Here is a 115,343-nt window from a genome sequence, read left to right on the forward strand (position 1 = left end):
GGCCGCCGCCCCGCCACCCCCGGCACCCGAGCCGCCGCCCCCGGCGCCGACGCCGGCCCCGGCCCCGGCCCCGGCGATGGAGGACGACCTCGGCGCGGTGCAGGCGCCCGTGGTGATCTCCACCGACACCGACGTGCGCAAGGTCGATCAGGTGCAGGCGCCGGTGGTGACCTCCAAGGAGCGCATCGGCCGGGAGGTGAAGAAGCAGACCGAGGCGGAGATCGAGGAGGTCCTCGCCGACCTCTTCCAGCGCACCTCGGAGATCTTCGACGCCACCGACGCTCGCTCGGCCCTGGCCTTCGTCCTCGATCTGGCGATGGAGAAGATCCCCTCGGACTCGGGCAGCGTCTACCGCGCGAACATCTCGGCCCACGAGCTCACCTTCGCCGCCGCCCGCGGCCCCAAGGCCGACGAGCTGCTCCGGCTGGACATCCGGGTGCCGGTGGGCACCGGCCTCGCCGGGGTCTGCGTGCAGGAGGGGGTCGGCATCGCCATCTCCGACGCTCACCGCGACCCCCGCTTCTTCCAGGCCGTCTCCGACAAGCTCGGATACGAGGTGAAGTCGGTGATCACCGTGCCGATCCAGCACCAGGGTCAGGTCATGGGCGCCGTGCAGCTGATCAACCGCAAGAAGGGGACCTCCTTCTCGGTGGATGATCTCTCCGTGCTGAATTACCTGGCGCGGGAGGCGGCGGACTACCTCGTCCGGACCGGCGAGGTCACGGTCTAGAACAACCGTGCACGTGCACGTGCACGGCTTCTCCCTGGAGCGATGGGTTCAGCCGATCGGCTCCCAGCGCTCACCCTCACGAAGGACCCGCTTCTCCACCTCGAGCTTCAGCAGATGCGCCAGCACGCTCCGCTCCGCGAAGACGTGCAGATAGGTCGGCACGTCCGTGTAGACCGCCGCCACGATCGCCGGGATCTCCCGGGCTCCGGCCTCCATCGCCGCGAGGATCGCCGCCTCGCGGGCGAGGCGGTGGGCGCGGTACATCCGGATCCGCTCGCCCACCAGCGTGCTCGGGGGTCCGTGGGCCGGCAGCAGGAGATCGGCCCCCAGCCCCTCCAGCCGGTCGAGGCTCTCCAGGTAGGCCTTCAGGTCGCCGTCGGGGGGATCGATGATCACCGTGCCCACCCCCGCCAGGTGATCTCCACAGAGCAGTGAGCCCCGGGCCTCCTCGAAGAAGCTCAGGTGATCGCCGGTGTGCCCGGGGGTGGCCACGACCCGCCAGCGTTGGGGGATCGGGCCGGGCAGCTCGACCACCTCCTCGTCGCGCAGGGTCGCGTCCACCACGCCCCCGGGCAGCGCCCGGGCGGTGAGGGGGTGGGCCCGGCAGCGGATCGTCTGGCGCGCCCGCAGGTAGGGCAGGGCGGCGTGGTGGTCCCGGTGGTGATGGGTGAGCCAGACCTCCCGAAGACGGATCCCCGCCGCCGCGAGCGCGTCGAGGGCCTCGAGGAGGGGGCGGGCGTCGGCGGGATCGTCGGCGCCGGGGTCGACCAGGATCCGCTCCTCGCCCGTGCCCAGGAGGTAGCAGTTGGTGTGGGTGGCCGGCGGCAGGGTGGGGGCGGGCAGGGCCAGGAGCTGCACGCCCCGCCGCAGCTCCAGCGCTCCGGCCGCCACCTCGCCGGCCTCGCGGGCCTCGAGGATCGCGCGCACCGAGTCGGAGAGGGGCAGCCGCCCTTCGGCCCAGCCCGCGAGCAGCTCGCCCACCGGACGCCACCCCGCCGTGGCCGCGTCGTCGCCCGCAACCGGCTCGGCGGCCTCGGCTTCGGCGAGGTGGGCCGTGAAGACGCGCAGGCGCAGCGGCGCGGGGACGTAGCCCTCCATGAGGAAGTCGCCCGCGGGCTCCAGCCGCTCGCGCGGCAGCACGAGCCCCGTCTCCTCTCGCAGCTCTCGCAGCGCGCCGGCCTCGGCGTCCTCCCCCTCCTCCAGCCGGCCGCCGGGGAAGGCGAGGGTCCCCTCCAGGACGCTGCCCCCGGCGCGCTCGATCAGCAGCGCCCGGCGCCCGGCGCCCTCACCGGCGAAGAGCGCCACCGAGCCCGCCTCGAGCCGCATCGCCCTCTAGCCGCGGCGGCACCAGCCCTGGATGCCGACGATGTCGATGCCGAGGGACTGACGCAGCAGGATGGTCTGGTGGAAGGTCCCGGTGGCCTCGTCGAGCATCACGTGGAAGGCCTTCCCCACGAAGACGTAGTCGCAGCGATCGTAGACGTCGTGCTCCACCCAGGTGGCGCAGAGCGCGAAGGCGTCGCGGGCGTCATCGGGGTTCTCGGTGAACGCGACGCTCTGGAAGGTCTCCTCCATGCCGAGGAAGACCGGTCGGGTGATCGGGTAGGACGAGAGGGAGGGGACCGGCCGGGTCATCCGGGTGCGGAAGGCGACGGCGCCCAGCTCGCGCAGGGCCGCGTAGGTGGCGGGGCTGTCGGCCGGCGGGGTCGCGAAGGTCCCGCTGATGCCCGCGGCCAGCGCGCTCCAGGGGGGCGGGGGATCGAGATCCTGGGAGAGGTCCGAGACCCAGTCGCAGGCGAAGCGCACGTAGTGTCCCTCGAAGCCCGCCGGGTCCTTGCCGGTGAAGACGAAGGCCCGGGCGCTCTCGCTCGCCAGGGCCAGGTCGGTGAAGCCCGAGTCGGTCAGGTCGTCGCGGGCCTCGACCGCGTCCCGCGCGCAGGGGTAGCTGTGCTTGAAGCTGCCCAGGCTGCTCGGCGCCCCGAGGGCGCCCTCGGGCAGGGGCTCGGGATCGTCCAGGCCCTCGAAGGGCTCCCCCTCGTAGGCCAGGCGGATCAGCTCGTCCCCCATCATCGTCCGGCCGCAGGTCAGCTCGTCGCTGATCGGGTGCTGGCTGAAGAACTCCCAGTCGGGCGGCTTGTCCCCGCAGGCGCCGAGGGCGAGGAGGGGCAGGAAGAGGAGGGCGGCGGCGTAGCGAGACACGGCTCTAGAGCTTTTCACGGGCGTGCTTCCGGAAACAAGTCAGACCAGGGCCAGGGCCTTGCGGGCCAGCGCCGAGAGGGGGAGCTCCTCCGGCGCGCGGCTCCAGGCCGTCGCCTCGTAGAGGTCGGCGGCCAGGGGCGGGTGCGCGTCCCGGCGGGCGATACTCCCCTGCACGACGCGCAGGGTGAGCTCGAGGTGGGTGAAGACGTGGCGGACCTCGCCGCGGGGCACGAGGCCGCCGGGCACCCGCGCCAGCTGGGGCGGCTCCCAGAGCCCGCCGAGGAGGCCGGGGCGCCGGCGGGCCAGGAGGAGCGCGCCCCGCCGGTCCTGGATCAGGCCGCAGGTCGCCAGCGCCTGCTTGCGCCGGGGCGCCGGGCTGCGATCGGGGAAGCGGGTGGGCTCCCCCGAGCGGTGGGCGGCGCAGCCCGCGGCGAGGGGGCAGAGCTCGCAGGCCGGGGAGCGGGGCGTGCAGACCAGGGCGCCCAGCTCCATCAGGGCCTCGTTGAGGCGGCCGGGGTGCCCGGCGGCCTCGACCAGCTCGCCGGCCAGCGCCCAGAGCCTCGGCTCGAGGGGAGGGCGCCGCGGATCGCCCGCGAGGCCCTCGAGGCGAGCGAGGACCCGGGCGACGTTGCCGTCGACGATGGGGCTACGCTCCCCGAAGGCGAGGGAGGCGATGGCGCCGGCCGAGTAGCGGCCGATCCCCGGCAGGGCCTGCAGGGCCTCGGCGCTCCGGGGCAGCCGGCCGCCCTGCTCCTCGAGCACCTGCCGCGCGGCCCGGTGGAGGTTGCGCGCGCGGCGGTAGTAGCCGAGCCCGGCCCAGGCCTCGAGGACCGCCTCCTCCCTCGCGCCGGCGAGCGCCTCGAGGGTGGGGAAGCGCTCCAACCAGCGCAGGTAGTAGGGCACGACCGTCTTCACCTGGGTCTGCTGGAGCATGATCTCGCTGACCCAGACCCGGTAGCCGCGCTCGCCGGCGCCGCGGCCCCGGTGGCGCCAGGGCAGGTCCCGGGCGGCGCGCCCGAACCAGGCCTCGAGGGCCTGGCTGCGCTGCCGGGGCGAGGGTCGCGGGGAGGCCATGGAGCCCAGGATGGAGCCATCCGGCTCCGGACGCCACTTGCGAAAGAGGCCGAGCGCGGGGCAACCTCGAAGGCACGTGCTGCGAATCCCGGCCATCCTCCTCGCCCTGGTCCTCCTCCCGGCGCCGCTCGCGGCCGCGCCGGCCGCGCGGGCGAGCCTCGCCGATCCGGGCTGGCCTCTCCCCGAGGATCCCGCGCTGAAGGGCGTGCGCCTCGATCACCCCCGCGGAGGGCCGGCGGCCTCGGCCCTCCACCGCCTGGCTTCCTGCGTGGGGAGCGAGGACGAGTCGGCGGGCTGCGTCGAGCGCTTCTTCCCGGGCGCGGACCTGAAGGTCCGCGTCCTCGCTCGCACCACCGCCGAGTCCGCGGCCGGGGAGCGCCCGGGCCTGGTCCGCCGGGCGGTGGAGGCCCTCACGGCGCTGCCGGTCGAGCAGGTCCGGGGCAACCAGGTCCCGGCCATGCGGGAGTGCGAGCTGGTGATGGAGGCGGCCCTCCGGGGGCGCTGCGACGATCAGGGCCCGGTGAAGGGCCTGGCCGGCGTCCGCGAGGTGCTCGACGAGGAGACCCGCTCGCTCCTCTCTCCCTTCCTGGAGCGGCTCCCCGCGCCCGGCCGCCGGACGATCCACCGGGTGGTCTGCGGCCCCATCGCCCTGGGCGGCGACCTGCGCCTGGACGAGGCGCTGGTGGTCCTGGGCGCCGGGGCGCCGCGGGCGGTGGAGGATCTGCGCTGCCGGATGGTGCCGCGCCCGGGGCCGGATCAGACCGCCGGGGCGCAGGTCTGGGCCCAGGCCCGCCGCCAGACCGAGGCGGTGCGGGCCCTGGTGCTGGGCCTGGACTGCCTCGACGAGGGCGGCGGGGCCTGCCAGGCCCGGGTGGCGCCGCTGACCTTCTCCCAGCTGGAGGCCCTCAACCGGGGCCTGGACGAGGCCTCGGAGGCCAAGCGGGCGATCTGGCTGGAGGGGATGCGCGAGCGGATCCTGGGGCACCCCGGCCAGCGGCGGTCCTGGATCCTCTCCCTGGCCTACGACGCCTGCCCCTCCCTGGCCTCGATCCCCGAGGACCGCTCCTGCGTGGCCGGCCCCTCCCGCGGGGCGAGGCCTCCCCCCTTGCCCCGGGGCCTCAAGGGGGGCGAGGCCGCCCAGGCGCGGGCCCTGCGGGCGATCCTGGAGTCCTCGCTCAAGGGGCTCGAGCCGAGGCAGGCCGAGGTGCAGTGCGGGGAGGTGCGGGCCCAGGTCACCTACGCCGCGCCGGAGGAGGGGCTCCCCGTCCTCCTGGGGATGCGCTGCGGGATGCCCGAGTAGGGGCGATCAGAGCACGTGGTGGGAGGCCGTCGGCAGGCGCCGCCGGATCTCCCCGGCCTGCTCCAGATCCAGGTCGGCCACGGCCAGGGCGTCTCCGGTGTCCGGCGCCCGGGCCAGCACCTTGCCCCAGGGGTCCGCGATCAGGGCGTTTCCGTAGGTCTGGCGCCCGGTGGGGTGGGTGCCGAACTGCGCCGGGGCCACCACGAAGATCCCGTTCTCGATGGCCCGGGCCCGCAGGAGGACCTCCCAGTGGTCCTTGCCGGTCTGGAGGGTGAAGGCGGCCGGGCACCAGGCCACCCGGGCCCCGGCCTGCTCCAGGGCCCGGAAGAGCTCGGGGAAGCGCAGGTCGTAGCAGACCGAGAGGCCGTGGCGCAGCCCGGCGGCGTCCCCGGTCACGATCTCCGAACCCCTCGAGATCACGTCACTTTCCCGGTAGCTCTCCTCGCCGGGGAGGTCCACGTCGAAGAGGTGGATCTTGCGGTAGACCGCCCGATCGAGGCCGTCCTCCCCGATCAGCACCGAGGTGGCCCGGACCCGGCCCTCACCGGCGGGCTCGGGGATGGTGCCGGCCACGATGGCCAGGGAGAGCTCCCGGGCCAGCGCCCGCAGGCGGGTCAGCGAGGGGCCCTCGATCGGCTCCGAAACCCCCGGTTTTCCTTCTTCCGGGCCCATGAAGGTGAAATTCTCGGGCAGGCCGGCGACCCGGGCCCCGGCGTCGGCGGCGCGGCGCAGGAGGGCCTCGGCCCGCTCGAGGTTCTCCTCCACCGAGTCCCCGGAGCAGAGCTGGAGGGCGGCCACCCGTACGAATCGCTTGGAGTCAGACGTGCTCATCGGGTGGCCTTTCAGAGGGTGTAGGGAAGGGTAGGATCTATTGCGAAGCTGCATCCAGTGTGCTACGAAACGCCCCACATTTTCGGGGTTTTTTACCGGAAGTGGGCGCGGTTGGGCCCGCTTTCTTTTTTTGTGATGACGACGAACGGTACAACAGGCGCGCAGGAAGCGCAGATCTGGTCGATCCTCGAGCCGGTGATCTCGGCTCAGGACTTCGAGCTGATCGAGGTCGAGCTGACCCACGATCGGGGCCGGAAGATCCTCCGTCTGTACATCGACCACCCGGACCGGGCCATCTCCATCGACGACACCACCCTGGTGACGCGGCTGGTCGACCCGGTCCTCGACGTGGAGGACCCCATCGAGGGGGCCTACTACCTCGAGGTCTCGAGCCCGGGGCTCGATCGCCCGCTTCGTCTGGCTGCCCATTTCGAGCGCTTCGTCGGCGAGCGGGTGAAGATCCGGACCGAGCATCCGGTCTCCGACGGTCGCCGAAGGAACTTCAACGGCATTCTGAAGGGGATCCGTGACGGCCAGGTGACCGTCGACGTGGATGGAGAGCTCTTCGAGTTTCCCCACGCCGACATCGTCCGTGCCCGACTGGAGTACCGCTTCGACGAGGAGAATCGCTGATGACTTCTGCGGTGAACATGAACCTGATCCTGGATCAGGTCGCCAAGGAGAAGGGTGTCGAGCGGGGTGTGCTCGTGGAGACGCTCGAGCAGGCCATCGAGACCGCTGCCCTCAAGACCTTCGGCCTCGAGCGCGCCATCGAGGCGCAGTACAACGAGGAGAAGGGTGTGGTGGAGGTCTTCCAGGCCCTCACCGTCGTCGCCGAGGTCACCGATCCGATCAACCAGATCACGATCGAGGAGGCCCAGGAGAAGGGCATCGAGGCCGAGGACGGCGACGAGCTCCTCTTCCAGATCTTCTACCGTGAGGAGGACTCGGCCGAGGCGGAGATGCAGGACGAGCGCTACGGCGACATCCTGAAGATCCAGACCCACCGCCGGGCCTTCGGGCGCATCGCGGCGCAGGCGGCCAAGCAGGTCATCATCCAGCGGGTCCGCGACGCCGAGCGCGAGAACGTCTTCCACGACTTCAAGGAGTTCAAGGGCCAGATCATCACGGGCGTGGTGCGCCGCTTCGAGCGGGGCAACCTCGTGGTCGAGCTCGACAAGGGCGTGGGCAACCAGGCCGAGGCCGTGCTGCCGGTCCGCGAGCAGGTGCCGCGCGAGTCCTACCGGGCGGGCGACCGGATCCAGGCCTACGTCCTCGACGTGCTGCGCGAGGCCAAGGGCCCGCAGATCATCCTCTCCCGGGGCTCCGAGCAGCTGCTCGTGAAGCTCTTCGAGATGGAGGTCCCCGAGATCTACGAGGGCATCGTCGAGATCGCCCGCGCCGCGCGCGAGCCCGGCGGCCGCGCCAAGATCGCCGTGGCCTCCCGCGATCCCCAGGTCGATCCCGTCGGCGCCTGCGTCGGCATGAAGGGCAGCCGCGTGCAGGCCGTGGTGCAGGAGCTGCGCGGCGAGAAGATCGACATCGTGCCCTTCGACGACGATCCGGCCCGCTTCGTCTGCGCCGCCCTCGCTCCGGCCGAGGTCACCCGGGTGCTGATCGACGAGGCCAACAAGGCCATGGAGATCATCGTCCCCGACGATCAGCTCTCGCTGGCCATCGGCCGCAAGGGGCAGAACGTCCGCCTGGCCGCCAAGCTCACCGGCTGGAAGCTCGACATCAACAGCGAGAGCCGCGCCGAGGAGATGCGCGATTTCGCCGACGAGTCCCTCGGGGCGATCCCCGGCATCGACGCCGACCTCATCGAGGTCCTCTACGCCCACGGCTTCCGCCGCAGCTCGGACATCGCGGACGCGAACGCCGAGGTGCTTGAGCAGATCCCCGGCGTGGACGCCCAGCAGGTCGAGACGATGCAGGAGGCCGCCCGCTCCCAGGCGGTCCTCGACGCCGAGCGCGAGGCCGTCCTCGAGAAGGAGCGCGAGGAGGCTCGCCAGGCCGAGCTCCGCCGCCACCCCGACACCCTCTCCCCCCAGGAGCGCCTGCTGCGCGTCCGGGGCGTGGGTGAGCGCACGATCGAGCAGCTCTCCACCGGCGGCTACAACACCGTCGAGGACCTGCACAAGGAGGACGATCCCATCAAGCTCGGAGAGTCGACCGGGATCGGCCTGAAGAAGGCTCGCCAGATCAAGACGGCCGTGGCCAACTATCTGGCGGAGGAAGCGCGGCTGCGGACCGAGCTCGACGCGGACGGGGCCGGCCCCGCTGCCAAGAGCGCGCCCGGAGCCGAGTCGGAGCATGCGGACGCTGCCCTCGCGCAGGCCGCCGAGACCGACGGGTCCGAGAGCAACGAGACCTCGGCCAAGGCATGAAGTCGGGTCTGACGAGGACCCTGGATTCGAAGAAAGGGGCTACTTCCATGTAAGCCCCGACCACAGGTGACAAGCGATGGCGAAGAAGCGCGTCTATGAGATTGCGAAGGAAGTCGGCCTCTCCAACAAAGAGGTCGTCGACCGACTCCAGGAGATGGGATTCGATGTGAAGTCCCATTCCTCCAGCCTCGAGGAGATCGAGGCCGAGTCCGCCCTTGCGAGGCTCCGTGGTGATGCCCCGGCGGTCGAAGAGCCGAAGAAGGCCGTCTCCGCGGTCGGCGTCGTTCGCCGCCGCCGCAAGCGGACCACCGAGGATGGCGAGGTCGTGACCACGACCCGCGTCGTCCCGGGCGACGAGGCCAACACGGAAGAGGTGCTCTCCACCCAGGGCGTCGAGGCCGTCGCCGAGGTCGAGGAGGCCGAGGCCGAGACGGGCTACGACGCCGAGGGGTACGAGAGCGAGGCCGACGAGGCCGAGGGGTACGAGAGCGAGGCGGCCGAGTCGGACGCCGAGTACGAGGCCGCCGAGTACGAGGGCACCGAGGCTGCCGCCGAGGGAGAGGCCGTCCAGGCCGCCCAGGGCGAGGCGGTCGAGGCCGCCGCCGAGGGTGAGGCCGCCGAGGGCGAGGCGTCCGCCGAGGCGGGCACCGCCGCGGCCGAGCAGCCGAAGCTCACCGAGCCCACCGCCACCCAGGCCGTGGTCATCTCCCGTCCCCTGATCCCGGTGGCCCCCAAGGTCCCGCCGGGGCCGCGGACCCCGGCCGGCTCGCGCCGGATCGGCCCGGTGAAGGAGTACCAGGTCGTCACCGACTCGCTCGGCCGCGGCCGCGAGTTCGTGGACGTCACCAAGGACAAGGCCGGCAAGAAGAAGACCCCGGGCGGCCAGCGGCGCGCCAAGGAGGCCTTCACCAAGCGCGAGCTGATCACCCTGGCGCGGGACCGGGCCTACATCCCGGTGCGCGGCCGCAAGAAGCGCCCCACCAAGAAGGGCAAGAAGACCGAGGTCACCGTGGCAGCCGAGCACAAGCGGGTGATCAAGGTCGAGGAGACCATCACCGTCTCCGAGTTGGCCAAGCAGATGGGCGTGCGGCTCAACGACATGATCCGCAAGCTCATGCAGATGGGCTCGCCGGCCTCGGCCAACCAGTCCCTCGACGTCGAGACCGCCTCCCTGGCCGCCGAGGAGTTCGGCTTCAGGATCGAGAAGATCGGCCTCGAGCTCGAGCAGATCATCGACACCGGTGGTGAGATCGATGAGTCCGATCTCGTCCGCCGGCCGCCGGTCATCACGGTCATGGGGCACGTCGACCACGGCAAGACCTCGCTGCTCGACTACATCCGGCACAGCCGGGTGGCGGCGAAGGAGGCGGGCGGGATCACCCAGCACGTCGGCGCCTACTCGGTGCCGGTGGGTGGCTCCTCCATCACCTTCATCGACACCCCGGGCCACGAGGCCTTCACCGCCATGCGGGCCCGCGGCGCCCAGATCACCGACATCGTGATCCTCGTCGTCGCGGCCGACGACTCGGTGATGCCCCAGACCATCGAGGCCATCGCCCACGCCCGCGAGGCGAAGGTGCCGGTGATCGTGGCGGTCAACAAGTGCGACCTGCCCCAGGCCAACCCCGAGCGGGTCCGGCAGAACCTCACCGAGCACAACCTCATCCCCGAGGAGTGGGGCGGTGACATCATCGTCGTGAACGTCTCCGCCAAGACCGGGGACGGGGTCGACAAGCTGCTCGAGATGATCGACCTGCAGGCCGAGATGCTCGAGCTGCGGGCCAACCCCAACCGCGCCGCGGAAGGCCGGGTCATCGAGGCCCGCATCGAGCGTGGCCGGGGCGCCGTGGCGACCCTCCTCGTCCAGGAGGGCGTGCTCAAGCGGGGTGACTTCGTCTTCTCCGGCTCGACCATCGGCAAGGTGAAGGTCCTCACCGACGACCAGCGCAAGGTGGTCAAGGAGATCGGCCCGGGCTTCCCGGCCGAGATCCAGGGCCTCGACGGCGTGCCCGCCGCGGGCGACGCCTTCTACGTGGTCAGCGACGAGAAGGCCGCGCGGGAGCTGGCCGCGAAGGCTGCCGAGCAGAAGCGCAGCGACGGCCTCGCCGGCGACGCCCGGATGGCCAAGGGCGGCAGCCTCGAGGACATCCTGGCCAAGATGAAGGGGAGCGAGGCACCGGAGCAGAAGGAGCTCAAGGTCGTCCTGCGCGCCGACGTCCAGGGCACCCTGGAGGCCGTGGCCGCCACCCTGGAGAAGCTCGCCACCGAGAAGGTGAAGGTCACCATCATCCAGAAGGCGGTGGGTGCCATCTCCGAGTCGGACGTCATGCTGGTCACCGCCTCCGGCGGGATGATCGTCGGCTTCAACACCAAGGCCGACCCGAAGGCGAAGAAGCTCGCCGAGCACGAGAAGATCGAGATCCGGACCTACGACGTCATCTACAACGCCGTGGACGACATCAAGCTGGCGATGGCCGGCATGCTGGACGTGGTGCGCAAGGAGAACAACATCGGCCGGGCCGAGGTGCGCGACGTCTTCCGGATCCGCGGCAAGGGCGCCATCGCCGGCTGCGCGGTGGTCGACGGCAAGATCCTGCGCAGCGCCTGGGTGCGGGTGCTCCGCGGCGACGCGCCGATCTTCGAGGGCAAGCTCGACGGCCTCAAGCGCTTCAAGGAGGACGTCAAGGAGGTGCCCAACGGCATGGAGTGTGGTGTCAGCATCGCCAACTTCAACGATGTCCAGGCGGGTGACATCCTCGTGGCCTTCGAGGTCGAGGAAGTTCGCCCCTCGCTCTAGGTAGAACGCGGCGGTCGTCGAGATGATGGTTGGAGTCCTCCGTCTGCAGCTCATGCTGCCAGGTACCGCTTCTCTGAAGGAGAAGAGGGCGATCCTGCGGCGTCTGCTCGATCGGGTGCGGGGGCGCTTCCACATCGCCGCGGCCGAGGTGGGTGAGCACGACCTGCACCAGAGCGCCGTGATCGGCTTCTCCACCGTGGGCGCCGACGGCGCGAAGGTGGCCCGGGTGCTGGAGCGGGTGACCAAGTTCATCGAGGGGACCGGCCTGGTGGAGGTCGCTGCGGTGGAGGAAGAGGTCGTCCGCTACGACGAGCTCGAGGAGACCCCCACCTCGCTCGCCGAGAAGTACGGCCTGCCCGAGCTCGAGGAGCGGATCCAGGAGGAGGAGCGGGCCGCCGGCCGAGCTGCCTTCCGGCCCGGGAGCCTCGGCCTCGGCTCGAACAAGATCAGCGAGGAGGGAGGATGAGCCATCGTCCCGTCCGGCTCGGAGGCGTCATCCAGCGTGAGCTCACGACCCTGCTCCAGCGGGGCAAGCTCAAGGACCCGCGGATCAGCGCGCTGACCACCTTCACCGGGGTCGAGCTCTCGAAGGACCTCTCCCACGCCACCGTCTACTTCTCGGTGATGGGCCAGGAGGAGCGGGTCTCGGAGACCGAGGCCGGCCTCGTCGCCGCGCGCGGCTTCCTCCAGCGGCACCTCGCTCGCGTGCTCGAGGTGCGCAGCGTGCCCGCGCTGCGCTTCGCCTACGACACCTCCCTCGACCGGGGGGCCCGGATGGAGGAGATCCTCTCCGGCCTCCCCGAGCTCTCGTCCAGCGCCCCGGCGGCCGGCGCGGACGACGAGGAATGAGTTTGCTTTTCAAGGTGATTTTCGGGCGCTAGATTGTGGGTCTAGCCCGATGACACCGGGAGGAGCCGTGCTGGATCGAATCGTCGATACCATTCGCGGGGGAGCGCGCTTTCTGGTGGCCGCGCATCAGAGGCCCGATGGGGATGCGCTCGGCTCCAGCCTGGCCATCAGCCTCGCCCTGCGAGAGATGGGCAAGGAGGTGGTGCACTTCGCCCCCGACGACCTGCCCTACAACTTCCGCTTCCTCCCCGGGGTCGACGAGATCGCCTCGACCCTCCCCGAGGGTCCGCCCTTCGACGCGACCTTCGTCTGCGACACGCCCCGCCAGGAGGCCTTGCCCGAGGCGCTCTGGGCGAAGCAGGGGCTGCTGGGCACCCTGGTGAACATCGATCATCACCGGGACAGCGAGGCCTTCGGGGATCTGAACTACATCGACCCGACCGCCGCGGCGGTGGGCGTCATGATCTGGCGGATCCTCCAGGCCCTCGGGCATCCGGTCAGCGAGCCGGTCGCCGTCGGGCTCTACACCGCCATCCTCACCGACACCGGCTCCTTCCGCTACGACTGCACCGACCCGGAGTGCATGCGGGTCACCGGCGAGCTCATCGCGGCGGGGGTGCACCCCTGGGAGATGGCCTCCCGGATCTACGAGTCCCAGCCCGAGGCGCGCCTGCGCCTGCTCGCCAGCGCCCTGCAGACCCTGGAGGTCTCCCACGCCGGGCAGTACGCGACCCTGACCGTCTTCCAGGAGACCCTGCGCTCCTGCGGCGCGACCCCGGACATGCTCGACGGCTTCGTGAACCACGCCCGCTCCGTCGACGGGGTCGAGGTCGCGGCGCTCTTCGTCGAGCTCCCGGAGGGAGGCTTCAAGGTCTCCTTCCGCAGCCGGGGCAACGTCCCCCTCCAGCGCGTCGGCGAGCGCCTCGGGGGCAACGGCTCCCGCAACGCCGCCAGCGCCCTGATCCCGGGTGAGCTGGCCTCGGCCAAGGCCCTGGCCTCCGAGGCCGTCACCGAGATCATCCCCGCCCCCTGAAGCGAGACCGACACCATGAGCAAGCCAGGGGGCGGCACGCCCCGCCCACCGGATCCCGCCGGGATCCTGGTCGTGGACAAGCCGCGGGGTCCGACCTCGCACGACATCGTCTCGAGCGTCCGCCGCTTCCTGAAGGTCAAGCGGGCGGGGCACACCGGCACCCTCGATCCGATGGCCGAGGGGGTCCTGGTGGTCTGCCTGGGCGAGGCGACGAAGCTCGCCGGTCACCTCACCGACACCGACAAGGGGTACGAGTGCACCGTGAGGCTCGGGGTGTCGACCGACTCCCACGACGCCACCGGTGAGGTGCTCGAGGAGCGGCCGGTGGAGGTCGAGCGGGAGCAGGTCGAGGAGGCCCTCGAGGCCTTCCGCGGCCAGATCGCCCAGGTGCCGCCGATGTTCTCCGCCCTCAAGAAGGACGGGCGGCGCCTCTACGAGCTCGCCCGGGAGGGCGAGACGGTCGAGCGCGAGCCGCGGATCGTCACCATCCACGCCCTGGAGCTGAAGCGCTTCGAGCCGCCCGAGCTCGACCTCTCGATCCAGTGCAGCAAGGGCACCTACATCCGCACCCTGGCCCACGATCTCGGCGAGGCCCTGGGCTGCGGGGCGCACCTCTCCGCGCTGGTCCGCAGCCGGGTCGGTGCCTTCACCCTCGAGCAGGCCGTGTCCCTCGAGCGCATCAAGGAGGCCCGGGATCCCGAGGTCCGGGAGGCGCTGCGCGCCGAGCTCCTGCCCATGGGTGAGGCGCTCCCCGACTGGCCCCTGATCCGCCTGAGCAAGCGCGGCGTCCGCGACGTGCGCCACGGCCGGGCGGTCGGGCTGGGCGAGCTCGCCGCCAGCGGGGGTGGGGGCCTGCGCCCCGGACAGAAGGTGCGCATCGTGGATCCCGAGGGAGACCTGGTCGCCATCGGAGAGATGAAGACCCACGGCCTGCAGCCGACGCGGGTCTTCCAGGCCCAGCCCGCGCCATGAGGATGGTCGTCCAGCGGGTCTCCCGCGCGCTGGTCGCCGTGGAGGAGCGGACCGTCGGTGAGATCGGCCCCGGGCTCCTCGTCTTCCTGGGCGTCGGCAAGGGCGACGGCCCCGCCGAGGTGGAGTGGGCGATCTCCAAGATCGCCGGCCTGCGGATCTTCGAGGACGCGGCCGGGAAGATGAACCTCTCGGTGGATCAGATCGCCGGCGCCGTCCTCCTGGTCTCGCAGTTCACCCTCTACGGGGACGTGCGCAAGGGGCGCCGCCCGGCCTTCATCGACGCCGCCGATCCCGAGACGGCCGATCGCCTCTACCAGGAGGTGGGGGAGGGCCTGCGCGCCCTGGGGCTGGAGGTCCAGACGGGCACCTTCCAGGCCCACATGGAGGTCGAGCTCCTCAACGACGGCCCGGTGACGATCCTCCTCGACTCGGACAGGCGTTTCTGAATTAACCCCTCCACCATGTCCGACTGCCTCTTCTGCAAGATCGCCAAGGGTGAGATCCCGGCCAAGGTGGTGCACCAGACCGACGATCTCCTCGCCTTCGAGGACATCGCGCCCCAGGCGCCCACCCACGTCCTCATCATCCCGCGGCAGCACATCGCCACGGTGAACGACCTCGAGGAGGAGAGCGCGGGGCTGGTGGGAGAGCTCTTCCTGGCGGCCAAGGCCATCGCGGCCGAGCGCGGGCACGAGGAGGGCGGCTACCGGCTGGTGATGAACTGCGGCGAGGGCGCCGGTCAGAGCGTCTTCCACCTCCACCTGCACCTGCTGGCCGGCCGCGCCCTGCAGTGGCCCCCGGGCTGATGCGCACCGGCCCCTTTCAGGCAGGCGACGCCGTGATCTTCGTCGATCAGAAGGCCCGCCGCTACTTCACCGTCCTCAAGGAGGGCGGCCGCAAGGACATCCGCGGTCAGGTCTTCCAGCACGACGACATCATCGGGCAGCCCGGCGGTATCAGCCTCGACTCGGACAAGGGCAAGCCCTTCACCATTGTCCGGGCGACCCTGCCGGACTACGTGGTGCAGATGCCGCGCTACGCCACGGTGATCTACCCCAAGGACCTGGCGACCATCCTCCTCTGGGGGGACATCGGCCCGGGCCTCAAGTGCCTCGAGGCCGGCCTCGGCAGCGCCGGGCTGGCCCTGGCGCTCCTGCGGGCCATCGGCTCCGAGGGGCACCTCACCTCCTACGACGTGCGCACCGAGGCCATCAACCGGGGCAAGAAGAACGTCGAGGCCTTCTTCGGCGCTCAGCCCGAGAACCACACCATCAAGGTCGCCGACGTCTACGCCGGCATCGACGAGACCGAGCTCGATCGGATCATCCTCGACGTGCCGGAGCCCTGGCAGGTGGTGCCCCACGCCGCCCGCGCCCTGAAGCCCGGCGGGATCTTCGTGGCCTACTCGCCCACGGTCCTCCAGGTGGACCGCACCGGCGAGGCCCTCCGGCGGGAGCGGGCCTTCACCGACCTGCAGACGACCGAGACCCTCATGCGGCCCTGGTTCGTCTCGCGCGCGAGCGTGCGGCCCGAGCTGCAGATGATCGGCCACACCGGCTTCCTCACCTTCGCCCGCTGCATCGTGCCGCCGCCGCAGAAGATGGCCGAGGAGGCTGCGGAGGAGGCAGAGACCGAGGTGGCGGAGCCCACCGACGCGTAGGCTCGGTGACAGTGCTGGACGGCTGCGAGCTGCGAGCTATGAGCTCGCTCGTGGGCCTGCGGTGGGTTCGGGTCGTTTCGTCACCTGACGTCATGCCACTGCCAGCCGATGCGGGCGCCTTCACCACGGTAGAGAGGTCGAGGCGCTATCGGGCCAGCACGGCAGAGCTCACAGCTCACAGCTCACAGCTCACAGCCCTCCGCGAGACCGCGCTACCTCCGCTGACACAGCGGCTGACTGACGTCGAAGACGCTGTCTCCGTCCACGTCGAAGAGCTCCGAGAGGCAGCGGAAGCCCGAGGGGCAGTCGGCGTCGCTGCAGCAGGTGTCGGTGCAGTAGGGCGGGGCCCCCGTCTTGTCCTCGAAGCACCAGGCGCTGCGGCAGGGGGTGTGGTCGGCCCGGTTGCAGGGGCTGCCCACCGGGGCGGTGCCCGTGGGAGGCATGGCGCCGCAGGCCCGGAAGAGCCCCTCGGCGCCGGGCCGCTGCACCGGCTGGCAGGTGAAGCCCGTCGGGCAGTCGGTGCTCTTGCAGCAGGGGTCCGCGCAGATCGAGCCGGGCGGGGTGCCCATGCAGTTGCCCCGCATGCACTGATCGTTGGAGGAGCAGGCGTCGCCGGTGGTCCCGCCGAAGCCCCGGGGGAAGCAGATGGTGCGCACCTCGTCGATGTAGTTGCCGTCGAAGTCGCCGATGAGAAGGGTGCAGGCGTCCCCCGAGAGGCAGTCGCGGTCGTGCTGGCAGGAGTCGGTGCAGGCGCCCACCAGGGTCAGGCACATCCCCGACTGGCAGGTGTTCACGGTGCCCGAGCAGGCGGTCCCCATGGGGCTGGGGCCGTAGTCCTTCCCGATGAGGGTCTCGTGCAGGCAGAAGGAGGTCCCCGGCGGAGGGATCGCGTAGCAGTTGAAGTCGACCGGGCACTGGTGGGTGGCGGAGCAGGCCCGGGTGCAGCGGCCCTGTCCGTCCCCGAGGATCACGCAGTAGTCGTCGGCGCACTGCTCGTGGGTGGTGCAGTTCTGACCCAGGGGCACCGTGCCCCGCGGCTCGCAGGCACCCAGGTAGGGATCGCAGAGCGAGCCGGTGGTGCAGCCGGTGGTGGTGCAGTCGCTGCTGCCGTCCGCCACGCAGGTGCCCCCCGCGCAGAGGGGGAAGGGGGCCGAGCAGTCGGCGTTGGTGGAGCAGGTGGTGGTGGCGGTGCCGCAGCGGCCGGTGGAGGTGTTGCAGGTGCCGGTGGTGCAGCCGGTGGTGGTGCAGCCGGCGGTGCAGCTCCCGCCCACGCAGATCGCCGCCGGGGGGGAGCAGTTCGCGTCGCTGATGCAGCCGCCCGTGCCGCTCTCGCAGCGGCCGGTGCTGGTGTTGCAGCTCCACTCGGTGCCGCAGCCGCCGGGGGTGCAGCCGTCGATGCAGCTCCCCGAGTGGCAGATCCGGGCCGGGGCGCCGCACTCGGCGTCGGAGGTGCAGCTGCCGTCGGACTCGCAGCGCCCGGTGGCGGCCAGGCAGGTCCAGCCCGTGCTGCAGCCGGTGTCGCCGCAGCCGGGGACGCAGGCGCCGCCCTCGCAGATCCGGGCCGGAGGAGAGCACTGGGCGTCGGTGCTGCAGCCGCCCACCGGTTGGCAGCGGCCGGTGCTGGCCTCGCAGGTGTCGGTCCCGCTGCAGCCGCTCTGCGCGCAGCCGGGGACGCAGGCGCCGCCCTCGCAGATGGTCTGCGGCGGGCTGCAGTCGAGGTCGCGGGTGCAGCCCGGATCACCGATGCAGGTGCCCGTGGCCAGATCGCAGCGCTCCAGGGAGCCGCAGGCGGCGTCGCTGGTGCAGCCGGTGGTGCTCACGCACTTCCCGGTGAGGGCCTCGCAGCGCTCGCCGGCGCGGCAGTCGGTGTCCACCGAGCAGGGGCCGTCCCGGGCCGGGACGCAGACGCCCTGCTCGCAGATCTCTCCGCCCGCGCACTCTCGATCCTCGAGGCAGAAGCCCGCGTCGCTGCAGGTCTCTCCCTCGCAGTCGCCCTTCTTCGGACAGCCGGCGCTGGCGAGGGTCGAGAGGAAGAGCAGCGCCGTCAGCAGGCAGGTGCGGGTCCCGGGGTGCATTCTCGGAAGCTAGCTTCCCACCAGCGCCGCCACCCTGACAACCGGCCGTAGGCAAGGTGGGGGGGGCTTGCTACCTTCTGCGCCCGAACGTCTCTTCTCACGGGAGGTGGGGAATGCGCGGGATCCTCTGGACCCTGGCCCTGGTGGGTCTCTTCGCGGGCTGCGCCCAGAACGTGGGCGACATCGATCGCACCCAGCCGGGCAAGCTGCGCAAGTCGGCCCTCGAGGGGGAGTGGTACTACCGCCAGACGGTGGTGGACGTGCCCTTCACCACCGGGGTGACCTTCATCGGCGAGCAGTCCTGGCTCGAGCGGGTGCGCTTCGAGATCAGCGAGGATCAGCTCACGGCCTACCGGACCTACGAGCGGGTGCAGGGCTCGGAGGGGCCCAGCAACCTCCCGGGGGAGCCCTACCTGGGCGCGCCGGTGGCGGCCTTCCGGATCGTCAGCCACTTCGACGTGCAGCGGGAGTACAACCCCGCCACCGGCGAGCAGACCAACGTCATCGTCGAGAACGCCAGCGACCGGCCCTGGTACGACCGGGAGTACATGCGGGTCGACTGGTCGAGGAACCTGCTGGCGAACTTCGACTTCATCGCCGCTGGTGACACGGCGATGGGGGTGACCGTGCAGGGGGCCTCCTACGCCGTCACCGATCCCGACGATCCCGACGCCCCGGTCTTCGGCACCTGGTACGAGGACGGCTGGGAGGACGTGCGCGATCCGATGGTCTGGGGTGACCTCGAGTACATCGACTACTTCGACATCACCCAGCGGCTCCAGGTGACGCCCGAGACCTTCGAGATCTACTACGACGACGGCACCACCGAGGCCTGGCCCGCCTGCTGGTTCTACGAGTACGGGCCCTGGGACTGCGCGTCCCAGACCGTCGAGGTGCGGGGCTCCTTCCTGCGGGTCTTCGAGTCCAACTACGAGCCCCTCTACTACCCGGACAACGAGGTGGCCCGGGACGAGAACGGCGAGGCCATCGGCCTGCGCTGGAACGATCAGGTCGGCGACATGGTGCCCTGCCAGGTGGACGAGACCGCCGACTGCGAGCTCGTCCGCATCCCCTACTTCGACCGCTTCGGCTACTTCCGCACCGAGCGGGAGACCTACGACCGGGGCTACGGGGTCACCGAGAAGGGCCGGATCTACCTGGCCAACCTCTTCAACCTCTGGAGCGACGAGACCGGCGCGCCCGAGCCCATCACCTACGTGCTCTCCCCCGGCTTCCCCGAGGCGCTGGTCCCCTCCGCCGAGGAGATCGCCAGCTGGTGGTCCGAGCCCCTGAAGACCTCCCTGGAGCAGGGCTGGGGCGAGACCCCGCCCGCCGAGATGTTCCGGGTGCAGCGCAACACCTTCCGGGTCGAGGGGGGGCGCGTCGTCGACCACGGTCAGCGCAACGGCGACCTGCGCTTCAACTTCCTCTACTGGGTGGATGATCCGCAGCTCTACTCGCTGCTGGGCTACGGCCCCTCCTCGGCCGATCCCCTCACCGGCGAGATCGTGAGCGCCTCGGCCTACGTCTTCGGGGCCTCCATCGACGAGTGGGTGTCCCAGAGCGCGGACGTGATCGACCTGGTGCGGGGCAAGATCGACGAGCGGGAGTTCCTCCAAGGCGAGAACGTCGGGCCTGCCCTCTCGCGGCTCGGCAAGGAGCCCAGCTACGATCCGGTGGAGACCCGGGGCCGCGTCGAGCGCACGATGGAGCGGGGCCTGGGGGAGCGGCTGGCCCGGCTCCGGGAGGGGCCGCGCGAGCCCTTCCAGCGCGGCCGGGACTGGGCCGGAAGTCGGCTGCGGCGGGCGGACGGCGACCCCCGGGTCGACGCGCTCTGGAACGAGGAGATGCAGCTCTCCCTCGAGCGCCGCTTCGGCCGCCGCCTCACCCCGAGCGAGCGGCACGGCGGCCGGCTGCTGCGGGCGATGCGCAAGCACCGGCTGAAGCTCGGCGCCCGGGCGGTCGACCTGCGCGACTTCGAGGACGGCGCGGTGCTCGGCCTGGTGGAGGAGCTCCGGGACCAGCCGCGGGAGGTGATCCTCGCCCGTCTCCGGGAGTACCTCTTCAAGTCCACCGCGGCCCACGAGGTGGGCCACACCCTGGGCCTACGGCACAACTTCGCGGGCACCACCGACGCGCTGAACTTCCACGACGCCTACTGGGATGCCCGGGATCCGGGCGCCCGCACCCTCGATCTGCCTACCGACGCCGAGGCGGCCGCCGGCGTGCGCGGCCACTCCTACTCCTCCCTGATGGACTACGGCTCGCGCTTCTCCTCCGACATCCGGGGGCTGGGCTACTACGACCGGGCGGCCATCGCTTTTGCCTACGGCGGGCTGGTGGAGGTCTTCGACAACCCGCCCGACTGGCAGCAGAAGGACGTCCTCTACTACATGGGCCTCGAGGACGCGGTGCACGACTACCTGCACTACACCTCGCTGCCTGACCTCTTCGGCGGCCTGCCCAACATGCGGGCGCGCAGCTTCGTGCCCGTCGAGGACTACATCGGCTACCTCACGTGGGATCCCGACGCGCCGGACCTCACCGACGCCGTGGTGCCCTACCGCTTCTGCTCCGACGAGTACGTGGGGGCCGTCTGGTGGTGCGACATGTTCGACGAGGGCGCCGACCCCTACGAGATCGTCGCCTACGCCGCGCAGGAGTACGAGGACTACTACATCTTCAACGCCTTCAAGCGGCACCGCCGCTACCTCGACCCCTTCGACTACTACTACTCGGTCTACTTCAACTCGATGATGCCGATGTCGCTGCAGTACCAGAACTGGCTCTTCGACCAGTGGTACCGCTCGGGCGACTGGTACTGGATGTCCCAGGACGCGCCGGACTTCATCACCGACGAGGACTGGAACCTCGATCCCAACGGGGGGCTCTCCTACACCGCCGCCTCGATGCTGGGGATGAACTTCCTGGCGAAGGTCATCGCCACCCCGGAGCCGGGCTCCTACTGGACCGACCCCGACACCGGGCTGCTCACCTGGTGGACCGATCAGCAGGACGTCATCTGCCGTTCGGATCAGAACTCGGCCGTCGATCCCTGCTCGGACCTCTACGTCCCCCTCGGGGAGGGGCGCTACGCCCTCTCGGAGTTCGACGCCGAGAGCGGCTACTACTGGTACGAGCGCATCCGGGTGGTGGGCTCCTTCTGGGACAAGCTGGCCGCGGTCGAGACCCTGGCCGACCCCACCAGCTACTTCCTCGGCGTCGACGACGTGGGCGACTACACGACCTACATCCTCGGCTTCAACGTCGCCTTCCCCCACGCCGTGGAGACCCTCTTCGGGGCGATGGTGAACGACGACTACCGGAAGTTCGCGCCGCAGCTCGAGCCCGACGGCAGCATGAGCATCCTGCCGGTGCTCGAGGACGTGATCTCGGCCTACGGTGACCTGCCGGCCCCGGATCGTCCCGGCCCCTTCGTGGATCCCGCCACCAACTGGACCGTCTCCCTCTACGGCCTCTTCTACGGGATGGCCCTGCTCTCCGCGAACTTCGACATGTCCTTCCTGGACGGGGCGAAGATCTACCTGGAGGGCAGCGGCGAGGGCTTCACCCCCACCGCCGGCGCCGTCGTGGGCCGCTTCGAGAACCCCTACAACGGCCGGGTCTACCTGGCGGTGCAGAGCCCGGATCCCCTGACCTACTCGATGGGCTACGAGATGGTCGAGCGGGCCCAGCGGCTGGCTCACGATCCGGTGGACGGCGTGGTGGCGACCAACTGCCTCTACCGCGACGACCCGGCCTGCTGGGGCAAGCAGTGGGAGCTGCAGAACCTGATCGAGAACATCGAGGTGGTCCGCGGCTACCACGACCTCTTCGGCTACTCGATCTTCTGATCGGCACGGGCTGCTCGACTGGCCTATGCTCGGTGCTCCCGATGAGCACCGAGCCCGTCATCGTGGCCGAGGGCCTCGTGAAGCGCTTCGATGGCGTCGCCGTCGTCGACGGGGTGAGCTTCACCGTCGGGGCCGGCGAGGTGGTGGGCCTGCTCGGCCCCAACGGCGCGGGCAAGACCACCACCCTGCGGCTCCTCTCGGGGCTCTACGCCGCCGACGCCGGGAGCGCCCGGGTCGCGGGTGAGCCGATACGGGCCGGGGCCCTCCCCGGCGCGAGCCTGCGGGCCCGGGTGGGCCTGCTCACCGAGTCGCCGGGCTTCTACCCCCGCCTCTCGGCCCGCGAGAACCTGCGCTACTTCGCCGCCCTCTACGGGGCGGACGGCGGGGACCTCGAGGCGCGGATGGAGCGCCAGCTCTCCCGCCTCGGCCTCGCGGCCCACGCCGACAAGCGCTTCGGGGCCCTCTCCCGGGGGATGAAGCAGAAGCTGGCGGTGATCCGGGCGCTCCTCCACCGCCCGCCGGTCGTCTTCCTCGACGAGCCCACCGTCGGCCTCGACCCCGAGTCGGTGGGCTCCCTGCGCGAGCTGGTCACCGAGCTCCGGGACGAGGGGACGGCGGTGCTGCTCTGCTCCCACCTCCTCGACGAGGTCGAGCGCCTCTGCCAGCGGGCGGTCTTCCTGGCCCGGCGGGTGGTGGGCATCCACCCGGTGGTCTCGGACGACCGCCTGGTGCGCGTCGAGCTCTTCGAGCGCGGCGCCTCCCCGGCCGAGCTGGCCGCGCGGCTGCAGGGCCTCGAGCAGCTCGAGGGGGCCCGGGCGGAGGGGCAGACTCTCCACCTCACCCTGCGCGAGGCCGGCGAGATCGCCGAGGTCGTCCGCCTGCTGGTCGAGGCCCGGGCCGCCGTGCGCCGGGTCGAGCCGGTGCGGGTGGCCCTGGAGGGGGCCTACCTCGGCTTCCTGGCCGCGGCCCGCCAGGAGGGCCTGCTGCCATGAGGACGATCTGGATCCTCCTCCAGCGCGAGCTGCGCGACACCCTGCGCTCGCCGGCCCTGCTGGCCTCGATGATCTCCCTGCCCATCACCGTGGTGGTCGTGCCCCTGGTGCTGGTCGTCTACCTCGATCGGGCCGCCCCCGAGGCGACCCGGGCGGCCATCCAGCAGCTCTACGAGCTGAAGGCCGAGGACCCCACCGAGCTGCTGGTCGAGGCGGTGGCCTTCGCCTGGCTGCCGATCTTCCTCCTGATGCCGGTCTTCGTGCCGATCCTCCTCTCGGCCCAGTCGGTGGGCGGCGAGCGCGAGCGCAAGACCCTCGAGCCGCTGCTCGCGACCCCGGTCTCGACCACCCAGATCGTCCTGGCCAAGAGCCTGGCCTCGGTGGTGCCCGCGGTGCTGCTCTGCTGGCTCTCGGCGGCGGTCTTCATCGGCGGCCTGGACTGGGTGGCCTACCGCGGCAACGGGAGCCTGCCCCTGCCGGATCTGCCCTGGGCGGTCGGCGTGCTCGTGCTCGGCCCCCTCCTCTCGATCTTCGGCAACGCCGTGGCGGTGGCGATCTCCGCGCGGGTGCGTGATCCGCGGGCGGCCCAGAACCTCGCGGCCATGACCGTGATGCCCGTCATCGGGCTGGGCATCACCCAGATCGCCGGGGGCGTGCGGCTGGGCATCGGCTTCTACGTCGTGGCGACGGTGGTGCTGGTCGCCCTCGACGTGGGCCTCGTCTACCTCGCCGCGGCCCTCTTCGACCGCGAGCGCCTCCTGCGCTAGGCTGCCCTCGCTCCAAAGCGAAAAGGGGGAAGCGCGAATGACTCGCCACCTGTCCGTCGTCTCGGCTCTCGTCGTCCTCTCCGGTCTCTCGCTCCCGGTCGCCGCCGCCGAGCCCGTCGTGCCGCCGGCCCTCGCGGACTGGAAGGCCTGGGTGCTCGAGGGCCAGGAGGCGCAGCTCTGCCCGCTCGAGCAGGGCAACTCGGGGAGCCGGCGCTGCCGCTGGCCCTCCTCCCTCGAGCTCACCTTGAGCGCCTCCGGCGGGAGCTTCACCCAGGTCTGGACCTTCTCGGCGCCCGGGGAGCTCCGCCTGCCCGGCGGCGGTGAGCACCCCGCCCAGGACGTGCTCCTCGACGGCCGCCCGGCCGCGGTCTTCCCCCGGGGGGAGGACCTCGCCATCGAGGTGCCCGCGGGGCGCCACACGGTGAGCGGCAGCTTCCTCTGGGACCGCCTCCCCGAGGTGCTCCAGGTCCCCGCCCAGACCGGGCTGCTCTCCCTCTCGGTGGAGGGCAAGGCCATCCCCTTCCCGAAGCGGGAGGCCGACGGCCGGGTCTTCCTCCAGCAGCAGCAGGAGGAGAGCCGCGCCGAGGATCGGCTCGAGGTCCTCGTGCACCGCAAGCTCACCGACGAGGTCCCCCTGCGGGTGACCACGCGCCTGGAGGTGAGGGTCTCGGGGAAGAACCGCGAGGTCCTCCTCGGGCCGGTCGTCCTCCAGGACGGCATCCCCACCGGGCTCTCGGCGCCGCTGCCCGCACGCATCGAGGCGGACGGCAAGCTGCGGATGCAGGTGCGGCCCGGGACCTGGACGATCACCGTCGAGTCCCGGCAGCCCGATCTCGTCGAGTCCCTCGGCGCGCCGAAGCTGCCTGCCCCCTGGCCCGCCGAGGAGATCTGGGTCTTCGAGGCGCGCCGGGACCTGCGGGTGGTCGAGGTGCAGGACGCGCCGGCGGTGGATCCGCAGCAGACCCGCCTGCCCCAGGAGTGGAAGGGGCTGCCCGCCTATGGCCTGCAGGCCGGCGCGAAGCTCACCCTGAAGGAGGAGCGCCGCGGTGACGTCGATCCGGCGCCGGATCAGCTGGAGCTCGAGCGGCAGTGGTGGCTCGACTTCGACGGGCAGGGGGTCACGGTGCAGGACCGGATCACCGGCGTGATGCACAGCGGCTGGCGGCTGACCATGCAGGCCCCCACCGAGCTGGGCCGGGTGGTCGTCGACGGCCGCGAGCAGCTGATCACCCGCCTGGGCGAGGGGCAGCCCTCGGGCGTGGAGGTCCGTCGGCGGCAGATGCAGGTCATCGCCGACAGCCGCCTGGAGACCCCGGCGGCCCGGATGCCCGCGGTGGGGTGGAACCACGACTTCCAGCGGGTGAGCGGCCAGCTCCACCTGCCGCCGGGCTGGCGCCTCTTCCACGTCTCGGGCGTGGACAGCACCTCGCCCGACGACTCGGTCTGGATCGAGTCCTGGACCCTCCTCGATCTCTTCCTGGTGCTGGTGCTCACCCTCGCCCTCGGCAAGCTCTTCGGCTGGCGCTGGGGTGCGGTGGCCCTCGTCACCCTCACCCTGATCCTGCCGGACGAGGGGCCGGTCTGGGTCTGGGCCTTCGTCCTCACCTTCGAGGCGCTCTGGCGGGCGCTGCCGGGAGGCTGGCTGCGCAAGACCGCCTGGTCGCTGCGCGGCCTCTCGGTGCTGGTGCTGGTGGTGTGGACCATCGCCTTCATGGTGATGCAGGTGCGCACCGGCATGTACCCGATGCTCGAGCGCTCCTGGTCCACCATCGACGGCGGCTACGGCGGCGGCGGCTACACCTTCGACCTCCCCACGATCGGCGCGGCGGCGCCGATGGCCGGCAAGGGCGCCATGGAGCCGCCCACCGAGGCCTGGGACGAGTACGACGGCCGGGCCGAGGGCGGCGACATGGCCGGCGAGCTGATCGAGCTCGAGGAGATGACCAGCGAAGACGTCGGCAACCTCGCCCAGCAGGCGCAGCAGCTCGAGCAGACCTTCGAGCGCAAGAAGGGCCGCCGCTCCTGGGGCCTCTCCTCGCGCTCCTACGACAAGGCCGCCTCGCTCTCCTACCAGGTGGATCCCAACTCGGTGGTGCAGACCGGCCCGGGCCTGCCGCGCTGGCAGTGGGAGGACGTGCGCCTGACCTGGTCGGGGCCGGTGGCGAAGGAGCAGGAGCTCAAGCTCTCCCTCCTCTCGCCCACCCTGAACCTGCTCCTCGCCCTCCTGCGGGTGGCGCTGCTCGGGGTGCTGGTCCTCTGCGTCCTCGGCGCCTTCCGGCCCGCGGGCTTCAAGGACCTCGGCGCCGGCGGGGCGGCCGCGGCGCTGCTCCTGGGGCTGCTCCTCCTGCCCGCCGCGGCGCGGGCCGAGCTGCCCTCGCCGCAGCTCCTCGGCGAGCTCCAGCAGCGGCTGCTGCAGGCGCCGCGCTGCGCGCCCACCTGCGCCTCCTTCAACCGGATGCAGCTGGACGCGACCCCGGCGGCCCTCACCCTGCGGCTGGAGGTCTCGGCGGCGGCCGACACCGCGGTGCCCCTGCCCGGCGACGCCCGGCACTGGCTCCCCTCGCGGGTCCTCCTCGACGGCAGCGACGCCGAGGGCCTCGCCCGGGGCGCGGACGGCAAGCTCTGGCTCCTCTTGCCCGCGGGCAAGCACCAGGTGCTCGCGACCGGCCCCTTGCCCGCGCGCGAGACGGTGCAGCTGCCCCTCGGGCTGCGGCCGCTCCACGTCAGCGAGCGGGTGCAGGGCTGGACCCTCGACGGCCTCCACGAGGACGGAGTGGCGGACGACTCCCTCCAGCTCTCCCGCATCCGCGGCCAGGGGGAGGGGAGCGGCGAGCTGCAGGCCGGCACCCTCCCGGCCTTCGTGCGGATCGAGCGCCACCTCCACCTCGGCCTCGACTGGACCGTGGACACCACCTTCACCCGCCTGACCCCGGCGGACTCGGCGGTGGTCGTGGCCGTGCCCCTCCTCGAGGGCGAGAGCCCGACCACCGACGGGCTGCGCACCGAGGAGGGCAAGGTGCTGGTGAACCTCTCGCCGGGCACCAGCCACTTCGAGTGGCAGTCGGTCCTCGAGCCCCGCGACGCGCTCAAGCTGGTGGCCGCCGAGACCACCGAGTGGATCGAGGTCTGGCGGATGGACGCCAGCCCGGTCTGGCACGTCGAGGCCGAGGGCATCCCGCCGATCCACACCCAGGCCGACGTGCCGGTGCGCGAGTGGCGCCCCTGGCCGGGTGAGGCCGTGGGCCTGACCGTCGTGCGGCCGGCGGCGGCCGAGGGTCAGCGCTTCACCATCGACCACAGCAAGCTCACCATCTCGCCGGGCCGGCGGGTGACCGACGCCACCCTCGAGCTCTCGATCCGGGCGAGCCGGGGAGAGCCCCACACCCTCACCCTCCCCGAGGGCTCCCAGCTCCAGAGCGTGTACATCGACGGCACGGAGCAGCCGCTGCGCGCCAAGGAGCGGGAGGTGACCCTGCCGCTGCGCCCCGGCGCCCAGCAGATCAAGCTGGAGTGGCGGGAGACCCGGCCGGCCTCCTTCGTCTACGAGACCAGCCCGGTGGACCTGGGGACGCCCTCGGTGAACGCCGCGCTCACGGTGAAGCCCCCGGAGGGCCGGTGGATCCTCTTCGCCTGGGGCTCGGTGGCCGGGCCGGCGGTGCTCTTCTGGAGCCTGCTCATCGTGCTCCTCCTGGCCTCCGGGGTTCTCGACCGGGTGACCCTGACCCCCTTGCGGGTGCACCACTGGGCCCTGCTGGGCATCGGCTTCACCCAGTCCTCGGTCTGGGTCGGCGCCTTCGTCGCCGGCTTCTTCCTCTTCGTGGGGTGGCGCGGAAAGAAGACCGACCTCTCGCGCAACTGGTTCAACCTGCGGCAGCTCCTGCTGGTGGGCTGGGCCGGGGTCGTCGCCATCGTGCTGGTGGTGGCGGTGAGCCAGGGCCTCCTCGGCGAGCCGGACATGCAGATCAGCGGCAACGGCTCGGACCGCTACGCCCTGCACTGGTTCGTCGATCGCGCGGAGCCGGTGCTGACCTCGGCCACGATCTGGTCGGTGCCGAGGATCGTCTACACCCTGCTGATGCTGGCCTGGGCCCTCTGGCTGGCGGTGGCCCTCCTGGGCTGGGTGAGGTGGATCTGGGAGTGCTTCAAGGCCGACGGCCTGTGGCGCTCGCCGCCCAAGAAGGAGAAGCCGGCCGGGAAGGAGGCCCCCACCGAGCCTTGAGTTGGCGGGGCCGTCCACGGCCCTGATACAATCCGGCGCGTGGGAAGGGGAATCAACGGGTCTGCGCTCTGCGCCTGGGTCGGGTCCGTGAGCGCCGTCGCGCTGCTCCTGGTGGGGGGCTGCGACTGCGGTGGCGCGGGCCTGCAGTCCGGGCGCCCCGTCATCAGCGTGCAGGTCACGGCGCTGGACTTCGGGGCGATCCCCGAGGCCACCCGCGAGGTGCGCGGCCTGCAGATCGACAACCCGGGCCTCAAGACCCTGGAGATCACCGCCACCATCGAGGAGGGCTCGCCCGACTTCGCGGTGGTCGGGGCGCAGCTCTCCGTCCCCCCCTCCCAGAGCGCGCAGCTGGAGGTGGCCTTCACGCCGGCGGACGAGGGCGAGGACTCGGCCGTCCTCCTGCTCACCTCCAATGACCCCCTCGAGCCGGAGCTGCGGGTGGACCTCCACGGCGGGCCCATCCAGGCCCTCCTGGTGGCGGATCCCGATCCGGTGGTGGTCGTGGGCGACCAGCCCCTCGAGACCGTGGGGGTGACCCTGCGCAACGACGGGATGGCCCACCTCGACCTGCGCTCGGTGGGGGTCGATCCCCTCGGCAGCCCCGACTTCTCGGTGCGCGCGACGGGGATCCCCACCGCGCTGCCCTACCGCCAGAGCCTCACCGTCCAGGTGGACTACGCCCGCAGCACGAACCCCGATCAGGGGCGGATGGTGATCCTCTCCAACGACGCCGCCGGGGAGCAGAAGGTCGTGCCCCTGATCCCCGCGCCGGTCGCCCTCTGCGCGGACGGGATCGACAACGACGGCGACGGCCTCACCGACTTCCCCGACGATCCGGGCTGCCTCGACGCGGTGGACAACGACGAGCAGGATCCCCCCGAGTGCATCGACGACGCGACCCAGCCCTGCGGGGTCAGCGAGGGGAGCTGCGTGGCGGGCACCCGCACCTGCGCCGGTGGGCAGTGGGGTCCCTGCGAGGGGGCCGCGGGGCCGGGCACCGAGACCTGCAACGGCGAGGACGACGACTGCGACGGCACCACCGACGAGGGCATCTCGGCGCCCTGCGGGGCGGGCGCCTGCGCGGGCACCTCGACCTGCGTCGAGGACGCGGGCGTCGCGGGGGGCGAGTGGGGTCCCTGCGTGGTCCCCGGCGCCAGCGCCGAGACCTGCAACGGCGTCGACGACGACTGCGACGGGCAGACCGACGAGAACCTGCAGCAGGCCTGCACGGTGAACGCCTGCGTGGGCACCGAGACCTGCCTCGGGGGCGGCCCGAACGACTGGAGCGTCTGCCAGCCCGATACCGTGAACACCGAGACCTGCAACGGCGTCGATGACGACTGCGACGGGCAGACCGACGAGGGGCTCGGCGCGCCGACCTGCACCATCAACGGCTGCGCCGGCACCCGCGCCTGTCAGGGGAGCGGGGGCTGGTCGAGCTGTAACCCCGACTTCGTCGACCCCGAGAGCTGCAACGGCATCGACGACGACTGTGATGGCGCCACCGACGAGGACGTGGCGCCCCAGGCCTGCACCACCACCGCGGGCTGCACCGGCACCCGCAGCTGTCCCCTCAACGGCGACGGACAGTGGGGAGCCTGCCAGCCCGACACGACGGCACCGGAGCTCTGCGACGGAGTGGACAACGACTGCGACGGGCAGACCGACGAGGCCTTCCCCTCCCTCGACACCCTCTGCTCGGTGGGGATCGGTGAGTGCAGCACCGACGGCATCGTGGTCTGCAACCTCGCGGAGACCGGCACCGAGTGCTCGGCCAGCCCGGGCACGCCGGGCACCGAGATCTGCAACGGCCTCGATGACGACTGCGACACCTTCGACGACGACGGCCTGGGGCCGGTGCCCTCGGTGAACCAGAACGGCGCCTGCGCCGGCAACCAGGACATCTGCATGGGCAGCGCGGGCTACCAGCCCGATCCGGGCAACCACACCCCCACCACCGAGCTGTGCAACGGCGTGGACGACGACTGCGACACCGCGACCGACGAGGCCTTCCCGACCCTCGGGGCGGCCTGCAGCGTGGGCGCCGGAGAGTGCGCGAGGAGCGGGAACGTCGTCTGCGACGCCGCCCTCACCGGGGTGGAGTGCGACGCCACGCCCGGCGGGCCGATCAGCGAGCTCTGCAACGGGCTCGACGACGACTGCGATGGCGGCACCGACGAGACCTTCCCCACCCTCGGGGCGGCCTGCACCTCGGGCACCGGAGAGTGCGCGCGGAGCGGGAGCTTCGTCTGCGACGCGGCCCTGACCGGGGTGGAGTGCGACGCCACCCCGGGGACGCCGGGCACCGAGATCTGCAACACCCTCGACGACGACTGCGACGGCAGCACCGACGAGGGCGGGGTCTGCGGGGCCTGCGATCCCGACGGGACCTACTCGATCATCGCCGGCGGCCCGACCCTCTCCTACTCCTGCTGCGGAGGGCTGGTGGGCGTGACCGTCTCCTCCTTCACCCTCGCCAACGACGGCGCGCTGGCCACCTCGGCCCCGTCGGACCCCGTCCCCATGATCGGCGGTGCGACCTCCTGCAACGGGGGAAGCTTCGACGACCAGGGCTCCATCGCTGGCGGCTGCACCGAGATCTACCGGGTCGCGGGGACCTTCACCGACGCGAACACCTGGACCGGGACCTACTCGGTGACCTTCGTCGGCTCCCAGTGCGACTGCTTCGGGGGGCTCCTCGGCGCACCCTGCGTGAGTCAGAGCTGGCCCATCACCGCCCAGAAGCCCTGACCGGCCGGGAATTCCCCGGACGTCGGGGGGGTTGAGCCGGCAGATCCTGCAGGCGAGGTGCGCGTAGGATCCCGTAGACTGGAGACGCGACCATGAGCAAGCACGTATCGGCGCTGGGCTTCCTCTACACCCTCTTCGGCCTCTTCACGGCGGCCCTGGGGGTGCTGGTGCTGGTCATCGGGCTGGGCTCGGTCGGCTCCTTCCTGCGGGAGATCCTCGACCTCATCGGCTACGGGCACCTGATGCGCTGGCTGGGCGCCGGCTTCGGCGCCTCGCTCCTGGGGGCGGGGCTCTTCTCCCTGGCGACGGCCTACGGGCTCTTCGCCCGGCGCAGCTGGGGCCGGCTCCTGGCCCTCCTGGGTTGCCTCTCGCAGGTGGTCACCTTCTCCTGGCCCGCGCTGCTGGGGGTCTACGGCTTCTGGGTGCTCCTCTCCGAGGACGGCGCCCGGCAGTTCGCGCGCCGCTAGAGAAGCCCTCGAACGGCCCTCCCGAAATCGGGTAGCCTTACGGGGCTCATGAGCGTCTCCTCTCCTCATCCCTGCGCCTGGCCGCAGGCCTTCGAGAGCCTCCACGAGGCCGTCCTCGGGGTCACCGAGGACGACCGGCTCTGCTACCTCAACCCGGCGGCCCGGCGGTTGCTGGCCTGGCCGGAGGAGCGCCCGGCCGAGGGAACGCTGATCGAGCTCTTCCACCCGGTCGACGGGCTCGAGCTCGGGCCCGAGGGTCGGCTGGCGGCGCGCATCTGCGAGCACACCGAGCTCACCGGGGGGCGCCCCCTGCGCCAGGCCCTCCGGCGCCAGGACGAGGTCGTGCTCGAGATGGAGGTGACGGCCTCCACCCTGCTGAGCGAGGCGGGCGAGCGCTGTCACGTGATCCTCCTGCGCCGCCCCCCGGAGCTCGTGGACTTCGACGGAGGCGGGACCCGGCTGCGCGCCGGGCGCGAGCGCCCCGAGCCCTCCTGGCAGCTGGTCTTCGAGAACGCGCCGGTGGGCATCTTCCACTTCGACAACCGCGGCGTGATCACCGCCTGCAACGAGCGCTTCGTGGAGAACCTCGGCTCCAGCCGCCAGATGCTCATCGGGCTGGACATGCGGACCCTGCCGAACGCGGAGATCGTCCGCTGCGTCGAGCAGGCCGTGGCGGGCGAGCGCACGATCTACGACGGCGACTACACCTCGGTCACCGGTGGGCGGCACCGCATCGTGCGGGTCGCCTTCTCGCCCATCCTCTCCGAGGAGGGGGAGGTCGAGAGCGGCGTGGGGATCGTCGAGGACATCACCGACGCCCGCCGGGCACAGCAGGTCCTCTCCCGCGCCGACCGCATGGCCTCCCTGGGTACCCTCGCCGCGGGCATCGCGCACGAGATCAACAACCCCCTCGCCTACGTCATGGCCAGCCTGGAGTACGCGCTGCGCACCCTCCCGCGCTCGAGCCGGGCGCTCGAGCAGACCGAGGTCGCCGGCGGGAAGAGCTGGCTGGACATCCAGCGCGACGCCCTCGGCAACGCCCTGGAGGGCACCGAGCGGGTGCGGAGGATCGTCTCCGACCTGGGCACCTTCTCCCGGCCGGCGGCCCTCGCGGAGGGGAGCTCGGGCCTCTCCCGGGTGCTGGACAGCGCGGCCGCCCTGGCCTGGAACGAGATCCGCCACCGGGCGCACCTGGTGAAGAACTACGGAGAGACCCCCCGGGTGCGGGGGGAGGAGCCCCGCCTGGTGCAGGTCTTCCTGAACCTGCTGCTCAACGCGGCGCAGGCCATCCCCGACGGAGACGCCGAGCACAACCTGATCGAGGTGGGCGTGACCCGGACCGAGAGCGGCGTGATCGTCGAGGTCCGCGACACCGGCGGCGGCATCGCGCCCGACGTGATCGATCACATCTTCGAGCCCTTCTTCACCACCAAGGAGACGGGTCGGGGGACCGGGCTCGGGCTCTCGGTCTGCCACGGCATCGTCAGCTCCCTGGGGGGCACGATCTCCGCTCACCCCAGCGCGGGCGGCACGACGATGCGGGTGCTCCTCCCGGAGGCCAGGCCGGAGACCCGCCCCGAGGAGGAGCGGGTCGTCCGCCGGGAGCCGCGGCCCACCTACGCGGTCTCGCCCCTGCGGATGCTCTTCATCGACGACGAGGAGCGGCTGGCCGAGACCCTCGCCATCGCCCTCTCGCCGCACGAGGTCGTCTCGGCCACGAGCGGGGGAGAGGCCCTGAGCCTGCTCGAGCGCGACCGGGACTTCGTGCTGGTCCTCTGCGACCTGATGATCCCCGACCTCTCGGGGCCGGAGATCTACCAGAAGGTGCTGCAGCGGGATCCCGAGCTCGCCGCGCGCTTCGTCTTCGTCTCCGGCGGTGCCTTCACCGAGCGGGCGCGGGATCAGCTGGCCCGCATCGACGTCCCCCTGGTGAACAAGCCCTTCGACATCGAGACCATCGAGGACCTCCTCGAGGATCGGCGGGACAGCGAGGCCTACAAGGGCCACGGGATCTAGATGGTCGGCTCGAGCCTCCTCAACGGCTGGACCTTCGTGGCCCTCGGCATCGCGGGCTTCTTCTACTTCTGCCTCCTGGCCGTGGGCGGCGCGGTCACCGCGGACGACAGCGGCCTGCTGGCCTTCGGGATCCTGCTCTTCGCCTCGGGCCTGATCTGCGAGTGGCGCACGATGCCCGGCCGCCTCCTCGGCGCGCCGATCTGGGCCTGGGGCGCGCTCCTGGCGCTCCTCGGGCTGGTGAAGATCTTCGGTCCCCTGGCCCTGGCCCCGGCGGTGGGCGCCGGGCTCCTCGGGGGGCTGGTCTACTGGCGGCAGCGCCGCCGGCAGGTCGCCGATCGCTGGCCCGCGGCCGAGGCCGCCCTCGATCGCGCCCGCGACGCCGCCGAGGCCGCCGACCTCGGGGGCACCTGGGCCGCGCTGGAGGCCGCGCTGATCCTCCCCGCCGACCCCGAGCCCTCCCGGCTGCGGGGTCACCTCGGGGCGATCGCCGCGCTCCTGCGGGCGACCTTCGGGGCCCTCCTCTCGGCCGAGCAGCGCGAGCGCCTGGAGGCGCTCGGGGAGGCGCTCTCGGGCGGGCAGGGGCCGGTCGAGGAGGCCGATCGGGCCTGGATCGCCGAGCTCGTCACCCGCCGGGGCATCTAGGGAAGCCGCAGAGCCGGTAACGAGTCGTTACGCCCCGGCTCCGGGAGTGATCTCTTTGCAGACACCGTCCGCAAGCTGAACGATCATCTCTCAAGTATCTGAAAATACTATGATTTGACCCCCTGGGGCCCCCGCCGGGCGCGGCAATGGGAGCCCCGGTGCGCGTCGGGTGGTGCTCCAGCGCCCCCGGACCCATTGCTTTCATCGAAAATTCAGGTACTTAGCCCGGTCAGCCGGCGCCCTGGCGCTGGCATGGACGCTGCTATGAGGACACCTCGGTTCCGGGCCCCTTCCGGAAGACTCGCAGCAAGAGGAAAGCGCATGGCTCACCGCTTCGTCGTCCCCGCTCTCGCCCGCAAGCTCATCGGCCTGCTCCCGGTGCTCTCCCTCGCGCTCCTGGCCGGCTGCCAGGGCGGCAGCGCGGGTCAGCTCCTCGAGGACGCGGTGCGGCCCGACGAGGAGGGCCTGACCCTCCTGCTGGCCCAGGACGACCTCCTCCACCGGCAGTTCAGCGGCGCGGCCGAGGGCGGCTTCACCACCGAGATCCTCGGCACCGGCGAGCGCAGCTTCAACCGGGTGGGCCTGCGCATCGACGCGCACCGCACGCCGGTCATCGAGGCCTCGGGCAGCCCGGACGGCGTCGCCTTCGGTCCCTGGCACCACGGCACCATCACCTACCAGGACGGCTTCGCCTACAACGCTCACGTCGACCTCGAGCACGGCAGCCGCTTCCTGCGCCTGCGCCTCTCGGGGATCGCCGAGGAGGACCTCTCCTTCCTCTCCCTCGAGGTCTTCACCTTCGAGCCCCTCGCCGGCCTCGATCCGGGCTTCGAGCCCGAGCTGCAGGACGCCCCGGAGGGCCTCGGTCAGCTGCGCTCGAACCTGGCCGCCGACGGCGTGGCGGTGATGCGCTCCCAGTGGGGGGCGCGGGCCACCCAGTGCACCTCGCGCCACACCCCCGTGCGGATGGCCATCCACCACACGGTGACCCCCAACAACGACACCTACGACATGCCCCGCCGGGTGCGGCAGATCCAGGCCTACCACATGGACAGCCGGGGCTGGTGCGACGTGGGCTATCACTTCCTCATCGGCCAGGACGGCGAGGTCTACCAGGCGCGGGAGGAGACCTACATCGGCGCGCACGTCGCCAACCACAACACGCAGACCGCCGGCATCTCCTTCATCGGCGACTTCACCTCGATCGTCCCCAGCCAGGCCATGCTCGACGCCGGCGCGCGGATCGTCCGCTCCCTCTCGTCGACCTACGGCATCTCCATCGACCGCACCGCCATCAAGGGTCACCGCGAGTTCTCCGGCGCCTCCACTGCCTGCCCGGGCAACGCCTTCTACCCGACCCTCGACGCCTTCGTGGCCCTGGCGGCCTCCGGCGGCGGCGGCGGCGGTGGTGGCGGCGGGGCGACCAACGGCACCCTGCGGGGCGCGGTCTTCTGGGGCACCGACTTCGCGGCCGACATCAACGACACCGCCAAGCGGATCTCCGGCGCCACGGTGACCCTCTCCAACGGTGACGTCGACACCACCGACGCCGATGGCTGGTATCAGTTCGACGTCCCGGCGGGCAGCTACACCGCCACCATCACCGCCGCCGGCTACCAGAGCGGCACCCTCGCCCGCGACGTCAGCGCCGGCACCACCGCCTGGGGCAGCGTGATGCTCACCCCGGCGGCCACCTCCACCGGCACGGTGAAGGGCGTCGTCTTCTGGGGCGCCACCCTCGACGACTACGCGGTGAACGTCGGCGACGCCAGCAAGCGCATCGCCGGGGCGACCGTGACCTTCTCTCCCGGCGGCCGCAGCGCGAGCACCGACTCCAGCGGCTGGTACGAGATCGACCTGCCGGTCGGCACCTACACCCTCACCGCCTCGGCGGCGGGCTACCAGGACGCCACCCGGCCCGATCCGGTGACCGTCACCGAGAGCGCCGTCTCCTGGGGCTCGACCATGGTCCTCGGCGGCCCGACCGTCGGGGTCGACGATCGGGCGGCGCCCATCGTGACGATCTCCAGCCCCTCCGACGGCGCGGTGGTGGACATCCCCGAGCTGATCGTCGTGGGCACCATCGTCGACGACTCGCCCATCGCCTACCTGCGGGCCAACGGCAGCGACGTGACCGTGACCAACGGCACCTTCCGCCACGCCACCTTCCTGACCCCGGGCGAGAACCAGATCGTCTTCGAGGCCGCGGACGACCTCAACAACGTCGGCACCCAGACCCTCACCGTGACCTACGTGGGTGAGGAGGCGAGCGGCGTGCGGGGCTTCGTCTACGACGCCGCCCGGGGCCCCGAGGTGCGGATCGCCGACGCGACGATCCAGCTCACCGGCCCCGAGGACCGGCAGCTCAAGAGCGACGCCGCCGGCGCCTTCGACCTCGACCTCCCGGTGGGCAACTACCTCCTCTCCATCCGCGCCCCGGGCTTCGACCCCTACCAGAACGCGGTGGTGGTCACCGCCGGCTCCCGCACCCGGGTCGAGGCCGGCCTGGCGCTCGAGGGCAGCAGCGCCGGCAACGGGGTGGTGGAGATCACCTTCCCGGCGGCGGGCGAGCTCATCGAGGCCAAGCGGGTGCTGGTCACCGGCAAGGTCGATCCGGAGGTCGTCGTGCGCGTCGTGGTCTCCGGTCAGGACGCCACCCTGGTGGGGGAGGACTTCAGCAGCGAGGTGACCCTCGCCAAGGGCGCCAACCACCTGGTGGCCGTGGCCTTCGACGCCAGCGGCGCCGAGCTGGCCCGGGCCACCGTCGACGTCACCCGCAAGGCGGGCGCGCTGGGCTGCCAGAGCGCCGGCGGCGGCGCCCCCGGCCTCGCCTTCACCTTCCTCGGCCTCCTGGGGCTGCTGGGCGTCAGCGCCAAGCGTAGGCGGCGCTAGACCCGAAAACGCCGGTCCCGCCCCTCGCACGAAGGGGGCGGTTGTCGCCGGCCCCTCTCGTCCCCACGTTGTTCTCATGCTGGGGGAACGATGGCTGGCCGTTGCAGCCGGAGCGCTCCTGCTCTCGGGCTGCGGGGTGACGGATCTCGAGCGCGGCCCCCCCGATGGGGCCGAGGACACGGCCTCGCTCGACGCCGGCGCGCCGAACGGGGAGGGGAGCCCGGAGCCCGAGTGCGGCAACGGCCTGCTCGAGGCGGGCGAGGAGTGCGACCCCGGCCTCTTCACTCCCGGGCCCGTCGCGGCCCTCTGTCACGACGACTGCCGGCGGGCGCGCTGCGGTGACGGCGTCCTCGACCCGGGCGAGAGCTGCGACGAGGGGGGCGAGACCACCCGCTGCACCGCCGACTGCCGGCTCCCGCCGCCGCCGATCGCCACCTACCGGATGGCCGCGGAGCTCTACAGGATGGGCGAGGTGGGAAGGGAGCGCTGGGGCGAGCTCGGCGGCTGCCTCGAGCTCGCCCTCCACGGCGAGCCGACGGTGCTCGGAGGCGGGGTGGGCGCCGACCTCGAGGTGCTGGTCTTCGCCGGCCACCTCCTCGGCCCCGACGGCCTGGAGCACCGGCTGGAAGGCCTCGACGACGGTGAGGTCGAGGTCGTGACCGAGACCGGCTGGGCGCCGACCCTCGGCTACCTGCGGATCTACCTGGGCGGGTTCCCGGAGCTGCACCTCCTCGACCTGGCCGTCGATGGCCTCCTGGCCCCCGGCGATCAGGTGGGCGGGCCGAGCTACGAGGGGGCGACCTGGAGCGGTGACTTCCCCTGGCCCGAGCAGGTCGAGGCCACCGGGCTGGTCTTCCTCTCCGCGGTGGGCCTCGTCGGTGAGATCGACTACCGCCTCGAGCAGGCCGCCTGCGCTCCGCTCTAGCCCGAAGGCACTACGCCGCGGCGTGGTCGGTGGCCGGGGTGGACTCGACCTCGACCGTCCGGCGGCTGGTGAGCAGCTCGGGGCCCTCCGGCAGGATCAGCCAGGCCGCGAGGTAGGTGAGCACCAGCGGCAGGATCCCGGTGAGGAAGAGGAGGGGGATGGCCAGGAGGCGCACGAGGTTGGCGTCGACCTCCAGGTGCTCGGCGAGGCCGCCGCAGACGCCGAAGATCTTCCGGTCATGATTCGAGAGGCGAAGCTGCTTCTTCATTGGAAGCTCCTTTCACCTCTCTCTACGAGCAGGCCGGGGCCTCCATTTCAGCCGATTGTCTGCTCCAGCTCGAAGAAGCCCACCCGGCAGTTGCCCACCCGCACCCTCACCTTGCCGGCGCCCAGGAGGGTCCAGCCGAGGGTGCGGCGGCAGCTGCTGCCCCGGCTGCGCATGGAGTAGAGGGCCTCCGAGGCGTGGTGCAGGCCCCGGCCCCAGCCCGTCAGCTGGCCCAGCTCGATCCGGTCCGGGGTGCCGGGGGGCAGGCGGATCCCCGGATCCAGGCACTCGAGGGTCGCCAGCAGGGGCTCGTTGTGGGGGAGGGCGGCGGACGAGGGCAGCCCCGCGGTCGAGAGGTAGCCGAGGTTGGCCACCTTCAGCTCCAGGTGGTGGGCGCCCTCCTCCAGCGCGTGGAGGCGCAGCGCCTCCACCTCGACCCGGGGCAGGAGCGAGGCGACGTGCATCCAGAAGGCGGAGAGCTTCTCGCAGACCTCGCCGAGCAGCTCGTAGGGCGGGTTCCACATCCCCACCCGGGGGTCGACGCCGCCCACCTCGACGGGCCCCAGCTGCGGGTGCTCGGCCGCCACCCAGGGGTGCAGGGTCCGGCCCTGGTTCACCTGCCGGTCCCAGCGGCCCAGCTCCAGCAGGTGATCGCGCTCCAGTCGGCCGTAGCGCTCGACGTAGCGGTCCGGCCGCGGCACGCCGATGCGCTCGAGGAGATCCCAGAGCTCGCAGACCATCGCGAGGCAGCCGCGGTTGCGGTAGGCCCACTCCGAGAGGTCGCCGCGGATCGGCTGCTCGGGATCGTAGGTGAACTCCTCGAAGCCGCTGACCATCGGGTAGCCGGTCAGCCCCTCGGCCCACACCTCGAGCTGCCGGAAGAGGGCGGTGTCCCCCGGGTTCATCTTCGTGTCCGGCTCGTCCCCCAGGGGCCGGATGAAGACCCCGCCGAAGGTGTGGAGGTTCAGCCAGGCGTAGAGGTTGGGGTGCTCGCTGGCGAAGCGGACCACCGCGCGGCTCTCCCGCTCGCTGGTGGGGAAGGCGCCGGCGCCGCTCTGCTCGGGCTCGGGCGCCCAGCTCCAGGGGAAGTTCCGGTTCAGGTCGGGATCGTTGTCGGCCAGGTAGTGGGGGTCGGGGATGGTGTGGCCGTCGAAGCTCTCGATCACGCCCTCGGGGTAGAGCCGGAAGTAGGGGCCCGGATCACCGGGGCGGCGGGGCAGCATGAGGCCCTCGACCTCGTCCGAGGCCACGAACTCCCCGGCCGGATCGGGCACCCGCATCAGGAAGGAGAGGCCGTCGCCGTCCACGTCCTGCGAGCGCCAGCGGGGAGCGTTGCGCTGCTGCCGCTCGTCGCGCGGGACCGATCGCACGTAGCGGCCGGTCTTCAGGACGGCCTCGGCGCCGTCGGGGCTCATCCGGGGGCAGACGTAGAAGAGGGCACCCTCCAGGGCCGCGCGCATCGGCTCGGGCAGGCCCAGGGGTAGCTGCCCCGGCTCGAGGTGCAGGCGCAGGGCCTCCTCGGCGATGGCGAGGGCGACGCTGCTGCCGGCCAGCTCCGAGGCGTGCATGTTGCCGTCGACCCAGACCCCCGGCCGCCGGCGGCCCGGCTCCCGGCCGACGGTCAGCAGCCAGATCTCCCGCCCCTCCTCCGTGCGATCGAGGACCTCGAGGTGGCAGAGCTCGGGGAAGGCCTCGGCCCAGGCCTCGAGCTGCTCGGTGAGCTCGGCGTGATCGAGGTAGCGGCTGCGGAAGCCGCGATCGAGCCGGCCGAGCCGGGCGATTCCATCCTTCGGATCCTGGGCCATGAGGTCCTCCCGTGGACCGTCAGATACCACGCTTGTCCGCCGGGTCGCAGCGCCGCTACCATCCCCACGTGCCTTGCCTGATCCAGGACACCCCGGAAGGGCCGCGGGTCTTCGAGCTGAAGGAGACCACCTACATCGGCCGGGCCCCCGAGTGCGACATCGTCCTCTCGGACGCCTCGATCTCCCGCCGCCACGCCCGCATCCACCGCGTCGGCGGCAAGCACGTCCTGCAGGACGAGGGCAGCCGCTTCGGCTCCTTCGTCAACGGCTCGAAGGTGGCCTCCTTCGCCCTCTCCGAGGGAGATCGCGTGCAGCTGGGGAGCGTCGAGCTGATCTACCGCCTGGACCTGAAGCTCGACACCGGGCTGCGGGAGATCACCGGCGAGGGCGAGCGCCTGCCGGTCGACCCCGTCGAGGTGAAGCGCATCCTCGGCGAGCTGGAGCGGACCAAGGCCCTCCTCGCCCTGCAGCACACCTTCGTGCGCTGCACGAGCCTGAACATGGTGCTCCAGGGCGCAGGCCCCGAGCTCACCCGCAAGCTGCGCGCCGACCGGGCGCTGGTGCTGATCTACGACTCGCGCACCAACGCCTTCACCATCCAGTTCCAGCAGGGGCTGCCCTCCATCCCGCAGCACCGGGTCGGCGAGGTGGACCAGGCCTTCTCCACCGCCCAGATCCGCCACATGACGCCGGACCACGACGGCCGGATCGCCATGGCCATCCCGATCCCGGGGAGCGAGCGCTACCCCCAGGGGCTGGTCTACGTCGAGTTCCCCCCCGGCCGGGTGCCGGAGGAGGGGCAGATCGAGATGGCGCGGGCCATGTGCGGCGAGCTGGGCAGCGCCCTGACCCACCACCGCCTGCTGAACCAGGTGCGGGAGGAGGCCGAGGCCCGCTCCAACCTCTCCCGCTACCTCGCCGACCAGGTCGTCGAGGCGGTGCTGGCCGGCAAGATCAATCTCGCCATGGGCGGTGAGCACCGCACGGTGACCGTGCTCTTCACCGACATCCGCTCCTTCACCACCCTCTCGGAGCGGATGCCCCCCGAGCACGTGCTCTCGATGCTCAACGAGTACTTCTCCGAGGCCGTGCCGATCATCAAGCGCTACGAGGGCACGGTGGACAAGTTCATCGGTGACGCCCTGATGGCGGTCTTCGGTGCGCCCAACGAGCTACCCGACCAGGCCCTGCGGGCGGTGCGGGCCGCGGTGGAGATCCGGGACGTCGTCCGCGAGCTGCGCGTCCGCTGGGCCGACCGGCCCTGGGCCGCGCACATGGATGTTTCGAACTTCGCCGTGGGCATCGGCGTGAACACCGGCCCCGCGGTGGCCGGCAACCTCGGCTCGGAGGACCGGCGCGAGTACGGGGTCATCGGTGACGCGGTGAACGTGGCCGCGCGCCTCTGCTCCAAGGCCGGCCCCGACGAGGTCTTCATCGGCGGCGACACCGCCGCCGGGGTGGGCGATCAGATGCAGCTGAAGTTCCTGGAGCCGATGCCGGTGAAGGGCCGGCAGCAGCCGGTGCAGGCCTACAGCGTCCTCTGATCAGGCGATCACGCCGAGCTTCTCGGCGAGGTAGCCCTCGAAGGCGCCGGGCGCCAGCTGGCAGTCCTCGTCGAGCTGGTAGCGCACCAGCGCCCCGCAGAGGGCGCCGGCGGTCGGGTAGCGGTTCTTGGAGGCCCGGGAGAGGGCCTTCTGGAGGATCTTCTTCATCGCCTCGTCGACCAGCCCCGGCGGGAAGTCGACCTTCGCCGCCGCGATGGACTGGAAGAGGCGCAGGTCGTCCTCTCCGTCGAAGGGCCGGTAGCCCACCACCAGCTCGTAGAGCATCACCCCGATCGCCCAGAGGTCGTCCGCCTGGCAGCGCTCGCCCCCGGCGACGATCTCCGGAGAGAAGTAGTGACGCTTGCCCAGGGCCATCCCCGGGGGGAGCTGCACGCCCGCGCCGATGCCGTCGATGGTGGCGACCCCGAAGTCTCCGAGCTTCACCTCGCCCTCCACCGAGAGGAAGACGTTCGAGGGGTTCACGTCGCCGTGGATCAGCGCGAGGGGGTGCCCGCCCCGCCCCCGGGCCTGGTGGAAGGAGGCCAGGCCCCGCAGCACCGAGCAGATCACGTGGAGGGTCACCTCCAGCGGCACCCCGTCCGAGCTCTGGTGGTGGGAGGACATCAGGGTGCGCAGGTCGCCCCCGAAGAGGTCCTCCATCGCGATGAAGGCCCGGCCGCCGGCCTCCCCCACCTCGAGCCGGGCCACGAGGTTGGGGTGGTGCAGCAGGTTCATCAGGTCGGCCTCGAGCACGAAGAGATCGGTGACCTCCTCGTCTGCCCCCTTCTGGAGCAGCTTGAGGATGGCCGTGCGCAGCTCGCCCCGCTCGTCGACGTACTCGGCGCGGAAGATCTCGGCCATGCCCCCCTCACCGACCCTGGTGGCGAGCTGGTACTGACCGAAGCGCCGCGAGGCGATGACCCCCAGATTCTCCATCCCGTGAGACACCCTATCGTTCCCGCCGGGGCGGATTCCAGGGCAAGATGGGCCCCGATGGAACGCTTCGTGGAGGGAGTCCTGCGAAGGAGGCTCTGGGTGCTGGCCGCGATCGGCCTGCTCTCCGGGCTCTCCCTCCTCTCCCTCACCCGGGCGGTGATCGCCTCCTCGGTGGCCGAGCTCTTCCTGGGGGAGAGCGCCGAGTACCAGGCCTTCCTCGAGCAGGCGCGCACCTTCGGCAACGACGAGATCGGCGTCTTCATCCTGCCCGCGAAGGGGATCCTCGAGCCCGAGGGCCGCGAGGCCCTCGCCCGGGCCACCGGCGCGATCGAGTCGATGCCCGAGGTCGCCCGGGTGCTCTCGATCCTGGACGTGCAGAGCATCCGCTCGGACGACGACGACCTAGTGGTGGAGAGCCGGGTCGACCGCATCGAGAGCGCCGGGCTCGGCGGCGCCGAGGCCCTGGCCGAGCTCGAGGACGAGCCGCTGGTCCGCGGCACGCTCCTCTCCCGGGACGGCAACCACACCGCGGTGGTCGTCGAGCTGCGCACCGACGGGCAGCGGGCGGCCGAGCGCCTCGATCTCTACATCCGGCAGATGCTCGACGCCTTCGTCGACGCGGGCTTCCCCCGGGAGGAGATCCGCCGGGCCGGCGCCATCGTGGTGATGTCCGAGGTGATCGTCCAGACCCTCTACTCGGTGAGGGGCATCTTCCCGATCTCGGCGGTGGTGCTGCTCTTCGCGGTCTGGGCCCTCTTCCGGCGCCTCTGGCCCTCGATGCTCTCCCTGGGGATCGCGCTGGTCGCGGTCCTCTGGACGATGGGCCTGGCCGTCGCCATCGACCCCCAGGTGAACATCCTGATGGCGACGGTGCCGGCGGTGATCCTGATCGTCTCCTTCTCGGACGTGGTGCACCTCTGCTCGGCCTATCTGCTGGAGCTCGAGCGGGGGCTCGAGAAGGATGCGGCCATCCGTCAGGCGGCGGCCGACGTCGGCCGGGCCTGCCTCTACACCTCCCTGACCACCTTCGTCGGCTTCGTCTCCCTCTCCCTGATCCCCACCAAGGCCTTCCGGCAGCTGGGGCTGATCCTCGGCTTCGGCGTGGCGGTGGCCCTCCTCCTGGCCGTCACCCTCGCCCCCATCGCCTTCCACCTCCTGCCGCAGCCGAAGGCCCTGCGCGCGGGCACCACCGGCAGGGTGCAGGGCCTCCTCGACGGTGTGCTGGCCGCCGTGCAGCGCCTGGTCCTGCGCTTCCCGCTGCCCACCGCGCTCGCCTTCGGTGTCCTCTTCCTGGCCTGCGTCGCCTCCCTCTTCACCCTCCACCTCGAGACCCGCTTCTCGGATCGCCTGGCGCCGCGCAACCAGGTGCGGCAGGACCACCACTTCCTCATCGATCACTTCGGCGGCTCGAACATCATGGAGCTCTACCTGGAGGCCCCCGAGGTGGACGGCCTGCTCGAGCCGGCCGTGATGCAGGGCGTGGCGGCGCTCGCCGCCGAGGCCCGCGCCCTGCCCGAGGTCTCGGCGGTCTTCTCGCTGGTGGATCTGATGGAGCAGCTCCACCGGTCCCTCGACCCCGGGGCGAAGGGCGCCCTGCCCGCGACCCGGGAGGCCCTCGCCCAGTACCTGCTGCTCTTCGAGATGTCCGGGGGGGAGGAGCTGGAGCGCCTGGTCGACGCCGACCGCCGCAAGATGCACCTGACGGTGCGCCTGCCCGACGAGGGCTTCCGCAGCACGGCCGAGGTGGGCCGCAAGCTGGAGGAGGCCGGGCGCCGCCTGATCCCGGAGGAGGTGCGGGTCTGGGCGACGGGCCACACCCTGCTCTTCGGCATGTGGCTCGACGACGTCATCGCCGGGCAGCGCCGGGGCCTGGGCCTCTCGCTGGCCGTCATCGCGTTCATGATGATCATCTCGGTGCGCTCGCTGCGGATGGGGCTCTGGTCGATGATCCCCAACGTCCTGCCGCTGCTGGCGCTCGGCGGCTACCTGGCGCTGACGACCGCCGCGGTGGACACCGACCTGATGATGGTCGCGATGCTGGCCATCGGCATCGGGGTCGACGACACCATCCACTTCCTGACCCGCTATTGCATCGAGCGGGAGCGGGGGGCGAGCCGCGAGCAGGCGATCGAGAACACCTTCCACTTCGCCGGCCGGGCCATCGTGATGACCACGGTCATCCTGGTTGTGGGCTTCGCGCCCTTCGCGAGCAGCCAGTACCTGAGCACCCGGGTGATGGGGACGCTCCTGCCGATGGTGCTCGGGGTGGCGCTGGTCGCGGACCTGGTGCTGGTGCCCGCGCTCCTGAAGCTCGGAGTGATGGAGCGAGGCGTGGATCGCAAGGGCGACGCCATTCGTGCCGGCCGCGAGCCCTAGTCGAGAATCGACCCGCTCCTGAAGGCGGCCGTCGGCCAACCTCCGGTCGGTTGCCCGGGCCCGGGAGGACGCCTAGAATTGCTCTACTGGGGTGGGCTCAGAAGCAGGGGTCGTGCTGACCCCTGCTCGTGTGATCAAGCTGCAGGAGCCGGATGGAATCCTCTGCCACTTCGATTCAGTGGGTTCCGGTCTCCGAGGTGGGAGGAGACTGGGTCCAGGCGAGGGTGCGGGTGGTGTTCAAGGGACACCGGATCACCCGGACGAGCGAGGCCATCTGCCTGGAGGGGCTCAGCGTCGAGGGCGACGCACCCAGCCCCATCGGGACAGAGGTGATCGTGGCCTTCGACTCCCCCTGGGGCGAAGGGCGGATCTACGCCCGGGGGCGCATCGAGGGGCTGGACTGGGCGCCGCTGCACACCAACATCTTCGCCACCGGCGAGGAGGGCTTCGCGATCTCCTTCCACGCCTTCCACAAGGCCAAGGTGATCGAGGAGCTCCGGACCTTCGTCGGGGCAGCGGGCCCCGCGGCGGCTCCCGTCCAGAACGGGGAGGTCGATCTCGCCGACCTCATCGGTGACTCCCTCCTCGACGAGGACGCACCGGCGCCTGCTCTGCCTCCGACCGCGGTCGGGCCTGCCCCGGGCCAGCCCGCGGCGCCCGCGGAAGATCTCGGCGCGACGCCGACCCCCCGGCCCTCCGGCTCGGGGCGAGGGCGCCTCGCGTTGATCGCCGCCGCCGCCGGCCTCGGCCTGGTGTCGATCGCGCTCTTCGGCTGGAGCTTCTTCGAGGGGGGAGAGAGCGCGCCGCCGGCGACGGAGCCGGAGACGACTGCCCTGGCGGCGCCGCCCACCCCGGCGCCCCCAGAGCCGGAGCCGGAGCCCGTGGCGAGCTGGGAGTGCGCTCCCCTCTCCGGCGCGGCGCCGTCTCCCATGCCGGCCGAGGCCCTCGGCTGCGCGGTGGGCATGGTCGGAGAGGCCCAGGTCCGCCGGGCGGGCACCGAGGCATGGGTGTCCCTGCGGGAAGGGGAGCCCCTGCGCCAGGGCGACCAGGTCCGGGGCAGCGAGGGGGGGCGGGTGAGCCTGCGCCTCTCCTCGGGGGAGCTCTTCGAGCTCGACCCGGGAGCGGCAGTCCGGGTGGCCGCCGAGGAGAGCGAGGCCGGCAAGCGTGGTCGCGTCGAGGTCGTCACCGGCGCCATCTCGGCCACCCTGGAGGCGGGCGGCTCACAGGCGGTGGTGGCCGAGGCGGGGGGTGAGCCCCTACGCATCGAGTCGGATCCCGGAGAGGAGCCGGTCCAGTACCGGATGACCAGCCGGGAGGATGGCTCCCTCGAGGTCGCCGTCCGCAAGGGGAGCGCGCGCCTCGTCGATCGCGGCGGCCGCAGCGTCTCCCTGGTGGCCGGCAAGGCCCAGGACGTCGCGGAAGGCTCGCTGCGGGGCGAGGCGTTGACCCTGCCCGACTTCCCCCAGATGGTCTCGCCCGGGGTGGACGCCACCCTCACCTTCGAGAAGGACCTCGAGACCGCGCTGGAGTGGCGAGCGGTGAAGGGCGCGGCCTCCTACCGGGTCGAGGTGGCGGTCGACCAGGGCTTCCGCAACCTGCGCTTCTCCGAGGTCGTGAAGAAGACCGGCGCGGTCTTCCGGCCGACGGAGCCGGGGGTCTTCTACTGGCGGGTGGCCGCCCGCAACACCGCCGATCGCGAGGGCGAGTTCGGCTTCAACCGGCGCCTCTACGTGGTCGCCGAGGATGAGATCGACTACCTGGTCGCTCCCGCGGCGGACGCGAGGGTCGCCTACCTCGGGCCCAGCACCGAGATCAGCTTCTCGTGGCGGGCCGCGGTCGGGGGAAGTCGCTACAACCTGATCGTCGATCGGGATCCCGGGCTCGAGGGCAAGGCGGTCCGCTCGGTGAAGACCGAGGCCCAGGAGGTTCGGGTCCGCAACCTCCGCCCGGGCGTGTACTTCTGGGGCGTCTTCCTCGACACCGGGGAGGCCCGCGAGCCGCTCTTCACGACCAGCCGGAAGCTCACGGTCAAGAAGGACAAGATCCAGGTCCCCAAGCGCCTGAAGTGGGACTAGGCGCGGCGAGGACGTGAATGGAGGAGCTGGGATGAGAGTCGGAAGATGGTCAGCGGTGCTGTCGCTGGGACTCCTGCTGGGCTGCGCGACCCCCGCGCCCGAGCCCGATCCGCTCCCGGAGGCCGAGGCTGCCCCGCCGGCGGCGGAGGTGAGCCCCGCGGAGGCGCCGGCGCCGACCTGCCCTGAGGCGTCGGGCCTCTGTCTCGTGGTCCAGCCCGAGGACACCCTCGTCGTGGTGGACGGAGACGAGCACGGCATGGTCTCCTCCATCGGCGAGGCGGGGGCGCGGTTCATCCCCCTCTCCCCGGGCATCCACCGCATCACCTTGCGTCGCGAGGGCATGCAGACGTGGCGGACCGAGGTGACGGTGGCCCAGAGGGCCGAGCCCATCGTGGTGGAGCTGGAAGAGATGGCGGAGCCCTAGCCTCCATGAACCGGTCTCGCACCCTGGCGCGCCTCCTCGGCGCCCTCGGGCTGCTGCTCACGCCGGGCCTCGCCCGGGCGGGCGCGGAGGAGGCCATCACCTTCCGGGTCGAGCACGAAGGCCCCATCATCCTCGGCGAGGCTGCGCAGGAGCTGACCGTCTCGGTCGGCGTCCCCGCCGAGCTCGACGATCCTCGCGAGGCGCCGAAGCTCACGGCGAACGTGGGCTCCTTCGGTCCGGTGGAGCGGGTCGGGGAGGGGCAGTACCGGGGCGTCTTCCACCTCCCCCGGAAGCACTTCCCCCAGGTGGTCCTGGTGGCGATCTGGTGGCAGACCCGGCCCGAGGTGAAGGTGCCCATCCACCGCATCCGCCTCTTCGCGAAGACCTCCATCACCGTACGAGCGAGGCGGGGCGCGAGGGTGACCGCCATCGTCGGCGAGCAGCGCTTCGGCCCCGAGGTGACCCGCGGCAGTGGCGTCGCGACCATCCCCATCGTCGTCCCTCCCGGGCTCGCCTCGGTGATGGTGGAGATCAAGAAGGGACGCTCTCGCCGACGGCAGCGGATCGACGTGGGGGTGCCTCCCTACAGCCGCCTGATCCTCCTCGCGGTGCCCGACCGGGTGGTGCCCGGCGGGAACTCCGAGGTCCGGGTGATGGCCTACCTCGACGAGGAGCGACCCGGCCGGCGGTCCGCGCCCGTGCAGGTGAAGGCGCCCTCGGGCCGCATCGAGCGCCTGGGCCAGGAGGGGGGATGGTACCTCTTCCGCTTCGTTCCCCGCCGGGACGAGAAGCGGGCGAGGCTGCGGCTGCGCGCATGGGTCAAGGGAGACGCGGTCAACGCCGACACGGCCACCGTCCGCTTCGGCCCCGGCGAGCCGAGCATCATCACCTTCGGGGAGCTGCCCGGGGGGCTGGTCGCCGACGGGGCGAGCGAGGTCGAGCTCGCGATCTCGGTGAAGGACCGCTACGGCAACGGGGTGGATGGCCTTCGCCTGGAGGTTCGACCCGGCGGCGCGCGGCTCCTCTCGGTCGAGGAGGGTGAGCCCGGCGTCTACCGGGTCCGCCTCGGGGGGCCGGAGGTCTGGCCCGAAGGTGGCCGCTCGCGGGTCGCGGTCCGGGTCCTGCTGAGCGGGCGGGAGCCCCTCGAGGCCTCCCTGGAGGTGCCGGTGGCGCCGCCACCCTGGCCCTCCTCGATCTCGATCCAGACCGATCCCGCCAAGCCCTTCGCCGATGGTCGATCCTCCTTCGAGGTGGTGGTCGACGCGCGGGACGCCAGCGGCGCGCCCTTCACCGGGGGAGGGCTCTGGCTCGTCGACGGCGAGGGACAGAAGATCGAGCTGGAGACCGCCGGGGAAGGGGGCTACCGGACGCGCCTCGTCGCTGCGCCGGGGCGGACCTCGATGACCCTGCGGGCGGCCAGCGAGCACGGTGAGCACGGTGCGCCCCGGACGCTGGCGCTCCGGGCACCGCCGAAGCGGGCTCGCCTCGGGGCGCGCCTCGCCCTGGGCTACGACGGCGCCCTCTACCCGTCCGGGGGCCTCGAGGCCTCCTGGTGGCTGCGGGGCAGCGGCTACGCCCTGGCGCTGGTGGGTGCGGCCGAGTACCGCTTCAACCGCCTGGCGGTGAGCGGCCTCGAGCTGGTCGCGCCGGGCTCCGCGCTGGAGGCGAGGGTCCGCTGGCAGATGGTGACCGGCACCGCTGGTCTCCGGATGATGATCCGCCGCTTGCCGGCCGGGATGAAGCTGCACGCCACGGGGAGCGCCGCGCTGGTGGGCTGGGAGGCGAGGAGCGGAGTGCCCTCCTACGCGCCGACCATCGTGCGGGGGCTCGCACCGGCCGCGGAGCTCTCGATCGGGCTGGAGCGCTCGGGCCTCCTCCTGCAGGCGATGGGACGGGGGCTGTGGATCCGCGATCCGGAGCTCTCGGGGCCGGGCTGGTCGGTGTCGCTGGCGCTCGGCTACGAGTGGGGGGTGCTCTAGATGAAGTCCTGGCGGCGCTCGCCTCTCGCCCTCCTCGGGCTCCTCCTCTGCTCCACGCTGGCTGGCGCCTGCGCCGACGAGATCCCCGGCCCTCCGGCCTCGCTCTCCATCACGCCGACGAGCGGGCCGGAGGGGGTCCGGACCACCGTGGTCGTCCGGGGCGAGTTCGAGGCGGTCCGCCTGGAGGTCGACTACCCGGATCCGAGCGTCGGAGCGGGCCTCGAGCTCTACCTCGGCGACACCGCCCTCGAGGAGGTGCGCCTGGTCGGCGAAGGCGCGGTCGAGGCGGTCGTTCCGGAGACGGTCCCCGCCGGCCTCCATCCCCTCCGGGTCATCGACGGACGGGGCCAGGAGGGCCGGCTCGAGGACGCGTTCCGGGTGCTCGGGGCCGCCGATCGGATCGACCACTTCGAGATCGATCCCATCCCGGACGTCTTCACCGACACCCCCTTCGACGTGGTGGTGCGCGCCGTCGACGCGAGCGGAGCCCTCCTCACCGACTTCACCGGTGGGGCGGCGGTGGTGGACCGCACCGGCACCCTCTCCCCGACCACCCTCTCCCCCTTCGTCGGGGGAGTCTGGAGCGGCAGCCTGACCATCGTCGACCCCATCGCCGACGACACGCTCACGGTCACCGCCGGCAGCGCCAGCACCGAGAGCAACCACTTCGCGGTCACCTGCCCCGGGAGCTGCACCTGCATCCCCTTCCTCGCCGACACGGACGTCGACGGCTTCGGGGACGACGCCCGGCGCCGCTGGGCCTGCGCGGCGCCCGCCGGCTACGTGGAGGAGGGGGGCGACTGTGATGACGCGGTGCGGGAGATCCACCCGGGCGCCCCCGAGGTCGCCGCCGACGGCATCGATCAGGACTGCGACGGAGTCGACGCCTGTTACCACGATGGCGACGGGGACACCTACGGAGGGCTGGTCCCCCTTCCCGACGACGATCTGGACTGCACGAACAGCGGGCCAGCGGTGGTCACGATCGGGGGGGACTGCCTGGACTCCGACGACACGGTTCATCCCGGGGCGGCGGAGCTCGTCGCCGACGGAGTGGATCAAGACTGTGACGGCCGCGAGCGCTGCTACCAGGATCTGGACGGGGACGGCTTCGGGACCACCGTCGAGGTGGACGACACCGACACCGACTGCAGCAACGCCTCGGCGGGCGAGGCGGACAACCCGGACGACTGCGACGATCAGGTGGCGACCTGCACCACCTCCTGCACCACCAACACCGACGGCGACGTCCCGGCGGTCTCCGACTGCATGGAGCTCTTCTGCGGCTCGGACCCCCTCGATCCTGCCAGCTCCTGCGTGATCGCCGATGGAGCCACCACCTCTCTCGAGGACGCCATCGCCACCGCCAACTCGACCCCGGGCTACGAACACATCCTGGTCGACTATGCCGCCTTGGTGGCCGGTCCGCTGGTGATCAGCTCGGCCGACGGGTCCTGTCTCGATCTGCGCACCATCGGGGGCCGGCGGATCACCGTGACCGGCGGCTCGCCAGGCGTGCAGATCGACGATGATGGCTGCCACCTCGAGGGCCTCGACATCGTCGACGCCACCGTCGGCGTGCTGATCTCGGGAGACGGCTCCACGCTTCGCGATCTGCGGGTCAGCAGCGGAGCCACCGGGTTCCATGTCGAGGGTAGCTTTTCCACCCTCAGCGGCGTCCAGGCCAGCGGCTTCTCCGACGAGGGAGTGAAGCTGACCGGTGCGGGCAATCGAGTCATCGACTCCATCCTCCACGGTTGCCTCGGCCCCCCCTCGGGCGGGCGGGCCGGGGTGGTGATCGACTTCGACGGGGGCGGGGTGAAGCCCGACGGCAACGTGATCGCCGACAACCTGATCGTGAACAACGCCTGCGCCGCGATCCAGCTGCGGGAGTCCCCGGACGCCACCGTCATCGATCACAACACCATCGCCTTCAACACGAGCGGGGTGACCTTCCTGAGCGCCGGCGTCGGCGCCAGCAACCTCTGCATGCGCGGCAACCTCATCACCGACAACACCGGAGCGGCGCTCGAGTTCAACAAGCTGGCCACCTTCGATACCAGCGCGGCCTGCGTTGGACCTCTGCCCGTCGGCCCCGTCTGGGGCAACGGACAGGTGGCCAACGCGCTCGGCGCCTGCTCGGGCAGCGTCTGCGCCGCCTGTGCGTGTCTCCCGGCGGGCTCGTTCTGGAGCCACGATCTCGCTCCCGCCTACCTCGAGACCACGGACCCCACCGCCGCGAACGCCTTCTGCCCGGGTGAGGTGGGCCTCGTCGACCAGGGCGTCGACCTCGGCTACGACCTGAACGGTCCCCAGGATGGCCTCCACGCGGGCGCCGCGCCCGACCTCGGGGCGCGGGAGACCGGCGCCGAGGGCTGCCCCTCGCCGCCGGGTCCCTGAGACGGCCTGGCCGTCCCGGTCAGCCTGCGCCGACCGTCGCCCGGGAGCGCTAGGGGGCGACCACCCGGACCTGGGTGGTGGTGCCGCCGGCGAACTGCCAGATCTCGACCGGGCCGCTGACGTCGTCGCTGGCGTCGAAGTCGCAGGGACCCGAGGCGCCCTCGTAGTTGACGGCCTCACCCGCCGCGAGGGCGTCGAGGCCCTTCTGGAACTCGCCCACGCCGTTCACGGTGCCCGGCGCGCTGGCGACCTCTCGCAGCGCGTCGCGGAGGGCGGTGCCGTCGTTCTGCTTCGCCTTGGCCATGGCCAGCCCGATCAGCATGGCGGCGTCGTAGTAGTTCTCGGCGAAGATGCCGGCCTCCTCGCCGAACAGCTCCAGATAGGTCGCCTTGAAGAGGTCGTAGCTGGCACCGGAGGCCGAGGCCGGCGCGGTGCCCTTGATGCCCTCGACCACCGAGCTGCCCACGTTCGCGGCGATGTCATCGCTCTTCATGCCGTCGGTGAGGTACGAGGCGCCGCTGAAGCCGCCCGCCGAGTTCCAGGTCGACAGGAACGAGGAGGACAAGCAAGGAGAGTCCCCCCCGGAGTGGGCCATGGGGGCCCCTCTCATCAGCTCGGATCGCGGATGAGCTCGAAGCTAGGCCGCCCTGGAGACCTTCGCGTCCTCGGCCAGGCGCTCGGCGGCGCGGTAGCAGAGGGCCATGATGGTGTGCTGCGGGTTCACCCCGACGGTGGTCGGGAAGATCGAGGCGTCCATGACGTGGAGGCCCCGGCGATCATGCACCTCCAGCGTCGGCGACACGACCGACCGTCCTGGATCCGAGCCGGCGCAGGCCGTGCCGAAGAGATGTGTCGCGACGAGGTGGAAGTCCTTGGGCCGCACCGTCCCCTCCTCGAGGAGGCGCACCTCGTCCGCGCTGCGCAGGATCTCCGGCCGTCCGGCCATGCCATGGTAGACCTCCTTCGCCCCGGCGGCGAACATCATCTTGCTGGCCATCACGACCCCCTGGCGCATGCGCTCGAGGTCCTCGGGCAGGGGCTGGTACTTGATGCGGGCGCTGGTGCGGCCCGGGCGCACGGTGCCCATGGCCCGCATCCGGACCATCACCGCCCACTGGGCGTAGCGGTCCATGTGGGCGAGGCGCTCCTGCCAGGCCTCGCCGGCGCCGGGGAGGCGGGCGCCGAGCATCTCGGGGGGCAGGGAGAGGCTCTCGAGCTTGAAGCCCTCCTCGAAGAAGGGGACCTGGTAGCCCTGGGTGGCCCCGAAGACCATCCGGATCGGCTCCTCGAAGCGGCCGAGGACCGGGCCGCCGGGGTGGGCCTGGAAGCGGTCGCCCACGAGGCCGCCGAGGCCGCTGCGGCGCAGGAGCACCGGGGTCTGGACGGCGCCGCCGGAGACGACGACGCCCTTGCGGGCACGCACCTCGAAGGGGCGGGTGGGCCTCCGGGTCACCGCGTCGACGTGGTGGCCCGAGACGCCCACGGCCCGGCCGGCCTCGAAGTGGATCTTCTCCACCCGGCACAGCGCGTGGAGGCGCGCGCCGTACTTCAGGGCCCGCGGCACGTAGGAGACGTCCATGCTCCGGCGCGAGGCCGAGGGGCAGCCCTGCAGGCAGGTGGCCGCGCCGGTGCAGCCCGGGGTGTTGCGGACGGTCGGGTGCCCCTCGTGGCCCAGCGCCTTGGCGCCTCGCTCCAGGGCCAGCGAGTTGCCGCCCAGGACCTCGCGGGGGGTGGGGGCGCAGCCCAGGTCCTCCTCGATGGTCTCGTAGATCCGCGTGAGGGCCTCCTCCTCGAGGAGCCAGCCCAGCCCGTACTCGTCCTTCCAGTGGCGGACGATGTGCTCGGGCAGGCGCCAGATGATGCCGGAGTTGATGGCGCTGCCGCCGCCGACCAGGCGGCCCTGGATCACCGGGATGGGGAAGGCGCCGTGGGCCACCGAGGTGCCCGCCTCCCGGAAGGTGTCGTTCATCGCCGGGATCATCGCCGTCGGCCGGCTCCTCGGATCGAGACTGGGCCCTTCCTCCAGCATGGCCACCGAGTGGCCCGCTTCCGAGAGCACCTTGGCGGCGGTGGCGCCGCCGGGGCCCGTGCCCACGACGACGAAGTCGACCTCGTCCAGCAAGCTGTGGGTCTTCATCACGCCACCTCCTGATCCGTGTTCGCGGCGGGGAGCTCGGCGACCGGCACCCTCGGCAGGGCCGTCTCCTCGCTGGTGTCGTAGTCGGTCCGCTCGCGCACCGGCCCGGGCTGGAGCAGCGCCATGCAGGTGACGACCTTCAGCAGGAGGCAGAGCTCGCGCACCAGGTAGACCGGGTGCTCCAGCAGCCGGTGGAGCAGCTCGGTGCGCTGCCACCCCTCGAGGCCGGCGATGGTCTTCAGGCGGCGCTGGGCCCAGAGAGGGGAGAGGGCGACCAGCCAGAGGGCCAGGCGCAGGCCGAAGCGGGCCAGGCGGTTGCTGCCGGCCATCATCGCCTCGAGGGCGGCGAGGTAGTCGACCTCCCCGGGCCTCGGGGCGAGCAGGCCCGTGGCCGGCTCGGCCCTCTCGGGGGCGAAGCTCCCCAGCGTCGCGACTGCCCAGCGCTCCTCGAATCCTCGCATCGTCCGGCCCTCCTGGATTATTGGTCTGACCAATTAGGGGTGTTGATAACGCACCGTGTCGAGGAGATCAAGGGGAAAAGATCTCGGCCCGTGACAGGGCCCCTCCGGGCCTCTACAAGGCCCCATGCGCAGTCCGACCCCCGCCGCCGCCTTCCTGCTCTCGACCCTCCTGCTGGCCGCCTGCGGTCCCGGAGACATCTACCTGCCCCCGGACGGGGGCGACGCCGGCACCGACGGTGGGAGCGGGGACGCCGGGACGGACGGCGGCAGCGACGGGGGCACGAGCGGGCGCGAGTACCTCCCCGCCGATCGCCTGCGCTACGGCGTGGTCTCGCACCCCCGCGACGCGGCGGGCGCCGACTCGAACGTCTGGCATGTCTTCACGGTGGACACCGACGGCACGATCACCGGCACCACCCGCACCTTCCAGATGGGCCGGGCCTCCGAGGGCGAGGTCGCCTTCACCCCCGACGGGGAGATCGGCATCGCCCCGCTGCTCACCGGCGGCGTCGGGGTCTTCAAGCTGGACGCCGACGGCACCCCGACGGTGATCCACACCGCCCTGGACGTGGGGTATCCGAACCAGGTGGTGATGGGGCACCGGGGCGAGCGAGCCTGGACGATCGACTTCCAGTGGGAGGAGCACGGCGGGGGCATCCACGAGCTGGCCATCGGCGCCGACGACAGCGTCACCTACGTCGGGCGCATCATGGAGGGCCGCAGCCTGGGGCAGATGCACCTCTTGCCCGGCCGGGACGAGGCCCTGGTCGGGGGCGGCGCCGTGAACGCCGTGTACGACGACGCCGACCTCTTCCACATCGACCTCTCCGTCTCACCGCCGGCGCTGATCCAGTCGATCGACCTCTTCGGTGACGAGGGCTGCTGGGCCTCGGCCCTGGCCCTCACCCCCGACGAGCGCTTCGTGTTGATGGCGGACAACAACATGCTGGGCACCGGCCACCGCGTCGGGATCGCCCGCTTCGGCACCGACGGACTCCTGACGGCGCTGCCCGCGGTGCCCCAGCCGCCGGCCTTCATCGAGGACCCCACCGGCATCCACCCCTCCCCCTCGGGAGGACGGATCGCGGTGCTCGCCTCCTTCGGCGAGGCCCTGCACTCCCTGACCTGGGATGCGACGCAGGCCGACGGCGCCTTCGCCCACGAGGGCCTCGCCCCTGGCGGCAACCTCGGGGGTCAGCTCCCCCAGGGCTCGGTCATGATCGAGCGGGGGAGCCTCGCCGGCCGGATCCTGGTGGCCGAGTACCAGCACCTGCACGCCTTCCAGCACGAGGCCGACGGGACCCTCACCGACCACGGCCGGGTGGCCCTCGACGCGGGCAGCCCGCCGCTCACCCTCGGGGCGATCGGCATCCAGCCCTAGGAGGCCGATCAGTGGCGGGTGACGGTGTGCCCGCGCTTCTTCATCATGGACGGCAGGCCGTCGTCGCCCACGAGGTGGGCGGCGCCGACGATGACGAAGTGCCGCTTGCCGCTCTTCAGGTAGCCGTCGAGCTTCTCGGTCATCCGCTCGTTGCGGTGCAGGAAGAGTACGTCGTAGATGGCGCGGGTGTCCTCGCCCTCGCGGATCTCGTCGAGGAGCTTCACCATGTAGGCCAGATCGCCGGCCTTCCAGGCCGCGAGCAGCTTCTGGGTCTCCTCGGTGAGCAGGCTCAGGTCCTCGAGGGTGTAGGAGAGGAAGGCCGCCTGCTCCTTCTCGTCGAAGGAGGCGAAGAGCTTCAGCTGGGCGAGGACGCCCTCGAGCTCGACGATGGGCTTCTCACCCCGGGCCTTCTTGAGGAAGTAGCGCTCGACCCCGTACTTGCCGGTGATGCCGGCCTTCTGGAGGACGACGCCCATGAGGGTGACCGCGGCCAGCCAGGGCTTCATGCGGTCGAGGGCCAGCATGGTCATCCCGGCCTTCGCGGCGCTCTGGGTGACAGCGCTGTAGGTCTCGGGGGGGAGGTGGTCGGAGAGGGAGGAGCCGTCGGTGAGCATCCCCTCGGAGAGGAGGAGCGACTGGGTGGTCGCCGGGTCGACGCCGTCCACGTCCGCCTCCACCGCCACGACCTCGGCGGCCTCGAAGCGCTTCTCCATCGCCGCGGGCAGCGGATAGAGCGAGGGGTCGCCGAGGTGCACCGAGCCCAGGAGGGTCAGCTCGCCGCCCTCCTTGCCCTTCACGGTCCAGAGGAAGTGCGGGCCGCTCGCGGCCCCGGCCTTCGCCGGCTTCGCGGCGGCCTTGCCGGCCGGCGCCGGGCCCTCGGCGTGGAGGGCCCCCGCCGGAGCGAGGAGCGCGGCGAGGGTCAGGGCGAGGAGTGCGTTTCGAAGCATGGGATCAGCCACCCGGGTTGATGATGACGATGGAGCGCAGGTCGAGGCCGCCCGGGTAGCCGTAGGATACCGACCAGTCGAAGCCGTAGACCGAGAGGCCGACGGGCTGGTCGGCCTGGAGCCGGTGGGTGCCGTCCTGGATCTCGATGCGGCCGACCTCCCAGCTGGTGCCGGCGATGGGGCTCCAGGTGGTGTTCATCGGGACGGCGTCGAGGGTGACGGTGGCGCCGGTGGGGCGGACCACGCTCACGAAGTCCCGGGCGATGGTGTCCGGGGTGGTGAAGGTGTAGGCGTCCCGGAACTGCTGGGTCGGGATGGCCAGCACCATCGAGGGGTCGCCGACGTTGCTCTTGTCGCTGGGGTCGGCCAGGAGCGGCAGGACGGTCTCGATGCCCACGAAGTACTGCACCACCATGATCGGGTGGTCGAGGTCCTGGCTCTGCACGACGAAGTCCTGGGTGGTGGTGATCTCGAGGAACTCGCCCCGGGCGAGGGTGACGGGGGCATGGACGGAGGCTGGGGTCACGACGATCTGGGTGGCGTCCGCGCCGGCCACGATCCGCCACACGTCTCCGACGCTGGTGTTGTTCGGGTATTCGGAGTGGGCCGCGACGTAGGAGGTGCCCCACTTGGAGAAGGGGAAGAGCTGCTGCTCGAGGTGGTCGCAGGCCTGCTTGTTGTAGGGGACGTAGGCGCAGTCGGCGCCGCTGTAGACCGCGATGGGCTTGTCCGAGGTGATCACCGAGCCGGTCAGGTCGGCCTCGAGGTAGCGGCGGAAGGTCGGCCCCAGGAAGACCGAGGTCTCCTCGGGGGTGCCGTACTGGCGGGTGGCGATCTGCACCACGTCTCCCGCGTCGAGGGAGAGGGTGGTCTGGCCGCCCGGGTCGAGGGTCGAGAGCCCGCCGCCCGCGGCGGTGGCGCCGGCCGAGGTGAAGGTCACGGTGGTGGCGTCCTGGGTGCCGACGATGGCCACGTAGGCGGGCATGTCGTAGTCCCCCGAGAGCGCGCTGCTGGAGTACTCGTGGGGCGGTGAGACGGCCATGTAGCCGCTGGTGCCGGTGGCCGCGTCGCCCAGGATGTGGGCGGGCAAGAGGAGGGAGGCGTCGTTGGTGTAGGAGTAGTCGTCGTAGCCGCAGGAGCGAGGCGCCGCGCCCGCGAGGCAGCCCGAGCCCGGATCGAGGGCGGTGTAGCCGGGGCAGTCGCTGTCCTGGGTGCAGCCGCTGGGGAGGTTCGAGGCCAGGGGGTTGAACTGGTAGGCGGTCACCGGGACGCTGCTGGTCAGCTTGTAGGCGATGGCGCCGCGGGCGCTGGTGGAGGCGCCCCCGCTGACGGCGTCGAGGGCGTTCCAGGGCAGGCGCAGGGTCTCGAGGGTGCCGCCCGCGACCTGCGCAGTGAGCACCGGGGTGGCGCTGCCCGGGGCGAAGACCGCGACGTCGGCGGTGGTGCCCACGTTCGGGTTGGCCAGGACGACGGCGAAGTCGCTGCGGAAGCGGTCGGCCAGGGCGGAGTTCGAGAGCACCACCGGCCAGTACTCGCAGCCGATGTAGGAGTCGTTCTGCACGGCCTCGGCGCAGAGGTTCACGCACTGGTCGGTGCGGCAGGTGGCGCCCGTGGCGGCGCAGTCCTCGATGAGGTCGAAGCCGTCGCCGGTGGCGTTGCACTCCACCAGGCGCTCACCCTGACAGCCGACGACGCCGGTGGTGCAGGAGATGGGGATGCAGCTGCCGCTGCTGGCGTCGCAGACGTTGGTGGTGCCGCAGTCGGAGTCGAGCCAGGCGGTGCCGGTGGAGTTGCAGGTCTGGAGGGTGGCGGTGTCCGCGCAGCGGGTGGCGCCGGCCGGGCAGAGCAGGCAGACGCCGCCGCTGCAGCTGCCGCCGGCCGCCGCGCAGTCCTCGCTGTCCCAGCCCGAGCCGTCCGCGCGGCAGGTCATGGCCGTGTCGCCGTTGCAGTCGCCCATCCCCGGGGCGCAGACCACGCAGTCCCCGGCGAAGCAGGCCGGGACCTGCGAGGGGCAGGCCGCCGAGCGCCAGCGGGTGCCGTCGGGGGCGCAGACCTCGAGGGTGACGCCGTCCTGGTTGCAGCGGGAGTCGTTGGGGGTGCAGATCTGCGCGCCGCCGTCGCCCGTCCCGCCGTCGGTGTCGCCGCCGTCGGTGACGCCACCGTCGGGGTAGGAGCAGGTGCCGGTGAGCAGGTCGCAGGTGCCGCCGTTGCAGTCCAGATCCGAGGCGCAGCCGCCGCCGTCGCTCCCCCCGCCGTCGCTGACGCTACCGTCGGAGCCGCCACCCCCGTCGTCGTCCTCCTTCGGGCAGCCCGGCAGGAGCAGGGTGAGGCCGAGGAGGAGGGAGAGGAGGGGGAGGGTCGTCCGGATCGGGAGCTTGCGCATGGGTGCACCTCTTCGAAGCAGCGGGGGCCCCTGGGCCCCCGAAGAAGGGCGCATCCTACCGGCGGAGGGGGCGATCCGTCACGCCGCGCCGTCGACCAGGAGCGGCTGGTCCTCGATGCCGTAGATGCGTCGGTAGGCCTGGGCGGCGCGCCTCCAGCCGACCTCGCGCTTCATCCCGGCGGCACCGATGACGTCGCGCTTCAGGGGGCCGTGGGCCAGGCGAGAGAGGCCGGCGATCAGCCCCTCGGGGTGGGCGCACTCGAAGCGGATGCCGGTCTGCCCGTCGATCACCGTGTCGAAGAGTCCGCCGGTCGCCCGCACCACCGGCACGGTGCCGTAGCGCATGGCGATGAGCTGGGAGAGGCCGCAGGGCTCCCAGCGGGAGGGCATGAGGAAGGCCTCGGCCCCGGCGTAGATCCGGTGGGCCAGGGGCTCGTCGTAGCCCCGCCGGAAGACGACCCTGCCGGGGTAGTTGTCGGCGGCGGCCTGGCACTGCCGCTCCAGGACCGGCTCGCCGCTGCCGAGGATGCAGAGGTCGTAGCCCATCTCGAGCAGGCGGGGCAGGGCGTCCAGGACGATGTCGATGCCCTTCTGCCAGAAGAGGCGGCTGATCACGCCCAGGATGGGGCCGGAGAGGTGCAGCTCCCGCCCCAGGGCCACCCGGCAGGCCTGCTTCCCGGGGTCGTCGATGCTCTCGTAGTTCGCCGGCAGGTGGGGGTCGGTGGCGGGATCCCAGTAGCGGGTGTCGATGCCGTTCAGCACGCCGGTGAGCTTGCCGCCGTGGTGCCGCAACACGCCGTCGAGCCCCTCGCCCCGCGCCCGGGACTGGATCTCCCGGGCGTAGGTGGGGCTCACGGTGGTGATGGCGTCGGCGAAGACGAGGGCGCCCTTGAGCAGGTTCACCTTGCCGAAGAACTCCAGGCCCTCGGGGGTGTGGAGGGAGCGCGGCAGGCCGGTGGCCTCGTAGAAGGCGTCGGCCTCCCAGAAGCCCTGGTAGGCCAGGTTGTGGATGGTGAAGACGCACTGCACCCGGGAGCGGCGGTTCTTGAGCAGCACGGCGATCAGCGCGGTGGGCCAGTCGTGGAGGTGCACGACCTGGGCCGGCCGGTGGCGCAGGTCGGCGTCCACCGCGAGGCAGTAGCGGGTGTAGCGCACGAGGTCCGCGGCGTCGCCCTCGTAGACCGGGCGGCCCCGGAAGTCGGGGAGATCGACGAAGCGGTAGCGCACGCCCTCCCGCTCCAGGCGGCGGACCTCGACCTTCTCCTCCTGGCCCTTCCAGCTGAAGGTGCGCTCGCCGATGACCTTGCCGCCCTCCCGGCCGCGGCCCGGCAGGTAGATGGTCAGGTCGTTGTGTTCGTCCGCCAGCACCGGCGGCAGGCTGCCGACCACGTCGGCGAGGCCTCCCACCTTGGAGAAGGGGACGGCCTCGGAGGAGACGAAGGCGATGCGCATCAGAATCGGGGGTGTTCGGGGACGACGGTGATCCCGTTCTCGGTGACCTTGAAGCCGCGGGCGAGGTCCTCCTCCAGATCCCAGCCGATGCGGGTCTCGGGGGGAACGATGACCTGCTTCTCGACGATGCAGTTCTTCAGCTTCGAGCCGCGCCCGACCTCGACGCAGTCGAAGAGGACGGCGTGATCGACCTCGGCGTAGGAGTTCACCCGGCAGCGGCGCCCCAGGACGCTCCGCCGGACGGTGCCCCCGCTGATGATCGAGCCCCCGGAGAGGAGGCTGTTGAAGGCCTGGCCCATGCGGTCGCCCGACTCGTGGACGAACTTGGTGGGGGGCGAGAAGGTGTTGGCCGTCCGCAGGGGCCACTGCTCGTTGAAGAGGTCGAACTCGGGCACCACCTGCACGATGTCCATGTTGGCCTCGTAGTAGGCGTCGAGGGTCCCCACGTCGCGCCAGTAGTCGTTGGGACCCTCCTGGCCGGGGATGGGGTTGCGCATGAAGTCGTAGACCCGGATGCCGTAGCCCTCGCGCAGGGAGCGCGGGATCACGTCCTTGCCGAAGTCGTGGGAGGAGTCCTCCTCCTGGCTGTCCTGCTCGAGCATCTCGTGCAGGGCCTCGGTGCGGAAGAGGTAGTTTCCCATCGAGATCAGGGCCCGGTCGGGGTGACCCGGGATGGGGGTGGGGTTCTCGGGCTTCTCCTGGAAGCCGGTCAGGTTCCAGTTCTCGTCCACCTGCAGCACGCCGAAGCGGCTGGCCTCCTCGATGGGCACGGTGTAGCCGGCGATGGTCAGGTCGGCCCGGTGCTGGCGGTGGTAGTCCACCATGTGGCGGACGTTCATCTTGAAGATGTGGTCGCCGCCGAAGATCGCCACCACCTCCGGCTGCTGATCCTCGATGAGGTGCTGGTTCTGGTAGATGGCGTCGGCGGTGCCGCGGTACCAGACAGCGCCGAGCTCCTCGTAGCGGAACATCTGGGCCGGGGCGAGCTCGATGAAGTGCGAGTCGAGGAAGGTGCCGAAGCGCCAGTAGCGCTGGATGTGGCGGGTGAGCGACTGGGCCCGGAACTGCGTGAGCACGTAGATCGAGAAGATCTGCGAGTTCACGAAGTTGTTCAGGATGAAGTCGATGATCCGGTACTTCGAGCCGAAGGGGACGGCCGGCTTGGCGCGCCGGCTGGTCAGCGGCTCGAGCCGGGAGCCGTGACCGCCGGCCAGGATCATTCCGAGGACACGTCCGGAGCTGGGCATCTTCCCTCCCTTCGTCCCCGCCTACTGCGGGGGCCGGGTGCCGTTGAAGACCTGGCGGGTCACGCACTCCGCGATGGCGTCGCAGTCGGGGTTCCCGTTGGTGGCCTCGGTGTAGAGGATCTCACCGGTCAGGACGTCGCCGTCCGCCTCGGCCAGGAGGTTGGCGTTGGTGGTGTAGGTGCAGTTGCCCTGGGTCTGGGAGCGGGTGCCGTAGAGGGTCAGGTCCAGCCCGTCGCCGTGGATCTCACCGGAGAAGGTGTGGCCGCCGAGCACCGGGTCGAGGAGCACGCGGGTCAGCCCGCCGACCACGGCGGTGACGTCGTTGCCGTCCTGGGTGACGGTCACCGGCACGCCGGTGGTCTGGTCTCCTTCCGTCCAGTTCGACCAGCCGCACTCGTTCTCCCGGTTGGTCACCGAGATCGTGTACTCGCCGGCGACGTCGGCCGGGCCGCAGGCGGGCAGGGCCAGCAGGGGCAGCAGGAGGAGGGCAAGCTTGCGCATGGCCGGAGTTTAGCACCGTGCCCGGCGTTGTCAGGGGATCACACCACCGCAGAGGAAGCCCTGCCGCTCGGCGTCGTTGTTGTCCTCGGTGCACTCGTTGTGGACGCCTGTCCCGCCCCCGCCGTCGTCGGCCGCCACCCTCAGGTCCAGGGGGGTGTCCCGCTGGGCCGGATCCAGGGGGTGGTCATGGGTCAGGGCCTCCCGCTGCCCGGGGATGAGGGCGGTGGTCGTGAGCAGGGTGAAGAGGGCCGTCCCCTCCAGGTAGACGGTCACCGGCACCCCCGCCGGGACGATCCGGCTGCCCTGGTTCATGACCTCGAAGGCGAGGTGCAGGGTGCCGTCCCCGTCGCAGGAGGCCGCCAGGTTCAGGACCACCAGGTCCGGGGCCCAGAAGAGCCCCTCTCCCTGGACGTTCTGCCGGAAGTTGTTGAGGGCCGGGTCGGTCCAGTTGGGGGTCTCCTGCTGGGGGATGTCGCCCCGCTCACCCACGTTCGAGACGTGGTAGCCGTGCTGGTTCCAGATCCGCCGGGTGAAGACCCAGTTGTCGTTGGCATCGGACCAGACGATGATCCCGGGCTGCCCGGCGCCGCTATTGGTGCGGTTCTCGGCGATGATCACCTCGGCGTTGCCGTCGTTGTCCACATCGGCGATCACCGGCTCCTCCAGCCGCGTGTGGCTGCGGTGCGCGGCGTCGGTGAAGAGCACCGCGCCGGTGGTGCCGTCGAAGATCCGGAAGGTGGTCTCGTCGGCGTAGACGACCTCGGCCTTGCCGTCCCCGTCGAAGTCGAAGACCGAGGAGGCGGTGACCCGGCTGGAGCAGTCCTGGTTGGGGACGGCCCAGAGCACGCCCGGGCTCTGGCAGCCCGCCGGGAGGGGGGGGGCCTGGCAGTCGAGGTCGGCCACCACGTAGAAGTCCCCGGCGGCGGTGCCGATCTCGGGCCGGCCGTCCCCGTCGAAGTCGGCCACCGTCGGCGGCCCGCTCTCGTTGTTGGGGCAGTCGTCCACCGGGATGGGCTGGCGCCACTTGAGCCCGCCGTCGTGCTCGAAGACGAAGATCTCTCCCTGGCGCACGACGACCACCTCGCCCTCGGGGTCCCCGTCGAAGTTGCCCACGCCGTTGTAGCCGTCGCAGGTCAGGGCGCCCTGGGCGCCGCAGGAGGAGTTGCTGGTGGAGTAGGCGTAGGTCCACCAGACGCTGCCGTCCGCGTGGTAGACGGTGTTGCCGGCGATGACCTCGTTCTCGTTGTCGAGGTCGAGGTCGGCCACGGTGGAGACGGGGCCCAGGAAGGCGTTGTTGCCGATGCCGCCGGTGCCGCCGCTCTCGACCACGCCGTCCCAGACGAGGGCGCCGGTCTGGCCGTCGAGGACGACGTTGCCGATGACGACCTCGGGTCCGCCCCGCCCATCGAGGTTGACGATCGAGGGCTGGGCGCCGCCGCGTTGGTGCACGTCGAAGGTGGGGTAGGTGTCGTTCTGCCAGTAGACCTCCCAGGCCGCGCCGTTCGCCGAGGTGCGCCGGAAGGCCACGGTCCCCTGGGGGCGGCCGTTGCCCGAGGCAGGGTTCCAGAGGATGCCGACGAGCTCCGGGACCCCGTCGCCGTCGAGGTCGCCCAGGGCCAGGCCGCCCGAGTTGTCGAGGGCCGGGGTGCTGGTGGCGAAGAGGGTCCGCATCGTGCCGTCGTTGTTGCAGCGCCCGTCCACGATGCGCAGGGTGCCCGGCGTGTTGCAGCAGCCGTCCCCGATGCGGTCGTAGCTGACGAAGGCGATGTCGGGGAGGTCGAAGGTGTTGGTCAGGCCGTCGTCGGTGTCATCCGTCAGGTTGCCCACCACCGGGGTCATCACGACGTCGACCCGGTTGGGGTCGAGGTCGCCCGCCGCCGGCGACCAGCGGCAGTCGGCGCCGGGGGTGAAGACGCCGGCGGGCGGGTGGTACTCGCAGGTGCCCACGGAGGTGCGGTCGATGCAGACCCCGAGATCGCGCTCGCAGATCTGGTCCTCGGGGCAGTCGATGGGCCCGTTGCAGGGGACGAAGGCCGGGGTGCAGCTCGTGCCGTAGCAGATCTCCCCGGCGCCGCAGCAGAGATCGAGGCCGACGCCGCAGCGCTCGGCCCCGCCGCAGTCGGTCATGCAGAGGCCGGCCTCGCAGACCGTCCCCGCGCCGCAGCAGAGCTCGAGGGCCGCGCCGCAGCGGGTCCCGAGGCACTCGGGCAGGCAGCGGCCCTCGAGGCACTCGCCCCGCCCCGGGCAGCAGCTACCCCCCGCCTCGCAGGCCTCGGCCGGATCGTCGCAGACCTGCTGGCAGAGACCCCCCGAGCAGGTGTTGGTGCCCCCGCAGTCGAGGTCATCGGCGCACTCGGCGCAGACCCCCTCCACGCAGAGGAGGGGGCTCTGGCAGTCCCGGTCGCGCTTGCAGGCGTCGCCGAGGGCGGCGGTGCCGCTCGTGGGCTCGCAGGAGCAGGACTGGGTCGTGAGGAGCACGGCGGCGAGGAGAACGATGGGAAGGCGGTGCTTCATGGGCGAGGGTGCTCCTTCGGGCTACGAGCTGTGAGCTTCGAGCTGCGAGCAATGAGGTGCCCGGATCTGAAGAGGGCACCCGGGAGCGCGGATTCACCCAGGTGAGCCGGGTTGCTCACAGCTCGTCGCTCGCAGCTCACAGCCTTCTCCTCCCGACCGTCGCTCCCACCAATAGCAGCCAGGCGACGACGCCGGCCGCAGACCTCGAGGTGCCCTCGCACCCGCAGCCCTTCGGCTCCTCTGGCGGCACGGTCCCCCCATCGGGCCCGGGCCCCCCATCCGGCTCGCCGCAGCCCTCGTCGGTGACTCCGTCACAGTCGTCGTCGATCCGGTTGCAGAGCTCCTCCACGCCCGGCGCGAGGTCGGGATCGTGGTCGTCGCAGTCACCCTCGCAGGCGCTGTAGCCGTCGAGGTCGTGATCGTACTCCTCGGCCGGGACGTGGCCGTCGCAGTCGTCGTCCTCACCGTTGCAGCTCTCGGCCTCAGGGGCCGGGCCCGCGCAGGCGCCGAAGGCGCCGCCGCTGCAGGTGGCCTCTCCGGCGCAGCGCCCGAGGCCGCAGGCGATCGTCTCCCCCTCGGTGCAGCTCTCGCAGTCCGCGGGCAGGGCCTGGGCGACGAAGCCCTCGCAGGCGCCGCTTCGCCAGGCGCCGACCTCGGGCCAGGTGTGGCGGGCGCCGTCGGGGCCGCGGGCCCGGAACCAGTACTGGTGGCACTGGCCGTCGTCGGCGAGCTCGAGCCACCAGGTGCCGTTCTCGGGGGTGCCGATCTCCCGGCTCATGGGGAGGCAGGCCCCGTCGAGGACCAGGTCCAGCTCCAGCGGTCCGCCCGAGGGCTCGTGGTAGTTCACGTAGTAGGCGATGCGCCCGCCCCCGAGGTCGCGGTGGACGCCGGCCGGGAGCACGGCGAGGGGCACGGCGAGGTGGGCCCCGTTGGCGCCCCAGTGGCGCTGCCAGCAGGAGCCGCCCCGGTAGCCTCCCACCCCGATGCTGTCCTGGCCGTCGCTGGTCAGGATCAGGCGGTGGCCGTCCTCGCCGATGCACTCGGTGATCCAGGCGCGGTTCGCCGTCCAGCCGTCGGACTGGTTCGCCGCCAGCACCTCGTTCTGGGCCGGGAAGCCGAAGAGCCGCCCCCGCTCGAAGGGATCGGTGCCGCAGCCGGCCTTGCTGTCGCAGCTCCAGCAGCCGCTGCGGAAGGTGCAGGAGCAGGAGGCCTCCCCGGCGCAGCCGTTGGTCCCCACGTCGGGCCGCAGATCGCAGTAGCTCTCGTGGGAGAGGCCGCCGCCGTTGAGGGCGGCGTGGGCGCCGTGGAAGCGCGCGGCGCGGGAGCCCTCGAAGGACCACATCAGGGGGGGGAGGGGCGCCCGCCAGGCCGATCCCGTCGTGGGGCAGGCGCCCGCCGTCTCCAGCGCCACGTTGTTCGGATCCGAGCGGGAGCGGTTGATCGCGACCAGCATCAGCTGCTCGTCGTGGTTGGGGTAGCCCTCGCGGGGCTGGCCGACCCGCAGGCCCTGGCGCCCGGTCTGGAGCTGAGGTTGGAGAGAGGGGCCGGAGGGTAGGCCCTCGGCGCCGCAGGCGATCATCATCAGTGCGGCGGATGCCGCTGCGAGGACCCCTCTCATTCCCACCAGAGTAGCGGAGCATCCCCGTACACGTACACGTCCACGTACACGCGCACGGGTTCTCCCCGGCGCCCACGACTCGAGCCTCGGGAGATACCGAGCACGTGGACGTGTACGTGTACGGGTACGGAGGGTGGCGAGCTCGAGGCCCCTACTCGAAGTAGGGATTCTCACCCGCAGCATGATCGGTCACGTCGACCAGCCGGGTGATCTCGGGGATCCGCTCGACGACGTGCCGCTCGACCCCCTCGGTCAGGGTCGCCGACGCCTGGCCGCAGCCCTGGCAGCCGCCGCCCATGCTCACGTAGGCGATACCGTCCTCGACCCGCAGGATCTCGACGAAGCCGCCGTGGCCGGCGAGGGAGGGGTTGATCTCCGCGTCGAGGAGCTTCTGCAGGCTCTGGCTGACGGGATCCTCCCAGCTGGGGGTCTCCTGGGGGTTTTCGAACTTGAAGCCGGCGCCCTGCAGGCCGCCCATGTCGACGAAGTCGATGGTCGCGCCCTCGAGGTTGGCCGCGCTCTCGGGATCGACCCAGACCAGGACCTTGCCCTCCCGCAGGGTGAGCACGGCGTCGTCGCTCCGGGCGTCGGTCTCGGGGACGACGTCCATCCCGTAGACGAAGCGCCGGACGCCGATCCGCCGGGCGCGCACCCGGATGGCGTGATCGCTCGCCTCGCCCGAGGCGAGGGCCTCGGCGAGGAGTTTGAGGGCAGGCTCGGTGATCTCCAGCTTCAGCTTCGTTTCCATGTGGCTTCCGATGATAATCCCCTGCACGGGATCTCGCAGGCGGGGCTCGCGAAAGGTGGCGGTCTTTACACGATCGAGGCCGTCAGGCGAAGATCGGCGCCGCGATGAGCGGGGAGCGAGACGAGCACAGGGATCCTTCCTCGGGCGAGCAGGAGCGGGGCGGCTACCTCAAGGTGGCCCTGGTCTTCCTGATCTCCTGCCTGCTGGCCGCGGGCGCGGTGGCCCTCTACGACGCGGGGGGCCCCTCGGCCCTCTTCGGGCCTCGCCTCGAGGAGTTCGAGGCCGGCCCGCCCCCGGAGGGGGCCGAGTCCGAGTCCGAGCCTGCCCCGCCGACGCGGCCGCGGAGGGTGAGCCGGCCGGGCAAGCCGGTGCCCGGGCGCCAGGTCTCCGAGCGGCCGGCGGCGGATCCTGCCGGTGAGGCGGGTGAGGCGGCGGCGCCGGCCGTGATCGGCGATCCTGCGGCCCTGGGCAACGGGCAGCTGGTCGTCCGCTGCAGTCAGCCCTGCCGGGTCACGGTGGACGGCGCCATCGTGGGGGAGGCCAAGCCGGTGCTGCACCTGGTGCAGCCCGCCGGGGATCACACCGTGCGGGTCGAGGAGCTCGACGGAGACGACCTCGCCACCCGCAAGATCATCGTCGCGCCCAACCGGGAGCGGGAGGTCTCCTTCCTGCTCGGCAGCAAGCCGCCGGTGAAGGACTTCTTCAAGGACATCGAGGGCACCGAGGAGTGGGAGCGGTAAAGCTGGTGTACCTGTCGGCTGTGAGCTGCCAGCTTTGAGCTGCGAGCTTTGAGCAAGCCGAAGTCCGGATGTGAAGGGGGCCGTGGCTCGCCTCTTCATTCAGGGGAGCACTCCTCGCTCACAGCTCGCAGCTCATAGCTCGTAGCCATCGCCCCGGGCGTGGACGCCACCGAAGAGGACCTTTCCCGAAGCTCGGAGGCGCCGCGACGGCAATGCGGTGCGTGATCAGAAATCCGGGTCCCACGACGAGGCCGGCAGGATCTTCAGGCCGGTGTCGTGGCTGTCGGTCTTGAAGCGCACCACCCGCAGGGGCCAGGTGCGGTCGCCGCCGTCCTTCTGCTCGCGCGCCTCCTTGACCAGGAAGACGTGGACCTCGAGCTCGTACTTGCCCGCCTGATCGATGGACTCGACCAGCAGCCGCCAGGGGTTGTGGGGGTGCCAGTAGACGGCCTTGCCCACCCGGGCGACCTGCGCGAAGACCGGGTGGTCCTTCTGGAACGCGGCGATCTGCTTGCGGGTCGGGGCCAGGGTCTTGGTGACGGCCTTGGGGGCCGGGGCCTTCTTGTCGTCGTCGAGGAGCGCGGTCAGCGACTTCGCGCCGGCGGCGTCGAGGTCGTGCATGTACTTGATGGCCGGGGCCAGGAAGGCGCTCTCCTTCACGACGGCCTTGCGCTCGATGATCTCCCAGTTGGGGATCGTCACGTCCTCGGCGCTGAAGGTCACGCCGCCCAGGAGGTAGCCCCGGGCCGACTCGTCACCCTTGCCCGCCAGGGCGTCGAGGTAGGCCTCGGCCACCTTGCGGGGCTCGTCCTGGAGGGCGAGGCCGGCCTCCTTCGACTTCGGGTCGGTGGCGGCCTTCTTGGGGGCGGCCAGCGCCGAGGTCGCAGAGAGAAGCAGAAGGGCAGTCAACGCCAGCGAAAAGATTCGTCCCACGATCGTCTCCTTGGCTCGTCATCCCCGGCCGTCGGGGCCGTCCTGGTTTGGTAGCACGCCTCGGGCTGCGGCGAAATGGAGCCCAACAAAAGAGTGGGGCCGGCCTCTCCTCGAAGCCGGCCCCGGATGGAACCCAAAAGCGAAGGTTCCCACCTCCCCCTGGAATCAGGTGATCAGGGCGCTTCCACCTCGGCCGCGTGGCGGACGTTGTGGGTATCCGTCGGGACCTCGATGACGGTGTAGGACTGGAAGAGGGAGTCACCCTGTCCCACGTCGACCCCGCCGCCCTCGGCGGTGGCCACCGAGCTCTTCACCTGGCCGGTGCTCGAGGCCTGGACGATGACCTGCGGCGGCGGCGGCGGCTTGGGATCGGAGCCCATGTTCTGGCGGCCCTCGGTGGCGTCCCAGCCGGTGCCGGTGTTGTCCACGCAGCCCACCTTTCCGGTGACGGCGTTGCGGAAGTACATGTAGGCGATGTTGCCGCCTCCGAGGCCGCAGGCGTTCCCCCCCTTGCCCGAGCAGCTGGGCGGGGGAGCGGCCTGGAGCGAGCCCCAGATGATGCAGGCGCCGCCGCCCACCGCGCCGGTGGCCGTCCGCTCCTCGAGCACCGGGTACTCGTAGTACCAGCCCGGGGAGAGGCTGCCGACGGCGAAGGTGTTGGCCTCGACGATGTTGGTCGAGGGCGTGGTGCCGTTGGAGAGCATCGAGCTGTCGTAGGCGGCCGCGCTGGAGGCGTCGTTGTAGGGGGTGCGGGTGCCTCCGAAGACCCGGATCGAGTAGAAGCGGTTCTTCGGCCAGGTGGACTGATCCGCACACTTGATGGCGCCCACGTCGAAGCCGGTGGGCGTCGTCGTGCAGCTGCTGTTGTCGCAGTCGTAGAGGCCGTCGGTGGTGAACTTGGTGGTGCCGCTGGGGACGCCGGGGCACTCCAGGTCGATGTTGGCCCGGGCGAAGACCCCGTCGGTGCAGGCCGACTTGCCGGAGCTGAGCTGGAAGTCCTGGTGGTGGTCCTTGCCCCAGGAGCCGTCGGCGTTGAGGATCCAGTCCACGTGGGTCATGCCGTAGGGGCCGACGATCGGCGAGTCGGGATCGATCGAGACCGAGCAGCCCATCCGGTTGCAGGCGTAGAGGTTGTCGAAGCCGCACTCGCCGCCGCCCGAGTCGCGCAGGTGGTGGCGGTTGCCGGTGCCGACGTTGGCCCGCAGCAGGCTCGACTCCTCCAGCACCGAGAACCAGACGATGGAGAAGAAGGGGTTGCGGCCCGAGATGCTCGAGGTCGAGGCGTTCTCCTTGAAGACCCGGGCGCCGACCCACTTCGTCGGATCGGGATCGGCGAAGCGGCCGCTCCAGAGCTGGCCACCGGTGTCGCCGACGACGAGGGTGTCGAAGTAGGGGTTGTTGTAGGTCCGGGTGTTGGCGTTGCCCCAGGCCGTCAGCGCGGGCGCGGCGGCGAAGGAGAAGTGCAGCTCACCCTTGATGGCGGCGCCGTCCTGGTGGGTGAAGTCCCAGAGGACCTCGCCGGTGTAGGCGTCCAGCATGTACCAGCCGCGGCCGCGCAGGTTCAGCTGGTCGTAGCCCGCGCCGAAGGCGACGATCCACCGCTCGGTGAAGTTGGTGCCGTCGTGGCTCGCCGGGCTGCCGGTGTCCTCGTAGCGGATGGGGCCGATGGGGGCCGGGGCGGGGAGGGTGTCGCCCCAGGTCTCGCCGGCGTTGACGATCTGCAGACCCACCGCCGAGCTGCTGCCGGTGGCGTCGATGGGCGGGAAGGTCCAGAGGAACTTCGGCACGTAGGAGGGATCGTCGAGCTCGGTGAGGTCGAGGGCCGTACGGTGCACGCCGCCGCGGCGCTCGTTGAAGATGCCGAGGGTGACGAACTCGCCCTTCTGGCGCTGGTAGTCGGCGCCGCCCACGAGCCCGTCGACCCAGATGTTCTTCACCCAGGGGGCCCCATCCACGAAGAGGTGGTGGTCGGCCGAGATGACGAAGAACTTCAGCTTGGGCAGCATGTCCGGAGGGATGAAGGCCCAGAGCTCGTTGCCGTTGCCGCGGTCGTACTCGGGGCTCTTGATGTCACCGGTGCCGCAGTTGCTGGTGCAGTTGCCGACGTTGACGGCGTGGATCATGCCGCCGTTGGAGCCGAAGACCGCCACCCGGTCCCGGGCCCGATAGTCCTTGGCGAACTCGGCGTAGGCGTTGGTGGTCCCGGGGTCGGACTGGAACTCGTTGTCCACGCCGAGGGTCACCATCGACTGCGGGTTGCGGAAGGGGGTGTTGAGCAGCCCGAAGGGGGTGGGCGGCTCGACGACCACCGGGCTCGAGTGGAAGATGTCGGAGAGGAGGTAGTTGCGGTCACCCGAGTCGTCGAGCTTGCGGCCCCGGACGAAGCGGATCACGGCCTTGGCGCAGGCCTCGAGGTCCGCGAAGGCCGGGTGGCCGTGGCGGGTGGCGATGTCGGTGCAGGTCGCGGTCGTGAGGTCGAGGTAGGGCAGCAGATCCGCCGCGTTGGTCTCGGTGAAGGGGATCACCGGATCGCTGGCGTCGATGATGCCGTCCTGCCCCGTGGCGCTGTCGATGACCGTGTAGATCCGGCGGTTGTTGGCGGTCTTGGCCTTCAGCCGATCGCCGGCCTCCCAGTGGGGCACCGCGGGGGCGTTGCTCAGGTCCGAGTCGTCGCACCAGCCGAGCCGGCCGCAGCTGCCGCCGGTCTTCTTCCAGAAGAGGCCGAGGACCGGGTCGGACTCGACGGGCTTGCAGGAGGCCGGCGGGGAGGTGACGTTGGGCCAGTCGACGTTGGAGCAGTCCTTGTCGACGAGGAAGAACTGGTCCTTCTTCCCGTCGTTGTTCAGGTCGATGTCGGCCACGAACTCCGAGAGGAAGTCGAAGCGGTAGAGCTCACCCTTCCAGGGCACGCCCTTGTCCGGGATCAGGCGGGGGAGCAGGATCGACTGGCTGGAGGTCGACTGCACGCCCGAGAAGCTCGAGGTGGTGAAGGAGATGCTCCGGCTGACCACGTCGTCGACCACCGACTGCAGGCCCGCGACCAGGGCGGCGGTGTTGTCGGCCTTCACGTAGAAGCCGCCGCCGGCGTCGGCGGTCGCCGAGAGGAGCGTGTCCGCGTCGGCGTCGTCCAGGGCGAAGGAGACCGTGTAGGTGGTCATGGTCTGCGCTTCGGCGTGGTAGAGGTTGATGTCCGAGGTGTTGAAGGCGTGGGCGACCTTGTGGAGGAGGTTGCTGCCGCAGGAGCCTCCGCCGACCGAGGGGCAGGGGGTGCTCAGGTTGGAGATGGCCCAGGGGATGCCGTCGTTGTCGTCGTAGGGCGCGCCGTCGGTGATCAGCACGGCGTTCGACTGCTGACACTCCCAGCAGATGGACCACTTGATGTCGCTGCTGGTGTTGTTGTCGCTGGTGAAGTTCGAGTCGATGGTCCAGCCGTTGGCGACGAAGAAGTCGTCACCGAAGCCGAGGAACTGGCCGGCGTCGAGGAGGGCCTCGGCCAGGGGGGTTCGGTTGTCGAAGTCGCCCTTGGCCAGGGCGTTGATCTTGGAGAGGATCGAGGAGCGGTTGTTGTAGAAGGAGGACTTGTCCGGCGGCCAGGCGTTGTTGCAGCCGGGATCCGGATCCGAGGCGGTGAGCCACTTGGCGCCGCTGTCTCCGTTGAGGCCCAGCACCGACATCCGCACGGCCTTGGTCTCCCGCACCACGTCCTTGAGGGCCTTGCGGGCCGCGACGTACTTGGGCGGGTAGATGTTCATGAAGTTGCCCATGTAGAAGATGTGGTCGCTGTCTCTCCTCCAGAAGCCCTTCGTGGTGAGACAGGTCGAGCAGGTGGTGTTGGTGCCGCAGACGTCGGCCACCTTCGCCGAGGTCTCGCCGCTCTCCTGGCACCGGACGCTCGAGTCGTCGCGGTCGCAGAGGTAGACCTCCAGGGGATCGTAGAGGCCGACCTGGCCGCTGTCCGGCAGGCCGTCCGAGCCGGTCGTCTTGCCGTCGAAGTCCGGGTAGGGGTTGCTGGCCGGATCGTGGGCGACCGGATCGTAGCCGAGGCTGTCGTAGCCGGTGAAGCCGCAGCCGTCGCTATCCGGATAGACCGGCATGTGCTTCATCGATCCCGAGGTGTCGAGGATCCAGATGAGGTTCGGCGGCCCGCCCGAGGAGGAGAAGAAGTCGTTGTCGCCTCCCTTGGGCGGCGCGACGATGCTCTGGGCCATGCTGGTGCCCCGCAGGAGGCAGGCGGCCTCGCTCTGGGCCGCGGCCGGGGTGGGCGCGGCGAGGGCGAGGCCGGTGACGCCCAGGAGGGCCAGGAGGACGCGGCCCCAGGTGGCGGGCTCGCGTGACGCCTTCGACTCGAAGTGCTTCGTGTTCATGGTCTGGCTCCTCACTTCCTACAGTCCGTAGCGGATCAAGAACTCGACCTCGGAGACGCGCCCCACCGTGTCACGGCAGCGCGCGGTCACCCGCGCTCCGGCGCCCCCGGCGCCCATCGCGGTCGGTCCGATGTCGTTGGTCAGGGTCTCGGCCATCAGCGCGGTGCGTCCGCGCCCCAGGCTGCCGTCGTCGATGAACTCGATGTCCTGGATCTTCGGTCCGTGGACGGCCATCGGATCGTGGCCCGGACCCAGGTCGAGGATGGTGTTGCCGCTGGGGTCCTTCACCTGCATGGCGAAGGTGCTGGGCATCCCCTTCCCGAAGCGCAGGTTCGAGACGAAGACCTCGCGGGCGGCCTTGGCGCAGGAGCGCAGGGCCTGCTGGCGGGTCGCCGCCGAGGCCTCTTCGAGGTCGCGGCCGGAGATGGCGATCATCGAGGCGCCGGCCACCAGGACCGCCGAGAGCAGGACGCTCACCACGACCAGGGTGCTGCCTCGCTCGTACTTTCTCGAGGAATGGTTCACGTTCGATCTCCCGGCTAGATGAGGGGGATGCCCCGGCTCGCCATGTTCGGCAGGGGGACGACGGTGGAGAGGCGGAAGCGGGGCTTGCCGTCCCGGGCGGCGGGGAGGAGGTGGTCCTCGGTGCTCGAGAGGAGCGGCGCGTCGACGAGGGTGTTCACCGCGCCGCCGCGCTTGAGCATCGGCCGCTGAGTCTGGGTCAGCAGGGTGAGGCGGACGGCGCGCACGTTGCCCCAGAGGGCCTCCGGCTGTCCGGGCTGGGTGGCCGCGGCCGTGGCGTTCGCTCGCTGGGCGGAGGAGTCCAGCTGGCAGGGAGCCAGGGCCCGGGCCTGGTAGAAGGGGATGGTCATCTCGTTGGAGCAGGGCTCGAGGCCCGCGTCGGTGAGGGCCGAGAGCACCGCGCTCTGGTTGGCGCCACCCGGGCGCCGAGCGGACTGCGCGGCCCCCGCGTCCTGACCCCAGACCGTGCCGTCCCGCATGATGTAGGCGGCCTGCAGGTCGCCCACGTTCGCCGAGACCACCTCCCAGTCGGTCCAGTCGATCTTGGCGTCCCCGTTGCGATCGAGGCTGCGGGAGAGCAGCAGGTAGCGGCGGCCGATGGCGTTGTCCTGGCGGACCATGAAGCGGTAGCGGTTGATGACGAAGGCCCGCGCCTGACCGGCGCCCAGGCAGGCGGCCGAGCCGGCCGCGTTGGACTGCTGGAAGGGATCGTCCGCCACCTCGGTGGTGAGGGAGACGGTGGTGTCGGTGGTCGCGAGGACGTCCGCGGCGGCGCGCAGGGTCACCAGGGTGTAGGTGTAGCCTCCGGGGCAGATGGCCAGGAGGACGGTCCCCGGCGGGAGCTTGGTCGCGCTGCCGTTGGCCTCGAGGGTGAGGCTGGTGGCGGAGGCGGCCGAGATCTGCCAGGCCTTGCCCCGCAGCATGGGGACGGCCTTGGTCGGGTCCGAGTCCGGCTTGGAGGTGTCGGGATCTTCGGCCAGGGCGAAGTAGTTGGGATCCCGGGCGGCGAAGAGGACGTCGTCGGAGCCCACGGCGGCGGTGTAGGTCGGGAAGCCCGGCGCGCCGAGGTTGTTGGTCAGGCAGATGCCGTTGTTCGCCTTGCAGTCCTCGTCGGGGCGGTGGGGGTCGAAGGCGATGAAGGGATCGACGCCGTAGCCGGCCTGGAGGAGCATCCGCTCGAGGACGGCGGTGCCGCGGCGGTTCTGCTGGCCCGCCTTGCGCTCGTGGCCGAGGTCGGCCTCCATCCGGTTGAAGGCCATCATGGCCGTGACGCCGCCGGCGACGACGAAGCCGGAGATCACCGTGGAGATCATCAACTCGACGAGGGTGAAGCCCGCCGCGCTGCGCATCTTCGAGTTCTTTCGCTGGGTCTGCATGATCGTCACCTCACTGCTGCGGGAGCACGAGCTTGCGGTTGGCGCGGTAGCCCACGACCGTGACGCGCTGGCGGATGCCCAGCGAGGGGTCCCGCCAGGTCACGACCACCCCGATCTTCTTGCCCGGGGAGACCGACTCACCCGGACGCGGCGGGTCGTCGACGACGATCCAGTTGCGGTTGAAGTCGTCCTTGCCGTCGTTGTTGAAGTCGAGGGTCGGGCGGTTGCCGGTGCCCTCGGTGAAGGTGCCGGCCGGGGCGTAGCCCACGAACTGCTGGTCTGCCGGGACGACCACGCCCATGAAGCTGCCAGTGTCGGCGTCGGGCAGATCGCCGCCGGAGTGGTCGAAGGTGCTGGCGGGCAGGTTGGTGTTGTCCATGCCCGCGAAGGTGCCGTTCTCGTCCATCAGGTCGGTGCCGTTGCTGGTGTGCGTGTCGACCAGGGCCGGGGCGTCGAAGGGCAGGCGCTCGAGGTAGTGGAGCAGGTCGTAGGCGATGGCCGTCGCCCGGTCCTTGCGCCGCCCGTCGCCGTCGCGCTTGGCGGCCACGTTGAGCATGCTGACCAGGCCGACCATGCCGACGCTCATCACGACGACGGCGATCATCACCTCGATCAGGGAGAAGCCGGCCTCCCGGCGGGAGGGGGACGAGTGCCTCTGCTTGGAATCACGCATCGTGGAAGATCTCCACCAGGCCGTAGGGAAGGGAGACGACGATGATGGTCTTCTCGCTGTTCTCTTCGAGGTTGCTCCGCCCGAGGATCAACGAGATGAAGCGGGCGTTGCCGTTGCCGGGCACCTCCACCTCGCCGTTGGCCTTGAAGCGGATCCAGGTCATCTGGTTGCTGCCCGTCACGGGGCAGCCCGTGGCCGAGAAGCCGTAGGTGGTGCAGCGGGGCTGGGTGGCGAGGACCACCGGGCGGTAGAAGCCGGGGATCTCGTTCATCGAGGGGCCCTTCACGTCCGTTCCCCGGTAGTACTTGACGCTCTCGTAGATCTCGCCCTTGGTCAGCAGGCGGTCGGTGCGCTTGCCGCCGTCGTCGTCGAAGTCGTCCCGGGGGTTTGCCGGATCGAAGCCCGCCCGGTCGAAGTTGCCGTTCCAGTCCTGGATGAGGACGTAGTGGTAGGGCGAGGTGCCGGAGTTCGGATCCTCGAGCCCCAGCCAGAGGTCGGCGTTCGAGGCCGCGGCGAGGCGGGGGGCCTGCCGGAAGATGGCGACCAGGTCGGCGATCGAGCGGGTCGCTCGCAGCCGGGGGGTCATCTGCCGGGCGCCGGCGATGGCCAGCCCGGCCATGATGCCCACGAGCGTGACGGTCACCATCAGCTCGATGAGGGTGAATCCGTGAGTGCGGCGGTCGGTGTTCATGGTCGAAAACCCTCCAAGCGGGGAGGAAGCGTTCAGCGTTCGAGAGCGCCGGCGGCCGGCAGCGCGCAGCGCTGGCCGGGGCCGAGCTCACAGATCAGGGTGTCGTCGGGGCCCAGCACGCGCGCCGAGCCGGTGAGCAGGTGGACGGTTACGTCGTGCCCGGCGGTGGCGGGCCGCCACTGCAGCTCGCTGCCCTCGGTGAGGCTGATGCGGACGCCGCCGGCGAAGGAGAGCACGCTCTCGGAGGTGGCGGTGAAGGTCTGGAGGGCGGCGGGGACCGGCACCCTGGCCGGCGCCAGCTCGAGCGCCTCGTGGCGGGTGGTCTTCGCCGGCGCGAGCTCGCGCTGCTCGGGGAGGCTGTGGGCGAAGGCGATGACCGAGAGGGTGACCACCAGCGCCGCGCCGGCGCCGAAGGCCGCCACCCGCCGCAGATCGGAGGGGCCGTGGTGCTTCGGCCGGGGGATGGGCACCGGCCGGTTGGCCTCGAGGGTGGTCACGGCCAGGGCCATGGCCAGGGCGCGCTCGGAGCGGCGGGGCTCGAGCGAGGGGACGGCGCTGGCCAGCTGGCCGAAGGTCGCGAGGTAGTCTCCGGTCTCCCGGCACTCGGCGCAGGTGGCGAGGTGCTGCTCGACCTTGATGGCCTCGGCGCTCTGCAGGCCCGCGGCCCGGCCCTCGAGGAGGGAGGTGACCTCCATGCAGGAGAGCAGGCTCATCGCTCACCCTCCCCCTGGCCGTGCTGGACCAGGCTGGAGAGCAGAGGATCCCGGCGGGCGCGCTTCACCAGCTCGCGGCGGGCGAAGAAGACCCGGGACTTGGTCGCGCTCAGGGTGGCCTCCATCAGCGCCGCGACCTCCGCGATGCTGCGTCCCTCGAGGACGTGGAGGACGAAGGCGATCCGCTTGCGCTCCGAGAGCGCCTCGAGGTGCTCGTAGAGGCGGCGGATGCCCTCGCGCTGGTCGGCCAGGAGCGGGCCGGGGCCCTGCCCGGGATCGCCCTCGGGCTCGGGGACCAGCTCGAGGGGGACCCGGCGCCGTGGCGCGCCCTGGCGCCAGTGCTGCCGGACGGTGCGGATCGCGATGCCTGCGAGCCAGGTGCGGACCGAGGCCTCACCGCGAAAAGCCGGGAAGGCCGCCACCGCGGCGAGGAGGACCTGCTGCAGCACGTCCTCGCGGTCGGGATCCGGACCGAGGAGGCGGGCGAGGAGCCGCTCGAGGACCGGCAGCTGCTCGCGGAAGACGCGCTCGAGCGCCGCGGGATCGCCCGCCCGGCAGGCCGCGAGGGTCTGGGGATCGGGCTCCTGGGGTGCTTTCCGGGGCAGGGGCATGGGAAGAGACGCGTCATCGTCACCGGTATTAGTGGAGTGGGGGGGCGATCCGGTTGAAACTTTTTTCCAACCCACTGAAATCACGGACGAATGCGCTACTCCCGAGCCTACCTCCCCGGCCCCCCGATCCACAAATTTCGGGTCCTCCCTTTAAAAGAGGAAGGAGACCCGGAGATCGGCCCGGAGGCGCACCTGCTCGTGGAGCAGGCTGCGGGTGCCCGCGGGGAGCACCGTGAGGGGCAAGAGCGGGATCTCGGCGGCCAGCCCGGTGCCCAGCTCGACCCGCCGGAGGCGGAAGCGGGCCTCCAGGCCGGCGGAGAGGTCGGCGGCCAGCTGCGCCTCGGGGGCCAGGTAGCCGTCCACCACCACCGCCTTGGCCTTCAGCTGCCCCACCCGCAGGGCCACCCGGGGCCCCACCAGGAGCAGGCGCTCGAAGGAGAGGTCGAGGGGCAGGAGGGCGGCGAGGTCGAGGAGCGCGTAGCGGCCCCGCAGCCAGATGCCCAGGTCGCCGGCCACGATCCGCTCGGCCGCGTCCACCGAGAGGGAGGCGCCGGCCAGCACCCGCAGATCCGAGAGCCAGGCGGGGCGGCGCAGCAGCTTCAGGTGACCGCGTAGCTCGGTGCCCACCGTGAAGTTCGCCCCGAGCTCGCCGCCGCCGAGGGCCACCTTCGGGGCCAGGGCGAAGGTGAGGGCGAAGGCCCGGTGGGGCCACCAGGCCAGGCCCTGGGTCTCGCAGACGGCGGTGGTGGGCTCGGGCAGGGGCGGGACCTCCGGAGTGCCGGGTCCGATGCCGCGCTCGCTCCCCGGGTCGGGGAGGGTGACCTTCGGCGGGCGCTTCAGCGCGGCGCGCAGCTTGGCGGCCAGGGCCGCCCAGCGCTTGCCCGGCTCGCGCTCCTCGCTCTCGAAGCGCTCCTCGACCATGTCCCCCACGTCTCCGGGGCGGGACATCACCAGCACCGCCCGGGGGGGCTCGCCCTCGGTCCAGGCCGCGGCCTTCTCCTTGCCCTCGGCGAGGAGCCGCCCGGCCTTCTCGGCGAAGGGCTGGGTGGTCTTGAAGACCCGGGGGCGGACCCCGGCCTCCCGTAGCGCCTGCACCAGCCCCTCCGGCGGGCCCGCCTCGGGGGCGAGGAGGAGCAGCCCCGGACCCCGCCGGGCCTCGGGGACCACCAGGGTCAGGTCCGCGCGGCTGACCGGATCCTTGCGCAGGCGCACCTGGACCGTCACCTCGTCCCAGCCGCCCAGGGAGACCGTCTCCGGGATCCGCACGGCCAGCAGCCCGCCGTCGAGCTCCTCGGGTTGCAGGAGCCCACCGGGCTCGGCCTGCAGCAGCAGGCGCTCCAGGCTGCTCTTCCCGCGGGCGTGGAGCCAGAAGCCCACCGGCGGAGTGTCCCCCTCCCCGCCGGAGGGGAGCATCCGGAGAGTGACCACCTTGTTCTGCGGTGGGGTGGGGAGCTTCATCGTCCGCCCCCGCCGGGCCCCGGTGGCGTCCTTGGCCCGGATGGTGGCCGTGTTCTCGCCGGGGCGCGCCGGGAGGCGCAGCTCGACCTCGCCCCTCTCGTCCGCGGTGAAGGGGCCCGCCGTGCGGCCGGCGATCTCGCCGTAGACCCGCGCGCCGGGGATGGTGTCGACCTTCACCCGCGCGATGCCCGAGAGGGGGACCTCGAAGGCCGCCAGGGCCTCACCGGTGGAGAGGGGCACCGAGGCCAGCATCAGCAGGTAGTGGGGGTAGCCCACCTCGGGCAGGGCGTAGTCGATGCGCCAGTGGCCATCTTCCTCGAGCACCGGCTCGCTGGCCGTGCCCGAGTTCACCGCCACCCGCACCGGGCCGGTGGTCTTCACCGGGCGGCCCTCGGCCTTGCCGTCGGCCGCCGGCAGCAGCAGGCGGAAGGTCGCCGTCTCGTTGCGGCGCAGCACGAGGTGGGAGGGCTTCGACTCCAGGCGCAGCTCGGCGGCGCTCTGCCCGTGGTGAGCGACCGGCTCCCGGTCGCGGGCGAACGCAGCAGTGGCGGGCAGGAGGACCGCCAGGATCCCCCCCAGGACGAACGACCTCATGACCCGCCGAGTATGGCGCAGAAGCCGACCCCGGGTCCAAGATCCCGCACGGCGGGAGGGAAGCGCAGTAGAGTCGAGCTCATGAGCATCGTCGTCCAGGCCTTCGAGCGCGACGAGGAGACCGGGGAGCGGCGGCCCGTGCGGGCTCTGCCGGCGCCTCCCCACGACGAGCTGGTGGGCATCGAGGCCACCCGCCACGCCCTCTGGGGCTCGGAGCTGATGCGCTCCCTGGGCTGCTCGATCCTGCCGCGGATCGCCACGGGGGCCGTCCGGGTCGAGGGCGAGGGGCTCGACCTCCTGGAGGCCGAGCTCTCGATCGTCGCGCGAGAGGTGGTGCGCCTGGCCACCGACAGCGAGCTGCGGGTGGACTACGTCGTGCGGCGGGTCGGCAACCTGCGGGAGGCCATCCGCCTGGCCCGGGAGGCCGGGGAGGGCGGGGGCATCCTCATCGAATGATCCCCCGCTGGATCACAGTTTTCTGACGGATCGTCCGGCGGCCGCCCGGGCGAGGAGCCCCTGCTTTCACGCACTTGGGGGGCTCGGGGGCGCTGGCACCGGCCTTGCGTCATCCGGACCGGGACTTCCTTTTCGAAGAGGGGATGAATCATGCTTCGTCTGTCGCGGATCGCTCTGGCTCTCGCCCTGTCCATCTCGGTGGTCGGCTGCTTCAAGGACTCACCGTGGCCCCCGGAGACCCACGCCATCGACGGGCTCTCCCTCGACGAGGCGCGGATCACCGCCCGGGTCGAGGGCTCGACGGCCACCGTCTCCCTGCCCCTCACCGCCACCAAGGGCGGGACGGTCAGCGGGAAGATCGTCCTGCAGCTGGTCGATCTCTCCGGTGAGAAGGACACCGTCGTCGGCGAGGCCGATCGCCGCTTCTCCCTCGCCGGAGGCAGCGAGCGCTTCGAGCTGGCCCTCCCGGGGGTGGACGCCGGCCTCGACCGCGAGGATCTGGCCCGCTACCTGATCCGCTACGAGATCCGCTCCGGCGGCGAGACCATCTTCGGCGGCCGCGACCTCTGGGTGGCCCTCTCCAAGGCCGAGCTGATCCTCCTGACCCCCACCGAGCTGGCCGCCGGGCAGCCCACTTTCGCCCGCGCCTTCGCCCGCGATCCGGCCTCGGGGCGGCCCCTCGAGGGGGCGCGCCTCACCCTGACCTTCGTCGACGCGGACGAGGTGGCCAGCACCCTCGCGACGGCCACCACCGACGCCGAGGGCCGGGCCAACCTCGCCATCGTCGCGCCGGAGGTCATCGCCACCGGCACCCTCGAGGCCCTGCTCGAGGCCGGCGAGCTGACCGCCGAGCTGAGGCAGCCCCTGCGGATCACCCGCCGGCAGACCGTGCTGCTGACCACCGACAAGCCCCGCTACCAGCCCGGCCAGACGATGCACCTGCGGGTGCTGGCCCTCGACGGCGACACCCGGGCCCCGGCCGAGGGGCGGGAGGTCCTCTTCGAGCTCCGCGACGCCAAGGGCAACAAGGTCTTCAAGCAGCGCCACACCGCCGACACCTACGGCATCGCCGCGACCAAGGTGCCGCTGGCCGACGAGCTGAACTTCGGCACCTGGATCCTCCAGGCCACCGTGGACGGAAGCACCGCCCAGCGGGAGCTCGTCGTCGAGCGCTACAGCCTGCCCAAGTTCAAGGTCACCCTCGAGACCGACGAGGGCTACTACCGCCCGGGTGACCGGGTGCAGGGCAGCGTCAGCGCGGCCTACTTCTTCGGGGAGCCCGTGGAGGGGCAGGTGCACCTCGAGGCGCAGATCGGCGCCGGTGAGGCGGCCACCACCCTCGCCACCGCCGACGGCGCGCTGATCGACGGCGGCTTCGCCTTCGACCTCCTCCTTCCCACCAGCCTCTCGGTCAGCCAGGCCGGCGGCGCCATCACCTTCGCCGCCCAGGTCACCGACACCGCGGCGCAGGTGGTGGACCAGAGCGCCACCCGGACCCTGACCGACGGCGACCTCGCGATCTTCGCCCACCCCGAGCACGCGCCCATCGCCGGGCTCGTGACCCCGCTCATCATCGCCGTCACCGAGCCCACCGGCGCGCCGGTCGTGGCCACGGTCGACGCCGGCACCTTCGGGACGGTGCAGACCGACGCCCGCGGCATCGCGACCCTGCAGCTGCCGGCCGGGAGCGAGGCGCTCCTCCTGAGCCTGACCGCCACCCACGCCGACGGGCGGCAGGCCACCACCTCCCTCGCCCTCCCCGAGCCCGCCGCGAGCGGCATCGTCGTGCAGACCGACGCCTCGATCTACCAGGTGGGCCAGACCCTGCGGGCCCAGATCCTCTCCGTCGGCGCGCCCGGCTCCGTCGCCCTCGACCTCGGCCGGGGCGGCCGCGCCCTCTCCCTGACCGAGGTCGCCCTCTCGGGCGGCCGGGGCAGCCTCGAGATCCCGCTGACCGCCGCCCACGCCGGCGCGCTCACCCTCGACGCCTCCTTCCCCGGCGACGGCGGAAAGATGGTGCGGGGCAGCCGGACGATCTTCGTCGACGCCGACGACGCGGTGGCGATCGAGCTGACCTCCCCGGCCCGCACCGCGCCGGGTGAGGCCACCCGGATCGACGTGCAGGTGCGCGACGCCCAGGGCGCCGGCATCCCCGCGGCCGTGGGCCTGGCCGTCGTCGACCCTGCGGTCTTCGCCCTCGGCGGCGCGCGCCCGGGCGCCGAGGCCTCCACCCTGGCCTTCGGCGCCGAGGTGCCCCGGAGCGTGGCCGGTCACGCCGCCTCCGAGATCCTCTCCGGTGACGCCGAGAGCCGCGAGGCCGCCAGCCGCCTCCTCTTCGCCGCCGGCCCGATGGCCTCGGCCTTCGGCATCGACCTCAACAGCTACCGGGCCGAGCTGGCCGGGGTGAAGGGGCTGGCCTCCCAGCGCTTCACCCGCACCACCGACGACCTCATCGAGAAGCTGCAGCGCGCCGCCGAGCGAGGGCTCTTCACCGAGGAGAACGCCGCCCGCTACGTGCCCTCCGTCGCCGGCCACACCGCCGACGCCTACGGCCAGCCCCTGCGCACCCGCAGCAGCGACCGCTGGAGCTACCGCTTCCTCGGCGCCGGTCCGGACGAGCTCTTCGACACCGCCGACGATCAGGAGCGCGCGGTCGACCTGTGGACCCTGCTCTACGGCAACGGCGGCTGGGGCTGGGAGGACGGCGACGCGGCCTTCGACGGCGCGGCGGGTCCGACCGCCGGGGGCGCGCCCGCCCCGAACGCCCGCGACGAGGGTGGCCTCGGCGGCAGCGCCGCGACGAAGGTGCGCTCGTACTTCCCCGAGACCCTCCTGGTGGAGCCCGCGCTGATCACCGACGCCAGCGGCGCGGCCAGCGTCGACCTCCTCGCCGCGGACACCATCACCACCTGGAAGATCGCGGCCACCGCCTCGACCCTCGACGGTCGCGTGGGGGGCGGCGAGGGCGACCTGAAGGTCTTCCAGGACTTCTTCATCGACGCCACCCTGCCGCCCACCCTCACCCGGGAGGACGAGCTGGAGATCCCCGTCGCCGTCTACAACTACCTGGAGCAGGACCTCCCGGTGACCGTCACCGCCCAGCCCGAGAGCTGGTACGAGCTCCTCTCGGCCGGCACCGCCACCGTCACCGTGCCCGCCGGCAGCGTCCGGGGCGTCACCTTCCGCATCCGCGCCCTGGGCGTGGGCGTGAAGGGCTTCTCGGTCGTGGCGAGCGGGGGCAGCGTCACCGACGCCATGCGCCGCACGGTCCTGGTGCAGCCCGGCGGCGAGCCCATCGACAACGGCCTTTCCGGCCGCATCGAGCCGGGCACCGTCGGCGGCAGCGTGACCTTCCCGGTCACCGGCATCGCGGGCGGCAACAAGCTCTCGGTGAAGATCTACCCGGGGGTGATGGCCCAGACCGTCGAGGGCATGGACGCCATCCTCTCCGAGCCCCACGGCTGCTTCGAGCAGTCCACCTCCACCACCTGGCCCAACGTCATGGTCGCCGAGTACATGCAGGCCAGCGGCACCGGCAGCCCCGAGACCATGGAGAAGGCGATGACCTTCATCCAGAAGGGCTACCAGATGCTGGTGGGCTACGAGTCGCCCAGCGGCGGCTTCAACTGGTGGGGCAACGACGAGCCGGGCAACAAGATCCTCACCGCCCTGGGCATCCTCATCCTCGAGGACATGAAGTCGGTGATCGAGGTCGAGCAGGCCATCATCGACCGCCACGCCGCCTGGCTGGCCGCGCAGCAGGCCGCCGACGGCTCCTGGCCCAAGGGCGACGCCCTCCACATGGGCAACGACTTCCTCTCCGAGGACCCTGCAACCGTCACGGCCTTCGCCATCGAGGCCCTCTCGGCGGCCGGCGGCCAGGAGGGCGCGGTCAGCCGTGGCCTCTCCTACCTCGAGGGCCGGCTGGCGAGCGGCATCGACGCGCCCTTCACCCTGGCGGCGGTCAGCCGCAGCCTCTCCCGCGCGGGCAGCAGCCAGGCCGGCGTGGCGCTGGCCTCGATGTACGAGGGCGCCTCGGTGGACGCCGAGGGGCACTTCAGCTGGAGCGGCCCCGGCAACCAGTCCTGGAGCGGCGCCTCCGGCAGCAGCGCCGGCATCGAGACCACCGCCGTGGCGGCCCAGGCCTTCCTCGCCGGCGGCTCCTACCTCGACGCCGCCGAGGGCGCGCTGGGCTTCCTCGCCAAGAGCAAGGACTCCCTGGGCACCTGGAGCCAGACCCAGGCCACCGTCCAGGCCCTGCGCGCCTTCACCGCCAGCGTGCGGGGGGCGGGCGCCCCGGCCGTGAACGGCACCATCGAGGTGCTGGTGGACGGCATCGTGGTGGGCACCGCCATCGTCGATCCCGACACCTCCGACGTGGTGCGCCTCCTCGAGCTCTCCGAGCACGCCACCCCCGGTGATCACACCGTCGAGCTGCGCTTCGCCGGCACCGGTCAGCTGATGTACCAGGTCGTCGGCCTGCACCACCTCGACTGGGGCGCCGGCCGCGCCGCCGGCGGGGTGGCCGTCGAGGTCAGCCACGGGCTGCAGACCCTCTCGGTGGGTGAGGTCGATCCGGTCTCGGTGACGGTCACCAACACCACGGCCAGCGACGCCGATCAGATCCTGGTGAAGGTGGGCCTCGCCCCGGGCATGGTGCCGGTGGCGGACGACCTCACCGCCATGGTGCAGACCGGGCGCATCTCGCGCTTCGAGACCAGCGCCACCGGCGTGGTGCTCTACCTCCACAAGCTCGAGCGCAACGCCAGCGAGACCTTCAGCTTCGGCGCGATGCCCACCCTGGCCGGTGAGCTCGAGGCGCCGGCGACCGAGGCCTACGGCTACTACATGCCGCAGGAGAAGGCCGTGTCGCCGCCGGTGGCCTTCGTGGTGACCGCGCCCTGACGAGGCACGCCGTGCGCGGGCTCGCTCTCTGCCTGGGAGGCCTCTTCCTCGCCGCGCTCTGCGGGGCCTGCGGTGAGGACCTGGCGCCCGTGACGCCCGGCCTGCTCCAGGGGCGCGCGACGCCCCACTTCGGGGGCGCGGGCGACCAGCGCTCCCCGGCGCTGGGCCACGGCCTGCTGGCCTTCGTGGACTACGCGGACGACAGCACCGGCGGCTGCGAGAACGAGGACGGCGATCCCGACTGCGCGGGCCTCTTGCGGGTGGTGAGCCTGGAGGACGGCGCGGAGGTGGGGCGCGCCGAGGTGGCCGACCCCCGGATCGCCGTGGGCGAGGGCTTCGTGGTCTGGATCGATCGCACCGACGCCCGCGGCTACGGCAGCGGGCGGGTCTTCCTCCTCTGGCTGGAGAGCGGGCACGTCGAGCGCCTCGATCAGGATGACGCCTGGATCGAGCGGGCGGCCGCGCCGGTGGTGGACGGGCACCGGGTCGCCTGGGCCCAGCGCTGGCCCTACGGGACCGTGCGGATCCTCGACCTCGAGACCCGGCAGCACCAGGACCTCGTCCGCCAGCAGCTCTCCGGCGGGGTCTTCTTCGACCTCGCCGACGAGGCGGTGGCCTGGCAGACCTACGACCGCAGCGACTGGCGTCCGCGGATCGCGCTGCAGTACCTCGAGGAGAGCGAGCCGAGGCTCTTCGATCCCGCCCCCGAGCACTCCATCAGCGGGGCGCCGGCCCTGGCGCCCGGCCGGGTGGTGTACCGGGAGCAGCCCTGGAGCTGCCCCGGGGACGATCCGGTCTGTGGGGCGCGCCTCGTGATCGAGGACCTGCGCGGCGCCGGTCGTCGACGGATCGAGCGGCCGGGGATCTCCCGCCTGGGGCCGGTGGTGATCGGCGAGGCCGAGGTCTTCTGGCTCGACTCCAGCGAGGGCCCCTACGCCCTCTGGGGAGCCCCGCTCACCGAGGGCGCCCCGCGCCGGATCACCCCCGAGGGAGAGCGCCTCTCGGTGAGCGAGCCCATCGCCACCGACGGCGACTGGGTGGCCTGGGCCAGCTTCGGAGAGGAGGACTTCGACCTCCACACCGGCCGCCTGCGCCCCCTGCCCTGAAGCTCAGAGCATCCCGTTCTCGTGGGCCGGCTGGCCGGGGACGGCCTCCCAGACGTTCCAGTGCTCGACGACGAGCCCGGCCTCGAGGCGGAAGAGATCGTAGATCACGACGGCCGTGCCCTCGAGGGTGCCGTGGCACTGGGTGAGCACGAGGTCGCCCTCGCCGATCACCCGCTCGAGGCGCGTGTGGACGAGGGGGCCGAGGTCGAGATCCCGGGCCCAGGCCGCCGGCCCGTCGTCGAGGCGCGGGTCGTGCTGGATCAGCTCGTCCGAGACGAAGTGGGCCACGACCTCCCGGCGCTCGATCAGCACCTCGTCGACGAAGCGCTGGATCCGCAGCCGGTTCTCGACGCTCTGCTCCCGGTCGCGCACCTCCACCGGACCCTCGAGGAGGCCCCGCCGGCCCGCGGCCTCGTCCGGAGGGTCGCGCTCGAGCATCCGGGCGCTCCAGTGCTCGACCAGCTTGCCCTCGCGCAGGCGGAAGACGTCGAAGCGCGCGGCGCGCTCTCCCCCGGGGAGGCTCTCCTCGCTGTGCGCGGCGACGTAGGGCGGGTCATCGAGGGTCCGCAGCACCCGCAGCGAGGATCGCGCCCCGGGCGGGTGGGTGGCGAGCCCGGCGACGTGCCCGAGGATCCCCGCGGGCCCGTCGGGCAGGCCGGGATCGTGCTCGGTGTAGGTCTCGCCGAGGAGGGCGGCGACCACCTCGGGCCGCGCCTGCCCGAGGCCCTCCTCCAGGACGAGGCGCAGGGCCTCGCCCGGCGAAGGATCGGAGGGGACCGGCGGCGAGGCCACCGGCCGGGGCGCGACCGGCGGGTCCGCCACCCGCGGCGTCGAGGTGCAGGCGCTCGCAACCGCCAGCAGCGACAGGAGGAGGGACCGCTTCATGGGGTCCAGGTTGCGTCACCTCGCCCACCCTGACAACGGGTGTAAACTCTCCCCGTCATGAGCATCACGCCGAAGAGCCGCCTCCCCCACGCCGATCGCCTCCTGGTCATCCTCTCGGACATCGAGATGGGGGCCGGGGGGCTCTACGACGACTTCCCGCACTCCGACTGGCTCGGTGAGCTGATCGCCACCTACTCGCAGGCCCCCTACGAGGGCCTGCCGGTGGATCTGATCTTCAACGGCGACACCTTCGACCTGCTCAAGACCGCCTACCTCGGCGGGCACCCGCGGCACGTCACCCGGGACGTCGCGATGGGGAAGATGGCCTCCATCGCGGCGGCGCACCCCCTCTTCTTCTCCGCGGTCCGGGCCTTCCTTGCCGGGGGCAGCGAGAAGGCGCCGCGCCAGGTCGTCTTCCTCGAGGGCAACCACGACGCCGAGCTGCGCTTCCCGGAGGTCCATGCCTTCGTGCGCAGCCTCTGCGGGAGCCCCGAGCAGGTGCACTTCCCCGGGCTCGAGCACTCGGTCGGGCGGGTGCAGATCGAGCACGGGCAGCAGCAGGACGCGATGTTCCGGATCGATCCCGAGAAGCCGCTCATCGAGTACGAGGGGAAACAGATCCTCAACCTCGCCTGGGGCTCGGCGGCGCTCCTCGACACCGTGATCCCGATGCAGCCGCTCCTGCACTTCCACGACCGGCTCAAGCCGAAGAACGAGGTCTTCGATCTCCTGCCGGACGTGAAGGAGTACCTGGTCGGCAGCTTCTGGGACTACTGGACCCGGGACTACTGGACCGGCTTCTGGAGCACCAAGGACCCCACCAAGAAGCTCACCTGGACCATGCTCAAGGAGGTGGTCTGGCGGCTGGGCTCCAAGGAGGTCGAGGTCGAGAGCGAGGAGGACGCCCAGAAGCTCCTGGCCGTGGAGGGTGACTTCGACCTCTACGTCCGCGGCCACCTCCACGAGGCGCGGATCCGCACCCACGGTCACCGCAAGCTCGTGGTCGCCGGCTGCCTGCGCAACGAGTACATGATGCTCGAGGAGGGCAAGCGCCTCCACCCGGTGCCCAAGAGCTACGTCGAGGTCTGGCTGCGCGAGGGCGCGCCGGTGGTCTCGAACCTCGTCGAGCTCGAGGCCCCGCCCGCGCCCGCGGGCTACGTCCCGGACTCGATCTTCGACGTCGTCCCCGAGGTGCAGCGCCTCCTCGCCGAGCGGGAGGCCGCCAAGGAGCACAAGGAGGCCGACGCGGCCATGCAGGCGCAGGAGAAGAAGGAGGCCAAGGAGGCCAAGAAGGCCGGCTAGGGCAGGCGGTAGTGGAGGGAGAGCTCCACGTAGTCGGTCATCAGCCAGGCGTCGGTGGTGCCGCCCTGGCCCTCCGGGACGGTCCGCAGCGCCACCGTTCCGTCGGTGAAGTGCTGCCGCACGGCGGTATCGCCGGTCACCGAGAAGGTGAGGGTCGCCGGGCTGGTCGGGGTCGCGGGATCGGAGCTCCGGGGCACCCAGGCCTGCTGGCGGACGTCCCAGACCTCGAGGGAGATCCCCGGCAGGCTCGCGCCCGCGCCGTCCTCGCCGAGGCCACCGCCGATCACCGTCCCGGAGAGCGAGACGAAGGAGGCGCCGGTGCCGGCGCGTGCCTCCCGGACGGCGAAGCTCGCCAGGTGGCTCGGTCGCTGGCCCGCCCGGCTCGGCAGGGTCCAGGTCTCCAGGGGCCCACCACCCTGCGAGGCGACGGTCATCACCGTCTCCCCTCGGACCTCGTCGTGCACCGCCGCGACGTTCCCGAGGATCGTGGGCTGGTTCAGGACCGAGAGGGGCTGCCAGTTCCCGGTCTCGAAGCTCCAGGGCTGGGAGGGGGCCGGCCATCCGCCCAGGAGGAGGGCGCGGCGGGCGGCCCGGTCGGTGACGAGCTGCCAGCTCCAGTCGTGGCCCGGCGCGTTGGTCGTGAGGATCTGGCTCCAGCTGCTCCCGTCCCAGGCCCAGGTCTCATCCGTCGGCGTGTTGTTCCAGTCGGTGGCGCCGAAGATGATCACCTGCTGCAGGACCGGATCCCAACCCAGCGTCGCACCTTGAGAGGCGACGCCCGAGCCGCCGGGGACGCGCTGGCTCCAGTCCCCGCCGTCGAAGACCCAGGTCTCGTCGAAGGAGGTCCCGGCGATGAGGACCACCTCGCCCGCGACCTCGTCGTAGGCCATCCCGGTGTTGTTGAAGTTCACCGGGTTGGTGGTGAGCTCGGGCGAGCTCCAGTTCGCGCCGTCCCAGGTCCAGATGTCGGAGGTCGCGGGCATCCCCTGGTGGCCGCCGAAGAGGAGGAGCTGCTGCCGGGCGGCGTCGTAGACCAGCTCGGCGTCGGCCCGCGGCGGGGGCGAGCTGGCCGGGTAGGCCTGGCTCCACGCCGTGCCGTCCCAGCGCCAGGTCTCGTTCAGGTAGGTGCCGAGCGAGTCGATCCCTCCGAAGAGGATGACCTCCTGCCGGGCGGCGTCGTAGGCGAGGTTGTAGCTGTAGTAGCCGTCCCGGACGGGGGCCGCGCTCGAGCCGAGCCGGCGCCACTGGGAGCCCGAGAGCCGCCAGGTGTCGTCCCGATCGGCCTCGCCGTCGTAGCCGCCGCTCAGGATGATGCTCTTGCCGTCCCAGGAGGCGGCCGCGTATTCGAGGGTCGTGGGGTTGCCGGCCAGGAGGGGGCTCCAGGCCGCGCCGTTCCACTCCCAGGCGTCCCCGAGGAGGAACCAGCCGGCGTCCTCGCCACCGAAGACGAGGGTCGTGCCGCGCACCGGATCCCAGGCCATGCCGTGACGGGAGCGCGCGGAGGGGCCGGGGGCGGGGTTGGGCGCGAGCCAGTCGACGCCGTTCCACTCGAAGACCGTGGAGGTCCCGGTGAAGGTCTCGTCCTGCCCGCCGAAGACCACGACGCGGCTCCGCGCCCAGTCGGTGGCCATGGTGTGGTAGCGGCGAGCCGGCCCCGGGGTCGCGGGGGTGATCTCCTGCCACTCGACGCCGGTCCACTCCCAGAGGTCCGAGGCCAGCTCGCTGGTGCCGGACGGCAGGTAGCGGCGGCCGCCGTGGATCAGGACCTTGCCGCGCACCGGATCGAAGGCGGCGGTGTGGCCGTACCGTGGTGGAGGGGAGACGGCCGGCTGGAACTCTCGCCACCGCTCGCCGTCCCACTCCCAGGTGTCGTCCAGGGTGTCCGCGGCGTCTCCGCCGAAGACGACGGTCCGCGCGCGGATCGGATCGTAGGCCATGGCGAAGTAGGCCCGGGCCGGCGGGCTGAGCGAGGGCGAGCGCCGGGTCCAGCTCACGCCGTCCCACTCCCAGGTCTCGGCCAGCGGCCCGAGCTGATCCCGGCCGCCGAAGGCCACCACGCGCCGCCGGTTCGAGTCCCAGACCATGGCGTGGGCGTGCCGGGCCGGGAGGCGCGCCCCGGGTGAGCGCAGCTCCCAGGCCGGCGTGGCGGTCGAGAGCACGCCGGTCCCGTCCGCCGCCTTGAGCTCCGCGTCGCCGTGATCGATCGGGTGCAGGGCGTCCCAGGCGAGCGGCCCCGAGCGATCGTCGGGCAGGGCGCTGAAGCGGTTGGGGTTCGAGATCGGATCCTGGGGGATCTCGCCGATGAGGGTGGCCGTCCAGATCACGTCGCGCACCCGCGCCGGGTCCGAGGCGTTGCCGGCCGGATCGACGAAGGTCAGCCAGAGCTCGGGCCGATCGGTGGGGATCAGGGAGAAGGCGGCGATGCTGCCGTCGGCGCCGCTCGGGGTCCGCCCCATCTCGCCGCCGCTGCCGTCGCCGGCGGTCGAGGTGATCACGGTGCCCGGACCCTCGACCGCGCCGGCGCCTCCGGAGAGCCGCATCCGCACGGCGCCGCCGCTGGCCTGAGTGCCCCAGGGCTCGCGCTCGAAGACGATCCGGCCCGGGGTGTCCACGTCGGGCGGCGCGGGCCGGGTCGTGTCCACCTCCAGCGGGCTCGCGCCCGAGAGCGCGAGGAGCCCGACGTTGCCGACCGTGTCCCGGACCGTGGCGACGAGGGCGTGGGCGCCGTCGAGGGCCTCGGCCGCCGAGACCGTGAGCGACTGGACGAAGCTCGTGGTCAGCCCGGAGACCGGGGTGAAGAGCTTGCCCGCGGGCCCGAGCCTGACCTCGGGGGTCGCGCCGACCGGCTCGTCCACCGTGAAGGAGACCCGGGCCTCGCCTCCCTCCCCGAGGGCGGTGACCCTGCCGATCGGGGACGAGGGGGCCGGGAGGAGCTGCAGCTGATCGGTGCCGGGAACCAGGCCGGGCGGCGTGAAGTCGAAGATCGTGCTGGTGCTCACGAAGGTGAAGTTCCCCGCCGGATCGACGGCGCGGACCTCGACCGCCACCGAGCCCTCCGGCTCGGTGCCGTCCAGCCCGAGGGTGCAGGCGTAGCTGGCCGTCGCCGGCTGCCAGGCGCCGCAGCTCATCGGCGTCCCGGCGACCAGGACCAGGAGGGAGGCCTCCGGATCGTCGAGGCTCTCCGGGATCCCGAAGGTGACGGTCACCTGTTCGTAGGGGGCCACCGCGCTGTAGCGCGGCCGGTCGGTGGTGAGGTCCGTGATCGCGGGGGCGATCCCGTCCAGCAGGAGGGGCGCCAGATCGAGCGGGACCATGACGTTGCCGGCCCGGTCGGCGGCGCCTTCGAGGCGCAGCTGGGTCGGACCGTCGGCGCCCTGCGGGACCGGCAGGCTGAAGGAGGCGATGGAGCCCTCGAGGGGGCTGGCGGTGAAGACGAGCGGGGGACCACCGTCGTCGGGCACGGCGCGCAGCGAGGGGGCCTGACCCAGGAGCTCGGAGAAGGCGACCGAGACCCGCACGACGTCACCCGGCCCGGCGACCGTGTGGCTCACCACGTTCGTGGTCACGGTCGGGATCGTGAAGTCGACGACCAGCTCACCGATGCGCGCATCGCGCAGCACGTTGCCCGCGACGTCCCGGGCGGTGAGGTGGAGCGTGCGCTCGCCCTCGGGCTCGCTGCCGTCGGGCGTGAGGTGGGCCGTCCAGGTCTGGGCGTCGCTGCCGGCCTCGACGGTCCAGAGATCGGAGAGGGGCCCGGCGCCGCTCCGGCTCTCGACCGCCGGTGGGGCGGCGAGGGGCTCGGAGAAGACCAGCTCGACGAGGGTCTCGGCGCCGGCCCGCACCTCGGCGGGGGTCGGAAGCGAGGGCGTCACCCGGGGAGCGGTGAAGTCCAGGAGGATCGTGCCGGCCGAGAGATCCCGGGCGGGCAGCCCCGAGGCGTCGACGAGGTCGGCCAGCAGGGGGTGGGGGCCGGCTGACTCGCTGCCGTCGGCGACGTGGGAGTAGCGATAGTGCAGCGCGGCGCGATCGGTGCCGCTCTCGTCGACCTGCCAGAAGACCTCCCGCCCGCCGCTGGTCTCGAGCCGCACGACGGGGTCCTGCCGCAGCGGCTCGGAGACCTCGAAGTCGATGGTGAAGAGGGTGTCGAGGGTCCCGCTCGGGGGCGCGATCGCCGGCGTGCCGGTCAGGGCCGGAGGGGTCGTGTCCTCCCGGCCTCGGGGCACGCAGAGCCGGGAGCTCTCGTTGCAGGACCAGTCGGGGGGACAGTCACTCTCGGTCGCACACCGGATCGCCGAATAGGGCTCTTCCTCCGGGGCCTCGACGGTCGCGTCGAAGCCACAGGCGCCGAAGAGGAGAGTCGAGGCGAGTGCGCCGAGAACCCGAGGGAGCGACGGCATTCTCATGGCCGCGATGATAGCACGCAGTCAGAGCTGGGCTGACCGGGAGAGTCCGGCGCCGTGGCGCTTCAGGCCGCGCTCTGCAGCGCGGGAGCCTCCTCTTCCTCCGGCTCAGGATCTGGCGGGAGCAGGCGCGAGCGAAGCAGCTGGGTGGCGCGCTCGGCCTCGGCGGTGGGGACCAGCAGCTCGACCGGGACGTAGGGGCCGAAGAAGTTGAGCAGCACCCGGTGGCCGAAGGCCCGGGGGTAGGCGGGGATGCCCTCCCCCTCGAGGAGGGCGAGGACCGGCAGCACCGCGTAGACCCGGTGCAGGGGCCAGACCCGCGCCACCGCTCCGTGGCGGCGGCGGAAGGCCCACTCGCCCGCGAGATCCCGGGCGATGAGCACGGCGATCATCACCAGCAGCGATCCGAGGGTGGCGTGGAGCATCGAGGTGGTGTTGCCCACCACGTTCGCCGCCAGGTAGGCGCCGAAGAAGAGGAGGCTCGCGAGGGTGCCGCGGGCCATCAGCCGGCCGGCCTCCTCCTCCAGGGGAGTGAGGCCGGCGTTCGGCAGGGGATGACGCCCGACCCGCAGCCCGGTGGCCGGGAGCGCGTGGCGCCGGGTCTCGAGCCCCCACCAGCCCAGCCAGCCGGTGAAGGCGGCCAGGCCCAGCGCGATCAGCGGATCGGCGAGGGGCAGGACGCCTGCCCGGGCGAGCTCGAGGGCCTGGACGCCGAAGTCGTGGAGGAGCCAGAGGACGCTCCAGCCGATGAGCACCGAGAAGCCGTTGCCCAGCCCGTGCCGCTCCACGAGCCAGGTGCCGGCCCAGAGCAGCATCGTCGTGGCCGTCAGGGTGCAGATCACCAGCAGCCGGAAGCCCCAGCCCGGCTCGGTGACGACCGGGTAGGGGAGCTCCCAGCCGCCGAGGCTCTCGAGGTAGAGGGCGATGCCGTGGGCCTGCAGGGCCGCCGTGGCCAGGCTGACCCAGCCCACCACCCGCGTGAGCCGGGCGCGGCCGGCCGGCCCGCCCGTGCGAAGCCGGTCCCAGCCCGGCACCAGCGCGGCCAGGCACTCGACGATCACGTGGGCCGAGATCACCGGCATCAGCCCCACCGCCACGATGCTCACCATCGCGAAGGTCTCGGAGGTGGAGCGGGCGAAGAGGCCGGCCAGCCCCGTCGCGCCCTCGCCCGCCACGCCCAGGAGCGTCTCCATCGCGGAGAGGTCCACCCCCGGCAGGGGGACGAGGCTGGCGAGCTCGAGGAAGAGGGGGAGGCAGAGGGTGACCCCCAGCCGCCGTCAGAGCTCGGAGAGCGACCCCGGCGCGCTGCCCCTGGAGTCCGGCGGCGTCACAGGGGGCTCAGGAGCGTGCGGTTCATGGTCCGGGGACTCTAGATCAGAACTCTCGATTCCCGAACGTCACCGGCGCCGCACTTCTCCAGGGGGTGTTCTGGTCTAGAGTCGGACCTCCCGCCGGAAGGGCGTGCGGGAGGAGGGGACGGACGCGATGCAGAGCACGGCCGAGCGGATGCGGGCGGAGATCGCCGAGGGGCTGGAGGCCGGCCCGCGGGGCGCCTGCTCCGAGGGTGAGCGCGCCCTGGGGCGCCTGCTGGAGGAGCGCTGGGGCGCCTTCGCCGGAGAGGCGCGCGCCGAGGCCTTCCGCTGCCAGCCCCACGCCTTCCTGGGCTTCATCCCCTTCGTCTCGCTCCTGACCCTCGCCGCCCTCGCGCTCCTGCCGCGCTGGCCCGCCGCCTCGGCGTCGCTGGCCGCGGTCTCGCTCCTGGTCACCGTCTTCGAGCTGCTCCTCTACCGGGAGCTGGTCGATCCCCTCTTCCCGACCCGGACCGGCCACAACATCGTCGCGAGGATCGCGCCGGCGGGGGAGATCGAGCGGCGGGTCGTGCTCAGCGCGCACCAGGACGCGGCCTACGAGTTCAACCTCTGGTACTGGTTCAAGGGCGCCGGGGTGGGGGTCAACGTGCTCGGCCTGGGGGCCGCGCCGCTCCACGCCGGGGTCGTCGGTGGCCTGGCCTGGGCCGGCCTGCTCGAGGCGGGGACCCTCTCCACCCTCGCCTGGGTCGGGGCCCTGCTGGCGCCCTTCGCTGCCCTCCACCTGCTCTTCCACACCTTCCGCGTCGTGCCCGGGGCGATGGACGATCTCGCCGGCCTGGCCGCCATCACCGCTGCGGCGCGGGAGCTCTCCCGCGAGGGCCTCGAGCACACCGAGCTCCTGCTCCTCGGCTGCTCGGCGGAGGAGTGCGGGCTGCGCGGCGCCAAGCGCTACGTGGCCGCCCACCGGGAGGAGCTGCTGGCGACGCCGACCCTGAACCTCAACGTGGACGGCGTCTACGACGAGCGCTTCCTGACGGTGATCACCCGCGAGCTGACCACGGGCGTGCGCCACTCTCCGGCGTTGATCGAGCTGGCGCAGGAGAGCGCCCGGACGCTCGGGCAGCCGATGCGGCCCGGGATCATCCCCTTCGGGGCCACCGACGCCTCGGCCTTCGGACAGGCGGGCGTCGAGACGGTCTCCCTGCTCTGCCAGGACATCGGCCGGCTGGCGCCCAACTACCACACCCGGCTGGACACCCTCGAGCGGGTGCGGCCCGAGGCGCTCACGGTCATGCGCGATCTCCTGATCGAGATGGTGCGCCGCCTCGATCGGCCCTAGGGCGTCCGCACCCACCCCTCCGGCTTCCAGTCGAGGCGGGAGGTGGGCCAGTTGGCCAGGTCGAGCAGGAGGGTGACGACGTCGGGGCGGCCCTGCAGATCGACCGTGTCGAGGCGGACCACCGCGCGCTCAGGCAGATCCTTCACCGCGGCCAGGAAGCCCTCGAGGTCGGCGACGCTCTCGCCCTGCACCGCGACGATCCGCCGCGTGGGCTGAAGCGGGTAGCGCTGCGCGGGGGAGCCGGCCGAGACCCAGGAGATGTAGACGCCCTCCCGGGGCTGGCCCCAGTCGGCGGTCAGCGGCCAGTGGGGCTCCTGGAGGAGGGCGCCGGCCCAGAGCACGATCTTCTCGGTGCCGCGCCCCGAGAGGGGGACGGTCTTCGCCTGGAGCTCGAGCTCCTTGCCCTCCCGCAGCACGGTCAGGCGCAGCTCCTCGCCCCGCTCGGCCTGCTCGACGGTGCGGTAGTCGGCGGCCAGCCGGCCCCCCACCCGCAGGAGGAGGTCGCCCTCCTCGAGGACCTCGCTGGCGGGGACGCCCCTGGCCAGGCGCGCGACCGAGAGGAGGCGGCGCAGGCCCGCCTTCTGGAACTCGGCGATCCACTTCGCCGAGAGCCCCTGGTCCCGGGCGCTGGCGAGGGGGGTGAGGGCGAGGTCGGCGCCCAGGGTGCGGACCGTGGGCGCCTTGCCCTGCCGCAGGGCGGGGAGGAGGTCCTTGATCAGATAGGTGGGCAGGGCGAGCATCCGGCCGTTGCGCCCGTCGAGGACCGAGAACCAGAGCGCGGCCACCTGCCCGGCGCCGTCGACCAGGGCCCCGCCGATGTTCTTCTCGGAGTCGTTCACCGAGGCCACCAGCACGTTGCCCTCGCGGAAGCGCGGGGGGCTTCCCCGGGTGATCCCCGGGGCGTCGACCTTGGTGACCTCCACCTCCTGGGTGACCACCTGGAGGCTGCGGGTGAGGGCGAGGAGGCGCAGCTTCTCGCCCGCCTCGGGGGGGCGATCGCGCAGGACCGCGGGCCGCACCGGCGTCTTGCCGATCAGCTTCGGGTCGTAGCGGACCACCGCCACGTCGTGGAGGGGGTGGAGGAAGACCACCTCCGCGGGGACGCGCAGGCTGCCGCCGAAGGTGACGGTGCAGTCGCCGAGGGGGACGGCGACCGTGTCGCGGTCGACCACCACCAGGCCGCGGGTCGCGTCGAGGATCAGGCCGGTGCCGGCGAAGTCGTCGCCGTTGACGCCGTCGACCCGGAAGGGCACCCGGTAGCGGACCTCCACCAGGCTGTCCGCCGCGGCCTGGAGGCGCGCGGGCTTCACCTTCGGCAGGGCCACGGTGGCCGGCTCCACGGGGGGGGTCGGCGGAACCTCGGTGATCTCCTGGCAGGGCCAGCGGCCGGTGGCGTCGTCGCGCTTGCAGCGCCGGAAGGGGAAGAAGCGGCGGTCGACGGTCATCACCCCGGAGATCGAGCGGTGGCGATCGTGGGGCAGGAAGGAGCGCACCGGCACCCGGGCGCCGTCGCCGAGCGAGGCGAGGATGGCCGCGGCCTCGTCGAGGGTGGTCACCGGCTTGCCGTCGATGGCGGTGAGCACCGAGCGGTGGGCGACGCCACCGGAGTCGAACATGTAGCCGGGCCGGGCGACGTAGACCCCCCGGGTCGGCAGATCGAACTGCCGGGCCACCTGGTAGGAGAGGGCGTTGAGGATGCCGCCGCCCACCTCGAGGTACTCCGCCGGCGTGATGGCGTGGAGGTCGTCGACCTTCAGCATCGCGCGCACGCGCTCGCCGGCGCGCTCGACCACCACCTCGACCTCCTGGCCCACGGCCTCGTCGAGGACCGTCTCCACCGCGAGGAAGTCCACCGCCCGGCGCCCCCCCACCGAGAGGAGGACGTCGCCGACCTTCAGCGCCTCGGCGGCCGGCCCCCCCGGAGAGATCCGGCGGATGACGAGCATGCCGTGGCCCTCCGGGGCGGCCTTGCGGAAGGCCTGCTCGGTGGCCTCCGTCGTCCCGAGGCGGCGCACCTCGTGGTAGGGCTCGTAGACCGTGGTGAGCTGGAGGGTGCCCCGGGAGATGGCCCGGCCGGCGCGGATGGCGTCGAGGGCGCGCACGACCCGGTCGAGGGGGAGGTAGTAGCTCGAGGCGGCCAGCATCCGGCCGCCGGCGTTGAGGGCGACGACGTGGCCGTGGACGTCGAGGACCGGCGAGCCCGAGGAGCCCCCGGAGGTCGAGGAGGCGGCCTGGATGTAGAAGGTGTTGAAGTCGTTGAAGCCCCCGCGGCCGTAGGCCGGGGCCGAGCGGTCGGTGCGGGCGATCGTGCCGGCCAGGATCGAGAGCTTCTCCCCCGAGTCGTTGCCCACCACCCGGATCTCCCGGCCCACGGTGGCGTGGTCCGGGCGCAGCTCGAGGGCGTCGAGCTGCTGGTAGCGGACCTGCTTCGGATCGAAGCGGTAGACCCCGAAGTCGTGGACCGGATCCCGGTAGACGGGGGTGAGCTCGACCTCCTCGTGGTCGGCGAAGACGGCCTCCGCCACCGAGGGGCCGGGCCCCACGACGTGGCGGTTGGTGAGGATCAGGCCCTCCTTCGCGTCGACCAGGAAGCCGGTGGCCTGGCTGGTGACGGAGTGCTCGGTGTCGAAGGCGCGCACGAAGCGGATCTTGATGGAGACCACCGAGGGGACCACCGTGGCCAGGGTCTTCGACCAGGCGCCGCTGTCCGCGGCGGGCGGCGGGGTGGCCCCGCTGGCCTCCGGGCCCTGGCGGGCCTCGGCCCCGGGCGGGATCGAGAGGAGGGCGAGGGCGAGGAGGGCGGTCCGGGCTCGGAAGTGACGCATGGGGCAGGTTATTGGGGCCTCGAGGGGGGGCGGTCAAGTCGGTCCCCCCGTCCCCGTTTCTCAGCTAGGATGGGCCCCTCACTTCCGGCCGCGGCGATCGGGTGCCGCGGACCGGTCAGGCAAGACGAGCTCTTCGGGAGGATCGAGCATGACAGACGCACCCAGAACCGCAGTCGCCAGCGAGGGGCTCCGTGTCGGAGCGATGCTGATGATGCAGTTCAAGGACGTCCGCATCGGCGCGTCGGTCCAGAAGGCCCTGCGGGTCATGGATCCCGAGCAGTCCACCCAGGGCGGCAAGCAGGCTCGCCAGCCCATCGCCCTGGTCGCCATCGGCGGCGAGGCGATGAGCCTCGTCTTCGGCTGGATGGACGTCGCCCAGAAGCAGGCGGCCTTCAAGGACTTCGACTCGGTGGCGGCGACCTTCGCCCAGCGCAGCGGCATGCAGGTCGACTTCGCCCGCAACGAGTACGAGCAGGTCGTGGCCGGCGTCGTCTCCTTCCTGCAGTCCCAGGGCATCCAGGCCCAGATGCCGGCGGCGAGGGTCACCATGGCCGAGCCCCAGGGGATGCAGGCCGCCGGCGGCGCGCCGCCCGCCAAGGAGGCGAACCTCGGCCTGGCCATCATGTTCGGCGGCGTGGGCATCGCCATCGGCTTCGGCCTCGGCTACGTCGTCTTCGGGATGTAGCGCGCCGCCCGCGGCAGTACTTTCGTGGCGGACTTCGCGCACCTGCATCTGCACACCCTCTACTCGCTCCTGCAGGGAGCGATCCGCCTCGGTCCGCTGATGGAGCGGGTCAAGGCGGGGGGCATGGACTCGGTCGCCATGACCGACACCGCCAACCTCTACGGGGCGGTGGACTTCGTGAAGCAGGCGAAGAAGCACGGCGTCCACCCGATCCTCGGCAGCGAGATCTTCGTCCAGGGCGCCGACGCCCGGCCCGCGGCCCTCGTGCTCCTGGCCGAGAACGGGACGGGTTACCGCAACCTGCGGCACCTGCTCTCCACTGCCTGGTTGGAGCACCACGAGCCCAGCGCCCGCTTCCCGTTGATCCCCTTCTCGCTGCTCTCGAAGCACACCGAGGGGCTCTTCGCCCTCTCGGGCGGCCTCGACGGCGAGCCGGCGCGGGCCTTCGTCGAGCGGGGGCCGGACGCCGCCCGCGAGGCAGTGGCGCGCTACCGCCAACTCTTCGCGCCGGCGCACTACCACCTCGAGCTGCAGATCAACGGCTACCCCGAGCGCCGGCGGGTCAACGAGTTCTTCAAGGAGCTCTCCCGCGACGAGAAGATCCCCCTGGTGGCCACCGGCGACTGCCACTACCTCGACCGGCGCGACGCCCGGGCGCACGAGGTGCTGCTCTCCATCGCCGAGCAGGTGCGGGTCGAGGAGCTGCGCCGCAGCCGGCAGGTGGGCGAGACCCAGTACCTGCGCACGGCCGAGGAGATGCTCGAGCTCTTCGAGGACGTGCCCGACGCCGTCTACCGCACCGCAGAGATCGCCGAGGCCTGCTCGGTGGACCTCGAGCTGGGGAAGCACACCTACCTGCCCAACTTCGAGGTGGGGGAGGGGCACGACCAGGCCAGCTGGCTGGCCAAGGTGAGCGCCGAGGGGCTGGGGAAGCGCTTCGCCGAGATCGGCGACAGCTACCCCTACGACGAGCAGGAGTACCTCGATCGCCTGGAGCTGGAGCTCAAGGTGATCACCGACATGGGCTTCCCCGGCTACTTCCTGATCGTGCAGGAGTTCATCAACTGGGCGAAGGACCACGGGGTGGCGGTGGGGCCGGGCCGCGGCTCGGGCGCCGGCTCCCTGGTCGCCTGGGTGCTGCGGATCACCGACCTCGATCCCATCCACCATGGCCTGCTCTTCGAGCGCTTCCTCAACCCCGAGCGGGTCTCGATGCCCGACTTCGACGTCGACTTCTGCCAGACCCGACGCGACGAGGTGATCGAGCACGTCAACCAGCTCTACGGCGTCGAGAACGTCGGCCAGATCATCACCTTCGGTCAGCTCAAGGCCCGCTCGGTGATCCGCGACGTCGTGCGGGTGATGGGCCTGCCCTTCGCCGAGGGTGACCGCCTGGCCAAGCTGGTGCCGCCCGACCTGGGGATGACCCTGGAGAAGGCGCTGCAGCAGGAGCCGCGGCTCAAGGAGCTCTACGAGAGCCGCGAGCAGCCCATCTACCGCGAGATCATCGACATCGCGATGAAGCTCGAGGGCCTCAACCGCCAGGCGGGGGTCCACGCCGCCGGCGTGGTCATCGGCGACAAGCCGCTCTGGGAGTACGTGCCGGTCATCCGCTCGAAGGACGGGGACATTGTCACCCAGTTCGCCAAGGAGGAGGTCGAGGAGGCGGGCCTGGTGAAGTTCGACTTCCTGGGCCTGAAGACCCTCACCATGATCGAGGACGCCCTGCGGCTGGTGAACCGCGGGCGCCCCGAGGAGGAGAAGGTCCGGGTCGAGGGCCTGCCCCTCGACGATCCGAAGGTCTACGAGCTGATCTCTCGCGGCGACACCACCGGCGTCTTCCAGCTGGAGTCCTCGGGCTTCAAGGAGCTGCTCAAGAAGCTGCGCCCGGATCGCTTCTCGGACATCGTCGCCGCGGTCGCCCTCTACCGGCCGGGCCCCCTGGGCTCGGGGATGGTCGACGACTTCATCGCCCGCAAGCACGGCCGGCAGGCGGTCTCCTATCCGCACCCGGCCCTGGAGCGGGTGCTGGAGGAGACCAAGGGCGTCATCGTCTACCAGGAGCAGGTCATGGAGATCAGCCGGATCCTCGCCGGCTACTCCCTCGGGCGCGCGGACCTGCTGCGCCGGGCGATGGGCAAGAAGAAGGCCGAGGTCATGGCCGCCGAGCGCTCCGGCTTCCTCGAGGGCGCCGCGGCCAACGAGATCGATCCGGACCTGGCCGGTCAGATCTTCGACCTGATGGAGAAGTTCGCCGCCTACGGCTTCAACAAGTCGCACTCGGCGGCCTACGGGCTGATCACCTACCAGACCGCCTGGCTCAAGACCCACTACCCGGTCGAGGCGATGGCGGCCCTCCTCACCTCCGAGCGGGACAACACCGACAAGGTGGTCACCCACATCGGCGAGGTGCGCCGGGACATGGGCATCGAGGTGGTGCCGCCGGACATCAACCGCTCGGGCGAGTTCTTCGACGTGCTCCCCCCCGACGAGGGCGAGCGCCTCGGGAAGATCCTCTTCGGCCTCGGGGCGGTGAAGGGCGTCGGTCACGCGGCGATCGAGGCGATCCTCGAGGCGCGCGAGGAGGAGGTGCACTTCCGCGGCCTGCTCCACTTCTGCGAGGCGGTGGACACCCGCCGGGTGAACAAGCGCACCGTCGAGGCCCTGATCAAGGCGGGCTGCTTCGACTACGTCGGCGTGCCCCGCGAGAACCTCCTGGCCACCCTCGACCGCGCGATGGAGCGGGGACAGAAGGCCCAGAAGGACCGTGAGATGGGCCAGTCCGATCTCTTTGGCGGCGGCTTCGCCAGCGGGGGCAAGTCCGCCAGCGCCACCGAGAACGAGCGTGCCGACATCTACCGGGAGAACGAGGAGGGGCCCTGGACCGAGCGCGAGCGCCTCGGGGCCGAGAAGGAGGCCCTCGGCTTCTACCTCACCGGTCACCCCCTCGATCGCTTCGCCAAGGCCGCCGGCCGCCTGGCCACCCCCCTCACCCAGCTCGCCCGCTGCGAGCCCTACGAGGAGGTGAAGGTGGCGGTGATCGTCGAGGGGGTTCAGGAGCGGGTGACGAAGGCCGGCGCCCGGATGGCCCGGCTGGTCCTCGAGGACCTCGCTGGCCGCTCCGACGCCGTCTGCTTCTCGGGTACCTTCCTGGAGATCGAGGAGCTGCTCAAGGGAGACGACCCCCTCCTCCTCTCCGGCCGGGTGCGGGTCGAGGGCGAGGGCGAGGAGGCCACGGTCGAGTTCCGGGTGCAGGGCGCCCAGCGTCTGGAGGACGTCCGCGCCGAGGTGGCCAGCGCCATCACCCTCTCGGTGCCCCCCGAGGTCCTCGACGAGGGGAAGGCGCGGCGGCTGCGTGAGCTGCTCGCCGCGCACCCCGGCCGCTGCACCACCTTCCTGAAGATCCGCGAGGAGGGCAGCTGGGAGACGGTGCTCCGCCTCGGCGAGCTCTCGGTGCAGCCCACCGAGGCGCTCCTCGCCGGCGTCGACGCCCTCTTCGGGCGCCGGGTCACCGAGGTCCACTAGCCTCTAGATCTCTTCCTTCTCGCCGCCCCGGCCGGTGAAGACGCAGCGGTAGAGATCGGTGCGTCGGTCGCGCCAGTTCTGGGTGGTGCCGGTGAGCCGGTGGCGCCGGATGAGCTCGAGGTCGAGGTCGTGGAGGAGCACCTGCGCGATGTTGGCGCTGGCCTCGGCGGCGATGCCGTCGCGGCTGAAGGGGATATCGCAGGGAGAGAAGATGGCCGACTGGGCGTAGTGGATGTCGGCGTTCTCGACGAAGGGGAGGTTGCCGACGCAGCCCGAGATGACCACGTACATGTGGTTCTCGATGGCGCGCGCCTGGGCGCAGTAGCGGACCCGGTTGTAGCCGTTGCGCTCGTCGGTGTTGAAGGGGACGAAGAGCAGCCGGGCGCCGCGGGCCGCCGCGAGCCGCGCCAGCTCGGGGAACTCGACGTCGTAGCAGACGTTGATGGCGATCCGCCCGCGGTCGGTCTCGAAGACCTCCAGGGCCTCGCCCGCGCTGATGCCCCACCAGCGGCGCTCGTTGGGGGTGACGTGGATCTTGTACTGCTTGGCGATCGTTCCATCCCGGCGGAAGAGGTAGGCGACGTTGTAGAGGCAGTCCTCCTCCAGGGTGAACTGCGAGCCGCCGATGATGTTCACGTGGTAGCGCACGGCGAGCCCGGTCATCAGGTCGAGGTAGCGGGGCGTGTACTCGGAGAGCAGCCGGGCGGCCTGCCCGGGGCCGTGCGCCTCGACCAGCGAGAGCAGCTCCAGGGTGAAGAGCTCGGGGAAGACGACGAAGTCGCTCCGGTAGTCCGAGGCGACGTCGACGTAGAACTCCACCTGCCGGGCGAAGTCCTCCCAGGCGACGAGGTTGCGCATCTGCCACTGCACGGTGCAGACGCGGACCTGGTTGACCGCCTTGAGCTGCCGCTTGCCCTCGGGGACGTACTCGAGGTTGGTCCACTCGAGGTGGGTGGCGTAGCCGAGGGATTCGGCGTCGCCCTGGAGGTAGTTCGGGATCAGGCCCCGCAGGACGAAGCCGTTGGAGAGCTGAGGGGTGAGCACCTGATCGTAGATGTCCTTGTAGACCACGTACTCGATGTACTCGCGGGGGGTCATCTCCGAGGCGTGGCGGTGGTAGCCGGGGATCCGGCCGCCGATGATGATCCGCTGGAGGTTCATTCGCCGCACGACATCCTTGCGGGCCTCGTAGAGGCGCCGGGAGAGGCGCATCCCCCGGTAGCGCGGGTGCACCATGATCTCGATGCCGTAGAGGGTGTCGCCCTCGGCGTCGTGGTTGCGGATGAAGCCTCCGTCGGCGATGAGCTTCCAGTCGTGCCAGTCCTGGTATTGCGAGAAGTCGACGACCACGCTCGAGGCCGAGGCGACGATGTGCCCCCGGTACTCGACCACGATCTAGCCCTCGGGGAAGAGGTCGAGCTGGCTCTCGATCTGCTCCCGGGACCAGGTCACCATCCCCGGGAAGCAGGCCTCCTGCATGGCGACCAGGTCCTCGAAGTCGTCCAGGCGCATGGGTCGCACGCGGATCTGGCGCTCGAAGCTCTTGAGCTTGAGGGGGGCTCCGGTCTTCACGCCGGAGGCGCCGCGGCCGGGCTTCTTCTGCTTCTTGCCGATCGGCTTCTTCTTGGCCGCGCGCTTCTTGGCCGCCGTCTTCTGGGTCGTCTTCTTCTGGGTGGTCTTCTTCGCCGCCATCGCTCGGGCCTCCTCACCGGTGCCAACGGTAGGCCGTCGCCCGGGTCGGCACCACCCCGACCGGCTTGGTACCCTCGCTCGCACCCAGTACTCGCCGGGTCCGGCACCCGGCGCCAAGGAGGCCCCATGAAGACCAGGCTCTCGATCCTTCTCCTCTCCCTCGCCCTGCTCGGCGGCTGCGCTGCCACCAGCGCCGGCGCCCAGTACCACTCCCCCGAGTACCAGGCCCGGGAGGTGCTCTCCCAGCCGGTGATCCAGGCCAAGGACGCGCTCCTCTCCGAGGAGGCGATCCGGATGCTGCTCTCCCACCGCATCGTCCTCCCGGCGAAGGCGAAGCTCGCGGTCGTCGACCTCGGCCACGAGAGCATCGGTGGCGGGGGCTACTACCGGGCGAACAGCGCCGAGTTCCTCCAGCTCAAGAAGGAGAAGCTCGAGGCCATCGAGGCGCCCCTCGAGGCCACCGGCCGCTTCACCGAGATCACCCACGTGCCGCGGCTGCTCCACGGCGGGTACACCTCCCTCGTTCGCCTGCGCGAGGCGGCGGCGCTGATGCAGGCCGACCTCCTCCTCGTCTACCAGTCCCGCTCCCAGCTCGTTTACGACTTCAACCTCTTCTCCAAGGACGAGGTGCGGGCCCACGGCAGCATCGAGGTGCTGGTCATCGACGTCACCTCCGGCGCGGTGCCGATGGCCGACACCTTCGAGGCCTTCCACCTCGAGAAGGGCAAGAAGGAGGACGTGGACGACTTCGAGCTGAAGAAGCGCGCCGACCGGGCGGTGACCTTCGCGACCCTGGAGGCGGCGGTGGCGGGGATCTCCGACTTCTTCGCCCGCCGGGCGCCTGCCACCCCGGCGGAGGCCGACGCCGGGTAGAATGACGAGGTGGGCACGCCAAGTGCACTACCCCCCCGTGCGATGAAGGAATACGGCCACTTGGGGGCTCGTGAGCCCGGAGAACGGCGCAGACCTTCCACAGGTGTGCGCCGCTTGCGTCAGATCGTCCTGCCCCTGTCGGCGGCCCTCTGCCTCGGCGCGGCCCTGGCGCCGGCGCCGGCGCGCGCCCAGACCGTCAGCACGGTGCAGTGGCTCAACCTCCTCTTCGGCATGCGGGGCGTCGACGACGGTAACCGCATGTTCGCGCTCGAGCTCCACGGGGTCCTCGACCTCAACCCCCGGCCGGCGCCCGCCCTCTCCCGGCCCGGCTGGGTGCTGCGGCCGGGCGGCGAGGCCCGGGCCAACCTCGGCTTCTCGAACGGCTACGAGTTCGTGGCCAGCGTCGGCTGGCTCTTCTCCGACCCCTCCCGGCAGGGGACCCTGCGCCCCAACGTCGGCGCCTCCTTCAACCTGCCCACCGGGGCGGGGGGCGCCATCTACGGCCTGCTCACCTTCGGCCTGTGGATCAACCTGGACGGGCAGGAGGACGCCTGGGGACCTCCCCTGGGCGCCGAGACCCGGATCGCCTTCGGCGGCCGCTTCCCGGTGACGCCGATCCTCTCGATGGTCACCGAGTTCAACATCACCACCGTCTCGGTGGGGGGCGGTGAGTTCGCGCCCTTCGTCGGGCTGCGCCTGGGCTGGGCGATCTCGCCCCCCGATCCGAAGCGGGAGGAGGCCCTGCGCCGCCGCGAGGAGCGGCGCCTGCGCAAGCTGCGGCAAGCGCCGCTCACGCCGCCACCCCCGCCCCCGCCGACCCCCTAGGTCGGACCCGGGTGGCGCCCGGCGCGCAGGGCGAGCAGGCGCCGGAAGGCGGTGAGCGCGGGGAGGAAGCCGTAGACCAGGTTGGTCAGGAGGATCAGGGCGACGGTCCCCTTCAGGCCGAAGGCGAGGCCGCCCACCAGGAGCAGGAGGAGGTAGGCGGGCGCCGCCCGCAGGACGCGGGGCTCCTGCTCGAGCCGGCGGCCGAGGTGGAGGTAGGGCGTCGTGAAGGAGACCATCTGGGCGCAGGCCACGCCGACCAGCAGCCCGGTCAGGGCCGGGGTGTGGGGGAAGAGGATCGCCGCGCAGATCGCGATCAGCGCGCCGACGGTGCTGGGGGCGCCGGCGAAGTGGGCCGGATCGGAGCCGGCCTTGTTCAGGGTGAAGTAGACGAGGCGGCCGATCGTGAAGATCGCGTAGGCGGCGCCGATCGCCACGCCCTCCAGGCCGCCGAGGGCGAAGGCGAGGACCACCCCGGGGGCGAGGCCGTAGTTCACCGCGTCGGCGACGTCGTCCGAGTAGACCCCCCAGCGGGTGCCTCCCCAGCGGCGGGCCGCGGCGCCGTCGAGGCCGTCGCAGGCCGCGCCGAGCAGCAGGAAGAGCAGGCTGATCTCGAAGCGGCCGTGGGACGCGAAGTGCATCGAGAAGATCCCGCAGGCGAGGTTCGTCGCCGAGAGGAGGTCGGCCAGGAAGCGCTTCTGGAGCAGGTCGAGGTTGTGGGCGACCACCAGCGAGGTGAAGGCGATGTTGATCGCGAGCAGCGCGGTCACCACCTTCGGGGTCAGGAGGTGGGGCAGCAGACCCTGGGAGAGGAAGAAGAGGGAGAGCAGGGTGGCGTAGCTCATCACCGTGCGCAGGCGGTTCTGGGTCGAGCCGCGGCCGAGCAGGTAGAGGACGAAGAGCAGCAGGTCGAGGCCGAGCTTCACGGCGACCAGCGGCGCCGGCAGCACCTCGAGGCAGAAGCCGGCGAAGACGAAGAGCAGGGGGTAGTCGCAGACCCGATCGAAGATCCGGCCGAAGGCGGTGGCGAGGCCGCGGGCCCGGGCGACCACCCCGTCGAGGTAGTCGAGGGCGGCGAAGGCGAGGAAGGCCGCCACCGCCACCCGCGGCCCGCCGGGGATCAGCTCGAGCTGCCGCAGCGAGAGGATCACCAGCGGCGTGACCACCAGCAGCTTCACCGCCGAGATCAGGTTCGGGTGCAGGGGGATGCGGGAGCCCAGCGCCTGCTCGAGGCGCTGGAGCCAGGCGGGGGAGGGGACGAGGCGGCGCTGCGCCCCTTCGACGGAAGCGTCCATGGGGACCGGTCAGTGCACGCCCGGTGCCACCCGCAAGCCCGCGAGATCACGGCGATCGTCGATCGACGCGCTGCGTAAGCGGCTACGCGGGCGCAGGAGCTTTCGCGGGGTCACTCGGTGAAGAGGGTCCCCAGGTCGTCGATCACCTCGACGCCGCTCTGCTTGTAGACCTTCACCGGCAGGCGCAGGTAGCTCGAGGTCGCGTAGATCTCGGGCTCTCCGGCGGGGGACATCCAGCGGTGGAGGACGACCTCGACCTTGCTGCCCTCCTGCTCGGTGACGAAGCGGCAGGCCTCCTCGACGCCGGCCGGGATGGCCTCGACGTAGGTGTCGACCCGCAGGCGGAAGATCTTGTCGATCCAGCCGCTGGCCACGCTGCTCTTCTCCTCGGGCTTCGCCGCGAAGGCCCAGTAGGCGGCGCGACGATCGGCGCGGTTCTGCTGGACGAGGCGCTGGGAGCGCTCGCCGGAGCGGGCCTCGACGGCGGCCACCTCCTCCCGCTTCAGGCCGATGATGCTGCGCTCGAGGAGCTGCCGCTCGGCGCCCTCGAGGTTGCGAAGGGCGGTGGCCTCGACGAGGTAGACCTTGGAGGTCCCCTCCTCGTGGAGGTAGCGGCGGGAGCCGCCGAAGGCCTGGCCGCCCACCCCGAAGGTCCAGGTGCGGTCGCCCCGGGTGATCGAGAAGGTCGCCTCGGCCGGCTTCAGGCCGAGCTTCTCCAGCCGCTCCTCGGGTACCTCGTCCATGGCTCGCAGGGCGGTCAGGGGTGCGAGGCGATCGAGGAGGCGCTCGGCGCTGCGCCCGCCGGCGAAGCGGCGGGTCTTCTTCTCGGCGGCGGGCTCCCCTGCCTCCGGCGCCGCGGGGGCCGGGGCGGCGTCGGGGGCCTCGGGCGCCTCCGGGAGCGGGGCCTCGCCCTCCTCGCCCTCACCCTCGCCCTCTCCGGGCTCGGGCTCGGGGAGCTCCGCGCCGGAGTCGTCGGCCTTCTTCCCCACGGTCTCGGTGAGCGAGACGACGTAGTAGCGGCCGTTGGCGTCGCTCTTCGCCTCGAGGACCGCCTCGCGCTTCGCGGTGGCGAAGCTCACGCGGTCGATCTGATCGGCCTTCAGGTCGAGGATCACCACCGGGGTGCTCTCGCCGGAGGTGACCGTCGCCTCGTGGGTCCAGGCGAAGTAGGCGCCGACGAGCAGCACCAAGAGAGTGAGGGACCATCCCCAGGCTGCCCGGCTCATGAGCGCCTCCTCCGGCTGCGCACGCGGAGCAGCCCTGCCACGATGATGATCACCGGCACCAGGACGCTGGTGCCGTAGAACCAGGCCTGATCCTCGTCCCGGGAGTGCTCGATCCGGACGTCCTCCTCGGACTCGACGGTGCCCGAGAGGGCCTCGTCACCGGTGAGCCAGTTCACGGTGTCGACCACGTACTGGAGGTTGGCCTCGTTCGGCACCGCCGCGTCGGAGACCGCGGCCAGGGTCGCCAGGGCGGCGTTCCGCGCGCCGGTCTCCTTGTTCTCGGCCGCGGTGCCGATCACGTAGACCGCCGCCTTCTCCTCCGGCGCGTTCAGGGCATGGTTGCCGTCGGCGTCGGGCCAGGCGCCGCTGCGGGTCCGGATCGTCGGGGTGGTGAGCTTGCCCTGCTCGGTGAGGGTCTCGAGCCAGCCCGAGTAGGGCGCCACGAAGATCAGGCGCGACTTGTTGCGGGAGAGGGTGCTCACCGAGCCGTGGGTCGAGTAGGCGTTGGTCATCAGCAGCGCCCGGTCAGTGGGGCCGTTGACCTTCACCAGGTGGTCCCGGGCGTGGTGGAGCTGCTCGGGGTGGAAGCGCACGCCCAGCAGGGGTCCGAGGCCCGGGTCGAAGACCTCGCCGGCGGCGGGGTCGTCGATGGACTGGGCGTCGAAGAGGACCAGCAGCTTGCCGCCGCCCTCGTGGTAGGCGCGCAGCGCCTCGACCTCCTCGGGGAGGAAGGCCCGCCGGGCGCCGGCGACGATGACGAGCGCGGCGTCCTCGGGGATCTCCCGGCCCAGGCCCTGGTCCAGGGTCAGCTCCTTCACCCGGTAGTTCAGCCGCTCGAGCACCTGCTTGAAGATGCCGATCTTCCGCACCGCCTCGGTCTCGCCCGACCAGCGGGCCTCGCCGTGGCCGGCGGTGAAGTAGGCCACCCGCGCCTTGCGGCCGAGCTTGAGGAGCTTCTCGTGGACCTTCTCGTCCAGCTTCTTCAGGGACTGCCGGGCCCCGTCGAGCTGCTGGCCGATGTTGATCCGCTCGATGTCGGCGTCCTTGCCGGTGCCCTTCACCAGCGCGATCGTCCCGTTGCTGCTCACCCGCAGGTTCTTGGCCAGGTCGGGCTGGAGGGCCTGATCGGCGACCTCCAGGCTGAGCAGCTCGGCGGCGCCGGTGAGGCGCTCGAAGTAGGGCATCAGCTCCCGCTGCACCTCGTTCGCCGGCGGGAAGAAGAGCACCACCCGCACCGGCTCCTCGAGGCTGCCGGCCACCGCCAGGGTCGCCTCCCCCACCTCGGTGGTCTTCAGGTAGCGAAGGTCCGTGGTGTCGTTGAGGCGGTGGGCGATGAGGTTCAGGGGGAAGACGCAGGCCACGACCAGGGCGCAGACGACGCCCACGTCGAGGGCCACCGCCACCCGCCGGGCGTGCAGACCCTCGGGCTGGGCCACCAGCGCCCGGTCCACCAGGAGCAGCGGCAGCAGGGTGACCGCGACGCCGATCGGCCAGAGCGCCCCGAAGACCCCGGACCAGCGCCGGGCCGCCTCGGTCGAGAGGGCGAGGCCGTCGACGACCGCGTCGGTGGAGAGGGCGTAGAGGAGGAGCGCGCCCAGGGTGCCCAGCGAGAGCCAGAGGAGCTTGCTCTGGGCGGCGTGGGTGGTGGTGCCCGGCGTGGCGGCCTTGCGGGCGCGCAGGCGCAGGGCGAGGGCGCCGGCCAGGGAGAGCGCCGCGATGACGCGGACGACCCAGGCCGAGGTGCCCTCTCCCCCGAGGAGGCGCTCGGCCCCGTAGAGGAAGAGGAGGGCGACGACGAGGAGGATGGCCGAGGGACTCATGCTGAGCGCCTCCAGGCCTGCACGTGGGTGGTCACCACCAGGAAGGCGGTCGTGAGGCTGAGATGGAAGACGATCGACTCGCTGGGGATGCGTCCCTCCATGAAGGGGCGGAAGTGCGAGTCCCACAGGGCGATGTACGAGAAGAGGCCCCCCAGGGGCGGGTCGGCGACCTGGGCCAGCTTCCACATCAGGAGGAGGGTCACCAGCACCACACCGGAGGTGACCCCGGCGACGACCTGGTTCTGCGAGAGGCTGGAGCCGAGGGTGCCGATGGCGACGGCGGAGCTGCCCAGGAGCAGCAGGCCGAGGTAGCCGGCGAAGACGTGGCCGAAGCTCACCTTGCCGTTCACCATCACCATGATCGGCATGTAGACGGTGAAGGCGACCATCAGGCCCAGGAAGATCAGGGCCGAGAGGTACTTGCCCAGCACCACCGAGCCCTGGGAGATGGGGGCTCCGTCGAGCAGCACGCCGGTGCCGGTGGAGCGCTCCTCGGCGAAGAGGCGGATGGTCAGCAGCACCGCCGCGATCATCGTCACCCCCGAGGAGAACTCGAAGAAGCGCTCGATGACGTCGGTGGAGAGCTGGGCGCCGGCGCCCAGGGCGTAGGCGTTGAAGAGCAGCCCGTTGACGAGCAGCAGCGCGCCCACCACGGCGTAGCCCCAGACGGTGTTGAAGTAGGCGCCGAGCTCTCGCTTCGCGACGAGGCCGGCCCCACGCAGGGAGTTGCTCATGCTGCCTCCTCCTTCGCTTCGCTCTTGGTGAGATCGAGGAAGGCCTGCTCGAGCTCGGTCTCGGTGGGCATCACCTGCCGGATGCCGCAGCCTGCGCCGACCAGAGCGGCCACGGCCGCCTCCACCAGCTCGGCGGTGGCGGTGAGGGTCAGCTCCAGGCCGTCCTCGTCCTCGACCCCGAGGTCGAGGCCCTGGATGCCCTCGAGCCCCTTCAGGGTGCTCTCGATCGAGGCCCGCGCGCCGCGCACCCGCAGGCGCCAGCGCCCGCCGCCGCCGCCGAGGCGCTCGGTCAGCTCGTCCTCGGTGCCCGAGGCCAGCAGCCGGCCCTCGTGGATGAGCAGGATGCGATCGCAGGTCTGGGAGATCTCGGGGAGGATGTGCGAGGAGACCAGCACCGTGTGCTGACCGCGCAGGGCGCCGATGGTCTCGCGCATCTCGACGATCTGCCGGGGGTCGAGGCCGCTGATGGGCTCGTCGAGGATGACCAGGGCCGGCTCGTGGAGCACGGCCTGGGCGATGCCCACCCGCTTGCGGTAGCCGTGGGAGAGCTCGCCGATGACCCGGTGCAGGTCGCCCCGGGCCAGGCCGGCCTGCTCGAGGGTCTTCGGCAGCCGGGCCTCGATCTCGGCCCTCGTGCGGCCCTTGAGCTGCCCGGCGTAGAGGAGGTAGTCGCCCACCGTCATCTCCCGGTAGACCGGCGGCTCCTCGGGGAGGTAGCCGATCCGCGAGCGGGCGGCCGCCGGGGCGTCGACCACCGAGCGGCCGTCCACCCGGGCTTCGCCAGCCGAGGGCAGGAGCAGCCCGGAGAGGATCTTCAGGAGGGTGCTCTTCCCGGCCCCGTTCAGGCCCAGCACTCCGACGATCTCCCCCTGCTCGATGGAGAAGGAGACGTCGGAGAGCGCCCGGCGGGACCCGTAGTAGCGGGTCAGAGACGTCGTTTCGACCATGGCCATAAGGCCGGCAAAGTTGGCCACGACCGCCCTGAAGTCAAGGGGTTGGAGCGGGTGGGCCGGTCAGCAGGGTCTCGAGCTCGCGCAGGGCCTCGATCCGGGCGTCGGGCGCGTGGTCCCCCGGCGCCGGCTCGAAGCGCTCGATGGGGGCGTGCTCGGAGGTGAGGATGGCCTGCATCCCCATCCGGCGGGCGCCCTGGATGTCGGCGAGCCAGTTGTCGCCCACATAGACGCACGCCTCGGCGGGCAGGCCCAGGCCCTCGAGGAGCCGCTCGAAGGGGCGGGGGTGGGGCTTCACGAAGCCGACCTCGCCGGAGACGACGATGGTCTCGAAGTGCCGGGAGAGGTCCAGGCGATCGAGGCCCTCCCGGATCGCGGGGCCCGAGGGGTAGTTGGAGAGCAGGGCCAGGCGGTAGCGCTCCCCCAGGCGCCCGAGCAGGGCCGGCACGGCCGGATCGACGGCGATCACCTCGAGGAAGGCCTGGTGGCGGCAAGCGGCGAGGGCGGCGAGGTCGCCCTCGCTGGCCTCCCGGGCGAAGAGGGCCTGGATCAGCTCCCGGCCGAGGGCCTCGAGGTCGTTCTCCCGCAGGTCGCGCTCGTAGGGGCGCCGGTACTGCTCGGCCCGCAGCGCGTGCATCCGCTCGAGGTCGAAGGGGCCGAGGCGCTCCTCCAGGGTGCGGCGCAGGGCCTCGTTCATCCCCTGGACCTGCCGGGGGCCGAACTCGATGAGGGTGCCGCCCAGATCGAAGCAGAGCGCCTGGATGCGATCGGGGTCGAGGGTCATGGGAGGCCTTCATCGCCTCCGGCCCGGCCGGCTGGCAAGTCCAGGGAGGGGTGCCCTTGCCCGATTCCCCGGGTGTAGGGTGGCCCCATGCCGGATCCCTTCGCCGACGCCCTGGGAGAGGCGCAGTTCGCCGAGACGGACTGGGACGAGTCGGGCAGCACCCAGCAGCACGATCCGGGCCGGGGCCTCGAGGCGGTGATCGAGCCCGAGCAGACGGTGATGCTGGGCGAGGAGGGCACGACCTACCTGCCCGGCGGCGAGGCGGTGGCCGACGCCCTCAAGCTCGGCCGGCGCCGGGCGGCCGGGCGCTGGGGCCGGCTCCTGGAGCGCCTCCTGGGGCGCCGGGATCAATTCCCCCCCGAGGAGCGGATGGCGGCGGTCTTCGCCCTGGTGGTCGGCGCCGGCGCCGCGATCGGGGTGCCCGCCAACCTGGCGCTGAAGATGGACACCGAGCTGGTGATCCTCTGCGCGGTCTACGCGCCCCTGGGCTTCGGCCTCTACGCGGCCCTGCGGCTGCGGCGCCTCCCCTCCCGCTTCATCCCGGCGGCGATGTTCCTCCTCACCGCTAGCTTCATCACCCACTACTGGCTGCGCTTCGACGGCGCCTCCGGCGGCGCGCCGATCTCGGCCTTCGTCTTCGCGGTGCTGCCGGCCGTCGTCGCCCGGGGCTGGCGGCGCCTGGCGGTCCTCGGCGGCTTCGGCCTGCTGGGGGCGGTGCTCTTCGCCCTCGAGCTGGCCTGGCCCGCCGCCATCCGCCACACCTACCTGAACGTCGCCCAGCGCAAGGCGGACATCGCCGCCACCTGGCTGCTCTGCTTCGTCATCCTCGGCGTCATCGTCCTCGTCCTCTCCCGGGCCTACGCCGACCTGGTCGAGCAGGTGGAGCAGGCCCGCGAGCGCACCGAGTTCCTGCTCAACAACGTCATGCCCGCCCCGGTGGTCGCCCGCCTGCGCCGGGGCGAGCGGAACATCGCCGACAGCATCGACTCGGTGACGGTGATCTTCGCGGACCTCGCCGGCTTCACCCAGGCGGCCTCCAGCCGTCGGCCGGGCCAGGTGCTGGCCCTCCTCAACCAGCTCTTCTCCGAGTTCGACGCCATCTGTCAGCGCCACGGGGTCGAGCGGATCAAGACCATCGGGGACGCCTACATGGCCGCCGCCGGCGTGCCGACGCCCCGGCCGGACCACGCCCCGGCCGCCGCCCGGGCGGCCCTGGAGATGATGGCCTTCGCCCGCCGCAACCCGGGCCTCATGCTGGGCGGGGGCCTGCGCATGGGCCTCCACTCCGGCCCGGTGGTGGGCGGCGTGGTGGGCATCGCCCGCTTCGCCTACGACCTCTGGGGGGACGCGGTGAACCTCGCCAGCCGGATGGAGTCCCACGGGGTGGTCGGCAAGGTGCAGGTCAGCCGGGACACCGCGGAGCTCCTCGGCGGCGCCTTCGAGCTGGAGGCCCGCGGCGAGATCGAGGTGAAGGGCCGCGGCCCCATCACCACCTACTTCGTCCTGCGCGAGCGCTAGCGCTAGCGGGCCTTCCAGCCGAGGCGCAGGAGGACGGGCGGGTGATCGGAGAGGGGCTCTCCGGCCTCGTCGACGAAGCCCCCGGGCCGGCTCCACTCGAGGGCCGAGAGCTCCCCCTCCGGTGCGCCGCAGGCCGTCAGGAGAAGCAAGAGCCCGGGAAAGAAAAGGAAAAGGGAGGCCGGAACCGGCGGGGGGCGGGGCATCTATGCCAGAATAGTGCATCGGCTCTCGCCGGGGGGCGACCGGCGGGCGGAGCGGAAGAAAAGTCCGAGCTGCGCGGGAACGGGGAGGTTCCAGTGGTCCGAATGCGTTCGATCATCGTCGTGCTGGGGGTGGCGCTGCCGCTCTTCTTCTCCTCCAGCGGCTGTGACTGCGGTGGAGGCGGAGGGCTGGGCAACTGCCCCGAAGAGGTCTGCAACGGCGTCGACGACGACTGCGACGGCGAGACCGACGAGGACGAGGCCTGGGCCACCAAGGGCGAGACCTGCTTCGTCGGCCAGGGCGCCTGCCAGGCCGCCGGCGTCATGATCTGCAACGAGAACGATCGCGCCGGCCCCCTGACCTGCTCCGGCGTCCCCGGGACGGAGTCGGTGGAGGTCTGCAACGCCGTCGACGACGACTGCGACGGCGAGACCGACGAGGAGCCGCACTGGTCGAACCGCGGCGACGTCTGCCGGGTGCAGGTCGGCGGCTGCGTCGGGGTGGGCGTCTTCATCTGCGATCCGCTCTCCCCGGACGCGCCGACGATCTGCGACGCCATCGCCGGTCCCCCGACCACCGAGGTCTGCGACGGCCTGGACAACGACTGCGACGGGGACACCGACGAGGGCGCCACCTGGTCGGACCTGGGCGGGGGCTGCAGCGTGGGGCAGGGCATCTGCCAGCGGCCGGGCCTCATGGTCTGCGACCCGAACGACGTCAACGGCCCGACGGTCTGCAACGCCCAGCCGGGGGCGGAGGGCGTCGAGATCTGCAACGGCCTCGACGACGACTGCGACGGCGAGACCGACGAGGAGACGATCTGGTCGGACAAGGGCGAGACCTGCACCATCGGCCAGGGCATCTGCGAGACGCCCGGCATCCGGCTCTGTGATCCCGCCAACCCGGCCGGGCCGACGATCTGCTCGGCGACCCTGCGCAGCCAGGGGGTTCCCGAGATCTGCAACGGCCTCGACGACGACTGCGACGGGCAGACCGACGAGGACGCGGCCTGGGTCGACAAGGGGAGCCTCTGCTCGAGGGGCCTCGGGGCCTGCCAGCGCACGGGCGTGCTGGTCTGCGATCCCACGGATCCCGGCGGGCCGACGGTCTGCAACGCCGTGGCCGGCGCCATCAGCATCGAGGTCTGCGACCGCGTGGACAACGACTGCGACGGCAACACCGACGAGGACGCCATCTGGGCGGACCTCGGCGACATCTGCCGCGAGGGCAGCGGCTCCTGCGAGACGGTGGGCGTCCGGGTCTGCGACACCGCCAACCCCAGCGGCGCCACCGTCTGCTCGGTGAGCGCGGGCGCCGGCGGCGCCGAGGTCTGCAACGGCCTCGACGACGACTGCGACGGGCAGACCGACGAGGACGCCCTCTGGTCCGA

At 71.7% G+C, this 115,343-nt stretch carries 79 protein-coding genes and 2 pseudogenes (1 of these 81 running past the window's edge); 41 read left to right on the forward strand and 40 right to left on the reverse strand.

Features of this window, described 5'->3' with window-relative positions; translation table 11 throughout:
• Window positions 1-730: GAF domain-containing protein (locus P1V51_10920; protein MDF1563548.1), on the forward strand; the 730-nt coding region annotated here is incomplete at its 5' end.
• Between the two features lie 48 nt (window positions 731-778).
• On the opposite strand, the gene P1V51_10925 is transcribed toward P1V51_10920, so the two are convergent.
• From P1V51_10925 to mutY, 3 genes are read right to left on the reverse strand one after another with little or no spacing between them, the layout of a single operon-like run.
• A complete protein-coding gene (locus P1V51_10925; protein MDF1563549.1) occupies window positions 779-2,056 on the reverse strand; it encodes an MBL fold metallo-hydrolase in 1,278 nt (425 codons plus the stop codon).
• A gap of 6 nt (window positions 2,057-2,062) precedes the next feature.
• Window positions 2,063-2,929 carry a hypothetical protein gene (locus tag P1V51_10930; GenBank protein MDF1563550.1) on the reverse strand — a complete coding sequence of 289 codons (867 nt, stop codon included), beginning with the start codon at window positions 2,927-2,929 and terminating at the stop codon, window positions 2,063-2,065.
• A 39-nt stretch (window positions 2,930-2,968) separates the two neighbouring features.
• The gene (mutY, locus tag P1V51_10935; GenBank protein ID MDF1563551.1) at window positions 2,969-4,003 is read right to left on the reverse strand and encodes an A/G-specific adenine glycosylase; all 1,035 of its coding nucleotides are present in this window, start codon (window positions 4,001-4,003) and stop codon (window positions 2,969-2,971) included.
• Window positions 4,004-4,079: 76 nt separating this feature from the next.
• Here mutY and P1V51_10940 point away from each other — a divergent pair, with 76 nt between their 5' ends.
• The gene (locus P1V51_10940) at window positions 4,080-5,303 is read left to right on the forward strand and encodes a hypothetical protein (GenBank protein MDF1563552.1); all 1,224 of its coding nucleotides are present in this window, start codon (window positions 4,080-4,082) and stop codon (window positions 5,301-5,303) included.
• Window positions 5,304-5,309: 6 nt separating this feature from the next.
• Here the strand turns inward: P1V51_10940 and P1V51_10945 are convergent, their stop codons facing one another.
• Window positions 5,310-6,134 carry a carbon-nitrogen hydrolase family protein gene (locus P1V51_10945; protein MDF1563553.1) on the reverse strand — a complete coding sequence of 275 codons (825 nt, stop codon included), beginning with the start codon at window positions 6,132-6,134 and terminating at the stop codon, window positions 5,310-5,312.
• Window positions 6,135-6,269: 135 nt separating this feature from the next.
• On the opposite strand from P1V51_10945, the gene P1V51_10950 reads away from it, so the two are divergent.
• The 10 genes from P1V51_10950 (at window position 6,270) to P1V51_10995 (ending at window position 15,832) form a co-directional block, all read left to right on the forward strand.
• A complete protein-coding gene (locus tag P1V51_10950) occupies window positions 6,270-6,767 on the forward strand; it encodes a ribosome maturation factor RimP (GenBank protein MDF1563554.1) in 498 nt (165 codons plus the stop codon).
• Window positions 6,767-8,521 carry a transcription termination factor NusA gene (gene nusA, locus P1V51_10955; protein MDF1563555.1) on the forward strand — a complete coding sequence of 585 codons (1,755 nt, stop codon included), beginning with the start codon at window positions 6,767-6,769 and terminating at the stop codon, window positions 8,519-8,521. Before P1V51_10950 ends, nusA begins: the two co-directional genes overlap by 1 nt.
• 76 nt (window positions 8,522-8,597) lie before the next feature.
• Window positions 8,598-11,318 (forward strand): translation initiation factor IF-2, encoded by a 2,721-nt coding sequence (gene infB, locus P1V51_10960; GenBank protein ID MDF1563556.1) that lies wholly within the window; start codon window positions 8,598-8,600, stop codon window positions 11,316-11,318.
• A gap of 25 nt (window positions 11,319-11,343) precedes the next feature.
• The gene (locus P1V51_10965; protein MDF1563557.1) at window positions 11,344-11,784 is read left to right on the forward strand and encodes a DUF503 domain-containing protein; all 441 of its coding nucleotides are present in this window, start codon (window positions 11,344-11,346) and stop codon (window positions 11,782-11,784) included.
• The gene (gene rbfA / locus P1V51_10970) at window positions 11,781-12,167 is read left to right on the forward strand and encodes a 30S ribosome-binding factor RbfA (protein ID MDF1563558.1); all 387 of its coding nucleotides are present in this window, start codon (window positions 11,781-11,783) and stop codon (window positions 12,165-12,167) included. Before P1V51_10965 ends, rbfA begins: the two co-directional genes overlap by 4 nt.
• Before the next feature lie 115 nt (window positions 12,168-12,282).
• The gene (locus P1V51_10975; protein ID MDF1563559.1) at window positions 12,283-13,200 is read left to right on the forward strand and encodes a bifunctional oligoribonuclease/PAP phosphatase NrnA; all 918 of its coding nucleotides are present in this window, start codon (window positions 12,283-12,285) and stop codon (window positions 13,198-13,200) included.
• A gap of 15 nt (window positions 13,201-13,215) precedes the next feature.
• Window positions 13,216-14,172, forward strand: a complete 957-nt coding sequence (gene truB, locus P1V51_10980; protein MDF1563560.1) for a tRNA pseudouridine(55) synthase TruB — start codon at window positions 13,216-13,218, stop codon at window positions 14,170-14,172.
• Window positions 14,169-14,618: a D-aminoacyl-tRNA deacylase gene (dtd, locus tag P1V51_10985; protein ID MDF1563561.1), complete on the forward strand. Its 450-nt coding sequence runs from the start codon at window positions 14,169-14,171 to the stop codon at window positions 14,616-14,618. The genes truB and dtd overlap by 4 nt, the downstream gene beginning before the upstream one ends.
• A 15-nt stretch (window positions 14,619-14,633) precedes the next feature.
• A complete protein-coding gene (locus tag P1V51_10990) occupies window positions 14,634-14,978 on the forward strand; it encodes a histidine triad nucleotide-binding protein (protein ID MDF1563562.1) in 345 nt (114 codons plus the stop codon).
• A complete protein-coding gene (locus P1V51_10995; protein MDF1563563.1) occupies window positions 14,978-15,832 on the forward strand; it encodes an SAM-dependent methyltransferase in 855 nt (284 codons plus the stop codon). The genes P1V51_10990 and P1V51_10995 overlap by 1 nt, the downstream gene beginning before the upstream one ends.
• A gap of 212 nt (window positions 15,833-16,044) precedes the next feature.
• On the opposite strand, the gene P1V51_11000 is transcribed toward P1V51_10995, so the two are convergent.
• The gene (locus P1V51_11000; protein ID MDF1563564.1) at window positions 16,045-17,907 is read right to left on the reverse strand and encodes a hypothetical protein; all 1,863 of its coding nucleotides are present in this window, start codon (window positions 17,905-17,907) and stop codon (window positions 16,045-16,047) included.
• A gap of 113 nt (window positions 17,908-18,020) precedes the next feature.
• On the opposite strand from P1V51_11000, the gene P1V51_11005 reads away from it, so the two are divergent.
• The 10 genes from P1V51_11005 (at window position 18,021) to P1V51_11050 (ending at window position 37,432) form a co-directional block, all read left to right on the forward strand.
• Window positions 18,021-21,761: a zinc-dependent metalloprotease gene (locus P1V51_11005; protein MDF1563565.1), complete on the forward strand. Its 3,741-nt coding sequence runs from the start codon at window positions 18,021-18,023 to the stop codon at window positions 21,759-21,761.
• A gap of 41 nt (window positions 21,762-21,802) precedes the next feature.
• On the forward strand, window positions 21,803-22,753 hold the full coding sequence (locus P1V51_11010) for an ABC transporter ATP-binding protein (protein ID MDF1563566.1): 951 nt from the start codon (window positions 21,803-21,805) through the stop codon (window positions 22,751-22,753).
• Window positions 22,750-23,520 carry an ABC transporter permease subunit gene (locus tag P1V51_11015; GenBank protein MDF1563567.1) on the forward strand — a complete coding sequence of 257 codons (771 nt, stop codon included), beginning with the start codon at window positions 22,750-22,752 and terminating at the stop codon, window positions 23,518-23,520. The genes P1V51_11010 and P1V51_11015 overlap by 4 nt, the downstream gene beginning before the upstream one ends.
• A gap of 37 nt (window positions 23,521-23,557) precedes the next feature.
• Window positions 23,558-27,739, forward strand: coding sequence for a hypothetical protein (locus tag P1V51_11020; GenBank protein ID MDF1563568.1), 4,182 nt, complete (start codon window positions 23,558-23,560; stop codon window positions 27,737-27,739).
• Between the two features lie 87 nt (window positions 27,740-27,826).
• Window positions 27,827-30,490: a MopE-related protein gene (locus P1V51_11025; GenBank protein ID MDF1563569.1), complete on the forward strand. Its 2,664-nt coding sequence runs from the start codon at window positions 27,827-27,829 to the stop codon at window positions 30,488-30,490.
• 92 nt (window positions 30,491-30,582) lie between these two features.
• On the forward strand, window positions 30,583-30,957 hold the full coding sequence (locus P1V51_11030; GenBank protein ID MDF1563570.1) for a hypothetical protein: 375 nt from the start codon (window positions 30,583-30,585) through the stop codon (window positions 30,955-30,957).
• 48 nt (window positions 30,958-31,005) lie between these two features.
• The gene (locus P1V51_11035; GenBank protein ID MDF1563571.1) at window positions 31,006-32,973 is read left to right on the forward strand and encodes an ATP-binding protein; all 1,968 of its coding nucleotides are present in this window, start codon (window positions 31,006-31,008) and stop codon (window positions 32,971-32,973) included.
• On the forward strand, window positions 32,974-33,615 hold the full coding sequence (locus P1V51_11040; GenBank protein MDF1563572.1) for a hypothetical protein: 642 nt from the start codon (window positions 32,974-32,976) through the stop codon (window positions 33,613-33,615). It begins immediately after the preceding gene.
• A 321-nt stretch (window positions 33,616-33,936) separates the two neighbouring features.
• The gene (locus P1V51_11045; protein MDF1563573.1) at window positions 33,937-36,507 is read left to right on the forward strand and encodes a carboxypeptidase regulatory-like domain-containing protein; all 2,571 of its coding nucleotides are present in this window, start codon (window positions 33,937-33,939) and stop codon (window positions 36,505-36,507) included.
• A 76-nt stretch (window positions 36,508-36,583) separates the two neighbouring features.
• The gene (locus P1V51_11050) at window positions 36,584-37,432 is read left to right on the forward strand and encodes a hypothetical protein (GenBank protein MDF1563574.1); all 849 of its coding nucleotides are present in this window, start codon (window positions 36,584-36,586) and stop codon (window positions 37,430-37,432) included.
• A gap of 85 nt (window positions 37,433-37,517) precedes the next feature.
• On the opposite strand, the pseudogene P1V51_11055 reads toward P1V51_11050, so the two are convergent.
• Together P1V51_11055 and P1V51_11060 are read right to left on the reverse strand one after the other, a co-directional pair.
• A pseudogene (locus P1V51_11055) lies at window positions 37,518-37,700 on the reverse strand (PspC domain-containing protein).
• A gap of 47 nt (window positions 37,701-37,747) precedes the next feature.
• Window positions 37,748-39,502, reverse strand: coding sequence for a M14 family metallopeptidase (locus P1V51_11060; protein ID MDF1563575.1), 1,755 nt, complete (start codon window positions 39,500-39,502; stop codon window positions 37,748-37,750).
• A 68-nt stretch (window positions 39,503-39,570) separates the two neighbouring features.
• Here P1V51_11060 and P1V51_11065 point away from each other — a divergent pair, with 68 nt between their 5' ends.
• Complete coding sequence (locus P1V51_11065; GenBank protein ID MDF1563576.1) at window positions 39,571-41,046, forward strand: adenylate/guanylate cyclase domain-containing protein; 1,476 nt, start codon at window positions 39,571-39,573, stop codon at window positions 41,044-41,046.
• Here the strand turns inward: P1V51_11065 and P1V51_11070 are convergent, their stop codons facing one another.
• The gene (locus P1V51_11070) at window positions 41,047-41,982 is read right to left on the reverse strand and encodes a serine/threonine-protein kinase (GenBank protein ID MDF1563577.1); all 936 of its coding nucleotides are present in this window, start codon (window positions 41,980-41,982) and stop codon (window positions 41,047-41,049) included.
• A 57-nt stretch (window positions 41,983-42,039) separates the two neighbouring features.
• Here P1V51_11070 and P1V51_11075 point away from each other — a divergent pair, with 57 nt between their 5' ends.
• The 5 genes from P1V51_11075 (at window position 42,040) to P1V51_11095 (ending at window position 51,236) form a co-directional block, all read left to right on the forward strand.
• Window positions 42,040-44,358 (forward strand): MMPL family transporter, encoded by a 2,319-nt coding sequence (locus tag P1V51_11075; GenBank protein ID MDF1563578.1) that lies wholly within the window; start codon window positions 42,040-42,042, stop codon window positions 44,356-44,358.
• A 233-nt stretch (window positions 44,359-44,591) separates the two neighbouring features.
• Window positions 44,592-46,433 (forward strand): hypothetical protein, encoded by a 1,842-nt coding sequence (locus P1V51_11080; protein MDF1563579.1) that lies wholly within the window; start codon window positions 44,592-44,594, stop codon window positions 46,431-46,433.
• A 55-nt stretch (window positions 46,434-46,488) separates the two neighbouring features.
• Window positions 46,489-46,857, forward strand: a complete 369-nt coding sequence (locus P1V51_11085) for a hypothetical protein (GenBank protein MDF1563580.1) — start codon at window positions 46,489-46,491, stop codon at window positions 46,855-46,857.
• A 5-nt stretch (window positions 46,858-46,862) separates the two neighbouring features.
• Window positions 46,863-48,836: a hypothetical protein gene (locus P1V51_11090; GenBank protein MDF1563581.1), complete on the forward strand. Its 1,974-nt coding sequence runs from the start codon at window positions 46,863-46,865 to the stop codon at window positions 48,834-48,836.
• The gene (locus P1V51_11095; protein ID MDF1563582.1) at window positions 48,837-51,236 is read left to right on the forward strand and encodes a MopE-related protein; all 2,400 of its coding nucleotides are present in this window, start codon (window positions 48,837-48,839) and stop codon (window positions 51,234-51,236) included.
• Window positions 51,237-51,285: 49 nt separating this feature from the next.
• Here the strand turns inward: P1V51_11095 and P1V51_11100 are convergent, their stop codons facing one another.
• From P1V51_11100 to P1V51_11110, 3 genes are all read right to left on the reverse strand, one after another.
• Complete coding sequence (locus P1V51_11100) at window positions 51,286-51,801, reverse strand: hypothetical protein (GenBank protein ID MDF1563583.1); 516 nt, start codon at window positions 51,799-51,801, stop codon at window positions 51,286-51,288.
• 72 nt (window positions 51,802-51,873) lie between these two features.
• The gene (locus P1V51_11105; GenBank protein MDF1563584.1) at window positions 51,874-53,373 is read right to left on the reverse strand and encodes a GMC family oxidoreductase; all 1,500 of its coding nucleotides are present in this window, start codon (window positions 53,371-53,373) and stop codon (window positions 51,874-51,876) included.
• On the reverse strand, window positions 53,373-53,834 hold the full coding sequence (locus P1V51_11110) for a hypothetical protein (protein MDF1563585.1): 462 nt from the start codon (window positions 53,832-53,834) through the stop codon (window positions 53,373-53,375). Before P1V51_11110 ends, P1V51_11105 begins: the two co-directional genes overlap by 1 nt.
• 124 nt (window positions 53,835-53,958) lie before the next feature.
• Between P1V51_11110 and P1V51_11115 the strand changes: the two genes are divergently transcribed.
• Window positions 53,959-55,215 (forward strand): hypothetical protein, encoded by a 1,257-nt coding sequence (locus P1V51_11115; GenBank protein MDF1563586.1) that lies wholly within the window; start codon window positions 53,959-53,961, stop codon window positions 55,213-55,215.
• An 8-nt stretch (window positions 55,216-55,223) separates the two neighbouring features.
• Here the strand turns inward: P1V51_11115 and P1V51_11120 are convergent, their stop codons facing one another.
• The 8 genes from P1V51_11120 to P1V51_11155 form a co-directional block, all read right to left on the reverse strand.
• On the reverse strand, window positions 55,224-56,162 hold the full coding sequence (locus tag P1V51_11120; GenBank protein MDF1563587.1) for a TraB/GumN family protein: 939 nt from the start codon (window positions 56,160-56,162) through the stop codon (window positions 55,224-55,226).
• Between the two features lie 4 nt (window positions 56,163-56,166).
• The gene (locus tag P1V51_11125) at window positions 56,167-58,545 is read right to left on the reverse strand and encodes an IgGFc-binding protein (GenBank protein MDF1563588.1); all 2,379 of its coding nucleotides are present in this window, start codon (window positions 58,543-58,545) and stop codon (window positions 56,167-56,169) included.
• A gap of 78 nt (window positions 58,546-58,623) precedes the next feature.
• Window positions 58,624-59,997, reverse strand: coding sequence for a glycogen synthase (locus P1V51_11130; GenBank protein ID MDF1563589.1), 1,374 nt, complete (start codon window positions 59,995-59,997; stop codon window positions 58,624-58,626).
• Entirely contained in the window at window positions 59,997-61,244 is a 1,248-nt protein-coding gene (gene glgC, locus P1V51_11135) for a glucose-1-phosphate adenylyltransferase (GenBank protein ID MDF1563590.1), read from the reverse strand. The genes P1V51_11130 and glgC overlap by 1 nt, the downstream gene beginning before the upstream one ends.
• Window positions 61,245-61,265: 21 nt before the next feature.
• Window positions 61,266-61,745: a hypothetical protein gene (locus tag P1V51_11140; protein ID MDF1563591.1), complete on the reverse strand. Its 480-nt coding sequence runs from the start codon at window positions 61,743-61,745 to the stop codon at window positions 61,266-61,268.
• A 30-nt stretch (window positions 61,746-61,775) separates the two neighbouring features.
• Window positions 61,776-64,259, reverse strand: coding sequence for a VCBS repeat-containing protein (locus tag P1V51_11145; GenBank protein MDF1563592.1), 2,484 nt, complete (start codon window positions 64,257-64,259; stop codon window positions 61,776-61,778).
• Between the two features lie 136 nt (window positions 64,260-64,395).
• The gene (locus P1V51_11150; protein MDF1563593.1) at window positions 64,396-65,841 is read right to left on the reverse strand and encodes a MopE-related protein; all 1,446 of its coding nucleotides are present in this window, start codon (window positions 65,839-65,841) and stop codon (window positions 64,396-64,398) included.
• Between the two features lie 187 nt (window positions 65,842-66,028).
• Complete coding sequence (locus P1V51_11155; GenBank protein ID MDF1563594.1) at window positions 66,029-66,625, reverse strand: NifU family protein; 597 nt, start codon at window positions 66,623-66,625, stop codon at window positions 66,029-66,031.
• 104 nt (window positions 66,626-66,729) lie between these two features.
• On the opposite strand from P1V51_11155, the gene P1V51_11160 reads away from it, so the two are divergent.
• Window positions 66,730-67,365 (forward strand): hypothetical protein, encoded by a 636-nt coding sequence (locus tag P1V51_11160; protein MDF1563595.1) that lies wholly within the window; start codon window positions 66,730-66,732, stop codon window positions 67,363-67,365.
• 225 nt (window positions 67,366-67,590) lie between these two features.
• Here P1V51_11160 and P1V51_11165 read toward each other — a convergent pair whose 3' ends face one another.
• From P1V51_11165 to P1V51_11205, 9 genes are all read right to left on the reverse strand, one after another.
• Window positions 67,591-68,274, reverse strand: a complete 684-nt coding sequence (locus P1V51_11165) for a hypothetical protein (GenBank protein MDF1563596.1) — start codon at window positions 68,272-68,274, stop codon at window positions 67,591-67,593.
• A 197-nt stretch (window positions 68,275-68,471) separates the two neighbouring features.
• On the reverse strand, window positions 68,472-72,662 hold the full coding sequence (locus tag P1V51_11170) for a hypothetical protein (protein MDF1563597.1): 4,191 nt from the start codon (window positions 72,660-72,662) through the stop codon (window positions 68,472-68,474).
• 18 nt (window positions 72,663-72,680) lie between these two features.
• Window positions 72,681-73,187 (reverse strand): hypothetical protein, encoded by a 507-nt coding sequence (locus P1V51_11175; GenBank protein ID MDF1563598.1) that lies wholly within the window; start codon window positions 73,185-73,187, stop codon window positions 72,681-72,683.
• A 14-nt stretch (window positions 73,188-73,201) separates the two neighbouring features.
• Window positions 73,202-74,560, reverse strand: a complete 1,359-nt coding sequence (locus tag P1V51_11180; protein MDF1563599.1) for a prepilin-type N-terminal cleavage/methylation domain-containing protein — start codon at window positions 74,558-74,560, stop codon at window positions 73,202-73,204.
• Between the two features lie 10 nt (window positions 74,561-74,570).
• On the reverse strand, window positions 74,571-75,233 hold the full coding sequence (locus P1V51_11185; protein ID MDF1563600.1) for a prepilin-type N-terminal cleavage/methylation domain-containing protein: 663 nt from the start codon (window positions 75,231-75,233) through the stop codon (window positions 74,571-74,573).
• Window positions 75,226-75,924 (reverse strand): prepilin-type N-terminal cleavage/methylation domain-containing protein, encoded by a 699-nt coding sequence (locus P1V51_11190; protein ID MDF1563601.1) that lies wholly within the window; start codon window positions 75,922-75,924, stop codon window positions 75,226-75,228. The genes P1V51_11185 and P1V51_11190 overlap by 8 nt, the downstream gene beginning before the upstream one ends.
• A 32-nt stretch (window positions 75,925-75,956) precedes the next feature.
• Window positions 75,957-76,637, reverse strand: a complete 681-nt coding sequence (locus tag P1V51_11195) for a hypothetical protein (GenBank protein ID MDF1563602.1) — start codon at window positions 76,635-76,637, stop codon at window positions 75,957-75,959.
• Entirely contained in the window at window positions 76,634-77,248 is a 615-nt protein-coding gene (locus tag P1V51_11200) for an RNA polymerase sigma factor (protein MDF1563603.1), read from the reverse strand. The genes P1V51_11195 and P1V51_11200 overlap by 4 nt, the downstream gene beginning before the upstream one ends.
• A gap of 150 nt (window positions 77,249-77,398) precedes the next feature.
• On the reverse strand, window positions 77,399-79,300 hold the full coding sequence (locus P1V51_11205) for a hypothetical protein (protein ID MDF1563604.1): 1,902 nt from the start codon (window positions 79,298-79,300) through the stop codon (window positions 77,399-77,401).
• Window positions 79,301-79,381: 81 nt separating this feature from the next.
• Between P1V51_11205 and P1V51_11210 the strand changes: the two genes are divergently transcribed.
• The 3 genes from P1V51_11210 (at window position 79,382) to P1V51_11220 (ending at window position 85,767) form a co-directional block, all read left to right on the forward strand.
• Complete coding sequence (locus tag P1V51_11210; GenBank protein MDF1563605.1) at window positions 79,382-79,756, forward strand: hypothetical protein; 375 nt, start codon at window positions 79,382-79,384, stop codon at window positions 79,754-79,756.
• Window positions 79,757-79,906: 150 nt separating this feature from the next.
• Window positions 79,907-84,661: an alpha-2-macroglobulin family protein gene (locus P1V51_11215; protein MDF1563606.1), complete on the forward strand. Its 4,755-nt coding sequence runs from the start codon at window positions 79,907-79,909 to the stop codon at window positions 84,659-84,661.
• An 11-nt stretch (window positions 84,662-84,672) separates the two neighbouring features.
• Window positions 84,673-85,767 (forward strand): hypothetical protein, encoded by a 1,095-nt coding sequence (locus P1V51_11220; protein MDF1563607.1) that lies wholly within the window; start codon window positions 84,673-84,675, stop codon window positions 85,765-85,767.
• 3 nt (window positions 85,768-85,770) lie between these two features.
• On the opposite strand, the gene P1V51_11225 is transcribed toward P1V51_11220, so the two are convergent.
• Window positions 85,771-86,652: a hypothetical protein gene (locus P1V51_11225; GenBank protein ID MDF1563608.1), complete on the reverse strand. Its 882-nt coding sequence runs from the start codon at window positions 86,650-86,652 to the stop codon at window positions 85,771-85,773.
• A gap of 57 nt (window positions 86,653-86,709) precedes the next feature.
• Between P1V51_11225 and P1V51_11230 the strand changes: the two genes are divergently transcribed.
• Entirely contained in the window at window positions 86,710-87,954 is a 1,245-nt protein-coding gene (locus tag P1V51_11230; GenBank protein MDF1563609.1) for a hypothetical protein, read from the forward strand.
• Here the strand turns inward: P1V51_11230 and P1V51_11235 are convergent.
• A complete protein-coding gene (locus P1V51_11235; GenBank protein ID MDF1563610.1) occupies window positions 87,951-92,357 on the reverse strand; it encodes a hypothetical protein in 4,407 nt (1,468 codons plus the stop codon). The genes P1V51_11230 and P1V51_11235 overlap by 4 nt on opposite strands.
• Window positions 92,358-92,419: 62 nt before the next feature.
• Window positions 92,420-93,547 (reverse strand): hypothetical protein, encoded by a 1,128-nt coding sequence (locus tag P1V51_11240; GenBank protein ID MDF1563611.1) that lies wholly within the window; start codon window positions 93,545-93,547, stop codon window positions 92,420-92,422.
• 292 nt (window positions 93,548-93,839) lie between these two features.
• Here P1V51_11240 and P1V51_11245 point away from each other — a divergent pair, with 292 nt between their 5' ends.
• Window positions 93,840-95,003: a M20/M25/M40 family metallo-hydrolase gene (locus tag P1V51_11245; GenBank protein ID MDF1563612.1), complete on the forward strand. Its 1,164-nt coding sequence runs from the start codon at window positions 93,840-93,842 to the stop codon at window positions 95,001-95,003.
• On the opposite strand, the gene P1V51_11250 is transcribed toward P1V51_11245, so the two are convergent.
• Window positions 95,000-97,828, reverse strand: coding sequence for a trypsin-like peptidase domain-containing protein (locus P1V51_11250; GenBank protein MDF1563613.1), 2,829 nt, complete (start codon window positions 97,826-97,828; stop codon window positions 95,000-95,002). The two genes, P1V51_11245 and P1V51_11250, sit on opposite strands and share 4 nt — an antisense overlap.
• A gap of 208 nt (window positions 97,829-98,036) precedes the next feature.
• On the opposite strand from P1V51_11250, the gene P1V51_11255 reads away from it, so the two are divergent.
• Both P1V51_11255 and dnaE read left to right on the forward strand, forming a co-directional pair.
• On the forward strand, window positions 98,037-98,513 hold the full coding sequence (locus tag P1V51_11255; GenBank protein MDF1563614.1) for a hypothetical protein: 477 nt from the start codon (window positions 98,037-98,039) through the stop codon (window positions 98,511-98,513).
• A 24-nt stretch (window positions 98,514-98,537) separates the two neighbouring features.
• Window positions 98,538-102,038, forward strand: coding sequence for a DNA polymerase III subunit alpha (gene dnaE, locus P1V51_11260; protein MDF1563615.1), 3,501 nt, complete (start codon window positions 98,538-98,540; stop codon window positions 102,036-102,038).
• Window positions 102,039-102,041: 3 nt separating this feature from the next.
• On the opposite strand, the pseudogene P1V51_11265 reads toward dnaE, so the two are convergent.
• A pseudogene (locus P1V51_11265) lies at window positions 102,042-103,550 on the reverse strand (GNAT family N-acetyltransferase).
• A gap of 306 nt (window positions 103,551-103,856) precedes the next feature.
• On the opposite strand from P1V51_11265, the gene P1V51_11270 reads away from it, so the two are divergent.
• Complete coding sequence (locus P1V51_11270; GenBank protein ID MDF1563616.1) at window positions 103,857-104,603, forward strand: hypothetical protein; 747 nt, start codon at window positions 103,857-103,859, stop codon at window positions 104,601-104,603.
• A 114-nt stretch (window positions 104,604-104,717) separates the two neighbouring features.
• Complete coding sequence (locus P1V51_11275; GenBank protein MDF1563617.1) at window positions 104,718-105,428, forward strand: hypothetical protein; 711 nt, start codon at window positions 104,718-104,720, stop codon at window positions 105,426-105,428.
• Here P1V51_11275 and P1V51_11280 read toward each other — a convergent pair.
• From P1V51_11280 to P1V51_11305, 6 genes are all read right to left on the reverse strand, one after another.
• Window positions 105,425-106,720, reverse strand: coding sequence for a CDP-alcohol phosphatidyltransferase family protein (locus tag P1V51_11280; GenBank protein MDF1563618.1), 1,296 nt, complete (start codon window positions 106,718-106,720; stop codon window positions 105,425-105,427). The two genes, P1V51_11275 and P1V51_11280, sit on opposite strands and share 4 nt — an antisense overlap.
• 110 nt (window positions 106,721-106,830) lie before the next feature.
• Entirely contained in the window at window positions 106,831-107,946 is a 1,116-nt protein-coding gene (locus P1V51_11285; protein MDF1563619.1) for a DUF4340 domain-containing protein, read from the reverse strand.
• Window positions 107,943-109,766, reverse strand: coding sequence for a Gldg family protein (locus P1V51_11290; GenBank protein ID MDF1563620.1), 1,824 nt, complete (start codon window positions 109,764-109,766; stop codon window positions 107,943-107,945). Before P1V51_11290 ends, P1V51_11285 begins: the two co-directional genes overlap by 4 nt.
• A complete protein-coding gene (locus P1V51_11295) occupies window positions 109,763-110,500 on the reverse strand; it encodes an ABC transporter permease subunit (protein MDF1563621.1) in 738 nt (245 codons plus the stop codon). The genes P1V51_11290 and P1V51_11295 overlap by 4 nt, the downstream gene beginning before the upstream one ends.
• The gene (locus P1V51_11300) at window positions 110,497-111,447 is read right to left on the reverse strand and encodes an ABC transporter ATP-binding protein (GenBank protein MDF1563622.1); all 951 of its coding nucleotides are present in this window, start codon (window positions 111,445-111,447) and stop codon (window positions 110,497-110,499) included. The genes P1V51_11295 and P1V51_11300 overlap by 4 nt, the downstream gene beginning before the upstream one ends.
• Window positions 111,448-111,487: 40 nt before the next feature.
• Complete coding sequence (locus P1V51_11305; GenBank protein MDF1563623.1) at window positions 111,488-112,234, reverse strand: HAD family hydrolase; 747 nt, start codon at window positions 112,232-112,234, stop codon at window positions 111,488-111,490.
• Between the two features lie 87 nt (window positions 112,235-112,321).
• On the opposite strand from P1V51_11305, the gene P1V51_11310 reads away from it, so the two are divergent.
• A complete protein-coding gene (locus P1V51_11310) occupies window positions 112,322-113,752 on the forward strand; it encodes an adenylate/guanylate cyclase domain-containing protein (protein MDF1563624.1) in 1,431 nt (476 codons plus the stop codon).
• Window positions 113,753-113,754: 2 nt separating this feature from the next.
• On the opposite strand, the gene P1V51_11315 is transcribed toward P1V51_11310, so the two are convergent.
• A complete protein-coding gene (locus tag P1V51_11315) occupies window positions 113,755-113,901 on the reverse strand; it encodes a hypothetical protein (GenBank protein ID MDF1563625.1) in 147 nt (48 codons plus the stop codon).
• A gap of 156 nt (window positions 113,902-114,057) precedes the next feature.
• Between P1V51_11315 and P1V51_11320 the strand changes: the two genes are divergently transcribed.
• Window positions 114,058-115,343, forward strand: the start of a protein-coding gene (locus P1V51_11320) for a MopE-related protein (GenBank protein ID MDF1563626.1). 8,788 nt of this gene lie beyond the right edge of the window; 1,286 of the gene's 10,074 nt are visible here — the first part of the coding sequence; its start codon is at window positions 114,058-114,060; its stop codon lies off the right edge, out of view.

The sequence above is a fragment of the Deltaproteobacteria bacterium genome (assembly GCA_029210625.1).
Classification (GTDB): Bacteria; Myxococcota; Myxococcia; order SLRQ01; family SLRQ01; genus JARGFU01.

What these genes read in the sequence shown, in the direction of transcription:
- P1V51_11160 (MDF1563595.1), top strand. Translation starts at nt 66,730, where the DNA reads ATGAGCGGGGAGCGAGACGAGCACAGGGATCCTTCCTCGGGCGAGCAG.
- P1V51_11140 (MDF1563591.1), bottom strand. Translation starts at nt 61,745, where the DNA reads ATGCGCAAGCTTGCCCTCCTCCTGCTGCCCCTGCTGGCCCTGCCCGCC.
- P1V51_11110 (MDF1563585.1), bottom strand. Translation starts at nt 53,834, where the DNA reads ATGCGAGGATTCGAGGAGCGCTGGGCAGTCGCGACGCTGGGGAGCTTC.
- P1V51_10965 (MDF1563557.1), top strand. Translation starts at nt 11,344, where the DNA reads ATGGTTGGAGTCCTCCGTCTGCAGCTCATGCTGCCAGGTACCGCTTCT.
- P1V51_11020 (MDF1563568.1), top strand. Translation starts at nt 23,558, where the DNA reads ATGACTCGCCACCTGTCCGTCGTCTCGGCTCTCGTCGTCCTCTCCGGT.
- P1V51_11115 (MDF1563586.1), top strand. Translation starts at nt 53,959, where the DNA reads ATGCGCAGTCCGACCCCCGCCGCCGCCTTCCTGCTCTCGACCCTCCTG.
- P1V51_11105 (MDF1563584.1), bottom strand. Translation starts at nt 53,373, where the DNA reads ATGAAGACCCACAGCTTGCTGGACGAGGTCGACTTCGTCGTCGTGGGC.
- P1V51_11035 (MDF1563571.1), top strand. Translation starts at nt 31,006, where the DNA reads ATGAGCGTCTCCTCTCCTCATCCCTGCGCCTGGCCGCAGGCCTTCGAG.
- P1V51_11145 (MDF1563592.1), bottom strand. Translation starts at nt 64,259, where the DNA reads ATGAAGCACCGCCTTCCCATCGTTCTCCTCGCCGCCGTGCTCCTCACG.
- P1V51_11155 (MDF1563594.1), bottom strand. Translation starts at nt 66,625, where the DNA reads ATGGAAACGAAGCTGAAGCTGGAGATCACCGAGCCTGCCCTCAAACTC.
- P1V51_11045 (MDF1563573.1), top strand. Translation starts at nt 33,937, where the DNA reads ATGGCTCACCGCTTCGTCGTCCCCGCTCTCGCCCGCAAGCTCATCGGC.
- P1V51_11285 (MDF1563619.1), bottom strand. Translation starts at nt 107,946, where the DNA reads ATGAGCCGGGCAGCCTGGGGATGGTCCCTCACTCTCTTGGTGCTGCTC.
- P1V51_11030 (MDF1563570.1), top strand. Translation starts at nt 30,583, where the DNA reads ATGAGCAAGCACGTATCGGCGCTGGGCTTCCTCTACACCCTCTTCGGC.
- P1V51_11300 (MDF1563622.1), bottom strand. Translation starts at nt 111,447, where the DNA reads ATGGTCGAAACGACGTCTCTGACCCGCTACTACGGGTCCCGCCGGGCG.
- P1V51_11225 (MDF1563608.1), bottom strand. Translation starts at nt 86,652, where the DNA reads ATGAAGCGGTCCCTCCTCCTGTCGCTGCTGGCGGTTGCGAGCGCCTGC.
- P1V51_11130 (MDF1563589.1), bottom strand. Translation starts at nt 59,997, where the DNA reads ATGCGCATCGCCTTCGTCTCCTCCGAGGCCGTCCCCTTCTCCAAGGTG.
- P1V51_11205 (MDF1563604.1), bottom strand. Translation starts at nt 79,300, where the DNA reads ATGAGGTCGTTCGTCCTGGGGGGGATCCTGGCGGTCCTCCTGCCCGCC.
- P1V51_11305 (MDF1563623.1), bottom strand. Translation starts at nt 112,234, where the DNA reads ATGACCCTCGACCCCGATCGCATCCAGGCGCTCTGCTTCGATCTGGGC.
- P1V51_11050 (MDF1563574.1), top strand. Translation starts at nt 36,584, where the DNA reads ATGCTGGGGGAACGATGGCTGGCCGTTGCAGCCGGAGCGCTCCTGCTC.
- P1V51_11090 (MDF1563581.1), top strand. Translation starts at nt 46,863, where the DNA reads ATGAACCGGTCTCGCACCCTGGCGCGCCTCCTCGGCGCCCTCGGGCTG.
- P1V51_10990 (MDF1563562.1), top strand. Translation starts at nt 14,634, where the DNA reads ATGTCCGACTGCCTCTTCTGCAAGATCGCCAAGGGTGAGATCCCGGCC.
- P1V51_11295 (MDF1563621.1), bottom strand. Translation starts at nt 110,500, where the DNA reads ATGAGCAACTCCCTGCGTGGGGCCGGCCTCGTCGCGAAGCGAGAGCTC.
- P1V51_11190 (MDF1563601.1), bottom strand. Translation starts at nt 75,924, where the DNA reads ATGAACACCGACCGCCGCACTCACGGATTCACCCTCATCGAGCTGATG.
- P1V51_10995 (MDF1563563.1), top strand. Translation starts at nt 14,978, where the DNA reads ATGCGCACCGGCCCCTTTCAGGCAGGCGACGCCGTGATCTTCGTCGAT.
- P1V51_11000 (MDF1563564.1), bottom strand. Translation starts at nt 17,907, where the DNA reads ATGCACCCCGGGACCCGCACCTGCCTGCTGACGGCGCTGCTCTTCCTC.
- P1V51_11005 (MDF1563565.1), top strand. Translation starts at nt 18,021, where the DNA reads ATGCGCGGGATCCTCTGGACCCTGGCCCTGGTGGGTCTCTTCGCGGGC.
- P1V51_11195 (MDF1563602.1), bottom strand. Translation starts at nt 76,637, where the DNA reads ATGAGCCTGCTCTCCTGCATGGAGGTCACCTCCCTCCTCGAGGGCCGG.
- P1V51_11180 (MDF1563599.1), bottom strand. Translation starts at nt 74,560, where the DNA reads ATGCAGACCCAGCGAAAGAACTCGAAGATGCGCAGCGCGGCGGGCTTC.
- P1V51_11245 (MDF1563612.1), top strand. Translation starts at nt 93,840, where the DNA reads ATGCAGAGCACGGCCGAGCGGATGCGGGCGGAGATCGCCGAGGGGCTG.
- mutY (MDF1563551.1), bottom strand. Translation starts at nt 4,003, where the DNA reads ATGGCCTCCCCGCGACCCTCGCCCCGGCAGCGCAGCCAGGCCCTCGAG.
- P1V51_11210 (MDF1563605.1), top strand. Translation starts at nt 79,382, where the DNA reads ATGAGCATCGTCGTCCAGGCCTTCGAGCGCGACGAGGAGACCGGGGAG.
- P1V51_11040 (MDF1563572.1), top strand. Translation starts at nt 32,974, where the DNA reads ATGGTCGGCTCGAGCCTCCTCAACGGCTGGACCTTCGTGGCCCTCGGC.
- P1V51_11095 (MDF1563582.1), top strand. Translation starts at nt 48,837, where the DNA reads ATGAAGTCCTGGCGGCGCTCGCCTCTCGCCCTCCTCGGGCTCCTCCTC.
- P1V51_11230 (MDF1563609.1), top strand. Translation starts at nt 86,710, where the DNA reads ATGAGCATCACGCCGAAGAGCCGCCTCCCCCACGCCGATCGCCTCCTG.
- P1V51_10950 (MDF1563554.1), top strand. Translation starts at nt 6,270, where the DNA reads ATGACGACGAACGGTACAACAGGCGCGCAGGAAGCGCAGATCTGGTCG.
- dtd (MDF1563561.1), top strand. Translation starts at nt 14,169, where the DNA reads ATGAGGATGGTCGTCCAGCGGGTCTCCCGCGCGCTGGTCGCCGTGGAG.
- P1V51_11120 (MDF1563587.1), bottom strand. Translation starts at nt 56,162, where the DNA reads ATGCTTCGAAACGCACTCCTCGCCCTGACCCTCGCCGCGCTCCTCGCT.
- P1V51_10925 (MDF1563549.1), bottom strand. Translation starts at nt 2,056, where the DNA reads ATGCGGCTCGAGGCGGGCTCGGTGGCGCTCTTCGCCGGTGAGGGCGCC.
- P1V51_11060 (MDF1563575.1), bottom strand. Translation starts at nt 39,502, where the DNA reads ATGGCCCAGGATCCGAAGGATGGAATCGCCCGGCTCGGCCGGCTCGAT.
- P1V51_11270 (MDF1563616.1), top strand. Translation starts at nt 103,857, where the DNA reads ATGAAGACCAGGCTCTCGATCCTTCTCCTCTCCCTCGCCCTGCTCGGC.
- glgC (MDF1563590.1), bottom strand. Translation starts at nt 61,244, where the DNA reads ATGCCCAGCTCCGGACGTGTCCTCGGAATGATCCTGGCCGGCGGTCAC.
- P1V51_10945 (MDF1563553.1), bottom strand. Translation starts at nt 6,134, where the DNA reads ATGAGCACGTCTGACTCCAAGCGATTCGTACGGGTGGCCGCCCTCCAG.
- P1V51_11255 (MDF1563614.1), top strand. Translation starts at nt 98,037, where the DNA reads ATGATGCAGTTCAAGGACGTCCGCATCGGCGCGTCGGTCCAGAAGGCC.
- rbfA (MDF1563558.1), top strand. Translation starts at nt 11,781, where the DNA reads ATGAGCCATCGTCCCGTCCGGCTCGGAGGCGTCATCCAGCGTGAGCTC.
- P1V51_11015 (MDF1563567.1), top strand. Translation starts at nt 22,750, where the DNA reads ATGAGGACGATCTGGATCCTCCTCCAGCGCGAGCTGCGCGACACCCTG.
- P1V51_11215 (MDF1563606.1), top strand. Translation starts at nt 79,907, where the DNA reads ATGCTTCGTCTGTCGCGGATCGCTCTGGCTCTCGCCCTGTCCATCTCG.
- P1V51_11075 (MDF1563578.1), top strand. Translation starts at nt 42,040, where the DNA reads ATGGAACGCTTCGTGGAGGGAGTCCTGCGAAGGAGGCTCTGGGTGCTG.
- P1V51_11290 (MDF1563620.1), bottom strand. Translation starts at nt 109,766, where the DNA reads ATGAGTCCCTCGGCCATCCTCCTCGTCGTCGCCCTCCTCTTCCTCTAC.
- P1V51_11200 (MDF1563603.1), bottom strand. Translation starts at nt 77,248, where the DNA reads ATGCCCCTGCCCCGGAAAGCACCCCAGGAGCCCGATCCCCAGACCCTC.
- P1V51_11250 (MDF1563613.1), bottom strand. Translation starts at nt 97,828, where the DNA reads ATGCGTCACTTCCGAGCCCGGACCGCCCTCCTCGCCCTCGCCCTCCTC.
- P1V51_11170 (MDF1563597.1), bottom strand. Translation starts at nt 72,662, where the DNA reads ATGAACACGAAGCACTTCGAGTCGAAGGCGTCACGCGAGCCCGCCACC.
- infB (MDF1563556.1), top strand. Translation starts at nt 8,598, where the DNA reads ATGGCGAAGAAGCGCGTCTATGAGATTGCGAAGGAAGTCGGCCTCTCC.
- P1V51_11010 (MDF1563566.1), top strand. Translation starts at nt 21,803, where the DNA reads ATGAGCACCGAGCCCGTCATCGTGGCCGAGGGCCTCGTGAAGCGCTTC.
- truB (MDF1563560.1), top strand. Translation starts at nt 13,216, where the DNA reads ATGAGCAAGCCAGGGGGCGGCACGCCCCGCCCACCGGATCCCGCCGGG.
- nusA (MDF1563555.1), top strand. Translation starts at nt 6,767, where the DNA reads ATGACTTCTGCGGTGAACATGAACCTGATCCTGGATCAGGTCGCCAAG.
- P1V51_11235 (MDF1563610.1), bottom strand. Translation starts at nt 92,357, where the DNA reads ATGAGAATGCCGTCGCTCCCTCGGGTTCTCGGCGCACTCGCCTCGACT.
- P1V51_11185 (MDF1563600.1), bottom strand. Translation starts at nt 75,233, where the DNA reads ATGCGTGATTCCAAGCAGAGGCACTCGTCCCCCTCCCGCCGGGAGGCC.
- P1V51_11150 (MDF1563593.1), bottom strand. Translation starts at nt 65,841, where the DNA reads ATGATGATCGCCTGCGGCGCCGAGGGCCTACCCTCCGGCCCCTCTCTC.
- P1V51_11310 (MDF1563624.1), top strand. Translation starts at nt 112,322, where the DNA reads ATGCCGGATCCCTTCGCCGACGCCCTGGGAGAGGCGCAGTTCGCCGAG.
- P1V51_11070 (MDF1563577.1), bottom strand. Translation starts at nt 41,982, where the DNA reads ATGGAGAATCTGGGGGTCATCGCCTCGCGGCGCTTCGGTCAGTACCAG.
- P1V51_11280 (MDF1563618.1), bottom strand. Translation starts at nt 106,720, where the DNA reads ATGGACGCTTCCGTCGAAGGGGCGCAGCGCCGCCTCGTCCCCTCCCCC.
- P1V51_11240 (MDF1563611.1), bottom strand. Translation starts at nt 93,547, where the DNA reads ATGGAGACGCTCCTGGGCGTGGCGGGCGAGGGCGCGACGGGGCTGGCC.
- P1V51_11125 (MDF1563588.1), bottom strand. Translation starts at nt 58,545, where the DNA reads ATGCGCAAGCTCCCGATCCGGACGACCCTCCCCCTCCTCTCCCTCCTC.